111 protein-coding genes, 1 tRNA gene and 1 other RNA gene (2 of these 113 cut by a window edge) are annotated in these 113,681 nt (G+C 57.1%); 57 read left to right on the top strand and 56 right to left on the bottom strand.

Translation table 11 applies throughout. The features are described from left to right. Positions 1–598 carry the 3' portion of a Ppx/GppA family phosphatase gene (locus ACR0NE_RS10240; protein WP_170594708.1) on the top strand. The gene continues 947 nt to the left of window position 1, outside the view, so only the last 598 of its 1,545 coding nucleotides appear in the window; its start codon lies off the left edge, out of view; it ends in the stop codon at positions 596–598. On the opposite strand, the gene ACR0NE_RS10235 is transcribed toward ACR0NE_RS10240, so the two are convergent. The 7 genes from ACR0NE_RS10235 to ACR0NE_RS10205 form a co-directional block, all read right to left on the bottom strand. Further along, positions 599–970, bottom strand: coding sequence for a hypothetical protein (locus ACR0NE_RS10235; RefSeq protein ID WP_170594706.1), 372 nt, complete (start codon positions 968–970; stop codon positions 599–601). 37 nt (positions 971–1,007) lie between these two features. Further along, positions 1,008–2,000 (bottom strand): endonuclease/exonuclease/phosphatase family protein, encoded by a 993-nt coding sequence (locus ACR0NE_RS10230; RefSeq protein ID WP_170594704.1) that lies wholly within the window; start codon positions 1,998–2,000, stop codon positions 1,008–1,010. A 3-nt stretch (positions 2,001–2,003) separates the two neighbouring features. Next, positions 2,004–2,684, bottom strand: coding sequence for a molecular chaperone DjiA (locus tag ACR0NE_RS10225; protein ID WP_170392133.1), 681 nt, complete (start codon positions 2,682–2,684; stop codon positions 2,004–2,006). Positions 2,685–2,693: 9 nt separating this feature from the next. Then, a complete protein-coding gene (locus tag ACR0NE_RS10220) occupies positions 2,694–3,218 on the bottom strand; it encodes a GNAT family N-acetyltransferase (RefSeq protein ID WP_170594702.1) in 525 nt (174 codons plus the stop codon). Continuing rightward, the gene (locus ACR0NE_RS10215; protein WP_170401518.1) at positions 3,215–3,817 is read right to left on the bottom strand and encodes a VOC family protein; all 603 of its coding nucleotides are present in this window, start codon (positions 3,815–3,817) and stop codon (positions 3,215–3,217) included. Before ACR0NE_RS10215 ends, ACR0NE_RS10220 begins: the two co-directional genes overlap by 4 nt. Before the next feature lie 109 nt (positions 3,818–3,926). Then, the gene (gene scpA, locus ACR0NE_RS10210; RefSeq protein ID WP_170594700.1) at positions 3,927–6,053 is read right to left on the bottom strand and encodes a methylmalonyl-CoA mutase; all 2,127 of its coding nucleotides are present in this window, start codon (positions 6,051–6,053) and stop codon (positions 3,927–3,929) included. Further along, complete coding sequence (locus ACR0NE_RS10205) at positions 6,050–6,865, bottom strand: hypothetical protein (protein WP_170594698.1); 816 nt, start codon at positions 6,863–6,865, stop codon at positions 6,050–6,052. Before ACR0NE_RS10205 ends, scpA begins: the two co-directional genes overlap by 4 nt. Positions 6,866–7,035: 170 nt before the next feature. Between ACR0NE_RS10205 and ACR0NE_RS10200 the strand changes: the two genes are divergently transcribed. Then, on the top strand, positions 7,036–7,482 hold the full coding sequence (locus ACR0NE_RS10200; RefSeq protein WP_170392143.1) for a DUF4174 domain-containing protein: 447 nt from the start codon (positions 7,036–7,038) through the stop codon (positions 7,480–7,482). Between the two features lie 76 nt (positions 7,483–7,558). On the opposite strand, the gene ACR0NE_RS10195 is transcribed toward ACR0NE_RS10200, so the two are convergent. Together ACR0NE_RS10195 and ACR0NE_RS10190 are read right to left on the bottom strand one after the other, a co-directional pair. After that, positions 7,559–9,604 carry an acetyl-CoA carboxylase biotin carboxylase subunit gene (locus tag ACR0NE_RS10195; RefSeq protein WP_170594696.1) on the bottom strand — a complete coding sequence of 682 codons (2,046 nt, stop codon included), beginning with the start codon at positions 9,602–9,604 and terminating at the stop codon, positions 7,559–7,561. Between the two features lie 117 nt (positions 9,605–9,721). After that, a complete protein-coding gene (locus ACR0NE_RS10190) occupies positions 9,722–9,925 on the bottom strand; it encodes a hypothetical protein (protein ID WP_170392147.1) in 204 nt (67 codons plus the stop codon). A gap of 650 nt (positions 9,926–10,575) precedes the next feature. On the opposite strand from ACR0NE_RS10190, the gene ACR0NE_RS10185 reads away from it, so the two are divergent. Continuing rightward, entirely contained in the window at positions 10,576–11,727 is a 1,152-nt protein-coding gene (locus ACR0NE_RS10185; protein WP_170594694.1) for a DcaP family trimeric outer membrane transporter, read from the top strand. A gap of 86 nt (positions 11,728–11,813) precedes the next feature. On the opposite strand, the gene ACR0NE_RS10180 is transcribed toward ACR0NE_RS10185, so the two are convergent. The 3 genes from ACR0NE_RS10180 to ACR0NE_RS10170 all read right to left on the bottom strand — a co-directional run bounded on the left by ACR0NE_RS10180 (position 11,814) and on the right by ACR0NE_RS10170 (position 14,344). Then, a complete protein-coding gene (locus tag ACR0NE_RS10180; RefSeq protein WP_170392151.1) occupies positions 11,814–12,167 on the bottom strand; it encodes a hypothetical protein in 354 nt (117 codons plus the stop codon). 136 nt (positions 12,168–12,303) lie between these two features. Further along, the gene (locus ACR0NE_RS10175; RefSeq protein WP_480459624.1) at positions 12,304–12,783 is read right to left on the bottom strand and encodes a DUF6497 family protein; all 480 of its coding nucleotides are present in this window, start codon (positions 12,781–12,783) and stop codon (positions 12,304–12,306) included. Between the two features lie 28 nt (positions 12,784–12,811). Further along, positions 12,812–14,344: an acyl-CoA carboxylase subunit beta gene (locus ACR0NE_RS10170; protein ID WP_170594692.1), complete on the bottom strand. Its 1,533-nt coding sequence runs from the start codon at positions 14,342–14,344 to the stop codon at positions 12,812–12,814. A gap of 181 nt (positions 14,345–14,525) precedes the next feature. Here ACR0NE_RS10170 and ACR0NE_RS10165 point away from each other — a divergent pair, with 181 nt between their 5' ends. Next, positions 14,526–15,731, top strand: coding sequence for a multidrug effflux MFS transporter (locus tag ACR0NE_RS10165; RefSeq protein WP_170420747.1), 1,206 nt, complete (start codon positions 14,526–14,528; stop codon positions 15,729–15,731). Between the two features lie 64 nt (positions 15,732–15,795). Beyond that, positions 15,796–17,196: a helix-turn-helix transcriptional regulator gene (locus tag ACR0NE_RS10160; protein WP_170392156.1), complete on the top strand. Its 1,401-nt coding sequence runs from the start codon at positions 15,796–15,798 to the stop codon at positions 17,194–17,196. Between the two features lie 56 nt (positions 17,197–17,252). On the opposite strand, the gene ACR0NE_RS10155 is transcribed toward ACR0NE_RS10160, so the two are convergent. From ACR0NE_RS10155 to ACR0NE_RS10130, 6 genes are all read right to left on the bottom strand, one after another. Continuing rightward, a complete protein-coding gene (locus ACR0NE_RS10155) occupies positions 17,253–17,492 on the bottom strand; it encodes an HP1242/YdcH family protein (RefSeq protein WP_170392158.1) in 240 nt (79 codons plus the stop codon). A 133-nt stretch (positions 17,493–17,625) separates the two neighbouring features. Continuing rightward, the gene (gene betA / locus ACR0NE_RS10150) at positions 17,626–19,284 is read right to left on the bottom strand and encodes a choline dehydrogenase (RefSeq protein WP_170594690.1); all 1,659 of its coding nucleotides are present in this window, start codon (positions 19,282–19,284) and stop codon (positions 17,626–17,628) included. Positions 19,285–19,372: 88 nt separating this feature from the next. Beyond that, entirely contained in the window at positions 19,373–20,881 is a 1,509-nt protein-coding gene (betC, locus tag ACR0NE_RS10145) for a choline-sulfatase (RefSeq protein WP_170594688.1), read from the bottom strand. Then, complete coding sequence (gene betI, locus ACR0NE_RS10140; RefSeq protein WP_170392164.1) at positions 20,878–21,450, bottom strand: choline-binding transcriptional repressor BetI; 573 nt, start codon at positions 21,448–21,450, stop codon at positions 20,878–20,880. The genes betC and betI overlap by 4 nt, the downstream gene beginning before the upstream one ends. A gap of 57 nt (positions 21,451–21,507) precedes the next feature. Beyond that, positions 21,508–22,440, bottom strand: a complete 933-nt coding sequence (locus ACR0NE_RS10135) for a DMT family transporter (RefSeq protein ID WP_170392166.1) — start codon at positions 22,438–22,440, stop codon at positions 21,508–21,510. A 40-nt stretch (positions 22,441–22,480) separates the two neighbouring features. After that, positions 22,481–23,080, bottom strand: a complete 600-nt coding sequence (locus ACR0NE_RS10130) for a LysE/ArgO family amino acid transporter (protein WP_170512381.1) — start codon at positions 23,078–23,080, stop codon at positions 22,481–22,483. 84 nt (positions 23,081–23,164) lie between these two features. Between ACR0NE_RS10130 and ACR0NE_RS10125 the strand changes: the two genes are divergently transcribed. Then, positions 23,165–24,058 carry a LysR family transcriptional regulator ArgP gene (locus ACR0NE_RS10125; protein WP_170594686.1) on the top strand — a complete coding sequence of 298 codons (894 nt, stop codon included), beginning with the start codon at positions 23,165–23,167 and terminating at the stop codon, positions 24,056–24,058. On the opposite strand, the gene ACR0NE_RS10120 is transcribed toward ACR0NE_RS10125, so the two are convergent. Next, positions 24,055–25,329 carry an MFS transporter gene (locus ACR0NE_RS10120; RefSeq protein ID WP_170594684.1) on the bottom strand — a complete coding sequence of 425 codons (1,275 nt, stop codon included), beginning with the start codon at positions 25,327–25,329 and terminating at the stop codon, positions 24,055–24,057. The two genes, ACR0NE_RS10125 and ACR0NE_RS10120, sit on opposite strands and share 4 nt — an antisense overlap. A 172-nt stretch (positions 25,330–25,501) precedes the next feature. Continuing rightward, positions 25,502–26,242, bottom strand: a complete 741-nt coding sequence (locus tag ACR0NE_RS10115; protein WP_170594682.1) for a YebC/PmpR family DNA-binding transcriptional regulator — start codon at positions 26,240–26,242, stop codon at positions 25,502–25,504. Between the two features lie 110 nt (positions 26,243–26,352). Here ACR0NE_RS10115 and ACR0NE_RS10110 point away from each other — a divergent pair, with 110 nt between their 5' ends. From ACR0NE_RS10110 to ACR0NE_RS10095, 4 genes are all read left to right on the top strand, one after another. Next, positions 26,353–28,125 carry an SLC13 family permease gene (locus ACR0NE_RS10110; RefSeq protein ID WP_170594680.1) on the top strand — a complete coding sequence of 591 codons (1,773 nt, stop codon included), beginning with the start codon at positions 26,353–26,355 and terminating at the stop codon, positions 28,123–28,125. A 16-nt stretch (positions 28,126–28,141) separates the two neighbouring features. Beyond that, positions 28,142–28,876, top strand: a complete 735-nt coding sequence (locus tag ACR0NE_RS10105) for a glutamine amidotransferase (RefSeq protein ID WP_170594678.1) — start codon at positions 28,142–28,144, stop codon at positions 28,874–28,876. Between the two features lie 72 nt (positions 28,877–28,948). Continuing rightward, complete coding sequence (locus ACR0NE_RS10100; protein ID WP_170594676.1) at positions 28,949–29,806, top strand: bile acid:sodium symporter family protein; 858 nt, start codon at positions 28,949–28,951, stop codon at positions 29,804–29,806. Positions 29,807–29,817: 11 nt separating this feature from the next. Next, positions 29,818–31,479, top strand: coding sequence for an FAD-binding dehydrogenase (locus tag ACR0NE_RS10095; RefSeq protein WP_170594673.1), 1,662 nt, complete (start codon positions 29,818–29,820; stop codon positions 31,477–31,479). On the opposite strand, the gene ACR0NE_RS10090 is transcribed toward ACR0NE_RS10095, so the two are convergent. The 5 genes from ACR0NE_RS10090 to mgtE all read right to left on the bottom strand — a co-directional run bounded on the left by ACR0NE_RS10090 (position 31,480) and on the right by mgtE (position 37,075). Then, complete coding sequence (locus tag ACR0NE_RS10090) at positions 31,480–32,226, bottom strand: YbaY family lipoprotein (RefSeq protein WP_170401560.1); 747 nt, start codon at positions 32,224–32,226, stop codon at positions 31,480–31,482. It lies immediately after the preceding gene. A gap of 96 nt (positions 32,227–32,322) precedes the next feature. Next, positions 32,323–34,101 (bottom strand): SLC13 family permease, encoded by a 1,779-nt coding sequence (locus tag ACR0NE_RS10085; RefSeq protein ID WP_170392185.1) that lies wholly within the window; start codon positions 34,099–34,101, stop codon positions 32,323–32,325. 91 nt (positions 34,102–34,192) lie between these two features. Continuing rightward, a complete protein-coding gene (locus ACR0NE_RS10080) occupies positions 34,193–35,005 on the bottom strand; it encodes a TIGR00282 family metallophosphoesterase (RefSeq protein WP_170594671.1) in 813 nt (270 codons plus the stop codon). Positions 35,006–35,117: 112 nt separating this feature from the next. Beyond that, a complete protein-coding gene (locus tag ACR0NE_RS10075) occupies positions 35,118–35,684 on the bottom strand; it encodes a 5-formyltetrahydrofolate cyclo-ligase (protein WP_170594669.1) in 567 nt (188 codons plus the stop codon). Beyond that, positions 35,681–37,075 (bottom strand): magnesium transporter, encoded by a 1,395-nt coding sequence (gene mgtE / locus ACR0NE_RS10070; RefSeq protein ID WP_170563935.1) that lies wholly within the window; start codon positions 37,073–37,075, stop codon positions 35,681–35,683. The genes ACR0NE_RS10075 and mgtE overlap by 4 nt, the downstream gene beginning before the upstream one ends. Before the next feature lie 138 nt (positions 37,076–37,213). Here mgtE and guaD point away from each other — a divergent pair, with 138 nt between their 5' ends. Then, a complete protein-coding gene (gene guaD / locus ACR0NE_RS10065; protein ID WP_170512366.1) occupies positions 37,214–38,503 on the top strand; it encodes a guanine deaminase in 1,290 nt (429 codons plus the stop codon). 65 nt (positions 38,504–38,568) lie between these two features. Here the strand turns inward: guaD and ACR0NE_RS10060 are convergent, their stop codons facing one another. The 3 genes from ACR0NE_RS10060 to ACR0NE_RS10050 all read right to left on the bottom strand — a co-directional run bounded on the left by ACR0NE_RS10060 (position 38,569) and on the right by ACR0NE_RS10050 (position 41,225). After that, positions 38,569–39,903 (bottom strand): 8-oxoguanine deaminase, encoded by a 1,335-nt coding sequence (locus ACR0NE_RS10060; RefSeq protein WP_170512368.1) that lies wholly within the window; start codon positions 39,901–39,903, stop codon positions 38,569–38,571. A 114-nt stretch (positions 39,904–40,017) separates the two neighbouring features. Next, positions 40,018–40,809, bottom strand: coding sequence for a histidinol-phosphatase (gene hisN, locus ACR0NE_RS10055; RefSeq protein WP_170401576.1), 792 nt, complete (start codon positions 40,807–40,809; stop codon positions 40,018–40,020). Positions 40,810–40,853: 44 nt separating this feature from the next. Next, positions 40,854–41,225, bottom strand: a complete 372-nt coding sequence (locus ACR0NE_RS10050) for a helix-turn-helix domain-containing protein (protein WP_170343628.1) — start codon at positions 41,223–41,225, stop codon at positions 40,854–40,856. Positions 41,226–41,563: 338 nt separating this feature from the next. Between ACR0NE_RS10050 and ACR0NE_RS10045 the strand changes: the two genes are divergently transcribed. Next, positions 41,564–42,532 (top strand): NADPH:quinone oxidoreductase family protein, encoded by a 969-nt coding sequence (locus tag ACR0NE_RS10045; protein ID WP_170594667.1) that lies wholly within the window; start codon positions 41,564–41,566, stop codon positions 42,530–42,532. Here the strand turns inward: ACR0NE_RS10045 and ACR0NE_RS10040 are convergent. Next, positions 42,516–43,394, bottom strand: a complete 879-nt coding sequence (locus ACR0NE_RS10040; RefSeq protein WP_170392200.1) for a LysR family transcriptional regulator — start codon at positions 43,392–43,394, stop codon at positions 42,516–42,518. The genes ACR0NE_RS10045 and ACR0NE_RS10040 overlap by 17 nt on opposite strands. Before the next feature lie 127 nt (positions 43,395–43,521). On the opposite strand from ACR0NE_RS10040, the gene ACR0NE_RS10035 reads away from it, so the two are divergent. The 8 genes from ACR0NE_RS10035 (at position 43,522) to ACR0NE_RS10000 (ending at position 52,431) form a co-directional block, all read left to right on the top strand. Continuing rightward, the gene (locus ACR0NE_RS10035) at positions 43,522–43,740 is read left to right on the top strand and encodes a YjiS-like domain-containing protein (RefSeq protein ID WP_170594665.1); all 219 of its coding nucleotides are present in this window, start codon (positions 43,522–43,524) and stop codon (positions 43,738–43,740) included. A 195-nt stretch (positions 43,741–43,935) separates the two neighbouring features. Continuing rightward, a complete protein-coding gene (locus ACR0NE_RS10030) occupies positions 43,936–44,673 on the top strand; it encodes a Bax inhibitor-1/YccA family protein (RefSeq protein WP_010441904.1) in 738 nt (245 codons plus the stop codon). Between the two features lie 439 nt (positions 44,674–45,112). Continuing rightward, positions 45,113–46,273, top strand: a complete 1,161-nt coding sequence (locus ACR0NE_RS10025; RefSeq protein WP_480436221.1) for a LacI family DNA-binding transcriptional regulator — start codon at positions 45,113–45,115, stop codon at positions 46,271–46,273. After that, positions 46,270–47,625, top strand: coding sequence for an extracellular solute-binding protein (locus ACR0NE_RS10020; protein WP_170594663.1), 1,356 nt, complete (start codon positions 46,270–46,272; stop codon positions 47,623–47,625). The genes ACR0NE_RS10025 and ACR0NE_RS10020 overlap by 4 nt, the downstream gene beginning before the upstream one ends. Positions 47,626–47,682: 57 nt before the next feature. After that, positions 47,683–48,915, top strand: a complete 1,233-nt coding sequence (locus ACR0NE_RS10015; protein WP_170512378.1) for a carbohydrate ABC transporter permease — start codon at positions 47,683–47,685, stop codon at positions 48,913–48,915. Continuing rightward, on the top strand, positions 48,915–50,123 hold the full coding sequence (locus ACR0NE_RS10010; RefSeq protein ID WP_170512414.1) for a carbohydrate ABC transporter permease: 1,209 nt from the start codon (positions 48,915–48,917) through the stop codon (positions 50,121–50,123). The genes ACR0NE_RS10015 and ACR0NE_RS10010 overlap by 1 nt, the downstream gene beginning before the upstream one ends. A gap of 5 nt (positions 50,124–50,128) precedes the next feature. Then, complete coding sequence (locus ACR0NE_RS10005) at positions 50,129–51,376, top strand: MGH1-like glycoside hydrolase domain-containing protein (RefSeq protein ID WP_480459619.1); 1,248 nt, start codon at positions 50,129–50,131, stop codon at positions 51,374–51,376. Beyond that, positions 51,376–52,431: an ABC transporter ATP-binding protein gene (locus ACR0NE_RS10000; protein WP_170392212.1), complete on the top strand. Its 1,056-nt coding sequence runs from the start codon at positions 51,376–51,378 to the stop codon at positions 52,429–52,431. The genes ACR0NE_RS10005 and ACR0NE_RS10000 overlap by 1 nt, the downstream gene beginning before the upstream one ends. Before the next feature lie 295 nt (positions 52,432–52,726). Here ACR0NE_RS10000 and ACR0NE_RS09995 read toward each other — a convergent pair whose 3' ends face one another. Together ACR0NE_RS09995 and rpmG are read right to left on the bottom strand one after the other, a co-directional pair. Then, positions 52,727–53,233 (bottom strand): membrane lipoprotein lipid attachment site-containing protein, encoded by a 507-nt coding sequence (locus ACR0NE_RS09995; protein WP_170392214.1) that lies wholly within the window; start codon positions 53,231–53,233, stop codon positions 52,727–52,729. 207 nt (positions 53,234–53,440) lie between these two features. After that, positions 53,441–53,608 (bottom strand): 50S ribosomal protein L33, encoded by a 168-nt coding sequence (rpmG, locus tag ACR0NE_RS09990; RefSeq protein WP_010441901.1) that lies wholly within the window; start codon positions 53,606–53,608, stop codon positions 53,441–53,443. A gap of 380 nt (positions 53,609–53,988) precedes the next feature. On the opposite strand from rpmG, the gene ACR0NE_RS09985 reads away from it, so the two are divergent. Beyond that, positions 53,989–54,321 carry a GYD domain-containing protein gene (locus tag ACR0NE_RS09985; RefSeq protein WP_170392216.1) on the top strand — a complete coding sequence of 111 codons (333 nt, stop codon included), beginning with the start codon at positions 53,989–53,991 and terminating at the stop codon, positions 54,319–54,321. A gap of 6 nt (positions 54,322–54,327) precedes the next feature. Here the strand turns inward: ACR0NE_RS09985 and rnpB are convergent. The 5 genes from rnpB to gatC all read right to left on the bottom strand — a co-directional run bounded on the left by rnpB (position 54,328) and on the right by gatC (position 58,025). Further along, an RNA gene (rnpB, locus tag ACR0NE_RS09980) (RNase P RNA component class A) lies at positions 54,328–54,721 on the bottom strand. A 124-nt stretch (positions 54,722–54,845) separates the two neighbouring features. Continuing rightward, a complete protein-coding gene (locus ACR0NE_RS09975) occupies positions 54,846–55,517 on the bottom strand; it encodes an N-acetylmuramoyl-L-alanine amidase (RefSeq protein ID WP_255611736.1) in 672 nt (223 codons plus the stop codon). Beyond that, a complete protein-coding gene (locus ACR0NE_RS09970) occupies positions 55,501–56,205 on the bottom strand; it encodes an excalibur calcium-binding domain-containing protein (RefSeq protein ID WP_170512388.1) in 705 nt (234 codons plus the stop codon). Before ACR0NE_RS09970 ends, ACR0NE_RS09975 begins: the two co-directional genes overlap by 17 nt. A gap of 41 nt (positions 56,206–56,246) precedes the next feature. Beyond that, positions 56,247–57,734 (bottom strand): Asp-tRNA(Asn)/Glu-tRNA(Gln) amidotransferase subunit GatA, encoded by a 1,488-nt coding sequence (gatA, locus tag ACR0NE_RS09965; RefSeq protein WP_170594659.1) that lies wholly within the window; start codon positions 57,732–57,734, stop codon positions 56,247–56,249. 3 nt (positions 57,735–57,737) lie between these two features. Next, the gene (gatC, locus tag ACR0NE_RS09960; protein WP_170392224.1) at positions 57,738–58,025 is read right to left on the bottom strand and encodes an Asp-tRNA(Asn)/Glu-tRNA(Gln) amidotransferase subunit GatC; all 288 of its coding nucleotides are present in this window, start codon (positions 58,023–58,025) and stop codon (positions 57,738–57,740) included. Between the two features lie 224 nt (positions 58,026–58,249). Here gatC and ACR0NE_RS09955 point away from each other — a divergent pair, with 224 nt between their 5' ends. Together ACR0NE_RS09955 and ACR0NE_RS09950 are read left to right on the top strand one after the other, a co-directional pair. Continuing rightward, positions 58,250–58,408 (top strand): hypothetical protein, encoded by a 159-nt coding sequence (locus tag ACR0NE_RS09955; RefSeq protein WP_170401611.1) that lies wholly within the window; start codon positions 58,250–58,252, stop codon positions 58,406–58,408. A 154-nt stretch (positions 58,409–58,562) separates the two neighbouring features. Then, entirely contained in the window at positions 58,563–59,126 is a 564-nt protein-coding gene (locus tag ACR0NE_RS09950) for a DUF4202 domain-containing protein (protein ID WP_170512391.1), read from the top strand. A gap of 30 nt (positions 59,127–59,156) precedes the next feature. Here the strand turns inward: ACR0NE_RS09950 and ACR0NE_RS09945 are convergent, their stop codons facing one another. After that, positions 59,157–59,840: a ceramidase domain-containing protein gene (locus ACR0NE_RS09945; protein WP_170512393.1), complete on the bottom strand. Its 684-nt coding sequence runs from the start codon at positions 59,838–59,840 to the stop codon at positions 59,157–59,159. 57 nt (positions 59,841–59,897) lie between these two features. On the opposite strand from ACR0NE_RS09945, the gene ACR0NE_RS09940 reads away from it, so the two are divergent. Both ACR0NE_RS09940 and ACR0NE_RS09935 read left to right on the top strand, forming a co-directional pair. Then, positions 59,898–60,590, top strand: a complete 693-nt coding sequence (locus ACR0NE_RS09940) for a metal-dependent hydrolase (protein WP_170392232.1) — start codon at positions 59,898–59,900, stop codon at positions 60,588–60,590. Beyond that, the gene (locus tag ACR0NE_RS09935; RefSeq protein ID WP_170563974.1) at positions 60,590–61,756 is read left to right on the top strand and encodes a M24 family metallopeptidase; all 1,167 of its coding nucleotides are present in this window, start codon (positions 60,590–60,592) and stop codon (positions 61,754–61,756) included. The genes ACR0NE_RS09940 and ACR0NE_RS09935 overlap by 1 nt, the downstream gene beginning before the upstream one ends. Here ACR0NE_RS09935 and ACR0NE_RS09930 read toward each other — a convergent pair. Continuing rightward, positions 61,753–62,205 (bottom strand): nucleoside deaminase, encoded by a 453-nt coding sequence (locus tag ACR0NE_RS09930; RefSeq protein ID WP_170594657.1) that lies wholly within the window; start codon positions 62,203–62,205, stop codon positions 61,753–61,755. The two genes, ACR0NE_RS09935 and ACR0NE_RS09930, sit on opposite strands and share 4 nt — an antisense overlap. Positions 62,206–62,266: 61 nt before the next feature. Here ACR0NE_RS09930 and ACR0NE_RS09925 point away from each other — a divergent pair, with 61 nt between their 5' ends. The 14 genes from ACR0NE_RS09925 (at position 62,267) to ACR0NE_RS09860 (ending at position 77,297) form a co-directional block, all read left to right on the top strand. After that, positions 62,267–63,082, top strand: coding sequence for a pseudouridine synthase (locus tag ACR0NE_RS09925; RefSeq protein ID WP_480459616.1), 816 nt, complete (start codon positions 62,267–62,269; stop codon positions 63,080–63,082). Positions 63,083–63,257: 175 nt separating this feature from the next. Next, complete coding sequence (locus ACR0NE_RS09920) at positions 63,258–64,172, top strand: 5-bromo-4-chloroindolyl phosphate hydrolysis family protein (protein ID WP_170401630.1); 915 nt, start codon at positions 63,258–63,260, stop codon at positions 64,170–64,172. Positions 64,173–64,201: 29 nt separating this feature from the next. After that, positions 64,202–65,392, top strand: a complete 1,191-nt coding sequence (locus ACR0NE_RS09915; RefSeq protein WP_170420695.1) for a toxic anion resistance protein — start codon at positions 64,202–64,204, stop codon at positions 65,390–65,392. Then, positions 65,392–66,363 (top strand): DUF2927 domain-containing protein, encoded by a 972-nt coding sequence (locus ACR0NE_RS09910; RefSeq protein ID WP_170594653.1) that lies wholly within the window; start codon positions 65,392–65,394, stop codon positions 66,361–66,363. The genes ACR0NE_RS09915 and ACR0NE_RS09910 overlap by 1 nt, the downstream gene beginning before the upstream one ends. A 22-nt stretch (positions 66,364–66,385) precedes the next feature. Then, positions 66,386–67,534 (top strand): SPFH domain-containing protein, encoded by a 1,149-nt coding sequence (locus ACR0NE_RS09905; protein WP_170594651.1) that lies wholly within the window; start codon positions 66,386–66,388, stop codon positions 67,532–67,534. Between the two features lie 35 nt (positions 67,535–67,569). Further along, on the top strand, positions 67,570–68,661 hold the full coding sequence (locus tag ACR0NE_RS09900; RefSeq protein ID WP_170594649.1) for a TFIIB-type zinc finger domain-containing protein: 1,092 nt from the start codon (positions 67,570–67,572) through the stop codon (positions 68,659–68,661). Between the two features lie 63 nt (positions 68,662–68,724). After that, positions 68,725–69,393, top strand: a complete 669-nt coding sequence (locus tag ACR0NE_RS09895) for a nitroreductase (RefSeq protein ID WP_170594647.1) — start codon at positions 68,725–68,727, stop codon at positions 69,391–69,393. Positions 69,394–69,415: 22 nt separating this feature from the next. Continuing rightward, positions 69,416–69,853: a D-aminoacyl-tRNA deacylase gene (gene dtd, locus ACR0NE_RS09890; protein ID WP_170594645.1), complete on the top strand. Its 438-nt coding sequence runs from the start codon at positions 69,416–69,418 to the stop codon at positions 69,851–69,853. Next, positions 69,853–70,956 carry a DUF4147 domain-containing protein gene (locus tag ACR0NE_RS09885; RefSeq protein WP_170594643.1) on the top strand — a complete coding sequence of 368 codons (1,104 nt, stop codon included), beginning with the start codon at positions 69,853–69,855 and terminating at the stop codon, positions 70,954–70,956. Before dtd ends, ACR0NE_RS09885 begins: the two co-directional genes overlap by 1 nt. A gap of 334 nt (positions 70,957–71,290) precedes the next feature. Beyond that, the gene (locus ACR0NE_RS09880; protein WP_170594641.1) at positions 71,291–72,877 is read left to right on the top strand and encodes an ABC transporter substrate-binding protein; all 1,587 of its coding nucleotides are present in this window, start codon (positions 71,291–71,293) and stop codon (positions 72,875–72,877) included. A 15-nt stretch (positions 72,878–72,892) separates the two neighbouring features. Beyond that, positions 72,893–73,849 (top strand): ABC transporter permease, encoded by a 957-nt coding sequence (locus tag ACR0NE_RS09875; protein ID WP_170392259.1) that lies wholly within the window; start codon positions 72,893–72,895, stop codon positions 73,847–73,849. Continuing rightward, positions 73,849–74,664 (top strand): ABC transporter permease, encoded by an 816-nt coding sequence (locus ACR0NE_RS09870; RefSeq protein ID WP_170392918.1) that lies wholly within the window; start codon positions 73,849–73,851, stop codon positions 74,662–74,664. Before ACR0NE_RS09875 ends, ACR0NE_RS09870 begins: the two co-directional genes overlap by 1 nt. Further along, the gene (locus ACR0NE_RS09865; protein ID WP_170512411.1) at positions 74,661–76,298 is read left to right on the top strand and encodes an ABC transporter ATP-binding protein; all 1,638 of its coding nucleotides are present in this window, start codon (positions 74,661–74,663) and stop codon (positions 76,296–76,298) included. Before ACR0NE_RS09870 ends, ACR0NE_RS09865 begins: the two co-directional genes overlap by 4 nt. Before the next feature lie 162 nt (positions 76,299–76,460). Beyond that, a complete protein-coding gene (locus ACR0NE_RS09860; RefSeq protein WP_170594639.1) occupies positions 76,461–77,297 on the top strand; it encodes an alkaline phosphatase family protein in 837 nt (278 codons plus the stop codon). A 6-nt stretch (positions 77,298–77,303) separates the two neighbouring features. Here ACR0NE_RS09860 and ACR0NE_RS09855 read toward each other — a convergent pair whose 3' ends face one another. The 3 genes from ACR0NE_RS09855 to ACR0NE_RS09845 all read right to left on the bottom strand — a co-directional run bounded on the left by ACR0NE_RS09855 (position 77,304) and on the right by ACR0NE_RS09845 (position 82,110). Further along, positions 77,304–78,227 carry an alpha/beta hydrolase gene (locus ACR0NE_RS09855; protein ID WP_170594637.1) on the bottom strand — a complete coding sequence of 308 codons (924 nt, stop codon included), beginning with the start codon at positions 78,225–78,227 and terminating at the stop codon, positions 77,304–77,306. Positions 78,228–78,239: 12 nt separating this feature from the next. Next, the gene (locus tag ACR0NE_RS09850) at positions 78,240–80,129 is read right to left on the bottom strand and encodes an acyl-CoA synthetase (RefSeq protein ID WP_170594635.1); all 1,890 of its coding nucleotides are present in this window, start codon (positions 80,127–80,129) and stop codon (positions 78,240–78,242) included. A 160-nt stretch (positions 80,130–80,289) separates the two neighbouring features. After that, on the bottom strand, positions 80,290–82,110 hold the full coding sequence (locus ACR0NE_RS09845; protein ID WP_170594633.1) for an ABC transporter transmembrane domain-containing protein: 1,821 nt from the start codon (positions 82,108–82,110) through the stop codon (positions 80,290–80,292). Here ACR0NE_RS09845 and ACR0NE_RS09840 point away from each other — a divergent pair. Then, on the top strand, positions 82,104–82,298 hold the full coding sequence (locus ACR0NE_RS09840; protein WP_170392271.1) for a hypothetical protein: 195 nt from the start codon (positions 82,104–82,106) through the stop codon (positions 82,296–82,298). The two genes, ACR0NE_RS09845 and ACR0NE_RS09840, sit on opposite strands and share 7 nt — an antisense overlap. Here ACR0NE_RS09840 and ACR0NE_RS09835 read toward each other — a convergent pair. Continuing rightward, positions 82,267–82,340: transfer RNA gene (locus ACR0NE_RS09835), tRNA-Gly, on the bottom strand. The genes ACR0NE_RS09840 and ACR0NE_RS09835 overlap by 32 nt on opposite strands. A gap of 318 nt (positions 82,341–82,658) precedes the next feature. Between ACR0NE_RS09835 and ACR0NE_RS09830 the strand changes: the two genes are divergently transcribed. Further along, a complete protein-coding gene (locus tag ACR0NE_RS09830) occupies positions 82,659–84,008 on the top strand; it encodes a hypothetical protein (protein ID WP_170420677.1) in 1,350 nt (449 codons plus the stop codon). 142 nt (positions 84,009–84,150) lie between these two features. Continuing rightward, positions 84,151–86,040 carry a PhoX family protein gene (locus tag ACR0NE_RS09825; RefSeq protein WP_170594631.1) on the top strand — a complete coding sequence of 630 codons (1,890 nt, stop codon included), beginning with the start codon at positions 84,151–84,153 and terminating at the stop codon, positions 86,038–86,040. A 61-nt stretch (positions 86,041–86,101) separates the two neighbouring features. Here the strand turns inward: ACR0NE_RS09825 and ACR0NE_RS09820 are convergent, their stop codons facing one another. Together ACR0NE_RS09820 and ACR0NE_RS09815 are read right to left on the bottom strand one after the other, a co-directional pair. Beyond that, entirely contained in the window at positions 86,102–86,662 is a 561-nt protein-coding gene (locus tag ACR0NE_RS09820) for a tetratricopeptide repeat protein (RefSeq protein WP_170594629.1), read from the bottom strand. 40 nt (positions 86,663–86,702) lie between these two features. Further along, positions 86,703–87,179: a winged helix-turn-helix transcriptional regulator gene (locus tag ACR0NE_RS09815; RefSeq protein WP_170401672.1), complete on the bottom strand. Its 477-nt coding sequence runs from the start codon at positions 87,177–87,179 to the stop codon at positions 86,703–86,705. Between the two features lie 103 nt (positions 87,180–87,282). Here ACR0NE_RS09815 and putA point away from each other — a divergent pair, with 103 nt between their 5' ends. Both putA and ACR0NE_RS09805 read left to right on the top strand, forming a co-directional pair. After that, positions 87,283–90,681 carry a bifunctional proline dehydrogenase/L-glutamate gamma-semialdehyde dehydrogenase PutA gene (putA, locus tag ACR0NE_RS09810; protein ID WP_170594627.1) on the top strand — a complete coding sequence of 1,133 codons (3,399 nt, stop codon included), beginning with the start codon at positions 87,283–87,285 and terminating at the stop codon, positions 90,679–90,681. 42 nt (positions 90,682–90,723) lie between these two features. Next, positions 90,724–91,467, top strand: a complete 744-nt coding sequence (locus ACR0NE_RS09805) for a rhomboid family intramembrane serine protease (RefSeq protein ID WP_170594625.1) — start codon at positions 90,724–90,726, stop codon at positions 91,465–91,467. Between the two features lie 7 nt (positions 91,468–91,474). Here the strand turns inward: ACR0NE_RS09805 and ACR0NE_RS09800 are convergent, their stop codons facing one another. Continuing rightward, entirely contained in the window at positions 91,475–92,296 is an 822-nt protein-coding gene (locus ACR0NE_RS09800) for an IclR family transcriptional regulator (protein ID WP_170401678.1), read from the bottom strand. A 202-nt stretch (positions 92,297–92,498) separates the two neighbouring features. Here ACR0NE_RS09800 and bhcA point away from each other — a divergent pair, with 202 nt between their 5' ends. From bhcA to bhcD, 4 genes are all read left to right on the top strand, one after another. Next, positions 92,499–93,689, top strand: a complete 1,191-nt coding sequence (gene bhcA / locus ACR0NE_RS09795) for an L-aspartate--glyoxylate aminotransferase BhcA (RefSeq protein ID WP_170594623.1) — start codon at positions 92,499–92,501, stop codon at positions 93,687–93,689. Positions 93,690–93,700: 11 nt separating this feature from the next. After that, positions 93,701–94,687: a beta-hydroxyaspartate dehydratase BhcB gene (gene bhcB, locus ACR0NE_RS09790; protein WP_170420664.1), complete on the top strand. Its 987-nt coding sequence runs from the start codon at positions 93,701–93,703 to the stop codon at positions 94,685–94,687. After that, positions 94,684–95,847 carry a 3-hydroxy-D-aspartate aldolase BhcC gene (bhcC, locus tag ACR0NE_RS09785; RefSeq protein ID WP_170594621.1) on the top strand — a complete coding sequence of 388 codons (1,164 nt, stop codon included), beginning with the start codon at positions 94,684–94,686 and terminating at the stop codon, positions 95,845–95,847. Before bhcB ends, bhcC begins: the two co-directional genes overlap by 4 nt. A gap of 72 nt (positions 95,848–95,919) precedes the next feature. Then, positions 95,920–96,885 carry an iminosuccinate reductase BhcD gene (bhcD, locus tag ACR0NE_RS09780; RefSeq protein WP_170594619.1) on the top strand — a complete coding sequence of 322 codons (966 nt, stop codon included), beginning with the start codon at positions 95,920–95,922 and terminating at the stop codon, positions 96,883–96,885. Positions 96,886–96,944: 59 nt separating this feature from the next. On the opposite strand, the gene ACR0NE_RS09775 is transcribed toward bhcD, so the two are convergent. Both ACR0NE_RS09775 and ACR0NE_RS09770 read right to left on the bottom strand, forming a co-directional pair. Further along, on the bottom strand, positions 96,945–97,730 hold the full coding sequence (locus ACR0NE_RS09775) for an inositol monophosphatase family protein (RefSeq protein WP_170392295.1): 786 nt from the start codon (positions 97,728–97,730) through the stop codon (positions 96,945–96,947). 95 nt (positions 97,731–97,825) lie between these two features. Next, positions 97,826–98,731: a LysR family transcriptional regulator gene (locus ACR0NE_RS09770; RefSeq protein ID WP_170564044.1), complete on the bottom strand. Its 906-nt coding sequence runs from the start codon at positions 98,729–98,731 to the stop codon at positions 97,826–97,828. A gap of 94 nt (positions 98,732–98,825) precedes the next feature. Between ACR0NE_RS09770 and metF the strand changes: the two genes are divergently transcribed. Both metF and ACR0NE_RS09760 read left to right on the top strand, forming a co-directional pair. Beyond that, positions 98,826–99,692, top strand: coding sequence for a methylenetetrahydrofolate reductase [NAD(P)H] (gene metF, locus ACR0NE_RS09765; RefSeq protein ID WP_170594617.1), 867 nt, complete (start codon positions 98,826–98,828; stop codon positions 99,690–99,692). 203 nt (positions 99,693–99,895) lie between these two features. Then, positions 99,896–100,558, top strand: coding sequence for a J domain-containing protein (locus ACR0NE_RS09760; protein WP_170401705.1), 663 nt, complete (start codon positions 99,896–99,898; stop codon positions 100,556–100,558). A 61-nt stretch (positions 100,559–100,619) separates the two neighbouring features. Here the strand turns inward: ACR0NE_RS09760 and ACR0NE_RS09755 are convergent, their stop codons facing one another. Beyond that, positions 100,620–101,138, bottom strand: a complete 519-nt coding sequence (locus ACR0NE_RS09755) for a YHS domain-containing (seleno)protein (RefSeq protein ID WP_170594615.1) — start codon at positions 101,136–101,138, stop codon at positions 100,620–100,622. Positions 101,139–101,380: 242 nt separating this feature from the next. Here ACR0NE_RS09755 and yghU point away from each other — a divergent pair, with 242 nt between their 5' ends. Next, positions 101,381–102,256 (top strand): glutathione-dependent disulfide-bond oxidoreductase, encoded by an 876-nt coding sequence (gene yghU / locus ACR0NE_RS09750; protein ID WP_170401711.1) that lies wholly within the window; start codon positions 101,381–101,383, stop codon positions 102,254–102,256. A gap of 9 nt (positions 102,257–102,265) precedes the next feature. Here yghU and ACR0NE_RS09745 read toward each other — a convergent pair whose 3' ends face one another. Continuing rightward, positions 102,266–103,054, bottom strand: coding sequence for an SseB family protein (locus ACR0NE_RS09745; RefSeq protein WP_170401714.1), 789 nt, complete (start codon positions 103,052–103,054; stop codon positions 102,266–102,268). Next, positions 103,047–103,634 (bottom strand): uracil-DNA glycosylase family protein, encoded by a 588-nt coding sequence (locus tag ACR0NE_RS09740; protein WP_170512441.1) that lies wholly within the window; start codon positions 103,632–103,634, stop codon positions 103,047–103,049. The genes ACR0NE_RS09745 and ACR0NE_RS09740 overlap by 8 nt, the downstream gene beginning before the upstream one ends. A 208-nt stretch (positions 103,635–103,842) precedes the next feature. Between ACR0NE_RS09740 and ACR0NE_RS09735 the strand changes: the two genes are divergently transcribed. Genes ACR0NE_RS09735 through ACR0NE_RS09720 form a run of 4 tightly spaced genes read left to right on the top strand, consistent with a single transcriptional unit; the run spans position 103,843 to position 108,417 of the window. Next, positions 103,843–104,502: an ABC transporter ATP-binding protein gene (locus ACR0NE_RS09735; protein WP_170392311.1), complete on the top strand. Its 660-nt coding sequence runs from the start codon at positions 103,843–103,845 to the stop codon at positions 104,500–104,502. Beyond that, on the top strand, positions 104,480–106,066 hold the full coding sequence (locus tag ACR0NE_RS09730) for a capsule biosynthesis protein (protein ID WP_170392313.1): 1,587 nt from the start codon (positions 104,480–104,482) through the stop codon (positions 106,064–106,066). The genes ACR0NE_RS09735 and ACR0NE_RS09730 overlap by 23 nt, the downstream gene beginning before the upstream one ends. Before the next feature lie 5 nt (positions 106,067–106,071). After that, a complete protein-coding gene (kdsA, locus tag ACR0NE_RS09725) occupies positions 106,072–106,905 on the top strand; it encodes a 3-deoxy-8-phosphooctulonate synthase (protein ID WP_170564054.1) in 834 nt (277 codons plus the stop codon). A 15-nt stretch (positions 106,906–106,920) separates the two neighbouring features. Continuing rightward, a complete protein-coding gene (locus tag ACR0NE_RS09720; protein WP_170594613.1) occupies positions 106,921–108,417 on the top strand; it encodes a phosphomannomutase/phosphoglucomutase in 1,497 nt (498 codons plus the stop codon). Between the two features lie 51 nt (positions 108,418–108,468). Here the strand turns inward: ACR0NE_RS09720 and ACR0NE_RS09715 are convergent, their stop codons facing one another. Further along, on the bottom strand, positions 108,469–110,397 hold the full coding sequence (locus ACR0NE_RS09715) for an AsmA family protein (RefSeq protein WP_170594611.1): 1,929 nt from the start codon (positions 110,395–110,397) through the stop codon (positions 108,469–108,471). 93 nt (positions 110,398–110,490) lie between these two features. Between ACR0NE_RS09715 and rimO the strand changes: the two genes are divergently transcribed. Then, on the top strand, positions 110,491–111,888 hold the full coding sequence (gene rimO, locus ACR0NE_RS09710) for a 30S ribosomal protein S12 methylthiotransferase RimO (RefSeq protein WP_170594609.1): 1,398 nt from the start codon (positions 110,491–110,493) through the stop codon (positions 111,886–111,888). Positions 111,889–111,904: 16 nt separating this feature from the next. Here rimO and ACR0NE_RS09705 read toward each other — a convergent pair whose 3' ends face one another. Then, the gene (locus tag ACR0NE_RS09705) at positions 111,905–112,261 is read right to left on the bottom strand and encodes a diacylglycerol kinase (protein WP_170392323.1); all 357 of its coding nucleotides are present in this window, start codon (positions 112,259–112,261) and stop codon (positions 111,905–111,907) included. A 135-nt stretch (positions 112,262–112,396) separates the two neighbouring features. Beyond that, positions 112,397–112,585: a hypothetical protein gene (locus tag ACR0NE_RS09700; protein ID WP_255611743.1), complete on the bottom strand. Its 189-nt coding sequence runs from the start codon at positions 112,583–112,585 to the stop codon at positions 112,397–112,399. A gap of 215 nt (positions 112,586–112,800) precedes the next feature. Between ACR0NE_RS09700 and ACR0NE_RS09695 the strand changes: the two genes are divergently transcribed. Then, positions 112,801–113,043, top strand: coding sequence for a CDGSH iron-sulfur domain-containing protein (locus ACR0NE_RS09695; RefSeq protein WP_010441831.1), 243 nt, complete (start codon positions 112,801–112,803; stop codon positions 113,041–113,043). 3 nt (positions 113,044–113,046) lie between these two features. Here ACR0NE_RS09695 and ACR0NE_RS09690 read toward each other — a convergent pair whose 3' ends face one another. The 3 genes in view from ACR0NE_RS09690 to ACR0NE_RS09680 are tightly spaced (at most 38 nt apart) and all read right to left on the bottom strand, a layout consistent with a single transcriptional unit that may run on beyond the window. Further along, positions 113,047–113,304 (bottom strand): DUF6455 family protein, encoded by a 258-nt coding sequence (locus ACR0NE_RS09690; protein ID WP_170512454.1) that lies wholly within the window; start codon positions 113,302–113,304, stop codon positions 113,047–113,049. 4 nt (positions 113,305–113,308) lie between these two features. After that, positions 113,309–113,551: a DUF6455 family protein gene (locus tag ACR0NE_RS09685; protein ID WP_170465101.1), complete on the bottom strand. Its 243-nt coding sequence runs from the start codon at positions 113,549–113,551 to the stop codon at positions 113,309–113,311. Between the two features lie 38 nt (positions 113,552–113,589). Further along, a protein-coding gene (locus ACR0NE_RS09680) for a DUF6455 family protein (protein WP_170420623.1) crosses the window boundary here: on the bottom strand, positions 113,590–113,681 show its 3' end. Its footprint extends 160 nt past the window's final position; the window shows 92 of its 252 coding nt (coding positions 161–252); the start codon falls outside the window, past its right edge — the gene reads right to left on this strand; it ends in the stop codon at positions 113,590–113,592.

Genomic DNA, 113,681 nt, shown 5'->3' with positions numbered 1-113,681 from the left:
GTATGAACAGATGCCGCAACGCCTGCGCGACCGGGATCCTTTGATCGAAGCCTGCCGGTTTGCCGAAGCGAAAGACGCGCGCTTGCCCGGTTTCGGCAAACACCTGTTCGATTTTGTCATGCCCTTGTTCCGTTCGGCGCCGGAACCGATGCTGCGCCTGATCAAGGCAGCTTGTCTGCTGCATGACGTCAGTTGGCGTGCGCATCCAGATTACCGGGCCGAGGCCTGTTTCGAATATGTCACCCGCGCCAACATGAGCGGGATCAAACACTCCGAGCGGATCTTTATCGGGCTCGCTTTGCAACACCGATATCGCAACAAACGCGAAGGGAGCCGCTTTACCGAGCTTTACGAACTGCTCGACGAACGCGGTCAGGAACAGGCCGAAATCCTGGGCAAAGCACTACGGTTCGGAGCGATGCTTTGGATGCAGCACGACGCAGCCATGGGCAAGATGCGTTACTATCCCAAAAAACAAAAGCTCGAACTGCGTCTGCCCAAGTCTGCGGGTCCTCTGTTCACCGAGGTTGCCGAGGCGCGCTATAACTCGCTGGCTGCCGCGCTTAAATCAGAACCCAAAGTGATCATTCGGGGATAATCAGATTTCGGTGTAACCGTCAGAGTGTTCTTCCTCTGGCCCCACCTCTTCTTGTTGATCCTTGGGCTTTTTGCGGATGATGATGTCGCCGTTTGGTAACATCTCGGGCGCTTCATATGCGCTCCAATCCTGCACCTGAGCAGCCAAATCAGCCAGCGCCGGACCCATTTCCCGCATGAAAGACTGCAAAGCCGGACCAAATTGGTCCGCAAATCCACGCAGGTCTTCGAGCGTGGGCTCCATCTCTTGCCGCAAGCCTTCCAGAAACAACTCGGCACCCCGCTCCATCAGCGACTTACCTGAATCGTTCTGTGCTTGGGCAGGCAGGGCCAAGGCGGTACAAACAGCGCTGATCAGCATGAGACGTAGCATAGCTTGAATATAAGCGAGCGTGCCGAGTGTTGAAAGGTCAGAGGTCGATATCCAACGTCACCGGGAAGTGGTCGGATGCGGTTAGCAAGGCATCCCTCAGCTCGGGGTTGCCCCAGCAGGCGGCATCGCGAAACGGATGCCAGATGCGCCAGTTCGGGTGGTGGGCGCGCAAATCCTCGCTAATCATGATGTAGTCCAACAACGCCTCAAGATACCGTCCCTCATTCGGCCGCGCAAATCGTGCAGTTGCTGGGACGGAACCGGGGCGCAGTTCCAATGCCCTTGCTGCATGAGGATCATAGAGCCCCGCCTGCAACAATATCTCGACCGACGATCGACCGAAGAGGTGTTCGAACTCATCCAGTCCGGGTCCGTCATTGAGATCGCCCAGCAAAATCACCGGCTCTTGCTCCGTCAAATGATGTCGGACCCGTCGACCCAGCCATACCGCCTGCGCCAACTGCTTACGGCGATTGGCAATCGAAATTCGTATCATCTCATCCCGCGATGCAGCGCCATGGGGCGCTTTGGACTTCAGATGCGCCCCGATCAGTCGAAACTCCTGCCCTGAGGTTGTTTGGATCGCCAATTCCATCGGAGGCTTTGAAAACCGCACAAGATCCTCGGTCGCATCCACATCCAGGTCGATCCGGAACTCGGCATCGAAACGCGGCGCGTTCTCGGCCTCCCTTGCGTCGTGTTTGGCTGTAAGAATTTCGGGATCATAAAGCAGGGCCAATTCCTGATGTGTATCATTGGGAAATCCCATGATTGCATGGCTTGTACGCAGACCGAACGCCTCGGCAAATCGCTGCAAGGCACGGACGGTATTCTGAGACTTGCCTGTGTTGGGGGCTTCGACGATCAGCATCGCATCGGCATCGATCGCCGTCAGCACCTTTGCGATCGCCTCAACCTGCCGGGCCTTGGTCACATCGTGACGCCCTGACCAGCTGCCATCGACAATCAGGCTGTCATTGCGATCAAACAGGTTGGCGAACCATTCGATATTGTAGGTCGCCAACCGCACGGATCAGACCCGAGCGCCGTTGATTTCATCCCAGGCGCGGTTGATATCGATCATCTTTTTCTCGGCCAGCCGCACCGCCTCTTCCGGAACGCCGCGTGCCAGCATCGCATCGGGATGAGTTTCTCTCACCAGTTGCCGCCAAACCTTGCGAATTTCGGTCAGAGGAGCGTCGCGGGGAACGCCCAGAACCGTATAGGGGTCTTTCGGCGCATCCGGTACGAAACGCGCGCGCAGGGCCATGAACTGAGCGTCGGTCTGGCCGAAAATGCGGCTGACTTCTTCCAAAAACTCGTTTTCGTTCGGATGGTAGAACCCGTCCGCCATGGCAATGTGAAACAGCCCTTCCATCAAATCGCACAGGGTGGTGCTATCTTCGGCGAACATGCGGGCAATCCGGCGGGCATAGTCCTGATATCCAGCAACGTCTGTCCGTGCCATGTCAAAGACCTTGGCCGCCCCGTCTTCATCTTCGGGCGCGATCTGAAACACTTCACGGAAAGCCGTCACCTCATCCCGCGTCACCTGACCGTCGGCCTTGGCCATCTTGGCGCCAAGCGCCACGACAGCAATCGCAAAGGCCACCGAACGTTCTGGCGGCGTGCGCAGTTTCTCAAACACCGCAGTCAGGCTTTCGCCCTGGGCAAGCGCATTCAGCGCGTCGGCTATTCTGGACCAGATCGACATGGGCGCACCCTAGCGTGCCTTGTCACGACTGTCAGGTGCGACAGATGACTGCGGGCCGAGTATTTTCTGCATCAGGACAAGATCCAGCCGCTGCCCCCATTTGAACCCCACTTCAGGCATGCGTCCCACCTGCTTGAAGCCAATTGCCTTATGGAAGGCGATGGCTGAGGGGTTGGCCGATGAAATGCCCGCCACCAAGACATGCACGTTATCCTCCTGCGCGATGGCTTCAAGAGCCTCCATCAACGAACGGCCAACATGCTGGCCTCTGGCTTCGGGTGCCAACTGTATCGAATGTTCGCGGCACTGCGCATATCCCGGTCCCGAGCGGAAGGTGCCATAGGTCGCAAACCCCTCGACGGCACCACTGCGCTCGGCGACCAAGAAGGCGGGACCTCTGGTTTCGATCTCTGCCACCACGCTTTCAACGCTGCGTTCATCGGTGGTGAAAGTGACCAGCGTATCACGGATAATCACGTTTGCTATCGCCGCAATCGCAGGTGCATCTTGGGCTCTGGCCTGCCGGATGTTCATTCCAGCACGCGCAACCCGTGCGGTGTTTCGATTTCAGCGCGCAATGCAGCCGGGCCGCTGTCAAACGCGACATACTCCAACGCCCCCAGACCTTTGGCTAAGTCGATTGCATCCGGATGGCACACAATCAGGCGGCGTAACCGGCAGCCACTGTCCTGAAGCATTTGTGCCGGATGCAGATCACCCTTCCACTCGATAAGCGCCGGAAAGAGGTTGTCAAATGGCAGACGTCCATTTGGGGGGACTGCCATACGCCAGCGCAGCGCGCCTCGGTTCAGATCGATAGGTTGTCCGACGCCGTCGGGGAAAACGGTCAGTGACGCTTCGATATCCGGAACCCGGCAAATCCAGTTGGTCAGGCGGGGTGATCCGGTGAACCGGTCCAGATCGAACCAGCGCGTCCTTTGCGGTTTGGAGGCTTCGGGGTCGATCGCAATCGCCTCCAGATAGAGCCCATCCCGCAAGCCCAAAAGTCGATTATACGTCCCGAATTTTTCATGCTTGCCGCCGTCCTGAAGCCGTACGCCCAGCGCCTGTTCGATATGGTCAGAAGCTTCTTCAAGCGTTTCGCCCGCAACAGCCAGATGATCCAGTAACATGAAGACGCCTCCTGATGACAAACGACCAGACCATTTGGGTCTGGTCGCATGTTTTCCGCAAAGGGGCGAAATCACAAGATTTTTCGTACGAAAAATCTAGGCCCCGGTGTCAGGACTTAGCTTCACCGATCAAACGCAAGATGTCTTGTGCCGCGTCAGGGATATTCGTTCCCGGACCAAAGATCGCCTTCACACCGTGATCGTAAAGGAACTGGTAATCCTGTTGCGGAATGACCCCACCGCAGATGACTATGATGTCTTCAGCCCCTGCCTTTTTCAGTTCCTCAACCAACTGAGGCGCCAATGTCTTATGCCCCGCAGCCTGCGAAGAGATCCCTATCACATGCACATCATTGTCCACCGCGTCCTGTGCGGCTTCTGCAGGCGTCTGGAACAGAGGGCCGACATCCACATCAAACCCGATATCGGCAAAGGCAGTGGCAATCACCTTGGCCCCTCGATCGTGGCCGTCCTGCCCCATCTTGACCACCAGCAGACGCGGGCGACGCCCCTCGGCCTTGGCGAATTCTTCTATGGAATTCTGAATCGCGGCAAAACCTTCGTCACCCTCGTAGGCCGCACCGTAAACACCGGCCAGGGTCTTCACTTCGGCACGGTGGCGACCGAACTCTTTCTCCATTGCCATACTGATCTCTCCTACGGATGCGCGGGCTCGGGCGGCCTCGACGGCGGCGGCAAGCAGGTTGCCTCCCTCGCGGGCGGTTCTTGTCAGGGCGTCCAGCGCCTGTTGGCAAGCCGCCTCGTCGCGCGTTGCACGGATACGCTCCAGCCGCGCGACCTGAGCTTCACGCACGGCCACGTTATCGACGTCCAGAATATCGATCGGGTCTTCTTGCTCTTTGCGATACTTGTTGACCCCAACGATAACCTCTTCGCCCCGGTCGATCATGGCCTGACGGCGCGCAGCGCTTTCCTCGATCCGCAGCTTGGGCATGCCACTGGCAACGGCCTTGGTCATACCGCCCATTTCCTCGACCTCTTCCATAAGAGCCCAGGCTTTTTCGACCAACTCGTTGGTCAGGCTTTCGACGTAGTAAGAGCCCGCCAGCGGATCGACCACATCGGTCACGCCGGTTTCCTCTTGCAACACCAGCTGCGTGTTTCGCGCGATACGTGCTGAGAAATCGGTTGGCAGCGCGATCGCCTCGTCCAGTGCGTTGGTATGCAGTGACTGTGTGCCGCCCAGAACCGCGCTCATGGCCTCATAGGCAGTGCGGACCACGTTGTTATAGGGGTCCTGTTCCTGCAGCGACACGCCCGAGGTCTGGCAATGAGTTCGCAGCATTTTCGACCGTTCGGATTTCGCCCCGAACTCGGTCATTACCCGATGCCAAAGGGTGCGCGCAGCGCGTAGTTTGGCGATCTCCATGAAGAAATTCATGCCGATGGCAAAGAAGAACGACAGACGACCCGCGAACTTGTCCACGTCCATGCCTGATTCCGTCGCTGCGCGCACATATTCGCGCCCGTCGGCCAGCGTATAAGCCAGTTCCTGCACCAGGTTCGCCCCGGCCTCTTGCATGTGATAGCCCGAGATCGAGATCGAGTTGAACTTGGGCATCTCATTCGAAGTGTAATCGATGATGTCCGAGATGATCTTCATCGAAGGCTCGGGCGGGTAGATATAGGTGTTACGCACCATAAACTCTTTCAGAATGTCGTTCTGAATGGTGCCCGAGAGCACGGCCTTGTCATGCCCCTGCTCTTCACCTGCAACGATGAAGCTGGCCAGAACCGGGATCACTGCCCCGTTCATCGTCATTGAGACTGAAACCTTGTCCAGCGGGATACCGTCGAACAGGATTTTCATATCCTCAACGCTGTCGATGGCCACACCGGCCTTGCCGACATCGCCCACCACACGGGGATGGTCACTGTCATACCCCCGGTGAGTCGCCAGATCGAAGGCGACCGAGACACCTTGCTGGCCGGCTGCCAGATTGCGGCGGTAAAACGCATTCGATTCTTCAGCCGTCGAGAAGCCTGCATATTGACGGATCGTCCAAGGGCGCCCCGCATACATCGTCGCTTTTACGCCGCGCGTAAACGGACCGAAGCCCGGAAGCGAGCCCATATGCGGCAGATCAGCCGTGTCTTCCTGAGTATAAAGCGGTTTGACGTCGATGCCTTCCAGCGTCTCTTTGGTCAGATCGCCCAAAGGTCGGCCGCGCAGCTCTTTTTCAGCCAGCACCTGCCAGTCGTTGGTGTCGGTCATGTCGATTTCCTCTGTTCAATTCTGGTTTCGGCGGGGGCGACCCCGCGTGCATTGCTATCTGTCCGGCAGATCAGTTCAGCCCTCCCATCGGCGCCCGAGGCAAGCCATTCCAGATCATCGGCATAATCAGCCCAAAGCTGCATCGCCTGTTCAGCGGTCAGACCATGGGGCGTGGGTTTGGGCGCAGCATTCAACGCAAGGCCATCGCTGAATTCGGGCGCGGTGCGACCCGTCAGCGCCTGAAGCTGCGCCTGTTGATGACCCGCAAATTCCTCAAACGGCAAAACGAGCAATGGGACGCCCGGGAAGGCGTGGCTAATATCGGTGATGACGTCTCGCCAGCTCCGCTTGCTTTGCGCGATGCGGGTCCACTTTGTGGGCTCTATTGGGGCGCTGCCACGTTTGAACTTATAGGCGGCCACGGAAGACCAATACATATCCAACGCGCGGATATTCAAAGCAATTTTGGTGACTCTTCCATCAAATGCCCTTGCCAAAAGCTGCCCACGTTCCTGCATACCTGGATAGAGCGAGGCAAAGGCAATATTGCGCTCCATTGAGCCCACGAAATTCTCTTGGCTGACCAATAGCTGCGTCGCGCCGTCTTGCTGACATACGTCCAACTCGCGGCGTAATCCATCACAGACCTCAGGCGTCAGTTTATTCAAGCTGTTGAGGCCATTGGAGCGTGTCCGCTCCGGCCCCCAATACGCCAAACCTTGATCTGCAAGGACCTGCACGTTCCGGCTCAGATAGTTCTGGAAACTGGTGCTTGCACATCGATGTGCGCCGCAATGCAGGATCACTTCCATCGGCCTACTCTCCCAACGCGAAGGCCGCGGGAACGGCGCGTTTTGTAGGCAAATTGATAAGTACGCATGGGTGGGTGCGGCGTCCACGAAGCAAATTTTTGGTGATCACACGCATTTCGTCAGTCGCATTCGCCCCAGCAGAGGCTATATTCATGACAACAGGAGGCCTCATGACACGCACGCTTGCCTTTGTTTTCTCGGCACTATTCCCGTTGGCCGCCTTGGCCGCCGACGCGACTGCCCCTGCGGATGACAGCTTTGTTCGTCCAGTAGCTGACAGCGATCTAAGCGATTTTCTCTGGACGCATCGCCCGATCGTCGTTTTTGCCGATACCCCGGCAGACCCAAGATTCCAGCAACAAATTGACATGTTACTCGAAGGCGAGGACGCAATGCGGGATCGCGACGTGATTGTCTTGACCGATACTGATCCGGCGGCGCGATCATCGATCCGATCAAAACTGCGACCGCGTGGTTTCCAGATGGTGTTTGTCGACAAGGATGGTGTCGTCAAACTGCGCAAACCCAGCCCATGGAGCGTGCGTGAGATTGGCCGGTCCATTGACAAGACGCCTTTGCGCGAGCGCGAAATCCGCGAACGACGTGAGGGCGGCTGAGCACCTGCGACATGCCTCAAGATCCCGGCGGAAGCCGCTGGGAACCTTGAAAGATATGTCGCAGGTGCGCGCATCATCACTCGAACTCGATGATCACATCGTCAACGGCCAGACTGTCGCCGGGGCCCGCGTTGATCTTGGAGACAACGCCCTTTTTCTCGGCGCGCAGGATGTTCTCCATCTTCATCGCCTCAACGGTACAAAGTGCCTGACCTTCCTGCACCTCCTGACCTACTTCCACATCAATCTTCACGATCAAGCCCGGCATTGGGCAGAGCAACATTTTCGATGTATCAGGCGGCAGCTTCTCGGGCATCAGGCGGGCCAGTTCGGCCTGACGCGGGGTGCGCACATGTACCTTGAGGTCAGCCCCTCGGTTTCGGATACGGAACCCGCCCGATATCTTTCCAACCTTCAAGACCAACGGGCTGCCATCCACGTCCAACACCGCAAGTTGGTCACCCGGCGTCCAGTCAGAGGACACACGCAGAGCTGACCCGTCTTTGAATTTGACAGTCGCGCCCTGTTTGTCAGCCTTAACCTTGACGCTGAAATCCTGCCCTTGCAGAGCGACATTCCAACGTTTGCCGACCTTCCGTTCATGGTTGTCCATCCGGCCCGATACGCGGGTGCGACGGATTTCGGCAACCCGGTGCATGGCAGCGCACGAGGCTGCGATACGGCGCAGATCTTCTTCGGGAAGGTCGACGCCTTCGAACCCGTCCGGATACTCCTCCGCGATGAAAGCGGTCGTCATGTCACCACTTACAAATTTCGGGTGATCCATGACCGCTGACAGGAATGGCAAGTTGTGACCGATGCCTTCGACTTCGAAACTGTCCAGCGCCACGCGCATCGCCTCAATCGCCTGTTCGCGGGTCGGTGCCCAGGTACACAGCTTGGCGATCATCGGGTCGTAATACATGCTGATCTCGCCGCCCTCATAGACGCCGGTATCGTTACGCACAGCGCTATCCCCTTTAGACGCATCACCTTGCCATTTGTCATTCACAAGCAGCGGTCCGGCTGCGACCTCCTGCGGCGGGCGATAACGGGTAAGGCGGCCAATCGAGGGCAAGAAGCCACGATACGGGTCCTCTGCATAAAGACGGTTTTCAATCGCCCAGCCTGTCAGGGTGACGTCATCCTGCGTGATCGACAGTTTTTCACCAGCCGCCACACGGATCATCTGCTCCACCAGATCAACACCGGTGATCAGTTCGGTCACCGGGTGTTCCACTTGCAGGCGCGTGTTCATTTCGAGGAAATAAAAGTTCTTTTCGCCATCCACGATGAACTCGACCGTACCGGCGCTGGCATAGTTCACAGCCTTGGCCAACGCGACCGCCTGTTCGCCCATCGCCTTGCGGGTTTCAGGGTCAAGGAACGGCGATGGCGCCTCTTCCACAACTTTCTGGTTCCGGCGCTGGATCGAGCATTCGCGTTCCCCGAGATAGATGCCATTGCCGTGACTGTCACAGAGCACCTGAATCTCGATGTGGCGCGGCTGAGTCACAAATTTCTCGATGAAAATCCGGTCGTCGCCGAAGGAGTTCGCGGCCTCGTTCTTGGATGACTGGAAACCTTCCCGCGCCTCTTCGTCATTCCACGCAATCCGCATGCCCTTGCCACCGCCGCCAGCGCTGGCCTTGATCATCACCGGATAGCCAATGTCGTTCGAAATCTTCACCGCCTCATCGGCGTCTTCGATCAGGCCCATGTAACCGGGCACCGTCGAAACCCCGGCCTCCTGCGCGATCTTCTTCGAGGTGATCTTGTCCCCCATGCTTTCGATCGCACCGACCGGGGGGCCGACAAAGGCGACGCCTTCGGCATCCAGCGCCTCGGCGAATTTGGAGTTCTCGGACAGAAAGCCATAACCGGGGTGGACCGCCTGCGCGCCGCTTTTACGGATGGCATCCATCACCTTGTCGATGACGATGTATGACTGGTTGGCGGGCGGCGGGCCGATATGCACGGCCTCATCCGCCATTGAAACATGCAGGGCGTTCTTGTCAGCATCTGAATAGATGGCAACCGTGCCAATGCCCATCTTGCGGGCGGTCTTGATGACCCGGCAGGCAATCTCGCCCCGGTTTGCGATCAGGATCTTGTTGAACATGGAACGTCCTTTGGCTTGATGTTCTGGAAACGCAAAACGCCGCCGCGGGGCGTTGACCCCACGACGGCGTGATGCGCAATGACGGACGGGACTTTTCCAGCCCCGTTAAATTCAGCTTTAGTTACAGTTGTTCTGGGTCTTGCAGTAAAGCACGTTGCCCGCAGCCCCGACTGCCGCCCCAAGCAGCGGATCTGCACTGAGGACCGCTGCCCCCAGAGCCCCCGCACCGCCGCCAAGGATCGCCTGTTCGCCGGTCGAGCCACCGCAGGCCGCCAAACCCGCGCAGGTTGCCAACGCAAGGGAAATTCGTTTGATTCGCATGGTTTCTGCCCTTCTAGATTTTTTGCAGTCTTTGAGAGCAGATGCCGATTTCGCGCCTTGTTATGCAATAACACGGACCACAAACTTGCGAATTGCGCAGGTTTTTGCCGCTTTTTGTCCAAACCTGACAAAAAGAAAACCGCGGACAGAACTCTGTGGGGAACACAAGCCTGCCCGCGGAAGGAAGGGGTACGGAATAGTAGGTGCTTGTGCGACGCAGGCAAAGTAGAGCCGCACGGCCCAATCACTGTGCACAGCACAATTCTGGCCGCCAACCAGTTATTGTTTCCATCTGAGATTCCGGCTGAAACCTGCCCATCCAGCGCGGCACCACGCAGATTTGCGCCGACGTCGTAATCGCCCGGACAGCGACGACTACGTCTGAAATCCGTCACGTTCCTGTTACAAATCGAAGACTTGTAGCGAGGCAGTGCGCGAGGCACCTCACGCAACATCACTACAAACTCACGCAAAAATCCTTCCGGTGACAGTAACTTAGATTCCGGTTTCACCGCAGCGTGAAACGTCACATGTCTACCGACACTTTTGCTTGAAAAATTGAGAGCATCTTCTCTCAACTTGGTGATTTCCCAAGAATTCAGTTGCGTGGAACGGTGCCCCTGCACACTCGCACACAAGGAACTATCCATATGATAACAAAGGGTAAAACCGCCAGCCTGCTTGCTGCCAGCGCGCTTTCCGTGACCGGTATGCAAGCCTTGGCGCAAGATGCACAAACTCAGGCTGAATTGGCTGCACTGCGCGCCCGGGTCGAAGCGCTGGAATCCTCCAATCCCGGGTCTGGCACTGGGGATCTGCAGATCGGCAACACCACTCTGGACGTCTACGGTTATGTCAAAGCCGACTTCTTCTATGACTTCGAATACGATCAGGGCGACACCGCATTCGTAAACGTGATAGGTGAACCCTCGGCCGAGACAGATGGTACGTTTGGCGCCACAGTCCGTCAGTCTCGTATCGGCCTGCGCACCAGCACGCCTTCGGGAATCGGTGACATTCAGGGCCAGATCGAAGTCGATGCCTTCGGCTCGGACGGAACCGCCGAATTCCGAATTCGTCATGCCAATATCCGAATTGGGGAACAATGGCTGATCGGACAATACTGGACCAATTTCCAACCTCTGGACACCTACCCGACCTCGGTGGAATTTAACGGGCCGGTCGGGATCGCTTTCGCGCGCGTTCCGCAGGTGCGCTACACCAACAATATCGGATCGAATACCACCTTCGCCGTTTCCGTTGAAGAAAACGTCGGCGGCTCGGATTCGGATGATCCCGTGCTGACTGGTTCGGTCGAATACAACGATGGCAAATACATCGCTCGTGCCTCGGCGCTCTACGGCAAGGCGCAATCCGGCGACGTCGAGGTCGATCAGACCGGTTTCTCTTTGTCGGGCTCGATCCGACCGTGGGAAGGTGGGTTGTTCCAGGTCAACTATGTCAACGGCGAGGCACTTGGCCCCTACCTGATCGGCTTGGGCGACGCAGTCGTCGGGGGTCAGGCCAACGATGTTGATGGCTACACCATCGAATTCCGTCAGGACCAGAGTTCCAAATGGAACGTCGGCATCGCCTATGGCAAGGAAGACTACGACCTGCCTACATCGACCGGTACTTTGTCGTTCACCGAGCTTGAGACGATCCACGTCAATGCCTTTTACAAGGCGACAGACAACCTGACGCTCAGCGCCGAATACATCTATGGAGAGCGGAACGACACAATTTCCGGCGACACATTCGACGGCAATCGTGTCCAGTTGGCCGCGCAACTCAACTTCTGATGAAAACAGCCTACCCTGCCCATTAGCGGGCAGGGTTCCAGTGTCACTGATCATCTGAGTGTTATGTGCGGCAGCCCCGGTCACAATCAGCGCACTCCGTCGAACACGTCAGGGAAAGATTGGCGCGCGGCGTCCAGATTGATCACCAGCAGAGCATCATAGCTTGCAGGATCAAACGGGTCTTCGGCGGCGACAACCTCACGCCCGAACAGCCAACTTAGACGGCCCGCGTCCAGATTGCCTCGCTCAAAGGGCTGATCACCAAAATGCGCCCATAACGCCTCGATAAACGCGACATCTGCGCGCTTGTCGGCGGGTTTGCGATCGCGAAAGCGTTCTCGCTGGGTCAGCGGCGTAACGCCCTTGGGATTGGCCCGCCGAATGGTGAACTGGAAGTCTGTTCCGGGCAAACGTCCGGGGAAACCGCGATGTTTCAGCATTGCGAAACCTCAACGGACAAGTTCCAGATATGGCAGGCCATCGGACATGCCTGCGGGATTGAAGTGATCATGCGAACCTCCAGAGCTGCATCACTGTATCGGGACACTCTGAGACCGTGACATTGTTGGTTCATGGTCAGAGCCCCTCCCAGATACACCGGGATTGATCCAGCCGGTAGGCTTCGAAGAACTGCGTTGCGTCAGGTTCGGAGGTGCCGAACGCTACCGGTCTGTCCGAAAACGAAATCACAATCCGAGCAGGCTGCAATTCGTGCTGGGCCACATAAGGCACCGCCAGTGTTTCACACAAATGCTCCATGTCGACTACGGCGACATCATATGTGATACGACCTGCAGTCGATCCGATCTTGGGTGCAATGAACCGAAACCGCACCCAAAGCTCACCCGGATTGGTGTCCAGAAGCACATCGCTAAGCTCGACCGGTTGACCCGATGGCACGGGCAGCAGGTTTGAGGCCAGCGCCGAACCTACTCCGACCAGCAACGTAAAAACCCCGGCGCATCCCCGGATCCGCCAGCGGCGGTTTCCTTCCTCCGAGGGAGCGTGCAGAGCTGTTGCAACCTGCGCGGTCTTATGTCCGGTCAATCGGGGCATTTACGGCTCGGGCCTCCTCGGCGGGCATTTACAGCGGGATATTGTCGTGCTTTTTCCAAGGGTTCTTCAGTTGCTTGCCGCGCAGGCTCGCAAATGCACGTGATACACGGCGGCGGGTCGATTGTGGCATGATCACCTCGTCGATAAAGCCGCGCTCGGCCGCAACGAAGGGATTTGCGAACCGGTCCTCATAGTCCTGAGTGTGTTGCGCGATCTTATCGGAATCGCCGAGATCGGCGCGGTGGATGATTTCGGTCGCGCCCTTTGCACCCATCACCGCGATCTCAGCCGTGGGCCAGGCATAGTTGAAATCGCCGCGCAGGTGTTTCGACGCCATCACATCATACGCACCACCATAAGCTTTACGCGTGATCACCGTAACCTTCGGAACCGTTGCCTCACCATAGGCAAACAACAGCTTCGCACCATGTTTGATCACGCCGCCATATTCCTGCGACGTCCCCGGCAGAAAGCCCGGCACATCTACCAGCGTCAGGATCGGGATTTCAAAGCAATCACAGAACCGCACGAACCGGGCCGCTTTTCGGGAACTATCGATGTCCAAACATCCTGCCAATACCATGGGTTGGTTGGCCACGACGCCCACGGTCTGCCCCTCAAGCCGGATAAAACCGGTGATGATGTTCTTAGCGTAGTCTTCCTGAATCTCGTAAAAATCACCCTCATCCGCCACTTTGGTGATCAGTTCCTTCATGTCGTACGGCGTGTTCGGATTGTCCGGGATCAGCGTATCCAGCGATGTCTCGACCCGGTCAGGGCTGTCAAAAAACGGACGAACCGGCGGTTTCTCGCGATTGTTGAGCGGAAGGAAGTCGACAAGACGGCGCACCTCGGCCAGCGCCTCCACATCGTTTTCAAACGCGCCATCAGCGACCGACGACTTTTTGGTGTGGGTCGAAGCCCCTCCCAGTTCCTCCGCCGTCACGACCTCATTGGTGACGGTCTTCACAACGTCTGGGCCAGTCACGAACATGTACGAGGTGTCTTTGACCATGAAGATGAAGTCGGTCATTGCAGGACTGTAAACCGCACCACCTGCGCACGGCCCCATAATCACGCTGATCTGCGGAACAACGCCTGAGGCCATGATATTACGCTGGAACACCTCAGCATATCCGGCCAATGAAGCGACGCCCTCCTGAATCCGCGCGCCGCCCGAGTCGTTGATCCCGATCACCGGCGCTCCGTTTTGAACTGCCATGTCCATGATCTTGCAAATCTTCTGCGCATGGGTTTCTGACAGCGAGCCGCCGAATACGGTGAAGTCCTGGCTGAAGACGTAGACCATTCGACCATTGATCGCACCCCAGCCTGTGACCACCCCATCACCAGCAGGCTTTTGTTTCTCCATCCCGAAATCAGTGCAGCGATGGCTGACAAACATGTCAAACTCTTCAAAGCTGCCTTCGTCTACCAGCAACTCGATCCGTTCGCGTGCCGTCAGCTTTCCGCGGGCGTGTTGCGAGTCGATGCGTTTTTGCCCGCCACCCAATCGCGCGTTGTTGCGACGGCCTTCGAGCTCGGAAAGGATGTCTTTCATGTCGGTAGTCTCCCAAGAGAATTTGCGCGACCATAACGAGTTGGGATCGGCGGCCAAAGAAGTTTTCGGCAAATTTGCAAATATTTGGCAACACTATTTGAGATAACTGCAAATTTGTTAATTAACACAACAAGCCAAACTGCCGATGGCATTTCGCGCGATCAGGGTCTAAAGGTAAACCATGCAGTTCAGTTCACCCTCTGTCAGCCGCACGCCCCCCACGCTTGCAACACTCGTTTTGTTGTCAGGATTGTCGGCGCTGAGCATGAATCTGTATCTGCCCAGCCTTCCCTTTATGGCGACGTATTTTCAGACTGATTACAAGGTGATGCAGCTTTCGATCGCGCTTTATCTTCTGGTCAACGCGGCACTGCAAATCTTAATAGGACCCATCGCCGATAAGGCCGGACGTCGGCCTGTACTGCTGTGGGGACTCGCCCTTTTTTTGCTGGCAACGCTGGGGTGTATATACGCCCCAAATGTCGAGACCTTTCTGGCCTTCAGAATGTTTCAGGCCGTCATTGTCGTTGGTATTGTCTTAAGTCGTGCGGCTGTGCGGGACATGTACGAACAGGACCAGGCTGCTTCGATGCTCGGATATGTCACCATGGGGATGGCAGTCGTTCCGATGATCGGCCCTGCTGTCGGCGGGCTTCTCGAAGAAACTTTTGGCTGGAAAGCCAATTTCTGGCTGCCTTTCGCTCTTGCGGCGCTGGCGCTGGTGCTGACCTACCAAGACTTTGGCGAAACCGCGGCCGCAAGCGGCAAAACACTGATGCAGCAATTTCGCGAATACCCTGAACTGCTGAAATCGCCCCGCTTCTGGGGCTATTCCCTGTCCTCGGCGTTCTCTTCAGGTGCGTTCTTTGCCTATCTCGGGGGCGCACCCTTTATCGGGACCGAAGTGTTCGGCATGACAGCCGCCGAGGTCGGCATCTACTTTGGTGCGCCTGCGATTGGCTATTTCTTCGGCAACTTCATCAGCGGTCGATTCTCGGTTCGCTTCGGCGTCAACCGAATGGTGCGCTGGGGATGCTGGCTGAATGCAATTGGCGTGGCCCTATCAGCTTTGTTGTTCCTAGTGGATTTGGGAACGGCGCTCAGCTTCTTTGGCCTGATGACCTTCGTCGGGTTGGGTAACGGCATGGCGATCCCAAATGCAACCGCCGGATCGCTTTCGGTCCGCCCGCATCTGGCGGCCACTGCCTCTGGTTTGAGCGGTGCGATCATGTTGGGCGGCGGCGCGGCACTCAGCGCATTGGCAGGCGCATTGCTGACGCATGAGACAGGCGCGATGCCTCTGCTTTGGCTGATGCTGGCAACCGCCGCCCTGGCAATCTGCGCGATCAGCGTTGTTATCTGGCGCGAACGGCAATTGGGTCTGTAGACGGCTTGCGCGACAGGGTTTGCAAAGTTAGCCTGCAGATTCAGTAAAGCTGCAAAGAAACGCCATGGCCACTCAGAAACTATACGCTGGCGCCAAGCTGCGCGAAATGCGCACACGCCTGACCCTCACGCAGAAGGATTTCGCCGCAAAACTGGGCGTTTCACTGCCCTATTTGAACCAGATGGAGAATAACAACCGGCCGATTTCGACGACCGTTGTTCTGGCACTAGCGCAAGAGTTTGGTATGGATGTGACCGAACTCAGCACAGGGGATAGCGAACGATTGGTTTCGGATATGCGCGAAGCACTGGCCGATCCGGTGTTCGCCGAAACGGCGCCCCCTCTGGCTGATCTCAGGCTCACCGCTTCAAATGCGCCCGCGCTTGCACGCGCGTTCATCGAGTTACACCGCGCCTATCGCCAGACCCATGAACGCCTCGCCTCGCTCGACGAGGCATTGGGCCGCGAGGATGCCCGTATTCAGGCCAGCCCATGGGAAGAGGTGCGCGATTTCTTTCACTACTGCGACAATTATATTGACGCCGTTGACCGCGCCGCCGAACGCTTCGCCAGCCGTGCCGATGAAACCAGCGATATTCGGCAAGTCGCCCTGAACAGCCTGTCAGAACGCGGCATTCACGTCACTTTCGCCGACACAGAAACCTTACGCAGCTACAATGCTGGTGACAAAACCCTGCGCCTTTCCTCGCGCGCCGCACCACAAACGCAGGTCTTCCAACTGCTGCTGCAGGTGGCGTTGATCAGTCAGGATAAGCTGCTTGAAGCAACGCTAGATTTCGCCCGTTTCCAAAGCGATGAGGCCCGAGCCATCGCCAAGATTGGCCTCGCCAACTATTTTGCCGGGGCTTCGCTGATGCCTTACGGCGCTTTCCTATCCGCAGCGCAGGACTATCGGCACGATTTGGAGCTGCTCAGCAACCGGTTCGGGGCGTCGATTGAACAGGTGGCGCACCGCCTGTCCACGCTACAGCGCCCCGGTGCAAAAGGAATTCCCTTCTTCTTCGTCCGCGTGGATCAGGCGGGCACAATCACTAAACGACATTCAGCCACGCGGCTTCAATTCGCCCGCTTCGGCGGTGCCTGCCCACTCTGGAATGTCCACCGGGCATTTGAGACCCCGGGTCATTTCCTGCAACAGCTAGCCGAGACACCGGATGGCGTCCGCTATATCTCATTGGCTCGTGATGTTTCAAAATCCGGAGGCTCGTTCGGTGCTCCTGTCCGCCGCTATGCCATCGCCCTGGGATGTGAGGTTCGTCATGCCGAAGCATTGGTCTACGCCGATAATCTCGACATAAACAATGCGAGCGCCTACGAGCCCATCGGCATATCCTGTCGCATATGCGAGCGCCAAACCTGCCACCAAAGATCAGTCCCACCGTTAGAGCGCCGCCTGACCATCGACGCCCATAGCCGCGGCACCCTGCCTTATGAGGTCACCTGATCTTCGCCTGGCCATATATATCCTGCGAGACCGGGGGCAGAGCCCCCGCTTAATACTCAACTTTTTGACAAGATCGCCCAGATCTCGTCCTTAAGCGCCGCGCGTTTCTTGCGCAAATCAACCTCGGCCAATTCCTCCATCGGCTCAACATTGGTTTCAGCCCGATGCACGGTGCGGTTGACCTCATGATACTCATCCGCAAGTCGGGCAAAATGCGCATCCGTTTGCTTGAGCTGGCTCATCACTTCGAGCTTGTCGGGGAACTCTTCAGCCAGTTCATGCGGGGTATGAGACATCCAGTTGGCTCCTTGTTTCAGCGTTACATCCTAAGGCTAAACATGACTGTCGCACTCCGCTTTGACGCCGATCAAATTCTGAGCGCAATCAACCAGCTTTCAAGATAAATGCACGCCGTGGGTTTTGGATGTGTCAGCGCTGTGCCGTTGCCCATCTCGGACTTATCCAGGGCTGGTCGTTCGCTTTGGGCAGAGGGTCTTTCTGCAGCAAATGGTCCGACATCTTTTCACCCACCATGATCGACGGCGCGTTCAGATTGCCATTGGTGATTTGCGGGAAAATCGAGCTATCGGCGACGCGCAATCCATCCACCCCAATCACACGCCCTTGCGGGTCGACAACGGCATCCTTGTCATCAGCGCGGCCCATGCGGCAAGTCCCGCAAGGGTGATAGGCGCTTTCGGCATGCTCGGCGATAAAGGCATCTAGCTCTTCGTCCGACTGAACCTCCGCCCCCGGTTGGATCTCTTTACCGGCAAAGGGTTTGAACGCCTGCTGTCCAAATATCTCTCGGGTCAAGCGAATGCAGGTTCTGAAGTCTTCCCAATCCGCGTCATGGCTCATGTAGTTGAACCGGATCACCGGCGCGTCCTCGGCTTTGGCGGATCGCAGAGTCACAGCGCCGCGCGAGGGCGACCGCATTGGCCCCACATGCGCCTGAAATCCGTGCCCTTCGGCTGCCGCCTGCCCGTCATAGCGAACCGCCATCGGCAGAAAATGATATTGTATGTCAGGATATTCCACACCCGGTTTCGAACGCACAAAGGCGGCGCTTTCAAACTGGTTCGATGCGCCAAGGCCTGTTTTGGTAAACAGCCATTGCGCTCCGATCATTCCTTTGCTGATCAGGTTCCAATGCTTGTAAAGCGTGATCGGCTGGATCGAGGCCTGCTGAATATAAAGCTCTAGGTGATCCTGCAGATTGGCGCCGACGCCAGGGCGGTCGGCGACCACTTTGATACCGTGCTCAGCCAGGTGCACCGCAGGTCCAACCCCCGAAAGCATCAGCAGTTTAGGCGAATTGATCGACGAAGCTGCCAACACAACCTCACGCCGTGCCGTGATCACTTCCCGTTTGCCACCCCGGATCAATTCGACCCCGGATGCGCGCCCGGATTCAATAATCACGCGCGCCGCAAGACCCCGGATGATTTCGCAGTTTTGCCGCTTGAGCGCTGGCCTAAGGTACGCATTCGCCGCCGACCAGCGCCGTCCTTTCCAGACGGTCTGCTCCATCGGCCCAAAACCTTCTTGTTTCTCACCGTTATAGTCGCCAGTGACCTCATATCCAGCCTGCTGACCTGCATCGACGAACGCCTTAAACAGCGGATTTTCACGAGGCCCTCGCGACACGTGCAGAGGTCCATCCGTGCCTCTCCAGGTGTGATCACCGCCATGGCCACCATCATGCCAGGTTTCCATGCGTTTGTAGTACGGCAGCACATCTGCGTAAGACCATCCATCTGCGCCCATCTCGGCCCAGGTGTCAAAATCTCGCGCGTGACCGCGCACATAGACCATGCCATTGATCGAAGAAGACCCTCCGATCACCTTGCCTCTGGGGCAAGCAAGTTGACGATTGTTCAGATGCGGTTCGGGCTCGGATTTGTAGCCCCAGTCATATCGCGACATATTCATCGGATAGCTTAGGGCGGCAGGCATTTGGATGAAGGGTCCAGCGTCAGTGCCGCCATGCTCGATCACCAGAACCGAGGCTCCGGCCTCACTTAGACGGTAAGCCATCGCGCAACCAGCAGAACCGGCGCCAACAATGACAAAATCTGCTTCCATATTCGTGTCTCCGTTCACCTTCGGGGCAAGATTTTTCGACGAAAAATCTCCGCACTTCCGACGGGTGCAATTTCAAAAATGTAAAGGATTACTCGCCACGCGGATAACGCTGGCTATCCTCGACATCGTTCAGGTCCATATGATTGCGCATGTACCGTTCAGACGCTTTCTGAAGAGGCTGGTAATCCCAAGGATAATAGCCACCCTGACGTAATGCCTCGTAAACCACCCAGCGCCGGGCTTGGCTGGCCCTCACATCGGCATCAAAGCGATCCAAATCCCATCGCGCCTCGGATTTAGCACGCAGTGTTTGCAAGGTGCCTGCATGTTCGGGCAGGCCAGCGAGATTTTCCATCTCATGCGGATCAGCCTCGAGATCGAACAGTTGATCGGGGTCCAATGTACAGCGATTGTATTTCCACTTGCCATAACGCAAAGAGACTAAAGGAGCGTATGAGGCCTCGGCGGCATATTCCATTGCAACCGGCGCGGTTCGGTCTGTGCCCTTTGCCAAAGGCACAAGATCCTCACCATCCGTCCAAGGTGAGATTTCAGCCATATCGACGCCCGCCAACGTACCAAGCGTCGGTGTCACGTCGATCGTCGAAACTGGTGTATCGATGCGACCAACTGGAAGATCGGGGGCCGAAATCATGAGCGGCACGCGGGAAGAGCCTTCGAAGAAAGTCATCTTGAACCACAACCCGCGCTCACCCAGCATGTCGCCGTGGTCGGACACGAACAGTATGATCGCCTCTTGACGCGTCGTTTCCAGAACCTCCAGTATCTCACCGATCTTGTCATCCAGATATGAGATATTGGCGAAATAGGCGCGACGGGATTTGCGAATATCCTCGGTCGTTATGTCGAAGCTGCGCCAGTCATTGGCATCGAAAATACGTTTGGAATGCGGGTCCTGATTGTCATATCCCAGATCCGCGATCTGTGGCTCAAGATGCTCACAATCTTCATACAGATCCCAGTACTTGCGTCGCGCCACGTAAGGATCGTGTGGGTGCGTGAAGCTGACGGTCACACACCAGGGGCGATCATCCTTGCCGCGTGCAAGGTCATATAGCTTGGCCTTGGCGTTATAAGCGACCTCGTCATCATATTCCATCTGGTTGGAAATCTCGGCAATGCCTGCCCCAGTGACCGAGCCCATATTGTGATACCACCAGTCGATGCGCTCGCCGGGTTTACGATAATCCGGCGTCCAACCGAAATCTGCCGGGTAGATATCAGTAGTCAGACGATCTTCGAACCCGTGCAACTGGTCTGGGCCAACAAAGTGCATCTTGCCGGACAAGCAGGTGTAATATCCTGCACGACGAAGGTGGTGGGCATAGGTCGGGATATCGCTGCTGAACTCGGCGGCGTTGTCATAGACGCCAGTGCGCGATGGCAGTTGACCCGACATAAAGCTCGCACGTCCCGGAGCACAGAGCGGCGAAGCAGTGTATGCATTTGCGAAACGCGTTGATCTTGCCGCCAGCTTCTTCAGGTTCGGCGCATGCAACCATTCTGCAGGACCGTCGGGGAAGAGGGTCCCGTTGAGCTGATCCACCATCAGGATCAGAATATTCGGCTTTGTCATTTTTCGGCCTCTAGGAAAACTCTCAGTACCCGCAGCGCATGGGTGACTGCCCGCTGCGGCTCTTGTGGGGAATTCAGTGCAGAGTGGATGTACAACCCATCGATCAGCGCAATCATACCTTCGGCGGCCTCGCTCGGGTCACTCATATGTGGGCGCAACGCATGGATCAGGTTCGAGCGGATGCGTGCCTGATAGATTTGCCAGAGCCTCAGCGCATCATCGTTGGTTTGAGCCAAAACATAAAAAGTCATCCAAGCTGCGATAACATCCGGTGTGAAACATGATGGCGCGAAACAGGCGCGAATGATGGCCTGTGCGCGCTCTTCCGGATCTGCCGTGCTGAGTTGTGCGCGCGCTTCAGATCCAAAATCCGTCAGGATACGCCGCATCGCGGCTAGGAATATCTGTTCTTTGCCCCCAAAGTAATGATGCGCCAATGCACTGGACATACCTGCGCGTTTGGCGATCTGGCTAACGGTGACATCAAGGGATTTTTGCGCGCCAAGCTCGGCGATCGTCGCCTTGACGATCGCGTCCCGCCGGATCGGCTCCATTCCGAGTTTTGGCATCTTCGCCTCTTCGCCATACCTGAGTGCAAGGAAGGCTAAGCGGTTTTTATTGACTCGTCAATCAATAACGGTTCTTGGTTTCGCCGGTGGGGTCTCAGAACCTTGCGGCGGTGTGCCGCCACGGCTCAGCACGGCTTCACGCCAGGTGATGAAGCTGACGGCAGCCAGGATCAGAGTGCCTCCTGCAATTACCCAGATGTCGATGCGTTCATGGAAGGCCAAAGCGCCGAGCAAAGTGGCCCAGATCAGCTGCAGGAACGTCACCGGCTGGGTCACGGCCACCGGGGCAGCCTGCAATGCAAGCGTCATGAAATAGTGTCCCGCAGTCGCAAAGCTGGCGACGATGAAAAGTATACCAAGATCGCGCAGGCTGGGCGGCTCCCAAACCGCGACGGCGAAAGGGATAAGCGCGATGGTGACCCATATCGAAAGATGGGCAACAACGGCTGAGGGACGGATATCACGGACCATGACTTTGGCCAGCAGATAGGAACCACCAAGCGCTAGTGCAGCCCCCAGCATCGCTATGTGACCGGGCAATATCTCGCGAAAGCCCGGGCGCAGGATGATCACTACTCCTATCACAGCAACACCAATCGCGGCGATACGACGAAAAGCTAGCTTTTCACCCAAGAACAGTGCCGCACCCACCGTGACGTAGATAGGTGTCATGTAATTCATCGCGGTCACCTCGGCGAGGGGGATGCGCGTCATCGCAAAAAACCAAAGCATGACGGCGATGGCGTGGACCATTCCGCGTAGTCCAAACAGCGTTAGATTGCGCGGGGTCAATGGAGTTCCGAGGATCGCCCGGATTGCGGGCAAAAGAAACACCAGACCCAGGACATAGCGCAAGAATGCCGCTTGAATGGGGTTCATGCTGGTTCCCAGCACCTTCACCAGCGCATTCATGCCCACAAAGGACAGCCCGGCCGCAAGCATCCAAAACATGCCAACAAGCGGGCGGTGCTGATCATTAGGTGAGGTCATACAAACGGTTGAACACCGAATTCTGATCCGGGACAACCCTTCACATGATAACAAGTTTCAACGCGATCATAAGCATCACGATTCCGATGATAAAATCAAGAATCTGCCATGCGCGCGGGCGGGCAAAAATCGGTGAAAGCACTCTGGCACCGTAGCCGAGCGAAAAGAAGAAAACGAAACTCGAAGTCATCGCCCCTATCGCAAACCCCATGCGATCTGAATATTGGGCCGATATCGACCCGATCAATACGACCGTATCCAGATATACATGGGGGTTGAGCCAAGTGAAGGCCAGCACAGTTAGCATGGCCGCACGCAGGCTGGTGCGCTGCCCTGTTGCGGTATCCATCACCGCCCCACCTTGCCAGGCAGACCAAAAACTTCGTAGGGCGTACCAAATCAGAAACACTGCCCCACCATAGCGCATCACCGTTTCAAACCACGGCGCGGCCTGAGCCAGGGTGCCGAACCCTGCAACACCCGCCCCGATCAGTATCGCGTCAGACACTGCGCAGGTCAGGCACAGTGCAAAGACGTGCTCGCGCCGCAGGCCTTGGCGCAGAACAAAGGCGTTCTGAGCGCCTATCGCCAATATAAGGCTAAAACTCAGGGCAAACCCGGCAATCATTGATGGGAACATGCAGCCTCCTGTCGATGTTCGTTGACTACATGGCCGGTGTGAATCTATCAAATTAATGATGATTACCCAGATTAAGTAACTCTAATGCTCCTCGATCCTCATCAGCTATCAGCATTGGCGGCGATCTTGCGACACGGCAGCTTTGAGGCCGCAGCCGCAGAGCTATCCGTCACCCCGTCGGCTATTTCGCAGAGGATCAAAGCGTTGGAGGATCGTGTTGGTGCGGCCCTCATTCATCGCGGCACCCCATGCACCGGCACTCCGGCGGGTCTGCGGATCGCCCGTCATGCCGAAGATATCGGCCTGTTGGAGGCAAAGTTGGCGCGAGAGCTGACTTTGGATCAGCGTGAAGGTCCGGTACGGGTTCGCGTCGCGCTACCGGCTGACAGTCTGGCCACATGGTTTATCGACGCGATGGCGCGCGCCGAAGACATACTGTTCGACCTTGTAATTGACGATCAGGACCATTCGGCTGACTGGCTGCGGCGTGGCGACGTAAGTGCGGCGATAACGGTGGGTGGTCAGAACATTACCGGATGCGATGCCATCGCGTTGGGCACTTTGCGCTATTTGCCGACCGCGAGCCCTGGCTTCATGCAGCGGTGGTTTTCTGATGGGGTTTCCGCCAATTCCCTGGCACAGGCCCCCTGCTTGACCTTCAACCGTAAAGATAATCTGCAGAAATCCTGGATATATGCCCAGACAGGCAGCCGTCTTTCGCCACCGTCTCACTTTCTGCCGTCCACAAACGCCTTTGTTGACGCGGCAATCGCCGGTTTAGGATGGGGTATGAACCCCGAAAGCCTTGTAAGAAGAGCGATCGCAAACGGGCAGATTTGTGAAGTAATCCCCGATGCGCCGCTCGATATCGAACTGACCTGGCAGATCGGGCGTGTCCTTGGCCCTGCCCTTGCACCCTTGACCCAAGCGGTACGTCGCGCGGCAACGCAGCAACTGATCGCACCGGCGGCAGATTAGGCCTGCGTCTCTGAAGCCTTTTGCGGTTTCGCGATGCGGTAACAGCTAAATGCCGCCCAGATGCTTGCCAGCACGATAAACACGATGGCAGCGGCAACCTCGTGCATATGTGCAACCGCAGCCAAAATTGCAGACAGTGCAACGGCAGCGAGTCTGCAGATGGATTTGATGGCTGCTGCGCCCTGAATACGTTGTTCCTTGGGCGCAACATCTAAAAAATACAGCTGGCGCGCACTGGAAATTCCAGTTGTCGCCACCGAGACGACAAACAGGGCAATGGCGTGCAAGTGAACTTCGTGATCGATACCGGCATAGTGGAACGCCAACAAAACGATCCCTGTCACTGCGACCAACAAGTTGCCCGCGACCATCACGGTACGGTGTGATTTCATGTTCACCAATTGCCACAAGGGCGCCGAGACCAGATAGCCGGACGCGGATGAGATGATCATGGCCGTCAAACCCTTGGCCGAGTTGTGATGTGCCTCGGCAGCGATGAGCGCAAAAAACGGAACCGACAGCGACACGACAACCAAAGGAAGCCGCAGAGCCATATAGCGCCGGAACCATGGCTGTTCGAACATACTTACGATGCCGGAGATGATGTTCTGCAGCGATTGACGCCCTGCACCTTTGGGTTTTCCATTACAGGACTCATCGGGGGCGATCTCGGCCATGCCGAGAATGCATAATGCTGAAAACAAGAAAAACACGACCGAGGCCGCAATCACCGCGGAATGCCGCGAGAATGGCGGGTACTCTTTCGTGATCTCGTGTATCAGCAACACCAAGCCGATGGCACAAAGACCTCCCGCGCCCAATTGGAGATAACGGATAACCATCCGGGATCTCGATTTCAGATGATCGCCCAACAAGTCAGACAGCATCAGGGATTGGCTTTCTTCAATAAGCCCAATCATGAAAAAGGCGATCACAAAGGCAATGGCCGTTAATGAAACACTGCCGGTGGCCGCGATCAAAAGGGCCATCAGAAGGCAACCGCCAATTCCGATCTCGGTCAGGGCAATACCGCGTTTCTTCCGCGCCTGCGCAGCAATGGAGCGGGCGAAAAACACGTCCGAGATCATGCTGCCAACCATGCGGATCGACACCAATGCACCGGCAAGGAACATCGGTAACTCCAGCGAGACCGCAAGGAATGGCAATACGATAGACGGGCTGCCCAAAGTCCACGCCACCTGGGAAAGGATACTTTGGCTAGCCAGAACCGGGACATTTCGTCGGGCCGGATCAGTCGATTTACTCGCCATTTGCGATGCTCTGCATGATGTGCCTACGGTTGCCTTTCAGGTCCTTCAGCCTCAATGATCTGAGTTTAATCGCAAGAGGCTTCAGGACCAAGGCTTGTGTAAGACGCGCAACTGCAACAGAAAAACCCGGCCGCTGGGCCGGGTTTGGTTCATCTGGCGTTTGTCCGGTACATCAGAGCTGCGCCATAACCTCGTCGGTCGCTTCGAAGTTAGTGGTCACGCGCTGAACGTCGTCGTCGTCTTCCAATGCATCCACCAACTTCATCAGCTTTTGCATGTCTTCCAGACCCAACTCGGTCGTCGTTGTCGGCTTCCAGACCAGCTTGGTGGATTCGGATTCGCCCAGCGCCTCTTCCAGCGCGTTCGACACATCGTTCAGGTCCGTATCTGCACACCAGATGATGTGACCGTCATCCGAGCTTTCGACATCCTCTGCCCCGGCCTCGATCGCGGCTTCGAAAATCGTATCCGCATCGCCTGCGTGTGCCTGATACACAACTTCGCCCTTGCGGTCGAACATGAACCCGACCGAGCCGGTTTCACCCAAGTTTCCACCATTCTTCGAAAAGGTCGAACGAACAGTCGAGGCGGTACGGTTGCGATTATCGGTCATCGTTTCAACAATCACGGCCACACCGTTGGGACCATAGCCCTCATACCGGATTTCTTCGTATTCATCGCCCTCACCTGCTACGGACTTCTTGATCGCACGGTCGATCACGTCCTTGGGCACCGAATTCGACTTGGCCTCTTTCACCGCCAGACGCAGGCGCGGGTTCTTGTCGGGATCGGGGTCGCCCATCTTGGCGGCGACCGTGATCTCTTTCGACAGCTTGGAAAACAGTTTGGACCGCGCGGCGTCCTGACGTCCCTTGCGGTGTTGGATATTGGCCCATTTGGAATGGCCTGCCATGGTGCGTCCTCGTCATCGTGATTGCGTGTTTGGCGCTCATATAGACGTTTGCGGGGCAAAGGATCAAGAGAGCGGCTTGCCCTGTCTTCGCCCGTGACTATGGTGGCGGTATGACGACAGATCAGATCATTCTTTTTTCCCTTTTCATCGCCGTTTTCGGAATGCTGCTCTGGGGGCGGTTCCGCTATGACCTTGTAGCATTTACCGCCTTGATGATCGCGGTCACGCTGGGTGTGGTGCCCGTTGACAATGCCTTTGCCGGGTTTGGGCACCCGGCCACGATCATCGTGGCGTTGGTGCTGGTGGTTTCTGCCGGTCTGGTGCGCTCGGGTGCAGTGTTCATGATCACGCGCACGCTGGTCGACGCATCGCGCGGATTGGGCGTGCATATCGCCCTGATGGGCGGCATCGGGGCGATCCTGTCGGCCTTCATGAACAACGTCGCCGCGCTGGCGCTGCTGATGCCGGTCGATATCCAGACCGCGCGCAAAGCGGGGCGCCCGGTCGGCCTTAGCCTGATGCCGCTCAGCTTTGCGACGATCCTGGGAGGGATGGCCACGCTGATTGGTACGCCGCCAAATATCATCATCGCTTCAATCCGGGCCGAAACACTGGGCGAACCGTTTCACATGTTCGATTTCGCACCGGTGGGCGGGTTGGCTGCAATTGCGGGGCTGGCGTTCGTCGCGCTGATCGGCTGGCGCCTCATCCCCAATCGCGGCGCGCAGGAAGAAACCTCGGAAGTTTTGGCCGAATACATCGCCGAACTGACAATCCCGCCTGAATCGCCCCATATCGGGAAACGGGTCAGTGAGCTCTATGAGGCCGCCGAGAAATCTGACGTCGCTATCATCGGCCTGATCCGGGACGGAAAGCGACGCTATGGTCGATCAACCCACGCAACCCTGCATGAAGGCGATGCGCTTGTTCTGGAAGCACGCCCCGAAGCGCTGGATGAGTTCCGCGCCGCGCTCAATCTGGATTTCTCGGACGCCCGTCGGCAGGAGGTTTTGACTGCCGAAGGCGAAGGGCTGGAAGTGGTTGAAGTCGTTGTCCCCGAAAGCGCGCGCATCACTGGGCGAACTGCGCAGGCGTTAGGATTGGCCTGGCGACAGAGTACAGTCCTGATGGGCATTTCACGCCAAGGGCGCCGGATCACCAGTCAGGTTCGCAAAACCGAGGTCGAGCCCGGCGACATCTTATTGCTGCTGTGCCCGCGCGACCGAGCACCCGATGTCACCGAGTGGCTCGGCTGCCTGCCCTTGGCCGAGCGCGGCTTGAATGTAACCGCGAATGAGAAAGCCTGGCTTGCCATCGGCCTGTTTGCGGCTGCCGTGTTGGCGGCCAGTGTCGGGCTGATCTATCTGCCGATCGCACTGGGGTTCGTGGTCGTAGCCTATGTGCTGACTAAGATCATGCCGATTGCGGATATCTACAACCACATCGAATGGCCAGTGGTTGTATTGCTGGGGTCAATGATCCCATTGGGCAGCGCGCTTGAAACCTCGGGCGGAACCGAGTTGATCGCCAACGCCTTGGTTCAGCTGACCAACGGCCTGCCCGCCTGGGCAATCCTGACCGTACTGATGGTCGTGACGATGACCCTGTCCGATGTGTTGAACAACACAGCCACCGCCATTGTCGCGGCCCCTGTTGGCATTCAGATGGCGCGCACGCTTGAGGTGTCGCCAGATCCGTTTCTGATGACGGTGGCCGTTGCGGCGTCTGCCGCGTTTCTGACGCCCATTGGGCACAAGAACAATACGCTGGTGCTTGGTCCCGGAGGATACCGCTTTGGCGATTACTGGCGCATGGGGTTGCCGCTGGAAATCCTGATCATCGCGGTCTCGATCCCCGCGATCCTTGTGTTCTGGCCGCTTTGATGGCTAAAGGCTGCCTATGAAACGCTTTCTGATCCTGCAACTGCGCCCGGAAACCGATGCATCGGATGCCGAATATGCCTCGATACTGGACAAAACCGGGCTGAGCCCTGCGCAAACTCATCGCATCCGGCTGGATTGCGAAGACCTGCCCGAAGGGCTGGATGTCGTCGATTACGCTGGTGTCATCGTGGGTGGGGGTCCCGGCTGCGTCAGTGACGATCCGACCACCAAATCCGCGCTGGATGCAAAGATCGAAGGCGCGATCATGAGACTGATGCCCCAGATCACTGCGAAAGATCACCCGTTCATGGGCTGCTGCTATGGCTTGGGTATTCTCGCCGTACATTTGGGCGGAGATGTCAGCAAACGGCAATTTGGCGAACCGGTCGGACCGTCCGACTGCCGTCTGACAGAGGATGGCGCCCAAGACCCCTTGACCGCAGGCCTAAAGCCGAAATTCGAAGCGTTTGTGGGACATAAGGAAGCCGTACAGTTACTGCCGGATGGCTGCGTTCATCTGGTAGCGTCTGACCCCTGCCCGTTTCAGATGATCCGCTGGGGGCAGAATGTCTATGCCACCCAATTCCACCCCGAAGCGGACGCCAAAGATTTTGAGCAGCGGATTAACATCTACAAGGACCACGGCTATTTTCCGCCGGAGGATGCGCAAAGCTTGATCGATATGTGCCATGCCGCAGACGTTACGGAGCCGGGTGAAATCCTGCGCCGGTTTGCTCAACGCTACGGGTGACCCAACGGCGTTGTTGCCTGATCTACGACCCCTCGCATAGGCTGGCCCGAATGACTTTGGGAGGAGTTGTTCTTGGACCTGCTTATCAACGTTGGCCTGCCCATTTCGCTGGCTATTATCATGTTGTCACTGGGGATCGGGCTAGAAGCCGCCGATTTCCGCCGGGTTTTGGCGCGGGGGTACCCCTTCGCCATCGGCGCCATCAGTCAAGTTGTGCTGATACCAATGGCTGCCTTCGCGACGGTCACTCTGTTCGGATTGCCCGCTGAAATCGCCGTGGGTGTCATGCTTTTAAGCTTTTGCCCCGGTGGGGTCACCAGCAACATCCTCGCAAAGTTTGCCAAAGGTGATGTGGCGCTGTCGGTCAGCCTGACAGCGGTGATCAGCCTGCTGTCCATCGTGACCGTCCCCATTCTGGCCGCATGGTCCATAGATCATTTCATGGGCGAGGCCGCACCCAAAGTTTCGATCAGCGCATTAGCCACCGCGCTGTTCCTGATCACGACCCTACCAGTCGCCATTGGTGTCGCCATACGTCACTTTGCAAGGGGGTTCGCCATTCGGGTCGACGGCCCGCTTTCGACGCTCGCATCGATACTGTTCGTGCTGATCGTCGCGGCGGCACTGGCCGGAAACTGGCAGTTCTTCATCCAAAACCTCAGCTCGATTGGGGCAGCTCTGATCGCGTTGAACGTTGCGCTGTTGCTGATCGGTCTGGGGCTGGCGCGCATCGCCAAACTGACATGGAGTGAGGCGAAAACGATCTCGGTCGAGACTGGCATTCAGAATTCGGCGATGGGAATTACGCTGGCAGCTTTGATCACCGGCACCACGACCGGCTTCAGCCCACTTGCCGTTCCCGCCGCCGTTTATGGTATCACGATGTATGTGGTCGTAACCCCCTTCATCCTTTGGTTCCGCAGCCGCTGAAAGGACATTCGATGACCAATAACACCGCAGATGCGATCGTGATCGGAGGCGGCCTTGCGGGCCTCTCGGCGGCGGCCGAATTGGGCGACCGGGGCAAGCGGGTGATCGTGCTGGATCAGGAGCCTGAGCATTTTCTGGGTGGACAGGCGTTTTGGAGCCTCGGCGGCCTGTTCATGGTCGACACCCCCGAGCAACGTCGCATGGGCATCCGCGACAGCCACGATCTGGCGCTGCGCGACTGGATGGGCAGCGCGCAGTTTGACCGCGATGAAGACAACTGGCCCCGCAAATGGGCTGAAGCCTATGTCGAGTTCGCCGCAGGTGAAATGCGTCCGTGGCTGCATGAAATGGGGCTGCGCTGGTTTCCCGTCGTGGGCTGGGCCGAACGCGGCGGTTCTTATGCGGACGGACATGGCAACTCGGTCCCGCGCTTTCACATCACTTGGGGAACCGGCCCAGGTGTACTTGAGCATTTTATCCGCCGCGTCCGCGCGCATGTCGACGCCGGCTTGATCCAACTGAAGTTCCGTCACCAAGTCAGCCACATCATTATGCAAAATGGTTCTGCCAAAGGCGTGTCAGGGGAAGTCCTGGCCGATGACGGCATTCAAAGAGGTGGCAAGACCAACCGGGACGAAGTAGGCGAATTCGAAGTCTATGCCCCTTCGGTTATTGTCACCTCTGGTGGGATCGGTGGGAATTTTGAAATGGTGAGTCAGAACTGGCCCCGCGACCGGCTGGGTGAACCGCCCAAAGATATGGTGGCAGGCGTTCCGTTTCATGTCGATGGCCGCATGATCCCGATCAGCGAGAAAGCTGGCGGACATGTCATCAACGGCGACAGAATGTGGCATTACACCGAAGGGGTGCGCAATTGGGATCCGATCTGGCCCGCGCACGGTATACGTATTCTACCCGGCCCAAGTTCGATGTGGTTCGATGCGCGCGGCAATCGCCTGCAACCCCCTTGCCTGCCAGGGTTCGATACGCTGGGAACGCTGAAAGAGATCCTGAAAACCGGATATGAATACAGCTGGTTCGTTCTGACCCAGAAGATCATCAAAAAGGAATTTGCACTTTCGGGGTCCGAGCAGAACCCGGATTTCACTTCGGGCAGCTGGAAAGAGGTGATCCGTCAGCGCATCCTGTCTGGCACCAAGGCGACTGGGCCGGTCGAGGCGTTCAAGGAAAAGGGCGAGGATTTCGTCGTCGCCAACACGCTGACTGAATTGGTCAGCGGCATGAACCAATTAGGCGGGGGTCTGATAGACGAGACGCATCTGCGCACCCAGATCGAGGCACGGGATTCTCAGGTCGACAATCCGTTTTCCAAAGACGCCCAGATGATGGCCATCCTTGCGGCACGCAATTATCGGGGCGACAAGCTGATCCGGACGGCCAAACCGCACAAGTTCCTCGATCCATCAAACGGCCCGCTAATCGCGGTCAAGCTGCACGTACTGACCCGCAAGACACTGGGCGGGCTGCAGACCAATCTGGACAGTCAGATGATCGGCGCCAATGGACAAATCGTCCCTGGCTTGTTTGCAGCCGGAGAGGTCGCGGGCTTTGGCGGCGGCGGCTACCACGGGTACAACGCGCTAGAGGGCACGTTTCTGGGCGGTTGCATCTTCTCGGGTCGCAACGCAGGAAGGTCCCGCGCAGTGGCCTGATTACTGGGTGCGCACGAATTTCAGTATCGGCTCACCTGCAGCATCGAGCAAAACCATGCTGTCGCCGGCAACGGCATAGTTCGTCACGTTTTGCAGGGCAGCAAAGAACTGATCCTCGACCTCGTCCAGTTCTGGCGGGCACGCCATTAAAGTCGCGGCCATATTGTCTGGAAACTCAAGGCTGTTGCCGGTGATCTCGGCTTGCCCAGAAAACCGGTTGCAACCGCCCGTGCCACCGAACGCACCACCTTGAGCGAAGGAAAGCTGGGGCGGCCGTTTTGTGTCGAGCACGGTTCCACCGATACCGATGGCTGTCCACTCAGTCCCTTCCAGGGTCGCGGGGCTCTGAGCACCGGCCTGCACCAGCACAAGATCAGCCGAATTGCCTTCGCCGTTGGTCAGCACGGGATGGACCGTATCCGTCGTAAACAACAGCTCACCCCCGCGATAGATCGACCCGCGTACTGCATAGGTCATCCCCTCGCGGATCAGCGCGTCATCAAAAGTCAGTTCAAATTCCGAGGGCACTCCGTTCAACGCATAGCGTTGCGCCGCCAGCGTGACCGCTGCCGCATCGGCCCGAGAGATATCCTGCAATTCGACAAATAGCGTCGCATCCGGTGGCAGGGCGATCCGTTCACGGTAGGTTGCCGTGCCAGTGACTGTTCCTGCCGAGCTTTGGCTGCCCAGCAAGGCCAATACGATTGCTCCGGCCACAATGGCCTGCCCGAGTTTTGGAAAAGGCATGATCCCATCCTTTCACATTCATCTTAGGCAAAAAGATTGTGACGATATCGACATTTACAAGGCCCGAAACACCAGGTCGGCGAATCCGTGCCAGTGTCAGAGCGGCCAGATGAACGGAATAAGAAGTGACGCCAGCAGACCCACAGTCAGGTTCAGCGGCACACCAACTTTCAGAAAATCGGTGAATCTGTACCCACCCGGGCCATACACCATCATGTTGGTCTGATAGCCAATCGGCGTCGCAAAGGATGCCGATGCCGCCACCATCACCGCGACCACCAGCGGGCGCGGATCAATTCCTACAGCCTGAGCCAGAGAGATCGCGATCGGAGTGACCACCACCGCCACGGCGTTGTTCGAAACCAATTCGGTTAGCACCGAGGTCAACAGATATACGGCCCATATGATCAAGAAAGGTGGCAACATGCCAAGCGCCGGTGCGACCGCTTCGACAATCAGTGTAACCGCGCCCGATTTATCGAGCGCAGCCCCAATTGCGAGCATGGAGAAGATCAGGGCCAGCAATCGGCCTTCGACAAATGAGAACGCCTCATCCGCGTCGATACATCGGGTCAGCAAAACCACAGCAACGGCGATGATCGACAACAGCAAAATCGGTGCCACGCCCAACCCCGCCAGGGCGACGATCCCGACCAGCGCACCGATGGCTATGGGCGCATGGCTGCGGCGAAACGCTCGTGCCGAAGGTTGCGTAACATCGACCATATCCATATCGGCGGCCAGCTTCTGGATATCCGCAGGCGAGCCCTCTAACAGCAGCGTATCCCCGACACGCACGGTCAAAGCATCCAACTGACGCCCGATATTCTGGTTCCTGCGATGAACCGCCAGGACGTAGACACCATATCGGCGACGTAACCGCATCGCACCCAGCGTTCGACCGACCATGCGGCAGCCCGGCGTGATCAGAACCTCAACTGTCTTGGTCTCAACGGCTGAGACCTGATCCACGCGCTTGAGTTCCTTGTTGCTTTGAAGACTCAGCAATTCGGTCATCTCGGTGCGCAAAACTACCCTGTCGCCCACTTTCAGCGTCACCCCCTTGAGGTTCCGCCGCAGCGAGTCATCCCCCCGGATCACGTCGATCAGACGCACTCCGGGGCGCTTGAACAGCTGAACGCCGGTCACTTCGCGGTCGATCAGATTGCTGTCGGGGGGAATGACCGCCTCGGTAAAAAATTTCATCTTGGACCGGTCGCTGAGCATCTCGGCCATGCTGTCACGCTCGGGTAGCAGTCGTGGCGCAATGAAGCGCAGGTACACCATACCGTAGATCACCAGCGCAATGCCCAGCGGGGTAACCTCGAAGATTGAAAACGCCGTCATACCCTGTGCGCGGGCCACACCATCGACCAACAGGTTAGTCGAGGTGCCAATCAGCGTCAGCGTACCCCCAAGGATCGCCGCATAGCTGAGCGGGATCAACAATTTGGACGCCGAAACGTTCAGCGTGCGGGCGATCTGGATAAAGACCGGGATCATTACAACGACAACCGGTGTGTTCGACACCACCGCCGAAGCGACGACGACAAACGCCATCAATAACCCGATGGCAAACCGAGGGTTCACCTGCGCCTGCTTCTGCGCGAGCGAGGTGAACGCATCAAGCGCTCCGGTGCGCACCAAGGCACCCATGATGATGAACATCGCGCCGATGGTCCACGGCGCGGGATTCGAAAGGACTGCAAGCGCACTTTGATAGGGCAGGATACCGGTTGCCAGCATCAGGGCCGCCCCGCCGATTGCGACAACTTCGGTCGGATAGACCTCGCGCAGAAACATGATGAACATGCCCGCTACGATCATCAGCGCCAGAATTGCGCTGCCCATCTCTGTCAGTTGAAGGAATTGCATTCTTGGTATTCTGTCCGAACCCTGATCTGGCATACGCGCCTAATAGGTAGTTTCACGTATTGCGTGCGGCGGGGCAAGTCTGACGTGCTTTTCAGGGTGTAGACTGCTGCAACCGCCCGCCAACACGAATCATCTGCACGGATTTTGCGCTTCCATCGCGGTCATCGGTTTCGACAAAAACTCCGCTCAAGGTCGCCTCACCGGTCGCAGGCGTAAACCGCGCCTTGGGCATCCCGGTTATGAACCGGCGCATCGGTTCCTGCTTGTCCATTCCGATGACCGAGTCATAGTCGCCGCACATCCCGGCATCGGTCAGGTATCCTGTACCGCCCGGCAATACCTGCGCATCCGCGGTAGGCACATGCGTATGCGTCCCAACCACAAGGCTTGCGCGTTTGTCGCAATAATGGCCCATCGCCATTTTCTCGGACGTTGCCTCGCAATGCATGTCGACGATGATCGCCTGCGCCTGGCCGCCGCGTGGGTGCGATTTCAGGATCGGTTCAATGGCCGAAAAGGGATCGTCAAAGGGGCGTTTCATGAAGACCTGCCCTAACACCTGCACCACCAAAACCTTGCGACCGCCCGGCGCGGTGAACAGTCGATGCCCCCGCCCCGGTGCCCCTTTGGCATAATTCAACGGACGCACGATGCGAGGTTCTTTCTCAATAAACTGCAGCATGTCTTTCTGGTCGAAAGCATGATCGCCCAGGGTGATACAATCGGCCCCCGCGTCCAAAAGCAGCTTGGCGTGATCCCCGCTCAGCCCCATTCCGTTCGAGGCGTTCTCGCCGTTGACAACGACAAAATCCAGCCGCCATTCGTCACGCAGACGTGGCAAATGCTGTTGGATGGCGGCGCGACCCGAACGCCCCATGACGTCACCAAGAAACAAAATCCTCATGATTGCGGTCCTAGGGGCTGGAAGTGGCAATAACAAGGCAGAAGCAAACAATCACTCAGCCTGAAGGCTGCCAATGCAAAGGAAATCGCGATCGCGCATAGCGAGGGATAACTTAGAAAGTTAGCACCCGGCTTTCAGTAATCACCATATCGAGTGGTTGATCGGTCGGCTCCAGCGGCAGATGTTCGGCTTCCTGCGCATCAAAGGCAAATCCTATGGCAAGCGTCGGGCGCTTGGCGCGCAACCCTTCAAGCGTGCGATCATAGAAGCCGCCGCCATAGCCCAAGCGGCCACCCTTCGCATCAAACGCAACCAGTGGCACGATCAGGATTTCCGGGTCGAAATAGTCATCGATCTCGGGCACTTTCGCGCCGAAGGGTCCATCTTTCAGTATGCCCTCAGGCGTCCATCGAGAGAAGCGCAACGCCTGCCCTGCGGCCTGAATGACAGGCACGCCCACTGGACCATATGCAGAAGCCTCGGCCATTGCAGGCAGCGGGTCGATTTCGGTGCGGATCGGCATGTAGCCAGACATGGGAACAACGCGATGACCCGCCAGAACCTCGGACAAGCGCCCGGCCGCGCCCGGGATGCGCATATCAAACGCTACCTTGCGTCGCGCGAATGCCGCCTTGCGCGCTGCGGCTTTGATTTCGGTCAGATCGGTTGTCTCGGTCAAAGTAGCACCACGCTGGCAAGCCCCAGAAAGATGAAGAACCCCATGACATCCGTTGTCGTGGTCACAAAGGTTCCTGACGCCAGCGCCGGGTCAACACCCAGACGGTCCAGCACGACCGGTACTACCGTACCAGCAAAGCCCGCGATGATCATGTTCACGACCAGCGCAGATCCGATCACGACACCCAGCAGCGGGGAGTCGAACCACATCATCCCGACGGTTCCCAACACGATAGCGAAACACAGCCCGTTGAGCATTCCCACCAGTAGTTCTCGCCGGATCACGCGCCCTACGTTCGAGCCGGTCAAGTCGCGTGTTGCCAACGCCCGCACTGCAACGGTAAGTGATTGGGTCCCGGCATTGCCCCCCATCGAGGCGACGATCGGCATCAGGATCGCGAGCGCCACCAGTTGATCAATCGCGGCCTCAAACTGAGAAATCACCAGCGATCCGCAAATCGCGGTAACCAGATTGACACCAAGCCAAGGCAAGCGGCGCCTACTGGTTGCCGCTACACTATCGGACAGAGAGCTTTCGTCCGAGACGCCCGCAAGACGCAGCATATCCTCTTCGTATTCTTCGTCCAGGACCACCATCGCATCGTCGATGGTGATGACACCGACCAAACGACCATCGCCATCCACGACTGGAGCCGAAATCAGGTGATACTGATTGAACGCATAGGCCACGTCCTCTTCATCCTGTTCGACGGGGATGGTGTGGAATTCATCTTCGGCAATGTCCTGCAGCGGCACCTCGCGCCGGGTTGCCATCAACTTGCCCAGCGTGACCTGAGCAACCGGTTTCAATCGCGGGTCAACAAGTATGACGTGATAGAACTGTTCCGGCAAATCGTCGTTGGCACGCATGAAATCGATGGCCTGCCCCACGGTCCAGTGATCGGGCGCCATGACCACCTCGCGCTGCATAAGGCGGCCAGCAGAGTTTTCTGGATAAGATAGGGCTTGCTCTGCCGCGACGCGTTCGGAGTCTTCAAGCGCGCCCAGGATGGTTTCTTGCTGCGGCTCTTCAAGGTCTTCCAGAAGGTCAACAACGTCATCACTTTCCATATCCCGAACGGCTTCGGCCAGAACGTCCGGTTTCAGGACATTGATTACTTCTTCCCGAACTGACTCGTCGAGCTCCGACAGGATATCCCCGTCGAACTCCTTGTCATACAGCCGGATCAGGCGCGCACGGTCGTAAGGATTGATCTGTTCCAGAAGGTCAGCGATATCGGCCGCGTGTAGCGGCTCCATCAGCTCAATCAGCTTGGCACGATCTTCGACATCAACCGCATAAAGGATGGCCGCAACGGTTCGCGGGTCCAGCGCATAGGCATCCTCATCGCGGGGCTGATCGGGTCTGGCTTCGTCGTTGCCTGTCGTCATGCGCTGCCCCTCTTTCTTGTCGATTGCCCCTAGATAGAAGAAGCAGCTACCGGAAAACAATGACAATGGTCCAATTTACCCGCATCTTTCGCGCCCCTATGCTGGTTGGCGGTCCAAAACAGGCGGAGAACAGAACAAATGGCGCAAAAGACGCTTCTGAAGGGACGTGTGCTTAGCTTCAACGGATCACCGTTCGAAGGTGAGCCCACCGATGCGACCAAAATTCACCAAGCCGTCCTGATCGAAGATGGCCGCATCGCGGCACTGGGCCAGGCGTCCGACCTGTCTGACGCGCATCCCGAAGCCAACATTAAGGATTATGGCGATCAGCTGATCATGGCGGGATTTGTGGATTCTCATGTCCACTATCCGCAGACGGCAATGATCGCGAGCTGGGGAAAGCGGCTGATCGATTGGCTGAACAGCTACACGTTCCCTGAAGAGATGAAGTTTGACGACCCCGCCTATGCCGCTGAAATTGCAAACAGATATCTAGACCTAACCGCAGCCCATGGCACCACGACCATGTGCAGCTTTTGTACCATTCATCCAGAGAGTGTTGATGCCTTCTTTACCGCCGCGCAGGCGCGTGGGCAGCGGGTTGTCGCGGGTAAAACCTGCATGGATCGCAATGCGCCTGAGGGGCTGCGGGATACTGCACAAACCGGGTACGACCAGTCCAAAGCTCTGCTTGAAAAGTGGCATGGGGTTGATCGCATATCTTACGCCATCACTCCACGATTTTCGCCGACATCGACGCCAGAACAGCTGGAGGCGATGGGCGCGCTTTGGGCCGAGCATCCCGACTGCCTGATGCAAACCCATCTGAGCGAACAGACCGATGAGATCGAATGGGTCCGATTCCTGTTCCCCGACACGCGCGACTATCTGGATACGTACGAGCAGTTTGGATTGCTGGGCGGAAATGGCCTATATGGGCACGCGATCCATCTGGAAGACCGAGAGCGGGATCGTCTGCGCGAGGTAGATGCAGCCCTGATCCACTGCCCCACTTCAAACACGTTTATCGGCTCTGGCCTGTTTGACATGAATGGTCTGATCCACTCAGGGCACCGCGTGGGCTTGGCCACCGACACCGGAGGCGGCTCAAGTTTTTCAATGCTGCGCACAATGGCTGCGGCCTATGAGATTGGTCAATTGCGGGGTTATCCTCTGCACCCGTCGCAATTGCTTTGGCTTGGAACGGTGGGATCGGCTCGTACCCTGCGGATGGATGACCGTATTGGAAACATCGCCGTGGGCATGGAAGCCGATCTGGCGGTGCTGAACCTCGCATCGACGCCTGCTATCGCCCAGCGCGAAGCTCATGCTGATGATCTTTGGGAAGCGGTGTTCCCGACCATCATGATGGGTGATGACCGTGCCGTAACCGATACCTGGATCGCCGGACGAGCTGTTTCTGGTTGATAGGAATGGGCCTATGGCCCATGCCTCCGGCGGAGGTATTTTTAGCCAGATGAAGAGCGGATCCGCTATTCTGCCAGCGCGCGTGCCAGACGATTCTGGGTTTCTATGACCCTTGGCAGGTCGATCGTGGCGATCTGACTGTTACGAACAATCTGGCGTCCCTCGACAAAGAGGTGTTTGACACGCGTCGGTCCGGCCAGAAGGAGCGCAGCGGGGTCCCAACTGCCTGCACTTTCAATTCCTTGCACGTCCCAAATGGCAATATCAGCTCGTTTACCGGGCATAAGCCGGCCGCAATCGGGCCGATTCAACACATCCGCCCCGCCTCGGGTGGCGATCTCAAGCGCCTCACGGGCCGACATGGCGTCAGCGCCGTTTGCTACTCGTTGCAGCAGCATAGACTGGCGCGCCTCGGCCATCAGATTGCCGCTGTCGTTGCTGGCTGATCCATCCACGCCCAACCCGACTGGCACGCCTTGATCACGCATTTTTCGGACTGGCGCGATACCTGAACCAAGACGACAATTGGAACATGGACAGTGCGCAACGCCGGTTCGGCTACGTGCAAACAGGTCAATCTCGGCGCCATCCAGCTTGACACAATGAGCGTGCCAGACATCCGAACCGGTCCAGCCTAATTCTTCGGCGTATTGGCCGGGTCTACATCCGAACTGATCTTGAGAATAGGCAATATCCTCATCGTTCTCCGCCAGATGGGTGTGCAGCATCACACCTTTGTCGCGCGCCAACAACGCGGCATCACGCATCAAGTCTCGGCTAACCGAGAACGGCGAACATGGCGCCAAACCAACGCGACACATCGAACCCTCAGATGGGTCGTGATAGGCGTCTACGACACGGATCATATCCTCCAGAATAGCCTGCTCGGATTCGACCAAAGCATCAGGAGGCAGTCCACCATCACTTTCGCCAATGCTCATAGCCCCACGCGTGGGATGAAAACGCAGCCCCAGCTCTGACGCTGCATGGATCGTGTGTTCAAGCCGCGCGCCATTTGGATATAGGTAAAGGTGGTCAGAGCTAAGCGAGCAGCCGGACAGTGCCATCTCGGCCAATCCGATCTGGGCAGATATAAACATCTCGTCAGGACCAAAGCGGGACCAGATGGGATAGAGCGTTCGCAACCAACCAAACAACAATGCGTCCTGCCCGCCGGGAACGGCGCGGGTGAGCGTTTGGTAGAGATGGTGATGGGTGTTCACCAGACCGGGGGTCACAACACACCCATTTGCATCATGTATTTCGCCATCGCTCGTAAGGCGCTGGCCAATCTGGGCAATCTTACCATCCCGAACCAGCAGATCAGCGCCTGCAAGCTCTTGCCGATCATCATCCATCGTCAGGATCATATCGGCGTTACGGATCAGAAATTCTGTCATTTTCGCACTCCCGCATACTGCCCGTCTCATGCATGGAGTGATGGGCTGGTGGAAAACGGGCGTAAGAACCAGCCGTGATCAGTTTAAAGTCGCAAAGAAGGGTCGGCAACCCGTTTAGTATTGCTTCAGAATTTCTAGCGCTGCCGCATGAATCTCAGTATTGGCTGCAGCGAGCGCACGCCCACCATTATGAGCCGGATTGCCCTGCCAATCCGTCACAATACCACCCGCGGCCTCGATCACCGCGATTGGGGCCTGGATATCGTAGGAATTCAATCCGGCCTCGACCACTAGATCGGTTTGACCTGCAGCGAGCAACGCGTAGGCATAACAATCCATCCCATAGCGTGTCAGCTTCGTTTTCTGAGAAACCGCCTTGAAGGCGGCGGCCTCGACCGCGCTGCCAACCTCCGGGAAGGTGGTGAAGATGATCGCCTGGTCCAGAGATCGAGTGTCACGCGTCCCAAGTTCGGTGCGTCCCAAAGGGCCTTTGACAAAGGCGTGCTCTTTATCTCCGATAAAACGTTCGCCGATATAGGGCTGATCGATCACACCAAGCTTCGGTCCAGTCTCATCGCTCAGGGCGATTAAGACACCCCATGTGGGCGTACCACTTATGAAACCGCGCGTGCCATCAATTGGGTCCAGCACCCAAACTCGTCCGCTTGTTCCCTCGGAATGACCGAACTCTTCCCCCAGGATACCGTCCTCAGGCCGGTGATCAGCCAGCACCCTACGCATTGCTTTTTCTGCTTCGCGATCAGCGGCTGTCACCGGATCAAAACCGGCATCGAGTTTGTTGTCTGTCTTCAGGTTAGATTGGCGGAAAAACGGAAGAATGGCCGCCCGCGCAGCGTCGGCCATTTCTTCGGCAATCTCTAGATCGCTTCGTAGGGTGTTTTGCATTGCTTACCCGTGCGCCCCACACCCCGCGAAGTCAAGCGCTTGTATCAGGCGACGTCGCTCAGCACGCGTGCCAGTTCAAACAGGCGGCGACGCTGGTTTTCCGGGATCGCATAATACGAGCGAACAAGATCAAGCGCTTCTTTGTCACCCATCAAATCCGCAGGAACCGATTTCTTGTCTGCATCCGACTTCTGAGCCTCTTCAAGACCCTCGAAGAAAAAGCTGACTGGAACATCCAACGCTTCGGCAATGTCCCACAAACGCGATGCGCTTATCCGGTTGGCCCCTGTTTCGTATTTTTGGATTTGTTGAAACTTGATACCAACTTGCTGCGCCAACTGCTGCTGAGTCATGCCAATCAGCCAGCGGCGATGCCGGACGCGTTTGCCCACATGGACATCGACGTGATGGGTCATTGGTAGTCTCCTTTACACAAACACCTGTCCGGGAAACCGCGACAGCAGCCATCGCCGCTTAGTTAGCGGGTCGCTGCTTAAGAACTCCCTAATTCGGATCGTGCCCCCCGAACAGCACCATAGTACAATATTGCCGCAATCCGTTATTTTTTCAAGCTGGTTGAATCAGAGAATTCGAACAGTGGTTTGTGGTTGTACGGCCGACATAGAGATTGATAGTTTCTAAATGGGAAACAGTTGATCCACCCTGTTCAGTTTAACGCTGTGAAGATTGCGAATGGAATTGACAAACGGTCAAGCCAGGCAGCCTATGGCGGCAAAAAGAGCGGAGACCAGTTATGCAGGCATTTCGTATCGAGACAAAAGGGGCACCCGCGCAGCTGTGCGAAACACAAGAGGCACCCTTGGAACATAACCAGGTCCGTATCGCAATCCGCGCCTGCGGCCTGAACTTTGCAGACCTTCTGATGCAGAAAGGCACGTATCAAGATACCCCCGAAGCGCCGTATACACTGGGCATGGAGATCGCGGGGATTGTCACCGAAATTGGAAACAATGTCGCGCATTTGAAACTGGGTGATCGCGTTGCGGTTTATTCCGGCCAGGGTGGGTTGGCCGAATCAGGCGTTTTTGATGCAGACCGGGCTATTCCCCTTCCAGATTCCACAAGTTTCGAAGACGCCGCCGCGATCCAGATCGCCTATGGCACAAGCCACATTGCTCTGGCACACCGGGCGCGCTTGCAACCGGGTGAGACACTGCTGGTCACCGGGGCCGCCGGTGGCGTCGGGTTAACCGCGGTTGAAATCGGCAAGTTGATGGGTGCGACGGTGATCGCCCAGGCGCGCGGTCAGGACAAATTGGCCGTGGCGCAAAACGCTGGTGCAGATCATCTGATTGACGCCAGCGAAGACCTGCGCGACCGCGTTCTCGCTCTGGATGGTGCTGACGTGGTCTACGATGCGATTGGTGGAGATGTCTTCAAGGCCGCCTTCCGCGCGACCAACCCGGAAGGCCGCTTGTTACCGATCGGATTTGCGGGAGGTGAGGTGCCCCAGATCCCGGCCAACCATCTATTGGTCAAGAACCTGACCGTGATCGGCGTATATATCGGCGGCTATCTGAATTTCAGACCCGAGATCGTGCGCGACAGCTTCAGCACCTTGTTCCGCTGGCACTCAGAGGGCCGGATAAAGCCTCATATCAGCCACGTCCTGCCCTTGCAGGACGCAGCAAAAGGTTTGGAACTGCTTCGCGATCGCAAATCCACCGGCAAAGTGGTGATCCGCGTCAACTCGCCACTTTAAGCGGCTGCGCCGTTGGATGATTGAAATTTTGGCGCAGTAGGTTCGCAAGCTCTGATACGTATTCCTCACGTACCCGCTCGGCACCATAAAGGTTTATGAACTGCACGGGCAAATCCGGCAGCACCCCGGCATGGTCAATCAGTTCCTGATGGCTGGGCTGGGTGCCTTCCAGCAAAACTCCCACAGCCAGATCAGCGCTGACGGTGGCTTCAACGGTGCGGTCGGAATCGCTGTCGATACTCATATCCCATTCGATTCCCGCATCATCCAGCGCCGCTGTCGCGACCGGGCGGAAAATGCAATTCCGGCAAAACCCCAGCCGCAAAGGCTTTTGGCGCCAGGCAGATCCGTTCAGCGCACCAACCCAACGCAAAGGCATATGGTGCAGGGTTTCGGCGCCCTCGCCCGCGCCCGATTCCGTAGTCACAATCAGATCGAAGCTTCCGCGTGCGAACTCTTCTTTCAAGTGCCGCGTGTTGGAAGTGACCAAGTTCACGCTGACCCGAGGAAAGCTGGCATTGAAACGCTTCAACACGCGCGGGATGAACGGATGAACGACGTCATGCGGTACGCCTAGCACGACCTCGCCCTCAAACGCCTGATCCGTCAGCCGCCCGATTACCTCATCATTCAACGCAATCATCCGCCGCGCATAAGCCAGCAACTGCTCTCCGGACGCCGTTAGCGCGATGGTTCGACCGGATCGATCCAGTAATTCCAGGCCCAAAAGCTCTTCCAGCCGTTTTAGCTGCATAGAGACCGCAGATTGCGTGAGGTGAAGAAATCCAGCGGCACGCGTCACGCCACCATGATCAGCAACAGCTACGAAAGACCGCAATGTAGTGATGTCCAAATTTCGCATGTTCAAGATTCCTTATGAGACTCGTCATAAACATTCATTTCCAAAATATGTCAGACTGCTCCATATAGATCAAGGAAATTGATTGAAGCGCTAAGTCTCATCAAACAATCAGGAAAGGGCAATGATTATGACCCATATAGCCATCTCAACCCCTCGTCGCATCAAGCGTAAGGCGATTGGTGCTCGGATACTTGACCTGTTTAACCTCGCTCGTCAGCGTCGCGAACTCGCCCAGCTTGATGATGATGCACTGAATGACATCGGCGTTTCACGCAAAGACGCGCGTAACGAAGCAGAGCGCCCGTTCTGGGACGCGCCCGACAGCTGGCACAAACATCTGTATTAATTCGAAAATACCGGCGGCTTGAGGGATTTGGCGACCAAGCCGCCGGTTTTTTGGCGACAGTTGCAAAAATTGCCGACAGTTTTGCTGAGTTTCAGGCTTAAAACCCTTGAAACGAGGGCCACACTCTCCGATATTTACCGGGAAACCGGCTCGCATCCGTGGGCTGCGAACAGAATATTGAAGGGAGACCCCTATATGGCACAATTCGACACGATCCGGACGGCGTCCGGCGCGCGCGCTGCCGAGATAGACGAGGGCCTGCGCGCCCATATGAACAAAGTCTACGGCACGATGTCCGTAGGCATGCTGATCACATTTGCCGTGGCATGGGCCGTGGGCTCGAGCCCGCAATTGCTGTCGATCTTCCGTGATCCGGTCACGCTGAGCCCCAATATCCTAGGCTGGATTGTGATGTTTGCACCTTTGGCGATGGTGTTTGGCTTTGGCGCCGCCATCAACCGCCTCTCGGCGTCCGGCGCACAGCTGTTCTTTTATGCATTTGCAGCCGTGATGGGCCTGTCGCTGAGCTGGATTTTCGTAGCATTCACCGGCATCTCGATCGCGCAGGTATTCCTGGTGACTTCGATCGCGTTTGCAGGTCTTTCGCTGTACGGTTATGTGACCAAGAAAGACCTGTCCGGCATGGGCACCTTCCTGATGATGGGTGTGATTGGCCTGATCGTCGCGATGGTTATCAACATCTTCCTGCAGTCGCCTGCGATCATGTTCGCAGTGTCGATCCTGGGTGTGCTGATCTTTGCCGGCCTGACTGCCTATGACACGCAGAAGATCAAAACCACCTATCTGCAGATGGCTCATGCTGGCGATCAGGAATGGCTTGGCAAAGCGGCGATCATGGGTGCATTGAACCTGTATCTGGACTTCATCAACATGTTCATGTTCCTGCTGCAACTACTGGGCAACAGAGAATAAAACTGCTTCCAACAGAATACAGGAAGCCCCGCTTAGCACTCCGCTAAGCGGGGCTTTTTTTATGTTGCTCTTCAAAAGCCCATACCAAGCCTTGGTGAATTCGCATGATGTTCCGACCAGATTCTTTTTCCTCCACAAATTTTACACGCCCTCATAGCCGGATAGTCGCCCGTATTTACGCATAATTCTCATGCTCAATTCACCGATTCTCATCAAAGCTCGGCGAACAATGATCAGCCTGTAGTTACTGTAGCAGTCGGCAGTCATCCTTGTTGGCGCAACCCTTAATTTGCACCACTCTGAAAGCCGCGTTTGCAAGTTTGCATGTGCGTTCATCAGCGCCATTCGCCATTGGAACGTTCGTGTACTTGGTCGATCCAATCAAAGAATTTCATAATTTTGATTGCCGAAACCGGTTTCGGAGAAAACAAATAGAAGAATGATGACGAATCCAACTCTCCAGCAACCGCAGTCTCGCCCCCGGAGTCATTCTGGCCCCGGCAGGGTAAAACTGGATCAATTGGCCGATCATCTTGGGCTTTCTAAGAGCACGGTGTCCCGCGCCCTGAATGGATATACCGACATCTCGGAATCCACGAGAAAGCGCGTTGAAACCACGGCGCGAAAGATGGGCTATCGCCCACTCAGCCATGCGCAGGCGATACGAACCGGGCGGGTGCGCGCCATTGCCATGGTCATCAACAGCGAAGAACCAGACCGGCATAATCCATTTCTTCAGGATTTTCTGGCCGGAGCATGCGAAGCGGCGAGCGCATCCGACTGGACGATGACGATTTCTACGGCGAAGTCCGAAAAAGATATGCTTGATGTATTGGGGCGGCTTGTCGAAGAGCGCAAAGCCGATGGATTCATTCTGCCCCGGACCGAGGTCGACGATGCGAGGGTGAAATACCTGCAAGAGTTGAAGGTTCCCTTCATCATGTATGGCCGCACGGGGTATGGGCAGGCGGACTGGCAGGATGAGACATCCTGGTTCGACATTTCGGGTGAATCTGCAACCCGTGATGCGGTCGGTCGGCTCGTCGATTTTGGCCATACGCGTATCGGATATGTCGGTAGCGATCCGAAATTCAACTACAGCCATCTGCGCCGTGACGGTTATCTTGAAGGTCTCAAGATCGCGGCCTTGCCTGCCGATCCCGAGTTGATCCGGGAAGGTGCTCGTACGCGCGAGGAGGGTGCGGTTGAGGCACGCGCGCTTTTGACGCTGAATCACCCACCTACTGCAATAGTATTTGCAACGGATCTGGCTGCGCTGGGGTGTTACTCGGTCTGTACAGAACTGGGCCTCGAGGTCGGGCAAGATGTATCAATTCTGGGATATGACGGCATCCCTGAATGCCAATATGTCAGCCCTGGTCTAACCACGTTCAGCGTCGATTCTAAGCGGGCAGGAGAACGCCTTGCGACGATGCTGATCAGTCAGACTCGCGGTGAAGCGCCCGCAGATCTGCGTGAGATTGGTGAGGCCGTTCTGATCGAACGCAGTTCCGACGGGCCACCAAGCGTTACAGCCGAGGAACTGGCCCGAAAAATTCAACTTTCAAAAGATCATAACCGGGGAGGAAACCGACTATGAAACTTGCACCTTTAGCATCGCGAATGATGCTTGGAACATCGCTTGCGCTAGTATTGGCGGCGACGTCAGCTCAGGCGGATACGATCCGCTTCTGGACCACCGAAGAACAGCCCGAGCGGCTGGCCAAGCAGCAGGAAATGGCTGACCAGTTCAAGTCTGAAACCGGCACCACGGTCGAGGTTATCCCGGTCACCGAAAGTGATCTGGGTACACGCGCCACAGCAGCATTTGCCGCCGGAGACCTGCCAGATGTGGTCTATCATCCGCTGCAATATGCCCTGCCATGGGCTGAAGCGGGCATTCTGGACACCGAAGCCGCCACCGAAGTGATCGAAGAACTGGGCGCCGACACCTTCGCCCCCGGCGCGCTTGGTATGGCGGCGTTCAATGACGAAACCGCGTCGGTACCGGTCGATGGGTGGACCCAAATGGTTGTCTACCGCAAAGACCTGTTTGATGAAGCGGGCCTTGAGGCCCCGAACTCATTCGCCAACGTCGTCGCTGCGCTGGAGCAGTTGCACAACCCGCCCGAGATGTACGGTTTCGTTGCTGCAACCAAAGTTGATGAAAACTTCATGAGTCAGGTTTTGGAGCATGTGTTCCTCGCCAATGGCGTGACCCCTGTTGGCGCGGACGGCTTCCAACCGCTGGATGAAGCCAAGACCATAGAGGTATTGGATTTCTACAAGGCGATCTCGAAAGCCTCGCCCCCGGGTGAGCTATTCTGGAAACAATCGCGCGAGCTGTATTTTGATGGCAAAGCAGCGATGATCATCTGGTCGCCCTTCATCCTTGACGAACTGGCCGGTCTGCGCGACAGCGCCCCGCCGACGATCAACGATGATCCGACCTCACGCGATCTGGCCTCGAAGACTGGTATCGTCACTAACTTCTCGGGCCCATCGAACCCAGATGGCGCGGCTTGGGGTGACGTTCGTTACTTTGGCATCACCAACGACGCCGACACCGACGCGGCGATGGAGTTCGTGAAATTCGCCATGGATGACGGCTATACTCAAACACTGGCCATCGCACCCGAGGGCAAGTTCCCGGTCCGTCGCGGTAATGCTGACAACCCGACCGCGTTCTCGGAAGCATGGGCAGAGCTGCCTGTTGGCGTGGACCGCAAAGCCCCGTTGGGCGAGCTGTATGATCAGGCGATGATCGATGAGATCGTCGGCGGTCTGGACGTGGCGCAGCGCTGGGGCGTTGCTGAAGGCCAGCTGGCTTTGGCGTCCAAAATGATCAACAGCCAGGCAATTAACCGGGTCGTGCGCCAATATATCGACGATGAAATCGATGCCGCCGCTGCAGTGGCCGCAATGAACGACGAGCTCGCGAAGGTTCAGTAACCTTGTGACACATGCAGCGGCGATTACGCCGCTGCACCCAACCCTTCGAGGTATCCCATGTCTTCGGCCACCCCACCGACCGGAACCGGGGCGCTAGCCAAACGCGAGGCGCGTCTGGCCTGGACGCTGCTGGCTCCGACAGTGATCAGTGTATCGCTTGTGGTGATCCTGCCCTTGCTGGCGATCTTTTGGATCAGCTTCAAGCCCTTCACCCTGTCTGACCTTCGTCCGCCTGCACCTGTGGTGCGTGAAAGCTTGCGCGGATCTGGCGAGGATCTGCGGATTGAATACCGCGTCCGCAACTCAAGTCAGGACATCGCCGTTGTCGGCGTCACCCTGACAGATGTTCTACCGGACGGCGTGACGGCGCGCGAAGTTGCAAGTCCCTGTGTTCTGGACGGGCAAAACCTGTTCTGCGATTTCGGCACACTGGAAGGCGGTCAACGCGAACGCATCCGTATTCCGGTCACATTGGACGGAGATCCGGACGCTTTCGAAGAGCTGCTCGAAGGATCAGAGCCCGGCGTGACCGGGAGCGGACCCAGCGTCCTGACCAACCTTGAATTCAGTCTGGAAAACTACGCCCGAGTCTTTGATGGAGACGAGTTCTGGGGCGTGCTGTGGGTTACGTTGTTCTACACCGTGGTCGGCACCATTGGAGCTTTGGTGATGGGCCTGTTTGCAGCCTTGTTGCTGAACAAAAGCTTCAAAGGACAAGGGTTCATACGCGGCCTCTATCTGTTCCCCTATGTGGCGCCGGTCATCGCTGTGGCCTTCACATGGGTCACCTTGTTCGACCCGTTCTCGGGTTCTGCCAACGCATTGTTGGTGCAGATGGGACTAAGCAGTGAACCGATCAACTTCTTCGGGGAACGCCCTTTGGCGCTTATCATGGTGACAGTGTTCGAGATCTGGCGCTATTTCCCGCTGTCGTTCCTGTTCATTCTGGCGCGGATGCAATCAATCGACTCCAGCATGTATGAAGCAGCAGATATGGATGGAGCCTCACCATTCCAGAAATTCTGGCTACTGAGCATCCCGCAACTGCTGGGCATCCTGTCGGTACTGTTCCTGCTGCGTTTCATTTGGACGTTCAACAAGTTCGACGACATCTTCCTGCTGACCGGCGGCAATGCCGGCACCCGTACGCTGACCGTAAATGTCTATGAACAGGCCTTTGCGGTTTCGAACATCGGCGCAGGCGCAGCGGTGGCCGTTGTGATCCTGATGTGCCTGATCGCCTTCAGCTTCGTCTTCTTCCGCTTCATCAGCCGTGAGGAGGGTTTGTGATGCGCAAAGGGTATATAACCGCCCCGATTCTAGGCGCGCTCTGGCTGGTGGTGATCGCCACTACTGTCGCCATCACCATGTCATTCTCGACCGGGGCTGCGTTCCGGCCACAGGTCTTGCTCTGCTTGATATGGGGGGCTGTTGCCGGTCTGGTGTATGTCCGCTTCCCGGCGCAACGCGCACCGGCCCGACTGGGTGTATCCGCCTTGTTAGGCCTGTCTTGCCTGACCGGAGTCGGGCCTGTCCTGATCGGCTCTGACACATCCCTGCAGGCAATACTGGTCACCGTGGTAGCGATGGCAGTCGTGATGCACCTATCCGTTGCCGCAATCCTGAAAGAGACTCCGTTCGGCGAGCTCACCCGTCATGAGTACGAAGAGGCCGTGATCAGGTTCTGTACGGGCTTTGGCTACATCTTCTTTACCGCGATCGTGATCATCCCGTTCTATGTGATGGTGATGACCAGCCTGAAGTCGCAACAGGCCCTGTTGCAGAACCCGCTGGATTTCTCGGTAGATCTATCACAAGGCACCGCGCTGTTTCGCAGCTATACCGAGCTGTTTCGCGATTTCAACTTCGGCACCTATCTTTGGACCTCGCTCTACGTCTCGGTCCTGACGGTCTTTATCACCCTGCTGTTCAGCGTCCCCGGAGCCTATGCGGTGGCGCGGTTCCGTTTCTCAGGGCAAAAGGCGTTCTCGCGCTCGATTCTGCTGATCTACATGGTGCCGATGATCGTTCTGGCGCTGCCGATCTATATCGCGTTCTCGCTGACTGGCTTGCGCAACTCGATACTTGGCATCGTGATGATCTACCCGGTCACGACAATCCCTGTCGCGCTGTACATGCTGCAAGGTTATTTCCGTGGCTTGCCGACTGAGGTGGAAGAGGCCGGTCTCATGGATGGGCTGTCGCGGCTGGCAGTGATTTGGAAGATTACGCTGCCGCTTAGCCTGCCTGCGCTGGCGTCGGTCTCGCTCTACGTCTTTATGATCGCTTGGAACGAGTTCCTGCTGGCCTTCATGCTGCTGGACGACCCTTCGAAATTTACCCTGACCCGAGGCGTCACGATGCTGAACTCCTCGGAGATTCCCCGACAACACCTGATGGCGGGTGCGGTGATCGCCACCGTTCCGATCATGGCGCTGTTCCTGGGACTTGAACGTTTCATGACTAAGGGCCTGACTGCGGGGTCCGTCAAAGGATGACTGAGATGAACCAACATACAAACCCCGACCGCGAGGCGCGCAACATTCTGGTTGCCAATGATCGCGGCGGCTACACCATCCCGACCGAAGGGCTTTACCCCTATCAATGGAATTGGGACAGCGCGATTGCGGCGCTTGGCTTTGCCGAGTTCGACATTGATCGAGCCTGGGTGGAACTTGAAACACTGTTCTCGGGCCAGTGGGACGATGGAATGGTGCCGCATATCCTGTTCCACAAACAGGATGACGGATATTACCCCGGCCCGGATGTCTGGGGTGGCCACGGGCCGATCCCGTCCTCTGGCATCATTCAGCCCCCGGTGGCTGCAACTGTGGCGCGGAAGATCTGGGAAAAAGATGGCGATGCAGGCGCGGACCGCGTTCGCGCGCTTTTCCCATCTCTGCTGGCGTGGCATCGCTGGATCATGAGATGGCGACTCGACGAACACGGCGCGGTCTGCACCACGCATCCGTGGGAAGCTGGTCGCGACAATGCACCGGACTGGGACAAAGCAATGGAGGGCGTAGATCCCACAGGTGTCGGAGACTACCAGCGCCGTGACACAAGCCACGTCAACAGTGCAGATCGACCGACCAAATACGACTATGACCGCTATATCAAATTGGTTCAGATCGGCTGTCAGGCCGACTGGGATCAACAGAAGTTGCTGAGCCTGAATCCCTTCCGAGTCGCCGATCCGACGATGACATTTATCACTCTGCGCGCCGCACGCGATCTGCAGGAGATCAGCGAAAGGCTTGGAATTGCTGCGGATGGACTAAGTAGCGACATTCAAAGGCTCGAAGCGGGCGCGCGATCTTTGTGGAACGAAACGCTGAGCTCGTTCGACTCGCGTGATGCGCTGACTGGTGATTGGGCCGGAAGCATCTCTAACGCGTCGTATCTTTGCTGGTTTGGGGGACTTGATTCACAGCACATGCTGGAGCGCCTGCGGGCGACGCTTGCAAAAGTACCCTTTCCAGTTCCCAGCTATGACCCCGCGATGCCCAACTTCGACCAACGCAGGTACTGGAGGGGTCCCACTTGGGGGTTCATGAATATGCTGATCGGGTTTGGATTAGCGGATATGGGGCACCTCGAAGAAGCCGAGGCACTGCGCCAGAAAACGTCGCAGCTGATCGCAACAAACGGCTTCGCTGAATACTACGATCCTCTGACCGGCAGCCCTGCCGGAGGGAATTCATTCACCTGGACAGCCGCGGTTTGGCTGCATTGGGCAGGGAGGAACTAATGGGCAGCATCGAACTAAAATCCGTCGAAAAGTGGTTTGGCTCGGCCCAGGTCATCAAAGGCGTTGACCTAATGATTGATGAAGGTGAATTCATCGTCTTCGTCGGTCCATCGGGCTGTGGAAAATCCACCCTGCTTCGCATGATCGGTGGGCTTGAAGATATCTCGCGCGGATCGCTACTAATCAACGGCAATGATGTCACGGATCACCCACCCTCCAAGCGGGGTCTGACGATGGTGTTCCAGTCCTATGCGCTTTATCCCCACCTGACGGTCGCCGAAAATATGGGGTTCTCACTTAAGGTCGCGGGTGTTCCGAAGGCCGAGATAGCAGAGCAGGTCAATAAAGCCGCCGAGGTTCTCAAGCTGGGACCTTTTCTGGAACGTCGCCCCAAGGACCTGTCCGGTGGACAGCGGCAGCGCGTTGCAATTGGTCGTTCTATCGTGCGCGACCCGACGGCGTTTCTGTTCGATGAACCGCTCTCGAATCTTGATGCAGCGCTTCGTGTCGAAATGCGTTACGAAATCGCGAAACTTCATCAGAACCTAAAGCGCACTATGATCTACGTAACGCACGATCAGGTTGAAGCGATGACATTGGCCGACCGCATCGTCGTGCTTGAGTACGGCAAGATCGCGCAAGTCGGCACACCCCGCGAGCTTTACGAACGCCCTGCCAACCTGTTTGTCGCACAGTTCATTGGCAGCCCCAAAATGAACATATTGCCGTGCACGACTCAGAACGATGGCTACACTCTGGAACATGGCAGAGGCGGCGACTTCGCGCGCTCGGGTGTAGCAAGCAAACTCGGCATTCGCCCCGAACACATCGATGTTGTATCATCGGGCGATGGGCAATGTGATGGCATCATAGAGGTGATTGAGTATCTGGGGGCAGATACCTTCCTGATCGTGGATTGCGGCGCCGAAGAGAAGGTTACCGTGCGCCTAAATGGGGACACCGCTCTAAAGCCTGGGGCAAAGATCGGCCTGCATTTTCCCACCGACAAACTTCATTTCTTTGACGAGAATGGGCAGGCATTGGTAGAGCAATGAACGTTGCTTCCTATCAGTTGAGGTTAAACAGTTCTGCTGATCTGGGCAGAGTTTCACCACTGATTATTCTTTGGCGGTGAGGCGGAATAGAGAACACGCATAGCGCTTGCTTGGATGCCAACGGATGGCGGGGGGCCTCTGAACTCGCGTGATCATCGCCCGGTGTGTCACATGGATTGAATGACCGGTGCTGGGTTTGAGCCCTTGTTCAGTGCCTCGTAAGACTTGCAGAAACACTGAAACTAGAAAGCCCCCGCCAATGGCGGGGGCTTTTACTTAGATTGTGTAAGCTAAATTAACGGCAGTTCAGCGGCACTGCAAAACCCGAACTGCGCTCGGACGAACCCTTGCGGTATACATCACCTGCGGGCAAGCATCCGGTAAAGCGTTCCGTTTGAGCGCCAAAGGCCGAGCCCACCGATGTATCAACTTTGGTGGAGTTGTTTTCCGTACGCAGGACACCGAACAACTGACCGTTTACACTGACATTGCTCAGGTACAGATTGGTATCACTGCCAGTGAGCTGAACTGAATTCGCATCTGAGCGACCGCCATTATCGATTGCGACACCCGCGATCTTTTCAAGCTCGGCTTTGTCCGATGTAACCTGGACCGTTGGCAGCTTGGCCAGTTCCGCCGGGATGTTGGTTTCTGGCGGCAAAAAGGCTACGGCGCCTTTTACATCCGACACTGTGCGCGGTTCACCATCAATCCCGGTGAAACCAACACCTTCGCGGTTAAAGGGGTCTTCGCAGGCTGACAATGTCAGAACAGCAAGAGCGGGCAACAAGATTTTTTTCATGGCGGTCAACATTTTGGAAAGGGTTGCTGAAGCGTAGCGGCAGGGGATTAGAAAAAGCAAGCCGCTGAGATTCAGAACACCCAAACCTCTGATGCGCCCCTGCAACGCCCCTGCTTGGTTTAGGCCGACCAAGAGATACCCCAAAACAATACAAAAAAGGACCCTGCATGGCAGAGTCCTTCTTCAAAAAGTATGTCAGAGGGCAGATTACTTGATCTTGCCTTCTTTGTACTCGACATGCTTCCGAGCGACCGGATCGTATTTACGAATGGTCATTTTCTCGGTCATGGTGCGCGCGTTCTTCTTGGTCACGTAGAAGTGGCCCGTGCCCGCGGTCGAGTTCAGACGGATCTTGATTGTCGTCGGCTTCGCCATGGTTATCTCCTGCGTCCGAAAAGGCAGGGGCCTTTCGGTTGAATCCTTATGAGCGTGCGCTTTTAACCGCTCATGCGCCCAAGTCAACCGGATTCGCCGCGTTGGGGGAACAATTCCTGACATGGCTTCAAGAGCAGTCGATTTGGAACGCTCACGATTCTGTGATAGTGTCGCCGGAACCTCCGAAGCCCGTTTTGCGGACTTAGGTAATACCGGGCCGGATGTAAATTCCGGCAGACAACACCGCTCACAACTATAGCAACGCCCGGCTGTCTATTTGGCCGGGTCTTTTCCGGTTTGCGCGCAATCCTGCACGCGACACGGCCAGGGAGTCGGCCGCTTTTAGCGCTCCGAATAAACTGCAACCAAGGGAGAGAAATATGCCTGTTTTCATTACCTATGCTTCTTATTCGCAAGATGGGGTCAAAGGAATGTTGGCAAAACCGGAAGATCGCACCGGTCCCGTCAAGGCCTTGCTTGAGAAAGCAGGCGGCAGACTGATCTCATTTTATATAACCACCGGAGGCAATGATGTCGTCGTTATCAGCGAACTGCCTGAAGGCAGTGATGCTGTGGCAATTGGCATGGCCGTCGCGGGCACGGGTGCGGTTTCGAGGATCGAGACCGTTCGCGCATGGTCGGCGCAGGAATTTGTTGCCGTCGCCGAAAAAGCTGCAGCACTTGGCGGCACCTACACACCTCCGGGCGGGTAACAGGAGATGCGCGGAGGGCCTGTAAGCCGGATCCTGTTCCAGGGTTGCCCCCTTCGATGACCATTCCTCTAGGCCGTGCATTGCTGCGCGGCTCGAGCTGCCAACCCGGTCCCTCTCGGCCAAGGCGTGCCTAGCGGCGGTATCGGTTTGCACCGACCGGCCCGCGCGGGGACCCTATTCGGCATTGCTCCCGGTGGGGCTTGCCGTGCCGCCACTGTTGCCAGCGGCGCGGTGGGCTCTTACCCCACCGTTTCACCCTTGCCACACGTGTGTAGCGGTTTGATTTCTGTGGCGCTTTCCGTCGGGTTTCCCCGCCCGGGCGTTACCCGGCACCGTTGCCTTGTGGAGTCCGGACTTTCCTCTCGGGCCTAAAGACCCCAGCGGCCATCCGGCCCTCCGCGCGTGAGTTGGGTAGGCTCTGTGCGTGATGGCGTCAAGAGGGGTTGGGGTGGTGAAGGGGCCAGCCCCTTCTTGGCCTATGGCCAATTCATCCCCGAGATATTTTTGGCCAGATGAAGGGCGGATCAGGTCGATTTTGGGAGCGGACAGAGGGCTATGAGATCATCGAGGTGCAAGGGGCCTGAGGCCCACGGGCGATAGCGCAGGCGTGTGGAATTTAGGAGCGTCTTCTCGTCGCTTGTCGCTGTGTAGCCCCGGTTCTGCGCCAGCTCGCGGAAGTTGACGTTCGGTTCGAGGGCAGTACCACGCCGAGCGGCAAGGCGCTGGTGTTCCAGCCTTTGCCAGTCGAACCGAGGGCCGGGGTCGGACTTGCGGCCCGGTGCCATGTCGGAATGCCCGATCACACCCTCAGGCGCGATGGTCCAACGCTGCATGAGTTCGGGCAAAAGCTGTTCCAATACACGCATTTGGGGTTCGGCAAACGGGTGATCTCCGCCATTGTCCAGCTCGATCCCGATCGAGCGGGAGTTTATGTCGGCTTGCCCTTGCCACTCCCCTGCCCCGGCGTGCCAAGCGCGATCTTCCTCTCGGACAAGCTGCCAGAGCGCACCGTCGCGACCGATCAGGTAGTGGGCGGAGACCTCGGGACCCGGATCGCAAAGACGTTCAAGCGCGGCAGCAGCGCTCTCCATTGCAGTGTAGTGCAGCACGATCAGCTTGGGTGACAGCCCATCCCGGCGGGGGCCGAAATTGGGCGATGGGTGCCAGATGGGGGAGAGCTTAGTTGTTGACGGCACTGCGGAACGGGCTGGGGTCCCAGCCGCAGGCGTAACCGTCGCCGTCCGGATCCAGCCCTTTGCGGTCACGCTGGGGGCCTCCATTCGACAGAAACTCAATCTGCGCCTGATCAGGTGAGGCGAACTGAGCGCAGTTGCGCTGTGCCTTGGCCTGCAGGTTAAATCCCGCTCGGCTGTACAACTGGGTACCGATGGGGTTCGAAGTGCTCAGGGCGTATTGCACGATATTGGGTTGCCCGTCAGAGCCACGCTCGGGCACGGCAGTAGGGGCGACGACCTCGTAAGACTGCCGATTCTGTTCGATACGAGCAGCGTCGGCATCGATACTGCGACGGTTCGAGACAGCCTCAAAATCCTGCTCATCAGAGATACTTGGGTTGTTTGTTGCAGTCAGAGGCGCGACGCGCGTCTCTTGACCCGACGTATTCGCCAAGGCAATGGCCGTCTGGTTGGCGATGTCAGAGGCGTCGCCTGTTGGTACGGCACCAACAGCCCCCTGCGCCGAGAGCGGCTGCTCTGAAACCGCCTCGGGTGGCGCAAGCGGATTACCGGCCAGACCCTGCCCGGCCAGTTCGGCCTCGCGCTGCGCCTGATATTCCGGCGTATTGAAACCGGTACCCGAAACAGGGGTAACGGTATCACATGCCGCGATCAGCCCAAGGGCCGGGATCAGAAGCAATTTGCGCATTTGGCTGCTCCGGTTCTTTATTGCCGTGTCAGGATTGAGGATTACCACCATTTTCCGGGCTTGGCCACAAACCCAGCCGCGCTCTCTAGCGCGTAGGCGGTGTTGAGCAGATCGCCTTCCTCCCACGGACGGCCGATCAGCTGCAGACCCAACGGAAGGCCCTGTTTGTCCAGACCAGCAGGAACCGAAATACCGGGCAGGCCAGCGAGGTTCACTGTCACGGTGAACACATCGTTCAGGTACATCTGAACAGGATCAGCCTCGGTCATCTCGCCCAGACCGAACGAGGCCGACGGCGTTGCCGGGGTCAGGATCGCATCAATGCCTGCGGCAAAGACATCTTCGAAGTCCTTCTTGATCAGGGTGCGGACCTTGCGGGCGCGGTTGTAGTAGGCGTCATAGAAGCCTGCAGACAGCACGTAGGTGCCGATCATCACCCGGCGCTGGACCTCATGACCGAAGCCTTCGGCGCGGGTCTTTTCGTACATCTCGGTGATGCCATCGCCTTGAGCCAACTGCGCTCGGCGGCCATACCGGACACCGTCATAGCGGGCGAGGTTCGACGACGCCTCGGCAGGAGCAATCACGTAATAGGCAGGCAGCGCGTATTTGGTATGCGGCAGCGAGATATCTACGATTTCGGCGCCTGCGTCTTTCAGCATAGCGGTGCCATCGGCCCAAAGCTTTTCAATCTCGGCAGGCATGCCGTCCATGCGGTATTCCTTGGGGATACCGATTTTCTTGCCTTTGATATCGCCGGTCAGCATCGCCTCGAAATTTGGCACGGCCAGCTCGGTGCTGGTGGAATCCTTGGGGTCATGACCGCACATGGTTTCCAGCATGATCGCTGCGTCTCGGACGTTCTTGGTCATCGGACCGGCCTGATCCAGAGAAGAGGCGAAGGCCACAATGCCCCAGCGCGAGCAACGACCATAGGTTGGCTTGATGCCGGTGATACCGACAAAAGCAGCAGGCTGGCGGATCGAACCGCCGGTATCGGTACCGGTCGCGGCCAGACACAGGTCAGCCGAGACAGCCGAGGCTGAGCCACCGGACGAGCCGCCGGGTGTCAGCTGTGCATCGTCATTGCCGCGCCGCCACGGGCTGACCGCATTGCCGTAAACGGATGTTTCATTAGACGAACCCATCGCGAACTCGTCCATGTTCAGCTTGCCCAGCATCACAGCACCAGCATCCGCCAATTGTTGCGACACGGTGGATTCGTATTCGGGCTTGAACCCCTCGAGAATTTTCGAGGCCGCTTGCGAGGGCACGCCCTTAGTGCAAAACAGGTCCTTGATGCCGATCGGCAGACCGCACATCGAAGGCGCGTCATCGCCTTTGATCCGCTCATCCGCCGCCTTGGCGCGCTCCAGCGCGATCTCGGGCGTTTTGTGGACAAAGGCGTTGAGCGCGTCGGCGTCGTCAATCGCCTTGAGGCAAGCCTCGGTCAGTTCAACGGATGTGACATCTTTGGCACGCAGCGCGTCGCGGGCCTCGGCCAGGCCCAATTTGTTCAGTTCGCTCATGACTTACTCCACAACTTTTGGAACAGCGAAGAACCCTTCGCGCGCATCGGGGGCGTTGGATAGGACCTTGTCCTGCTGGTTTCCATCGGTGACCACGTCCTGACGACGCTTCAGGCGCATCGGCTCGACCGAGACCATCGGCTCGACGCCTTCGACATCCACTTCGTTCAGTTGCTCGATAAACCCGAGGATATTGTTGAACTCGGACGCCAGCGCAGGCAGCGCATCATCCTCGACCTTGATCCGGGCCAGTTTGGCCACCTTGGCGGCGGTGCTTTGGTCAATCGACATCGGAAACCCTCATCTACGTTAGGGGGCGTTTACCTGCCTGCCGCAACACTCGCAAGAGCGACAGGTGGCAGACGCGGATTCAATCCCAATATCGCCAGCTGCCATGCATATTTGAATGGCTGATATGCAAATAAGTAAACCGATTAGTTCAGTTTTGCCATTGAATAAATGAACCGAACAGTTCACCTCAATATCGTGACGCAACGAGAAATCGGAGACACCTCATGAAAACCCTTCTTCCCGCCTTCATCTTGTCCGCTCTGGTTCTGACCTCGCCCGCCCTGGCTTTGGGTATAGATATGAACAATCTGACCCGAAACCTTAGCTTCCCCGCGCCTGTTTCGGAGCCCGTGACGAGGGACCACACCCAGGCAGGCAAATAACCCTGACCTGCGCGCCGGATCAGTATGCCCCCTCCCGATCCGGCGCTTTTTACAATTGACTGCTGCACCCATTCCAACAACTCGTTAGCATGGTCTTGGATCAAACGCCGAACCACCCGTCAGGTGCAGTTCAGGCGAGCTAACGGAGCAGAGAATGAGCACACGCAAGCAAACCGTTCTGGACGCAATTGACGCAGCAAATGCGCAAGACCCTAATATAGAGGACGGCCAGCCGGTCGAACTGCTTTATGGCCAACGCATGAGCGCAGAGCTGGATCGGCTATTTCCCGATGCGTCGGATGCTTTACAGATCGCCGCACGTGGTCAGCATGTCGAACGCTGGAAGCTAAAGCGCACTGAATACCCCGAAGGACGTGCAGGGTATCTGGCCTGGAGGAAGGCGCAAGGCGTATATCACGCTGACGTTGTGCAAGGATTCATGGAACAGGCTGAATATGGTGCGGACGATATAGAAGCCGTCGGGCAAATGCTGCGCAAACAGGGGATCAAGCGCAATGCCGAGGTACAGGCGCTTGAGGACGTGATCTGTTTCGTTTTTCTGAAATGGTACTTTGAACCTTTTGCCGCCAAGCACTCCGCCGAAAAAATCCAGCGCATTGTTGAAAAAACGGCTTTCAAGATGTCAGCCGAAGGCCGCGCGCGCGTATTGGCTGAATTTGATCTGCCCGAGGCTTTGGCTGCTGCGTTCAGGGACTAACCAATCAGGAAGATGCTTAGGTGGTTCTGATCAATGCCCTGATCCTGCAGCCACCGCAGCTCCGGCAGGTGGATTTCGGATCGCCCGCAGATAAACCTCAATCATCCAGCCCAGCATAACTGCATTCAGAATGTGCCACATAAAATGCGTCCCCGTTGGCAGATACCCGCAAATTGGAGTGTCCAGTGATCGAAAGGTGATCGAGGTGATCAGGACAGTTGCTCCTATTGTCAGCCCACGCGCAGTGTCCGGGGCTTTCCGGCGCAACAGGACCGCATAAATCAGAATCAATAGAGGGACTGGGGCGTATGCCGCCGAGCCACCAAGCCTAGGCACCAACTGGAATAGCGGGATCGTCAGCGCCACGTATGGAAAGAACAGCGCGGTCAAACCCAGCGCGTATCTGTTGCTCAGCCGCCAGACATCGCGATTCACTGCGTAGATGTAAACGAGGATGTACAGCAGAATTGGCGTCACATCCAAGATCGCCGCCCAAACCTGCGCATGGGTATGGAACAGATAGCTGCCAATTCCGATCATCGCCAATATGACAACCAAAGCCATCGCCAACGGTGCGCCCTGCCCGCGCGCCCTTTGCCACATCACAAATGCAGCAATAAGAAAGGCCGCATTGGTAATCGCGTTTATCGGCTCGGCCCAATACGCGGGCGAGAGCCGCTCACAATATCCATCAACATACTGCGTCCAATCCATAGATTTTTACATAGCCGATGCTAGGCTAACTCCAAGCAGAAAATGGGAGGATTCTCTATGGATATCATTTGGCTGGGACATGGCAGCTTTCGCATCGAAACAGCAGGACAAGTCCTATTGATCGATCCCTGGCTGACGGGCAACCCGTCTTTGCCCGAAGATCAGCATGACGCAGCCGTTGCGGGCGCGACGCATATCCTGCTGACTCATACTCATTTCGATCATGTCGTCGATGTGCTGCCGCTGGCCAAACATCTAAACGTGCCCGTGGTCGGGCAATACGACCTGATGGGCTACTGGGCCGAGGCTGAAGGTATTGAAACGGTCGGATTCAACAAAGGTGGCACTGTTGACCTAAACGGTGTCAAATTAACGATGGTGCCTGCCTCGCACAGCTCGACCTTCTCGACGCCTGATGGTCTTCGCACGGGTGGAACCGAGGTCGGCTATATGATCGCGTCCGAGGACCGTATGCTCTATTTCTCTGGCGATACCGACATTATGGCCGACATGGAGTGGATGGGTGATTATTACAAACCCGATATCGGCATCCTTTCGGCAGGCGGCCACTTTACCATGGACATGAAGGGCACTGCCTATGCTGCCAAGCGGTATTTTAATTTCAAGACAGTGATCCCGTGCCATTACAAGACCTTTCCGATTCTCGCGCAATCGGCTCAGGAATTGGCTGACGGGTTACCCGGTGTCGATGTAATCGAGCCCGAGGTCATGCAGGCGATTTCTCTCTGATGCCCGCGTCGGATTTCAGCGCGCAGGAATACGCTGACCGCATTCACAAGACCCGTTCTGCGATGGATCAACAGGGTATCGAGACCTTGTTGATCACGGACCCATCGAACATGGCGTGGCTCACCGGTTATGACGGTTGGAGCTTTTACGTACCGCAGATGGTCATCCTGCCCGCCAGCGGATCGCCCCTTTGGTGGGGCAGAACGCAGGACAAAGCGGGGGCCGCGCAGACCACCTGGCTGGACCCGAGGGACCTGCTGGACTGGCCCGAAGAGCATGTGCAACACCCGGACCACCATCCGGTCGACGCGCTCGTCCTTGCGTTGCGGGATCGCGGCTGGACCTCTGGTATCGGCGTGGAGATGGATAACTATTATTACTCAGCCGCCAGTCACCGCATCCTCGAACGCGCCTTCGGTGCATTGATTGATGCCACAGGGCTTGTGAATTGGAAGCGCGCCGTAAAAAGCGATGCCGAGATCGTAATGATGCGCAAGGCGGGTCAGCTGACCGCACATATGCACGGTGTTCTGCGTGACGCATATCAGGAAGGAATGCCCAAAAACCAACTTGTCGCCGAAGTGCAGGCGGCAGGCATCGCCGGACTGCCCGGCCTAGCCGGAGATTACCCTGCTATCGTGCCGATTGCACCCTCCGGTCGTGAGGCTTCTGCTTCGCACATTACTTGGAACGACCGACCTCTGGCGCGGGATGAGGCGACCTATTTCGAAATCTCCGGCTGCTATCGACGCTATCACTGCCCCGCCAGTCGCAGCCTGTTTCTGGGTGATCCCCCGGATGATATCCGCCGGGCCGAAGCCGCCGTTCTAACCGCTATCGACGACACAATGACCGCCGCACGCCCTGGCATCACCTGCGAAGAGGTCGCGGCTTGTGTCTATGACAGTTTCGCCCGCGCGGGGTATGTCAAAGCCAACCGCACCGGCTATCCCATCGGGCTCAGCTATCCGCCCGACTGGGGCGAGCGCACCATGAGCCTGCGACCCGGTGACACGACGGAATTGCAAGAGAATATGACCTTTCACCTAATGCCCGGCCTCTGGACCCCAGACTGGGGACTGGCGATTACCGAAAGCTTTGTGGTGACGTCAGATGGGGGCAAGCCTCTGGCTGATATCCCACGTGAGATGGTCGTAAAAACTTAACCGCGCTGCGTCGCGAAGAAGCGTTTCAGCAGCGCGGCAGCCTCTTCGGCGGCAATGCCGTCATAGACCTCGGGTCGATGGTGGGCCTGTGGGTGTGAAAACACGCGCGCGCCATGCGCGACACCGCCAGATTTCGGATCGGAAGCGCCGTAGTAGATGCGCCGGATGCGGGCTGCGGCCAGCGCTGCGGCGCACATGGCACAAGGCTCAAGGGTTACGTAAAGGTCATGATCGGGTAAACGCTCGGACCCGGCCGCGGTACATGCGGCGCGCAGAGCCAGAATCTCAGCATGGGCAGTGGGGTCATTCAACTCGCGGGTGCGGTTCCCATCTGCGGCCACCACCTGCCCGTCGGGCGCGACGATCACCGCGCCGACCGGCACTTCACCTCGGTCTGCTGCCGCCTGTGCCTGTTCCAGCGCCTGTTTCATGTGGGATCTGAACTTCATGCCTCTGACTGCCTCAGAAACCCGTCTTTCGCAAGCCGCCGGGATGGGTTATGGCCGGAGGATGACCAATACCCCTCCTCCCGGCGACCGGATCGCCAAAGTGCTGGCCCGCGCCGGTGTCGCCTCGCGCCGCGAAGCTGAACGCATGATCGAAGCCGGACGTGTGACCGTGAATGGCAAGGCGATCAACAACCCTGCGCTGAACGTAACCGCCAAGGACAGGATTACCGTCGATGGCAAACCGGTCTCCGAACCCGAGCCCTCGCGCCTGTGGCTCTATCACAAGCCGCCAGGTCTGGTGACGACGGCGCGTGACGAAAAAGGTCGCAAGACGATTTTCGACGACATGCCCGAGGACATGCCCCGGGTCATGAGCGTCGGGCGGCTCGATCTGAACTCGGAAGGATTGCTGCTGCTGACTAATGATGGCGGCATCAAGCGCAAGCTGGAACTGCCCTCAACTGGATGGCTACGCAAATACCGGGTGCGGGTAAATGGACGCCCCAAAGACGAAGATTTCGAACCGCTGCGCAAAGGCCTGGTAATCGATGGTGAGCGGTTTCAGCCCATGACCGTGACACTGGACCGGCAACAGGGCGCGAACGCTTGGCTGACCATCGGCCTGCGCGAAGGCAAAAATCGCGAAATCCGCCGCGCTATCGAAGATATCGGTTATGTGGTGAACAGGCTTTTGCGGGTTTCTTACGGCCCATTCCAACTGGGCAACCTGAAACCCGGCGAGGTTGAAGAAATCCGCCGCCGTGTCATGCGCGACCAACTGGGGCTGGATGCTGAGGATAGCGGAAAACCCCCGGCCAAACGCCCTGCTCGACCGCAGCGCAAAAGACCAGAAATCGGCAAGAAACCTCGCAAGTGACGCGGGTTATTCAACCTTCCCCCTAGCGCCAAGCCCTCGTATCGCCTAAATTTTCCCTGATGGTCACAGTTGGGGGGCGCCATGTCCGGGACCGGAGTACAAAAATTGGCCTATGCGGCCCTGTTGGTGCTGTTGTTCGGCGTCTGCACCGGTCTGTTGGGGGGCCTGTAGCGAAATGGCCAAACGGTACGGTGGCAAATTCAGCCCAGAAGGCGATGTTTCCTCGCAGGATCAGCCATCGCGTGGCCAATTCGATGGTGCCCGTGTCGAACCGGCAGGTGCACGCGCGAACATCCTGTTTGTCCCGGCGATACCACTGGTGTTTCTGTCTCTGAACGATGGCGCGATCGGAATGACCATAGGCCTGGTTGCGGCAGGGCTACTGACCGCTGCCGCGTTTCTGCTGCGCGAAGGTTTAAGGGCCGAATCCGCTTACAACGCCCGCCGCACCGCACGCAGACCTGCGTTTCCCCGCAAGATATTTTCCAGCGTTCTGACCGGTTTGGGGGCGGCGCTAGCCTCATACCGGACCGAATTTCTGGACGCCGAAACAGCATCACAGGTAAGCCTGCTGGCCCCCATCCTGTTTGGCGCCGCTGCAACGGTTCTACATTCGGTTTCCTTCGGCCTCGACCCAATGAAGGACAAAGGAATGGAGGGTGTCGACACCTTCCAGCAGGACCGTGTCGCACGCGTGGTCGAGGACGCCGAAACCCATCTGACCCAAATGACAGATGCAATAAAACGCGCAGGTGACCGCCGGATCGAAGCGCGGGTCGAACGCTTTCAGGATACAGCCCGCGATCTGTTTCGCACGGTCGAGGAAGACCCGCGCGATCTGGCTGGTGCCCGAAAATACCTGACGGTTTATTTGCAGGGCGCGCGCGATGCGACGGTGAAGTTTTCGGACGTCTATGCACGGACGCGTGATGCGCAGGCGTTGGCGGACTATTCGGCGTTGCTGGACGATCTTGAACAGAATTTCGCGGCGCGGACGCGAAAGATGCTATTGGATGACCGCAGTGATCTGACGGTTGAAATTGATGTGCTGCGCGACCGGCTGCAGCGCGAAGGCGTCCGGTTGGACTGACCGGCTTTTATGTAAGCGAGGATTACCCCATGTCCGATGAGATTAAAAACAAGGCAGTCGAGGCTGAAACGCTGGTGCAGGAAGTCACCGCCGTAGCCCTCCCCGAGCCGCAGGCCGAGATTGTCCCGTTGGAAGAGGCCGACGAACCAGTTGGTGCCGAGATCCGCAAGCGGATGGGTGAGATCGACATGGGCGACACAAACTCGATCGTCTCGTTCGGATCATCCGCACAGGCGGAATTGCAAGAGATCAGTCAGGCCATGCTGGCCGACGTGCGCAACAAGGATGTGGGCCCGGCGGGTGACAGCCTTCGCAATATCGTAACAACGATCCGGGGGTTTTCAGTGAGCGAACTGGATGTGCGTCGCGAACGCAGTTGGTGGGAAAAACTGCTGGGCCGTGCTGCGCCCTTCGCCAAATTCACAGCGCAGTATGAGGACGTTCAAAGCCAGATCGACCGGATTACTGATGATCTTCTGGGGCATGAGCATACACTGCTGAAAGATATCAAGTCTTTGGATCTGCTGTACGAAAAAACGCTGGAGTTCTACGACGAACTCGCACTGTACATCGCAGCGGGAGAGGAGAAGCTGACCGAGCTGGACAGCCATGACATTCCTGAAAAAGAGACCGAGGTTCAGGCCGCGCCCGAAGACCAACAGGTGATGAAAGCGCAGGAATTGCGCGACTTGCGTGCCGCGCGCGATGATCTGGAACGCCGGGTCCACGACCTGAAGCTTACCCGTCAGGTGACGATGCAATCGCTGCCCTCCATCCGTCTGGTGCAGGAAAATGACAAGTCGCTGGTGACCAAGATCAACTCGACCCTCGTCAACACAGTACCGCTCTGGGAAACCCAGCTGGCACAAGCTGTCACCATACAGCGCAGTGCCGAGGCCGCCGCTGCCGTACGTGATGCCAATGATCTGACGAATGAATTGCTGACCTCGAACGCCGCCAACTTGCGCGAATCCAACAAAATGATCCGCGAAGAGATGGAGCGTGGCGTCTTCGATATCGAAGCCGTCAAACAAGCCAATGCAGACCTGATCGGCACCATCAACGAAAGCCTCGCCATTGCAGACGAAGGCAAAGCCAAGCGTGCCGCCGCAGAGGAAGAGCTTAAGAAGATGGAAGCCGAGCTGCGCGACACACTCGCATCGGCCAAGGCGCGACAGGACGGGATCGGCGACAATGCCGGAACGGCTGTTCCCGGATAATGGAAGCAGCGGGCGTGCGGCCATTTCATCGCGCTAAGATTGCAGTATTGGGCTTGTCGCTGCTGGCATTTGCTGGCTGCGATGAGGCATTGACGACGACGATCGCTCCTGAACCTCAACCTGCCCAGCCGCAAGGCCTGAGCAATGCATATCAAGCGCCCTCACCAGCGAGCCTTGATCTCGCGCGATACTATGAAAGCGTACAAAACAACTTGCTGACGCGCGGGTTGCTGAGAACCGATGGCGGTGGCCCTGATACGCCCTATGATGCCGATGATCTGGCTCGGAACTTTGAGACCATAGCGTTTTATAATGAATATCCGGGGCAAGCCGTTGCCAGCGGCAGCAGTCGCACCAGCCGACAGCTTAGTCGCTGGTCGTCGCCGGTTCGCATAAAACCCGAGTTTGGTCCATCGGTTGCACCTGAAGTCCGCCAACAAGAGACCGCCCGAATTGACGCCTACGCCAACCGCTTGTCGCGGCTCACTGGACACCCGGTCTCAACCACCACCCGGAATGCAAATTTCCACGTCTTCGTGGCGGGTGAAGATGATACCGCTTATGTGCAAGCCCGGCTGCGACAACTGATCCCGGGCATAGGGCAGGCACAACTTGACCTCTTCGACAAACTGCCGCGCTCTTTCTATTGCTTTGTGTTCGCATCGGCGTCGAACAGCGCGCCACAGACATATACCCGGGCTGTTGCCCTGATCCGGGCGGAACATCCCGATCTGGTGCGCCTGAGTTGCGTCCACGAAGAGATCGCTCAGGGATTGGGGCTGCCGAATGACAGCCCGTCTGCCCGGCCATCAATCTTCAACGATGACGACGAGTTCGCCCTGCTCACAAGCCATGATGAAAAACTACTAACCATTCTATACGACCCGCGCCTCAAGCCAGGCATGACAGCTGACGAAGCGCGGCCAGTGGTCCGTATCATTGCACGCGAATTGATGGGGCAGTCGCTCTGACCCCGAAGACAGGAGAAATCCAATGGGAATTTTTGATTTTCTGACCGGTGAATTCATAGATGTCATCCACTGGGTCGACGATACGCGCGACACCATGGTCTGGCGGTTCGAGCGTGAAGGACACGAGATCAAATACGGCGCCAAGCTGACCGTGCGCGAAGGTCAAGCGGCGGTCTTTGTGCATGAGGGGCAGTTGGCAGATGTTTTCACCCCAGGTCTCTACATGCTTGAGACAAACAACATGCCGATCATGACGACGCTGCAGCATTGGGATCACGGCTTTCAGTCTCCGTTCAAGTCTGAAATTTACTTCGTTAACACGACCCGGTTCAATGACCTGAAATGGGGCACCAAGAACCCGATCATGCTGCGCGATCCCGAGTTTGGGCCAACACGCATCCGGGCCTTCGGCACCTATACAGTGCGGGTCAAGGACCCGGCGAAATTCCTGGTAGAGATCGTAGGCACCGATGGTGAATTCACCATGGACGAGATCAGCTTTCAGATCAGAAACATCATCGTGCAGGAATTCAGCCGCGTCATCGCAGGCTCGGGCATTCCAGTTCTCGATATGGCGGCGAACACTGCCGATCTGGGCAAACTGATTGCCGCCGAGGTGTCACCGGTGCTGGACGGGTATGGTGTGAGCATGCCCGAGTTCTACATCGAGAACATCTCGCTGCCACCAGCGGTCGAGGCCGCGCTGGACAAGCGCACATCGATGGGGTTGGCGGGCGATCTGGGCAAGTTCACGCAGTATTCCGCAGCTGAAGCGATGACCGCAGCGGCCAACAATCCCGGTCAGGGCGGCGGCATAGGCGCCGGTCTTGGCATGGGAATGGGTATGGCGATGGCACAGCAGATGTCGAACATGGCAGCGGGTCAACCAAGCGGCCCTTGGGGCGGTTCCGCCCCCGCTGCCCCGCAAGCCGCAGCGCCTGCGGCACCGCCACCCCCGCCACCCGTCGAGCACGTGTGGCATATCGCGGTGGATGGCCAGACCAGCGGGCCGTTCTCCAAGGCCAAGATGGGTCGTATGGCAACCGATGGTGAAATCACGCGTGATACCCACGTCTGGACTGCCGGTCAGGACGGTTGGAAGAAGGCAGGCGACGTGCAGGAACTGGCACAGCTGTTCACGATCCTGCCTCCGCCGCCTCCGGGCGCGTGATCTGACATTTGGTAACCTGATTTCGAGGTTCTGTCATGGCGAAAGACGAACACCGTTTCCCCTGCGACCAATGCGGGGCGGATTATCGGTTCAATCCCGGTGACGGAACGCTGACCTGCGATCATTGTGGCAACACCAGAACGATCGGTGCTGGCCCATGGGGTGGTGCGAGTCTGCGAGAGCTGGATTTCGACGCCGCCATCGCGGATCGCTTGCCTGACAGCGAGATTGAAGAAACCCGTGTTCTGACCTGTCCGAACTGCGCGGCTCAGGTTGAGTTTGATCCGAACACCCATGCCGCAGAGTGCCCGTTCTGTGCCACTCCGGTAGTGACCGATACAGGCGTTAGCCGCCATATCAAACCCCGCGGAGTGTTGCCCTTTGCACTGGATGAACGCTCGGCCCACAAGGCAATGGGGGATTGGCTGGGCCGACTGTGGTTTGCACCCAACGGGTTGAAGGAATACGCCCGAAAGGGACGCAAGATGCAGGGCATTTATGTCCCGTATTGGACCTTCGACGCTGATACCAAGTCGAGCTATCGTGGGGAACGCGGTGTGGTGTATTACGAAACTCGCACTGTGATGCGCGATGGAAAGCGCGTGCAGCAACAGGTCCCCAAAGTGCGCTGGACGCCAAAATCCGGACGGGTTGCACGGTTCTTTGACGATGTTCTGGTGTTGGCATCACAATCGCTGCCCAAATCCTATACCGATGCGCTGGAGCCATGGGACCTGCCTGCGCTTGAGCCATACCAGCCGGAATATCTGGCCGGTTTCCGCGCCGAGGCATACACGGTCGAACTGCGAGAAGGTTATCAAGAGTCCCGCGCGCATATGGCACGGGTGATCGAGCGTGACGTACGGTTCGATATCGGAGGCGATCGTCAGCGCATTCACGCTGTCGACACCGAAGTGCGAGATGTCACATTCAAACACATCCTTTTGCCGGTTTGGATGGCGGCCTACAAATACCGCGGCCAGACCTATCGTTTTGTGGTCAATGGCCGGACCGGCCGCGTTCAGGGTGAGCGTCCCTGGTCCGCAATCAAGATTACGATCGCCGTGGTTCTGGGCCTTCTCGTTGCGGCCGGCGTCGGGTATCTGGTGGCAACTGGACAGCAATAACGCTGATAAGCAGAGCACGCTCATGGAACCTACTCCTCGGCATGCCTGAAAGGAGATGTTGAATTGCACCTTGACGCTCTGAACGCGCTCTTGGCCGATCGTTTTTCTTGCCGTGCCTTTCGCACGGACCTGGTGCCGCGCGAACAGATTGAACAGATCGTCGCCAGTGCTGCGCGTGTTCCAAGCTGGTGCAACGCGCAACCCTGGCAGGTCGTCATCACCAGCGGGGCCGAGACAGACCAGTTTCGGGACGCGTTGCAACACGAAGCTTCGCACGTTGCGCCTACTCCGGACCTACCCTTTCCAACCGGCTACTCCGGTGTTTATCAAGAGCGCCGTCGCGCCTGTGGCTGGGCCCTCTACAAAGCGGTTGGTATCGAAAAAGGTGATCGCAGGGCTTCGGCGCAACAGATGATGGAAAACTATGCTCTGTTCGGCGCCCCACATTGCGCCATACTGTCCAGCCCGGCTGAACTGGGCCCTTACGGCGCGATGGATTGTGGTGGCTTCGTGACCGCATTTTCACTGGCGGCGCAGGCCCTGGGTCTGGCTTGTATCCCGCAGGCAGCGGTAGCGGCCCATGGCGCATTTCTTCACCGTTACTTCGGGATATCAGAAGATCGCTTGATTCTGTGCGCGATTTCGTTCGGATATGCGGATATGGATCACCCGGCGAACGCGTTCAGAACGGAACGTGCCGCGCTGGATGAAGTGATCGATTGGCACGAATAGCAATAGAATACAGGACCTGCAGATGCGCGCCTTACTTCAACGAATTTCCAGTGCCTCGGTCAAAGTCGATGGAACAGTGATCGGGCGATCGGGCCCCGGATTGATGATTCTGGTTTGTGCGATGCAGGGGGATGGAGAGAAACAAGCTGATCAATTGGCTGAAAAGATCGCAAAGCTCCGTATCTTCAAGGACGACGCGGGAAAGATGAACCGGTCGATATTGGACATTGAGGGCTCGGCCCTGGTGGTCAGCCAGTTCACCTTGGCAGCTGACACATCGCGTGGAAACAGGCCTGGGTTTTCCGGGGCCGCCCCGGCGGCTGAGGGCGAACACCTCTACGAGGCGTTTGTACACAACCTTTCATCGCGGGGCATTCCGGTTGAGACAGGTGCGTTCGGAGCTGACATGGCGGTAGAGTTGGTCAATGACGGACCAGTCACAATTTGGATGGAAAGCTGATGCAGAGTTCGCAAAAGGCACAGGACATTTGGCGCGCAGGTGTGGCGGCGGTTGATGGATATCGCGCAACGCTGGAGGCCACTCAGGCGATCGAAGCCCCAGATCAGATATTGGCCGTTGGAAAAGCCGCAGGGGCCATGGCCCGTGCCGCCGTCGAACGGTTTGGCCCAGTGCCCACTCTGGTGGTTACCAAGGATGGCCATGGCCACGACCTGCCTAAGCATATTGTGGTGATTGAAGCTGCACACCCGATTCCCGATGCCCGCAGTCTGAAGGGTGGGCAGGCATTGCGCGAAACGGTTGAGGCGATGAAACCCAACAGCAAGCTGCTTCTGCTAGTTTCGGGAGGGGCTTCTTCGCTTGCCGAGGACCTCTTGGCCGGTGCGACATTGGATGATCTTGAGGCCCTCAACCAAAGACTGCTGAGTGAAGGCCTCGACATCGGCGCGATGAACACGGAACGGCGCAAGCTGTCCCGGATCAAGGGTGGCGGTTTGTTGTCGGCATTCTCGGGGAAAAGTGTGACCGTTCTGGCGATCTCGGACGTCCCGGGTGATGATCTGGGTGTTATTGGCTCCGGTATCGGATCGTCGCCTGAAGAACCGGAGTTTTCTGCCCACACCGCGATAATCGCATCAAACGCACACGCGCGCGACGCCGCAGCATTTGCGGCGGAGAACTCAGGCATCAAGGTCCTCGGCAACGAAGAAGCGATGCACGATGACTATCTCTCGGTTGCAGCTAAATTAGGAGATCGGCTGCGGAATATGCCCAAGGGCGCCATGGTATTTGGCGGCGAACCAACCGTGGTCCTACCTGATGCGCCAGGGCGCGGTGGGCGTAATCAGGCCCTTGCTCTAGCACTCGCGCGCGAAATCGCAGGGCAATCTGATTTGACCGTCATCGTCGGAGGAACAGATGGCACCGACGGGCCAACAGATGCAGCAGGCGCCATCGTTACCGGCGACACTTGGTCTGATAAGGCGCAAGCGTATCTGGACAATGCAGATAGCGGCAGTTTCCTCGACAAGGCGGGGGCGCTGTTGGTCACGGGACCCACAGGAACAAACGTAATGGATCTGATTGTTGCAATAAAAAACTGATCCGGGACCCTGACCCCACCCATCCGAAAAACCCACCCGATAGAATCACTTAGAGGCCGGACTGGCGTTTGATCTGTGGAACGAAAGTTCATGCAAAACTGACCAGGCAACTATCGGATAATTTGTTCAGGTCAGAGTAAGTAGTTAGGAATAAGGGGTTTTGGATTTCCAAAGGCTCATAACAAGATCATCTGGCGCGATCAAAGGCGGAACCTCCCCATTATTTCAAGAGATTTGCACTTGCCCGCTGCCCTGAATTGCACCTAAGTTGACTCATGCGTCAATAAAAAGCCCACCAACGGGCTGAACATCCTATCAACTGGGAGAAATCTGGATGAACGAACAACTCACTCACATGTCAAAGCAGGTCACAGCTGGAAAGCTGACCCGCCGTGAATTCATGGGTAAAGCAGCGGCACTGGGTGTCTCGGCCGCAATGGCAAGCACTATGTTTGCCGATGCCGCACGTGCCGCTGGTCCGAAAAAGGGCGGCGATCTGAAATTCGGTTTGCAGGGTGGTGAATCGACCAACTCACTTGATCCAGCAACCTACGCAAGCTCAGTCCCGTTCCAGAACGGCAAGCAGTTCGGAGACCAACTGGTCGAAGTGGCGCCCGACGGAACCATCGAACCGCGCCTGGCTGAAAGCGTCGAAGGAAGTGCAGACGCCAAAGTATGGACGTTCAAGCTGCGTCAAGGGGTCGAGTTCCACAACGGCAAGACCATGACCAGCGAAGACGTGCTGAAAACTATGCAGCGTCACTCGAACGAAGATTCCAAATCAGGTGCCTTGGGCATCATGAAAGGCATCGAGTCGATGAAGGCCGATGGAGATAATTTCCAAGTCACACTGACCGAGCCGAACGCGGACCTGCCGTATCTGATGGCCGACTATCACCTCATCATTCAGCCCGATGGCGGCATGGATAATCCGGCGGCAGGTATCGGCACCGGCCCGTACAAACTAGAAGTGGACGAACCCGGCGTCCGTCACTTGTTCACCAAGAACGAAAACCACTGGAACAGCGATTTCGGCAATTTTGACAGCGTAGAAATTGTTGTGATCAACGATGCGACGGCACGGACCGCTGCACTGCAGTCCGGACAGGTCCACGCCGTCAACCGCGTTGAACCCAAAGTTGCCGACCTGTTGGGCCGTGCGCCTAACCTGACGGTGCATTCAACCGCTGGTCGCGGTCACTATGTCTTCATCATGCATTGCGACACGGCTCCGTTTGATAACAATGAACTGCGCACCGCACTGAAGTACGCCATCAACCGCGCGGAATTGGTTGACAAAGTTCTGCGCGGCTATGGCTCGATCGGGAATGATATGCCGATCAATTCAGCCTATCCATTGTTTGATGAAACCATCGAACAGCGCGAATTCAGCGTTGAAAAGGCTGCAGAGCACTATAAGAAATCTGGTCATGATGGCTCTCCGATTATTTTGCGCGTTGCCGATGGTGCGTTCCCAGGTGCTGTAGATGCTGCTGCTCTGTTCCAGCAGACTGCTGCACAGGCTGGAATTCCGCTTGAAATCAAGCGTGAGCCCAATGATGGCTACTGGTCCGAGGTTTGGAACGTTCAACCCTTCTGTGCGTCTTACTGGGGCGGCCGTCCGGTTCAGGACCAGATGTACTCGACTGCATATCTGTCGACCGCAGACTGGAATGACACGAGGTTTAAGGTTCAGGCGTTTGACGACTTATTGTTCGCGGCAAAGGCGGAACTCGACCCTGAGAAACGCAAAGCCATCTACAGCCAGATGGGTCAAATGGTCCGCAACGAAGGCGGCCTGATCTGCCCGATGTTCAACGACTTTGTCGAAGGCGTCAGCAACCAGCTGGATGGATGGGAATCTGACCCGACGCAAGAGATGATGAACGGCAACATATCTCGCAAAATGTGGTTCGTCTAAAACGGGCTACGGATAATGCATCCCATCATCAAATTGGTTTCCCAGCGCCTGGCGCTGGGACTCCTTTTGCTGCTCGGCGCTTCGGCCCTGATTTTCGGCCTAACCGAAGCCCTACCCGGAGACGCCGCGCAAGCCGTCCTGGGGCAGTCCGCAACTCCAGAGGCCTTGGCAAACCTACGCGAAGAAATGGGCCTGAACCGCCCTGCCCTTACACGCTATTTCGAGTGGTTGGGCGGCATACTTCAGGGTGACCTGGGTCAATCCCTGACCAACAAACTTGATATCTCCGAGAGTATTGGAAAACGCCTTGGGAACACTCTGTTCCTGGCTTGCGTGGCAGCAATAGTTTCCGTACCGCTTGCAATCTTTCTGGGGCTGCTTGCCGTGCGGTTCCGCAATCGCTGGCCCGACAAACTGATTTCAGCCATCACCCTGACGACGGTTTCGATCCCCGAGTTTCTGATCGGTTATGTGGTGATCTACTATATCTCAGTGAAATTGGGATGGTTCTCGTCGCTTGCGATGATCAATGATTCTATGTCGTTTGGACAAAAGTTGAATGCAATCGCGCTACCTGCCTTTGTTCTGACGCTGGTCGTGCTGGCACAGATGATGCGCATGACGCGCGCGGCCATTCTGAACCTCATGCAATCGGCCTATATCGAAACCGCTGAATTGAAAGGCCTCAGCACATTTCAGGTTATTGCCCGCCATGCCTTTCCTAACGCGATTTCACCGATCGTGAACGTCGTCATGCTGAACCTGGCCTATCTGGTCGTGGGTGTTGTCGTGGTCGAGGTTGTGTTCGTCTATCCCGGTATGGGGCAATACCTTGTGGATGCCGTGACCAAACGAGATGTGCCGGTTGTTCTGGCCTGCGGCGTGGTGTTTGCGGCCGTTTATATCGGTCTGAACATGGTTGCAGATATCGTGTCGATCCTTGCCAACCCAAGACTGAGGCATCCGAAATGATAAAGAACATTCCTCTTTCGGCTCTGATTGGCCTTATCTTCACCTTCGCCTATTTCTTCGTGGCGATCGCCGCCCCGTTGATTGCACCCTATGGAATGGCAGAAGTCGTCGGCGACGTCTGGGAGCCGAGCAGCTCCGAACATCTGCTAGGCACTGACAATATCGGTCGCGATCTGCTGACCCGCATGATCTATGGCGGGCGCACGACAATCTTCATCGCGGCAGCGGCGACGCTGCTCAGCTTTCTGACCGGTACGTCGCTGGGCCTGCTGGCTGCTGTACTGGGCGGATGGGCTGATCAGGCGCTCAGCCGTACGGTGGATCTGATCATGTCAATCCCGACTCTGATCCTGGCACTGGTCATTCTGGCCATCGTTCCGGTGACCGTCCCGATCCTGATCCTTGTTATGGGCTTACTTGATGCCACTCGCCCGTATCGTCTATCGCGATCCGTAGCGGTGGACATCAACGTGATGGACTATGTTGAAGCCGCCAAGCTGCGCGGCGAAGGGCGCGCCTGGATCATCTTCCGGGAAATCCTGCCCAATGCGCTGTCGCCACTTGTGGCCGAATTCGGGCTACGGTTCATCTTCATGGTTCTGTTCATCTCGACCCTGTCATTCCTGGGACTGGGCGTCCAGCCACCGCTGGCTGACTGGGGCGGTATCGTGAAAGAAAACAAGGATGGCATCGTCTATGGTATCGGCGCAGCGCTTTATCCCGCTGTGGCCATTGCGACGCTGGCAATCTCGGTCAACCTGGTGGCTGACTGGGTCCTGAATCGTACCACATCGCTGAAAGGAGGCCGGGGATGAGTGATATCCTTCTCAAGGTCCGCGACCTCAAAATCGGCGCGACCGTCTATCCGCCGGGTGAAAAGCCCCATGACATCGAGATCGTGCACGGGGTCAGCTTTGACCTCGCGCCAGGCAAGGTGCTGGGTCTGATCGGCGAATCCGGGGCTGGCAAATCTACCATCGGTCTGGCCTCAATGGCCTATGGCCGTGGCGGTGTGAAAATCACCGGGGGCGAGGTTTGGGTGAACGGGCGTGATATCCTCAAGACATCTCATGGGGATATCCGCAAACTGCGCGGTGGTGAGGTAACATATGTTTCCCAATCCGCCGCCGCATCGTTCAACCCCGCAAAGAAGATCATGGATCAAGTGGTCGAGGCCGCAGTCGAGCAGAAGAAGTTTTCGCGCAAAGAGGCTGAAGCCCGCGCGCGTGAGCTTTTTGCCAAGCTGGGTCTGCCCGACCCTGACAATATCGGTGATCGTTACCCGCACCAGGTTTCGGGCGGACAGCTGCAGCGCTGCATGACGGCGCTGGCGCTTTGCCCCGAGCCTGATCTGGTGGTTTTTGACGAACCTACCACGGCACTGGACGTGACTACCCAAATCGATGTGCTGATGGCCATCAAAGACGCCATTCGCGACTCGGGCGTTGCCGCCTTGTATATCACCCATGATCTGGCAGTTGTGGCCCAGGTCAGTGATGACATCATGGTGCTGCGGATGGGCGATACGGTCGAATACGGAAATACCGACCAGATCATCAACCGCCCGCAAGAAGAGTACACACAGGCGCTGGTTTCGGTCCGCTCAATCGAGCACGAAGAGAAAAAACCAACTCCTGAACCCGTGCTGAGCGTCGATGGTATCACCGCGCGCTACAAAGGCTTGAATTTCGACGTGCTGCATAATGTCAACGTCGAGCTTCATCCGGGCCAGACACTGGCGGTTGTGGGTGAATCCGGGTCGGGTAAGTCTACGCTGGCACGGGTCATCACCGGGCTTCTTCCACCCCGTGATGGTGAGATTACCTTTGCGGGCCGCAAGCTCAGCTCTGATCTGAAAGGCCGCACGCGTGAAGACCTGCGTGAGCTGCAAATGATCTACCAGATGGCCGACGTGGCAATGAACCCGCGTCAGACCGTCGGTACGATTATCGGCCGCCCACTCGAGTTCTACTTCAACATGCGCGGCGCCGAGAAACGCAAGCGGATCGTTGAGCTGCTGGATGAGATCGAACTGGGCGAGAAGTTCATCGATCGTTATCCGGCGGAACTGTCAGGTGGTCAAAAACAGCGTGTCTGTATCGCGCGATCACTGGCGGCCAAGCCAAAGATGATCATCTGTGATGAGGTCACCTCGGCGCTCGACCCGCTGGTCGCGGACGGTATCCTCAAGCTGCTGCTGGATCTGCAAAAGATCGAGGATGTGGCATACCTGTTCATCACCCACGATCTGGCGACAGTCCGTGCGATCAGCGATAGTATCGCGGTGATGTACCAGGGTCGGGTGGTTCGCTACGGTCCCAAGAGCCAGGTGCTAAGCCCTCCATTCGACGACTATACAGACTTGCTGCTTAGCTCGGTGCCTGAGATGCATCTTGGCTGGCTGGAAGAGGTTGTCGCTCACCGCAAAATGGAGAGCGCGGGGAACTGATCCGCGCCCTTCTCATAGAAACACCGAAGACCATTCAAATTCCCGGCGCTGTGAACACAAGCAGACGTCGGGATTTTGCTATTTGGGGCGCAAATGCGCAGCCATAGCCGGACGAATCTCATAGGTTCGCCGGAACGAATACTCAGAAACAAGGGCCGGAACATGGACCGCAAACTGCTTTTGATCATCCTCGACGGCGTCCCCTGGCGCAACTTTCGTCGACTGTTTGGCAATCTTGAAGGATGGGTCGACAGCGGTGCTGCCCGGGTTTGGAAACTCCGCTCTGTACTGCCTTCGACCTCTGCCAGTTGCTATGCGTCTATCCACACCGGGATCACACCGCAAGAGCATGGCTGTACAGGCAACGGCAACGTCTTCCGACTAAGCCATAAGGATGTGTTCAGTCAGGTGCGTGAGGCAGGCGGTGTGACCGGCGCGGTCACCCACAGCTATTGGTCTCAATTCTTCAATCGCCACCCGTTCGACTACGTCCGCGATGTTGAATATGACGAGCCCGACAACCTGACAATCAACCATGGTCGCTTTCATTCAATGACGGGATATGGCAACGCCAACCAGATGACGCCAAGCGATGTCGATCTGTTTGCCTCGCTCACCAACCTGTGTCTGCGCTTCGGACTGGATTATGGCATCCTGCACACCTGCACACTGGACAGCATGGGGCATCGTTTCTTCCACGATTGCGCCGAGATGGACCATGCTTGTTTCGTCATGGACGAAATGCTGGCCCCGTTCATCCCGCGCTGGCAGCAGTTGGGCTATGACGTCATCGTGACGGCTGATCATGGCCAAGACGAACGTGGCCATCACGGAGGGCGCAGCCCGTTGCAGCAGGAAACAGCGCTTTACTACTTTGGAGAGGCCAAAGGCCCTGATCCCGATACCGTGATCGACCAGCTACAGCTTGCACCAACCATACTTCAGCGCATGGGCGCACCGGTGGCGGATACGATGAAAGCCAAGCCGTTCCTGACCTGACGCGGTTCAGTCGTAGGACCAAATCCCCTGCCCCAAAGCCTCAATCGCCACGGAAATCCGCTCAAAGCTGTCCGCGGCGCGCCTGACCGATGTTCGGGCGCGCAGGTATCCGTGGACCAAACCGGCCTCGTTGATGCAATGTGCTTGCCCACCTGCGGCTGTGATCCGGTCGCAATAAGCTTGCCCGTCATCGCGCAGCGGATCGCAATCGGCGGTCACCACCACCGTCGGCGGTAGCCCCGAGAAATCGACGTCATGCAACGGTGCATAGGTAGGATCGTTCTGGGGCGTGGTACCTTGATACCGAACAGTCTCATAAAACCGGATATCGTCCAATGTCAGCAGTGGGGCATTGGCATGTTCGATATACGACCCCTGCGACATATCTCCGCCTAAGCCGGGATATATGAGGACCTGCCCCAGCACATTTTCCAACCGCCCCCGACCATGGTGCGAAACGGCTGCTGCCAGATTGCCACCCGCGCTGTCACCGGCCAGCACGATCGGCTCGCCGTATTCCTGAACCACCCAGTTCGTGGCGGTCCAGCTATCCTGAAACTGCGCCGGGTGCACATGCTCAGGGCACAACCGATAGTCGACCGAAACGATCCGATAGCCCGTCTGGGCGCAGAGTTCCGCACAAACATCATCGTGGCTATCCAAGCCCCCGACGACGAACCCACCACCATGTATATAGATGACGGTCCGGGTGGGGTCACCGGCACTATAGATGCGAACAGGTACGCCATCGGCGGACCTGTCGCGCACCTCGATGCCAGGTGGGCGCGGCTGGCGGAAGTCCTGACACATCGCGTCATAGACCTGGCGTTGGTCAGCAATGGACATCTCTACTGTATCATCCGGATAGCTCTCGGCCGTGCGCCGGATGAAACCCCAGGTCTCCTCGTCGATCAGACGTTCATAGTCCATTGTTCCTCCGAATTATTCAGACCACTCCCATGGCCGGGTAAACGAACCCAGCACTTTTGAGACATCGTCTTCGGAAGACCCATTCGCGTCAAGCTGCGCGATAAGACCTCGCTTCTTGTCGTCGATTACCGAAACGACCCGCGCTTCAATGCCTGCGGCGTCCAAAGCACCGTTGTAGATGCGCGTGATGGCTTGCTTGCGCAGTTCGGGTTTGAAAACCTTGCCAACGGCGGTTTTCGGCAATTCATCCAGAATGGTCATATGCTTGGGCTGTGCCGCGCGTTCGTGGACGTGGACCTTGCAATAGTCCATCAGCTCCTGTTCAGTGACCGAGGCCCCCTCGACCAGTTCAACAAAGGCGCAAGGCACCTCACCCGAATGCGCATCGGGCTGACCGATGGCCCCTGCAAAGGCGACGGCATCATGGCCCAGCAAGGCCTCTTCGATTTCTGCGGGATCGATATTGTGTCCGCCGCGAATGATCAGGTCCTTCGCGCGACCGGTGATCCACAGATAGCCGTCCTCATCAAACCGTCCCAGATCGCCCGTGCGCAGGTATTTATCGAAATGATAGAGGTTCGTATTCTTGTCGGTCTCGGTATAAGTATTGCCCGCGTATACGCCGGGGTTCGAGATGCAAATTTCACCGATCTGATCTACGCCGCACTCGGTTGGTCCATCCGGCCCGTCCTGCAGGATTTTGACATCCGTATAAGGGAACGGGATACCGATCGAGCCGATCTTCTTTTCCCCATCCACGGGGTTGCATGACACCAGACAAGTGGCCTCGGTCAGGCCGTAGCCCTCGACGATAGTAACGCCGGTCGCTTCTTCAAACCGACGGAACAGTTCGACCGGCAACGGAGCTGATCCCGAAAATGCTGTTTTAACGCTGGATATATCCGCATCCACAGGTCGCTGCATTTTGGCTGAAATCGCTGTCGGCACTGTGATGATGAACGAAACCTTCCAGCGTTCGATCAGTTTCCAGAAATTGTCGAATACGCCATCACCGCGATACCCGGCAGGCGTCGGGAATACCACATGTGCACCAGACGACACCGCCGCCATCACGATGACATGCACCGCAAAGACATGGAACATCGGCAGAGGGCACATGATGACGTCGTTTTCGTCAAAGAGCAGCGTGTTGCCCAACCAGCCATTGTAGATAAGGCCCGAGTATTTGTGCTGCGCTACTTTCGGCATGCCCGTAGTGCCGCCCGTGTGGAAGTAGCACGCCACCCGATCTTCCTGGCTATCCTCAAAGTTCAGCGTTTTAGGCTGCTTGTTCAGCTCATCAAGGAAGTTCTTGTAATCCGCATGGGCCAGCTTTTCTTTATCACCCATCTTTGGGCGCAAGAACGGTACAAGCCAGGATTTGGGCGGCGTCAGATAGCGATTCAGGTCGATCTCAAGGATCGTGTTGACGCCTGGAGCGTGGCGTACTGCCTCTTCAACCTTTTGGGCCACATCGGTTTTGGGAAAGGATTTCAGGGTGACGACAACCTTGGCCTTGGTCTCACGCAGGATCGCCGCGATCTGCTCTGGCTCCAGCAACGGGTTGATCGGGTTCACGATCCCGGCCACCGCACCGCCCATCATGGTGACCAGCGTCTCGTTGCAGTTGGGCAGCACATAGGCCACCACATCGTTTTCTCCGATGCCAAGGGAACGGAATAGGTTGGCGGCCTGATTGACTTTGCCCAGCAGCTCGGACCAAGTCAGCGTCTCGGCCTTGTCGGTCGGGCCGGACAACAACTGAAAGCTGATCGCTTTATGGTTCGGGAACTTGCCCGCCGTCCGCGACAACAGTTGATGGAAGGTGACGGGTACGTCCCGATCTTCCCACGCCATCTCCTGCTCGATGCGCGCCTTGTCTTCCAATCCCACAAAGGCCATGTGGCTCCTCCCCTGATCTGTCTCCCGTGTCGCGCACAGGCTTGTTTGTCACCTCCAAGATGGAAGCAAAACACACCATGCGCAAGCAAGGGCTTAGCGATCAGGTCCTGGAATATGTAGAATGACGCTACGGCGAAACGAGATGTGCCGGAGCGTCACTTTATTCTGCAGCCACCCCGTCGGTGAACTGCAAGCGTGCGAGGCGGGCATACAAACCGTCCTGCGCCACCAGATCGTTATGGGTACCCTGCGCCACAATGCGCCCGGCTTCCAGCACGACAATCCGGTCTGCCTTCTTAACGGTCGCCAGACGGTGCGCCACGATCAGAGTGGTGCGCCCTGCCCTCATGTTATCAACCGCACCCTGCACCGCACGTTCGCTTTCTGCGTCCAAAGCCGAGGTCGCCTCGTCCAGCAGCAGCACCGGTGCGTCGCGCAGGATGGCACGTGCGATGGCGATACGTTGCTTCTGACCACCCGACAGCATTACGCCCCGTTCGCCCACAAAGCTGTCATACCCTTCGGGCAAAGCCGAGATGAACTCATGCGCGGCGGCGGCTCGGGCGGCGGACTCGACTTCGGCATCTGAGGCGTCCAGACGGCCAAAGCGGATATTCTCGCGCGCCGAAGCGGCAAAGATCACGGGGTCTTGCGGGACCAGCGCGATGTGCTGACGGAAGTCGTCACGGTTCAACTCGCGCAGGTCGAGCCCATCAAGGCTGACCTGTCCCGCATCGGGATCATAGAACCGCTGAATCATCTGGATGACTGTTGTCTTGCCCGCACCAGACGGGCCAACAAAGGCCACTGTCTCCCCGGGTTTTATCTGCAGTGACAAATGATCCAGCGCGACAACGTCCGGGCGCGCGGGATAGTGGAATGTCACATCGTCGAAACGTATCTCTCCGCGTACGGGCACAGGCAATGCCTTGGCCTGCGACGGATTATTGACGGTATCCTCAGCGTTCAGCAGCTCGACCAAACGCTCCGTCGCACCTGCAGCGCGCTGCAACTCGCTCCAGATTTCGGACAACGCCGCGACTGAACCCGCCATGATGATCGAATAGATCACAAACTGGATCAACACGCCCTCGGTCATAACCCCGTTACGCACATCATTCGCACCCATCCACAGCACGCCAACGATGCCCGAGAAGACGAGAAAGATCACAATGACGGTCAGAATCGCACGGGTCTGGATCCGACGCAGAGAAACTTCGTACGAAGTTTCTGTCATCTCTCCGAACTGCGTCCTGCTGGCGTCCTCATGAGTAAAAGCCTGCACGGTTTGCACCGCACCCAACGCCTCGCCGGCATTTCCAGAGGACGCCGCAATCCAGTCCTGATTTTCCCGGCTGATCACCCGTAACCTGCGGCCCAGTACCAATATTGGCACAACCACCAGCGGAATCAGTAGCAACACCATCCCAGTCAGCTTAGCCGATGTCAGCAGCATCAGCACCAGTCCGCCGACGAACATCAAAAGATTGCGGAGCGCGATGGACACAGACGATCCCAGCACCGATTGGATCAGCGTTGTGTCGGTGGTGATACGGCTCAGAACTTCGCCGGTCATGATGCGCTCGTAAAACTCGGGGCTCATCCCGATCACGCGGTCAAAAACCGCCTTTCGGATATCGGCCACCACACGTTCACCCAACCGGGTCACCAAAGCATAGCGAATACCCGTACCCACGGCGAGAATCCCGGCGATACCGAGGGCGGCCAGAAAGTACCATTCAAGCAAATCACCATCTTCGATGCGGAAATTGTCGACCACACGCCGCACAGCCAAGGGCAATGTCAGCGTCATGCTGGCCGTCAGGATCAACGCCAGTGTCGCACCGATCATCAGCAGTCGATAGGGCTTCATAAACGGCCACAATGACCGCAGCACGCCAATTTTTTTAGACCTAGCCCGTTCATCGTAGGCGCCGGGCGCTTGTGCATTTGCTGGATTGGCGGAGCGTGTTCTTGCCATATCTGGCCCTTGTATTCTGGTCGCAGCCCTTATCAGGCGTCAATCAACGTTTCATGGCGGCGTGGGACAATGGGGTCAAGCTTTGGGCGCAATTCGGGGCACGATCCGGGCCTTTTGACGCATTCGACCGGAATGTTAGAGATGGAGGGGCTGAGTTGGAGCGGGTAGACGGAATCGAACCGACATAGCCTGCTTGGAAGGCAGGGGCTTTACCATTAAGCTATACCCGCTCAGTGCTTGCGCTGATTATTTTATGTACCAACCATCGTCAAGCGCGAAGTTGTGTTTTCAGCCTCAGATACGGCGCACGACATCAATGACACGATCTTCAAGAAATTTTCAGATGGGCGGCAAAAAGGGAAGTCGTAGCAATTCAATGGTCGTTAATTAGCGATGGAAAACAGATCTGGGTCACCACCAAACGCAAGGGAAGTAACTTGATTCCGGCATCTAACTCACACTGGAGAAAAACACTATGTATGCTTATCCCAGCCTTAGTGTTCACTTGCCTGATCGTGTTGACACTCTCGCAGCAGTCGCCCGTATGGATGCCTTTGGATGATGCCTATATAACAATCGGAAACGTGGATCTGTTTCTTTCGGGGCGCTCAGATCTTTACGGCAATGATGGTCCGACCGGCGCAAGTAGCTTGGTTCATTTTCTCGTGCTGGCCTTTTTATCGCAATTCACCACTACACCAGAGGCCAGCTTGGCCTTGAGCGTTCTAAGCGCCGGCGCATATATGATTGGGTTATGGTTGTTACTGTGTTCCGTGTCAGGCTCTCGGATTGTTGCAGCATCTGGGTCGATTGCGGGTCTCTTATTAGGATTCGCGTGGCTCCACCTTATGAATGGCCTAGAGACTGGTATGGCAATGGCAGCCATCACTTGGGCCTTTTTTCTACGCCAAACCAATCGCCACGTCGCGCTATCGATATTGATTGGCATAATGCCTTTTATCAGACCGGAGTTTTACGTTCTTTCTGCTCTCTTGTTCATTTCTATCATCGTCGTGAAGCCGATCAACTACGCGTACTGCGTCAAGATTTTTTTCATTTCCGCATCCGCCTACATAATCTTGGCACTTGTGAGCGTTCTGATTCTAGGCAGTGTTTGGCCTGATACCGCCGGCGCGAAAGAGGCTTTTTTTGCAGAGAAAGGTGAAGTTTTCTCTAGTCGACTGATGGTCGCTCTGCGCGCCGTGGTCGAGACCAATCTGCTTGTGGTTTTCTCGGGCTTGGTCTTCGCACCATTCCTTAGGGGAGGCTGGGTTGCCTTAGCTTTTTTCGGAATTTTTGTGCTCTCATCAGCTCTGAAACTACCGGGTGCTCTGTATCACAACGATTTCCGCTACCTGTATCCGTTGCTACCAATTGCAATTGCATCTTGGACAGCGGTCCTGACGGCGCGTCAAGTTTCTTCGGCCCCGGTCTTTGTGATCGGTGCCCTCCTGTCGGTATACGCTTTTGCGACAAGCAGTTGGCCAGTCTACACCATACAATGGAAATCGGGTAGCGAAGAGCGTCTTATTACAGCGGAATGGATGACTGAGAATTTACCGTCGAATTCTGTAGTAGGTGTTCACGACGCAGGCTTTATACCCTGGAAGATCGCCTCAACAGTCTCGAATCAAAACATTCGGTTCGTTGATCTTGTCGGCTTGAAGTCGCCTTCCGCGATCAAATTTCACGAGGAATTCACTGCCCCCTCGAATGGTAAAGAACGATGGCGAGCATTTGATGTGTTGGGGCGGGAACGTAAGATTGATTACATCATTGTTCTGGATCGACCGTTTTGGCGTCGTATCGAAGACAGTTTCAAGACTGCGGGCTGGGATATCAACCTTATTTTCGCCAACGAGGGCGGATATCAAGTGTTCTCAGCCAACCCAAATTGAGCGGAGCAATTGAAAACTGCCTGTTTTGAACTGATGTTTTCGAAATGGAGAATAACTCAACCTGTGGTTTGAAAACAAACTGTCATGTTACGTGAATATACGCTGTTCACCAAAACCCTATTCAGACAGCCAGGAGCTATCCATGACAGACGTCGATCTTACCACCCTTTCCGCCGACGATTGGGATGAGTTGCACTTCCCCCGCCCGGATGAACACGACTTCGACCGCGTGGTTGAAAGCGCTATCTCGCGACGGGGTTTCCTGTCAGGAGTTGTAGCTCTTGGGTCGGGCGCTGCGGCGATGGGCGCTGGTTTGTTGGGCTCAACTTCAGCACAGGCGGTCGATGCGCAACGCTTTGCCTTCACGCCGATTCCCGCCCAGACCGATGGGACAGTCCACGTGCCGGAAGGTTATGAGTGGAAGATGCTAATGCGCTGGGGCGATCCGCTGTTTTCCGAGGCCGATGGATACGATTTGACCGATGGCGGTAAGGTTGAAAACTCCGACAAGGTTTTTGGCGAGAATACGGATGGGATGGAGACATTCTCGTTCCGGGGTCACGAGCTGATTGCGATCAACCACGAGTACCCGAACCGCAAGATCAACCTGCCTGCCGCGCAGGAAGGTGTTCCAACCAGTGCCGATGACGTTCTAAAGTTGCAAAACATCCAGGGCGTGACCGTAATGGAGATCAAGGAAGGCCCTGCGGGCTGGGCGGTCGTTAAGGACAGCCCCTTCAACCGCCGGATCCACCACAACACTCCAATGAAGATCGTCGGCCCCGCCGCTGGTCATGACCTACTGAAGACCGAGGCCGATCCGACAGGAACCGCGTCGCTGGGCACCATGAACAACTGTGGTTCCGGCAAGACACCGTGGGGCACCTACCTGACCTGCGAAGAAAATTTCAACGGCTACTTTGGTTCCTCTGACGAGAATGCCAGCTACGATCAGAAGGTCGCGGACGGCATGAAACGCTATGGCATCAAAGCCGAAAGCTGGAATGGCTACGAACTGTTTGACCCCCGCTTCGACACCTCGAAAAACCCCAATGAGCCGCACCGCGCAGGCTGGATCGTTGAAATCGACCCGACCAAACCCGACAGCACTCCGGTCAAGCACACCGGCCTTGGTCGCTTCAAGCATGAAAATGCTGAGGTCGCGCTGGCTGCGGACGGTCGTGTCGTGGTCTATATGGGCGACGATGAACGTGGCGAGTATCTTTACAGGTTCGTCTCGAACGCGGCCTATGCGCCCGGTGTCGACACTCAGGGCTTGTTGAATGACGGCACGCTATATGTCGCCAAGTTCAATGACGACATGAGCGGCGAATGGCTGCCGCTGACGCCGGAAACAACCGGCATGGACGCGGCCGAAATTCTGATCTTTACCCGTATGGCCGCATCGGCTGCGGGCGGCACCACGATGGACCGCCCGGAATGGGTGGCCTCAAGCCCTGTTGCGGTCGAAGCATATTGCTGCCTGACCAACAACAAGAACCGTGGAGTTAAGCCAAATGCTGGGGGCGATGACACTGCAGTCAACGGCCCTAACCCGCGCGAGGCCAACAAATACGGCCAGATCGTGCGCTGGCGTCCAGCGGATGAAGATCACGCGGCCACTGGCTTTGATTGGGATCTCTATGTCATGGCCGGAAACCCAACTGTTCATTCGGATAACCGTGGCGGATCGGCAAATGTGAACGAAGGCAACCTGTTCAACTCACCCGACGGCATGGCCATCGATTCGACCGGTCTGGTCTGGATTCAGACAGACGGGAATGATGACAACGAGGAAGAATTCGCAGGAAACGGCAATAACCAGATGCTAGTTGGCGATCCCGTGACCGGGGAGATTGTGCGCTTCATGACCGGCCCGAATGGCTGTGAAGTCACCGGTCTGGCCTGGTCGACCGACCTGCGCACCATGTTTGTTGGCATCCAGCATCCGGGCAGCAATTGGCCCGATGGCGGTACGCCGCGTTCGTCGGTGATTGCGATCAAACGCACCGACAACGGGCTGGTCGGCTAAACAAGCCCTTGCATCAAAAGCGCCCCTGAACTTTGGTTCCGGGGCGCTTTTTCGTCTCAATTCAAATATCCTCACCCGGTGGATCAAGCAACCCGCCCGGCGCAAGCAAGGCACGCTCTGAAAGCCACGGGTTCAGTTCGAGTGCATGGTTCAGCGCCGTACGCGCTTCGTCCAGCCGCTTGAGACCCAACAGCGATAATGCCCGCCCGCTAAGCGCCGCTACATGGTTCGGGGACAGCTCAATGGCCCGATCCAGATCGATCAGGGCCGCACCGTAATCCTGCTGCAAATAGTTGACGAATGCCCGCTGATTGTACCCCTCGGCATAATCCGGGCAATAAGTGACCAGAGCGTTAAACTCGGCCAGCGCACCGGTCAAATCCCAAGACTCGCGCAGAGACATCCCGCGATCCAACAGGGTTTGAGATCGGGCGTCCGGCGCATCGGTCCAGAGTTGCCACATCCGTCCCGAAATGCCCCGCGCCTCGCGCTCAGACGACGCGGTTTGGGCTTGCGCAATCAGGGCGTCGACGCCAGAAATATGATCCGGCGCAACCGGGCAATCTGCAGAAGCCTGAGCGGCAGAACCAGCGAGTATGGCAACGATGAGTACGTTTTTCATCCTCTCTAACCTGATCCATCAGTCGTTTAGGTCAACTGCTTTATAGCGGAGCCAGCAACCCGGTTTCTTTCACCGCCTCCATCGCAACGAAGGTGGAGGTGTTGGCAACATGCGGCAGGGATGAGATTTTCTCGGCTAGCACCGTGCGGTATTCCGTCATCGATCGGGTCCGGATTTTAAGCAGATAGTCAAAGTTGGACGCGATCATATGAGCCTGTTCAATCTCAGCAACTCTGCGCACCGCTGCATTGAACTCGGCCAGTGCTTTTTCACGAGTATCTGTGAGACGCACCTCGACAAAGGCCACATGGTCAAGGCCCAGACGGATCGGGTCCAACATGGCGCGATAGCCTGTGATGATCCCGTCAGCCTCAAGCCGCTTGAGCCGCGCCTGTGTCGGCGATTTTGACAAGCCGATCCTGCGCGCAAGGTCCGTCACTGAGATGCGGCCATCTTCAGCTAATGCCGTAAGGATCGCACGGTCAAAGCGATCAAGGCTGGACAAGTCGTTTTGCATGATCAGGCTCCTATATTTCAGTCAATTCGACCAGAATTCGAGAAAATTCGGTCCATTCTCCTGACTATAGGCGGTTATATTAGGCAAAAGCCCCGGAGTACACATGTCACACAGCCTACGCACCAAAATCGACACCCAAACTTATGCCGACCAGCCCACTGTACTGGACGCGCTGATCTCTCAGGCCAAGTTGTCAGAGGCCGACCGAACGGCCATTTGCGAGGCTGCAGCACAGCTGGTGCGCGACATCCGCTCAAGCACGTCGCCTGGCATGATGGAAGTGTTTCTGGCTGAATACGGCTTGTCCACAGATGAAGGCGTTGCGCTTATGTGTTTGGCCGAGGCGCTGTTGCGTGTGCCAGATGCGGATACCATTGACGCGCTGATCGAAGACAAGATCGCTCCGTCAGACTGGGGAAAGCATCTGGGACAATCATCCTCGTCACTGGTGAACGCGTCGACATGGGCGTTGATGCTGACAGGCCGGGTCCTGGACGACGACAAATCCTCGCCCGTCGGCGCGCTGCGCGGGGCCATCAAACGGCTGGGTGAACCGGTGATCCGCACCGCCGTTGGTCGTGCGATGAAAGAAATGGGGCGTCAGTTCGTTTTGGGCGAAACCATTCAATCCGCCATGAAGCGCGCCAAAGGCATGGAAGATAAGGGCTATACCTACTCGTACGACATGCTGGGCGAGGCGGCACGGACCGAGGCCGATGCTGCCCGCTATCACCTGTCTTACTCGCGCGCGATCGCCGCTATTGCCGAGGCCTGCACCCATAAAGACATTCGCGAAAATCCAGGCATCTCGGTCAAGCTGTCGGCCCTGCACCCCCGTTATGAGCTGGCACAGGAACAACGGGTGATGGACGAACTGGTGCCCCGGCTGCGCGCGCTGGCTTTGCTGGCCAAGGCAGCGGGCATGGGGCTGAACGTTGACGCGGAAGAGGCAGATCGCCTGTCGCTCTCGCTGCAGGTGATCGAAGAAGTTATGGCAGAGCCTGCACTGGCCGGTTGGGACGGGTTCGGCATCGTCGTGCAAGCCTACGGCCCACGCGCCGGGTTGGTGCTGGATACGCTCTATGAGATGGCCCAGCGGCACGACCGCAAGCTTATGGTACGGCTGGTCAAGGGCGCTTATTGGGATACCGAGATCAAGCGCGCGCAAGTCGAGGGCGTCGATGGTTTTCCGGTCTTCACCGATAAGGCGGCGACGGATGTGTCCTATATCGCCAACGCCCGCAAGCTGCTGGGAATGACCGACCGTATCTATCCGCAATTTGCCACGCATAACGCCCATACGGTCAGCGCTATCCTACATATGGCGGACGGCCAGCCATTCGAATTCCAGCGCCTGCACGGGATGGGTGAGACCCTGCATCAGATCGTGCGCAACAAGCGGACCTCGCGCTGCCGTATCTATGCTCCGGTCGGCGCGCATCGGGATCTGTTGGCCTATCTGGTACGTCGCCTTCTGGAAAACGGGGCAAATTCCTCGTTCGTCAATCAGATCGTTGATGAGGAAGTCGCCCCAGAAACCGTTGCCGCAGATCCGTTCGTAGCCGTTCAAACGCCTGGCAAACCGCTGCCAACCGGGCCTGAGTTGTTCGCACCGGAACGTCCAAACTCGAAAGGTTTTGATCTGCACCATACGCCAACGCTGGACCAGATCGACATCGCACGCGACGCCGTCCGCGCCCATCATTGGTACGCCCGCCCCTTATTGTCGGATGATGCACAGCCTTTGGCAGACACTCCCGTGATCAATCCTGCGCAACCGCAGGATCGTCCCGGTTCGGTTGCTGCGGCCAGCCCCGAAGACGTGGAACTGGCGTTGGCCAGCGCTTGCCCATGGCAGGCCTCAGCCGAGAAGCGCGCTGACATTCTAAATAAAGCAGCCGATCTCTACGAAGCGCATTTTGGAGAGCTGTTTGCCCTTCTCGCCCGCGAAGCCGGAAAATCTGTGCCCGATGCAGTTGCCGAGCTGCGCGAAGCGGTTGATTTCCTGCGCTACTACGCCGCCAATATTCCTGCCGCCAAACCCGCCGGAATATTCACCTGCATCAGCCCGTGGAACTTCCCTCTGGCGATCTTCACCGGGCAGATATCGGCTGCGTTGGCCACCGGCAACGCTGTGCTGGCAGCCCCTGCCCCGCAAACGCCATTGATCGCACATCGTGCCATTCAACTGATGCACGAAGCAGGTGTTCCGCGCGATGCGCTGCAACTTCTTCCGGGCGGGCCGAAGGTGGGTGCGGCGCTAACTTCGGACGAACGCGTCTCTGGTGTGGCCTTTACCGGTTCTACCGCGACCGCGCTGAAAATCCGATCAGCAATGGCGCAGCACATGCGGCCAGGTACGTCATTGATCGCCGAGACCGGCGGTCTGAACGCCATGATCGTAGACAGCACCGCTTTGCCGGAACAAGCGGTCCAATCGATTATCGAAAGCGCGTTCCAATCGGCAGGCCAGCGGTGCTCGGCCCTGCGTTGTCTTTATCTGCAAGAGGACATTGCCGAGGACGTTCTGACCATGTTGCAAGGGGCGATGGACGCATTGCATGTGGGCGATCCTTGGCTGATATCAACTGATTGCGGCCCGGTCATTGACGCGCAAGCCCGGCAAATCATCGCGGACCACGTGGCCCAGGCCCGCTCAGAAGGACGGGTACTGAAGGAGATGACAACGCCTCCTGAGGGTACATTTATCGCACCGACTCTGATCGAGATACCCGGCATCTCGGCGCTAGAGCGCGAGGTGTTCGGTCCGGTTCTGCACATCGCCCGGTTCAAGGCGCAAGATATCGACAAGGTCATTGCGGATATCAATGCCACGGGGTACGGCCTGACTTTCGGCCTGCACACGCGGATCGACGACCGGGTGCAGCATGTGACCGAGGCGATCCATGCCGGTAATATCTACGTCAACCGCAACCAGATCGGCGCAATCGTCGGCTCGCAACCCTTCGGTGGCGAAGGTCTGTCCGGCACCGGCCCCAAGGCGGGCGGTCCGAACTATATGGCACGGTTCTGCGCGCCTGATCGGCAGAATGCTTCGCGACGCTGGGACAGTTCGGCTGAACCAGGTGCGCCCGAAGGGCAACCTGCAACGCCCAGCACCCAATCGCTGCCTGGCCCCACCGGTGAATCGAACCGCCTGACCGAATATTCCCGCTCCCCGCTTTTGTGCATGGGTCCGGGGGACGAGGCCGCCAAGGCTCAGGCGGATGCGGTCAAAGCGTTGGGCGGCACAGCGATACGTATGACGGGCATGCTGGATTTGCACCGGCTTGAAAACCTAGCCGGTTTCTCGGGTGTTCTGTGGTGGGGCGACGACGACACTGCCCGCCAGATCGAGCAGCATTTGGCCCGGCGCGATGGCCCGATCATCCCGCTGATCCCCGGGCAGCCCGACCGTGCGCGGGTGCTGGGGGAACGCCATGTCTGTGTCGACACCACCGCCGCCGGAGGCAACGCCGCCCTTCTGGGAGGTGCGGCATAACCGGACCTTGACGCTGGGCGGCGAAAAGCCCAGCGTCGCGCCATGTTTCCGATCCGAGACCATAACCCTTCGGGGCGTACTCCGTTTGTTGTTTATGCCCTTATGGCTGCGAACATACTGATCTTCCTCAGCTATGTGGGTGTCATGGAGAATGCGCGGCTGATCAATCAGCTTTATATTGACTACGCGGTCATTCCTGCCCGGATAACTGACGGCTATGGGTTCGAGACACTCGTGACGTCAATGTTCCTGCATGGGGGCTGGATGCATCTGGCGGGAAACATGCTGTTTCTGTGGATATTCGGCGATAACCTCGAAGACGAGATGGGGCATGTGCTGTTTCTCGTGTTCTATCTGCTGGCGGGAATCGGAGCGGGGCTGATTCACGTGATTTCGGCACCGGATTCGGTGGTGCCAACAATTGGCGCGTCCGGAGCGATAGCCGGTGTCATGGGCGGCTATCTTCTGCTTTTCCCAAAAGCGCGCGTAGATATCCTGTTGATTCTGATCGTCTATATCCGGATCTTTACCATCCCGGCCTTTATCATGCTGGGTGTCTGGCTGGGCCTGCAATTCCTTGGCAGCCTCTCCAGCAATCCCGATGAAGGTGGCGTTGCCTACTGGGCGCATACCGGAGGGTTCTTTGTTGGCCTGATCCTGTGCATCCCCCTGTGGCTCAGGCGCGGAGGAACTGGATTCTGGAACCGCACCCACGGCCATCCACCGCATCCGGAACACAAGTACAAACTCTCGCAATCGCGCATCCCCAAAGTGCCGCGCAAATAATCAAGCGTCAGCTCTTGGGTAGCCTACCGCCGCTCAGGTGGGTGATCTCTTGCGCCGCGCGCATGACCAGATCGCCCAACTCGGGCGCGCGTTCGCGGCTGAACCTTACGGTCGGTCCGGATACCGAGATACCGGCGCAAGGCTCAGCCCTGTCATTGAAGATGGCCGCACCAATGCAAGACATACCTTCATACCTTTCTTCGTGATCGTAAGACCAACCTCGGGTACGAGTTTCAGCCAGATCTGCATACAGGCCCGAAGCGGGCAACTGCGTATTTTCAGTGAATGCAACCGGATCAATCCGGCCCAGAACTTTGCCTAAACTCTCTTCGCTCAACGCAGCGAGAATAGCCTTTCCTGTACCGGACGCATACATGGGCGTCCGCGCACCGGGTGGAAAGAAGGCCCGGATGGGGTTCTGAGTTTCGACCTGCCCGACAAAGACCACCTCTGCACCATCGGGTACGGCGAGATTTGCGGTCTCACCACTGTCTTGCATCAGACGCCGCAGGATCGGCCTGCCGATTTCCAGAACGCTGTTGCGCCGCAGGAAAGACGCACCGGTCCGATAGGCTTCGATCCCGACCAGCCATTCCTGCCGTTCCTCATCAAAGGATACGAACCCGTGTTTTTGCAGCGTCACAAGAATGCGATGCGTGGTGGCCGTCGGTACATCGACCTCGCGGGCAAGATCGCTCAGCGCGACGCGCTCTAGCCGGGCAACGGTGGTCAGTACGCCCAGCGCCCGATCCAATGATTGCATGGTCCCGGCCGAACTTTCTTTAAACAGCGATTTGGGTCTGCCGCGCGGCCGCTTTTGCGTTTCCATTTCTCACCTGACCTTCGGATTCCCCCCGGAAACTCGAACCATTTTTTTTGGCCCGGAATTCTCAGAGATCATTTTGATAAACTGAATTCCTATCCGTTTCAGCACCTTATCAATTTAACGGATAAAATGAAAATATTTTTCAAGAAAATTGCAACACGCAACCGTTCAAGCGACACTTGGGCCCAAAGCAGAGGATTGAGTTATGTCGCATCAAAACCCGGTCTTTATCCCAGGCCCAACCAATATTCCTGATCGTTTGCGCCTTGCCATGCAGGTTCAGACGCAAGACCACCGCGCCCCGGATTTCGTTGAAACCTTCGCCCCGGTACTGGAAGACACAAAACAGGTTTTCGGCACCGCCGAAGGCCAGATAATCACTTTTCCAGCCAGCGGAACGGGCGGTTGGGAGGCAGCGATTACAAATACGCTCAGCCCCGCTGACAAGGTTCTTGTCGCCCGCTACGGCGTCTTCAGCCATCGCTGGATCGATCTGTGCGAAAGACACGGGTTGGACGTTCAGATCGTTGAATGCCCATGGGGAACAGGCGCGCCTGCAGACAGGTTCGAGGCGATCCTGTCCGCGGATAAAGCGCATGAAATCAAGGCCGTACTGGTGACGCATAACGAAACTGCGACAGGTGTGCGTTCCGATATCAGCGCTGTGCGCGATGCGATGGATGCGGCACATCACCCGGCCATGATGTTTGTGGATTGCGTGAGCTCTCTGGCCTCAATGCCGTTCGAGTTTGACCGGTGGGGCGTGGATATTGCGGTCTCGGGGTCGCAGAAGGGGTTCATGCTGGCCACCGGCATGGCGATCCTGTGCGTCAGCCCCAAGGCTCTGGCAGCAATGGATACCGCCCAGCTGCCCCGCACCTTCTTTGATTTCCGTGATATGATGTCGGCAAATGCGTCTGGCGGCTTTCCCTATACTCCGCCTTTGCAGCTGATCTACGGCATGCGCGAAAGCCTGAAGATGCTGTTCGAGGAAGGCTTGGACAATGTCTATGCCCGCCACACCCGTCTGGCCGAAGGTGTGCGCCGCGCGACTGCGGCCTGGGGCCTGAAGTTGGTCGCACAATCTCCTGACCTCTACTCGGATACCGTCAGCGCCATTTTTGTGCCCGAAGGTTTCGACAGCAACGAACTGACTGACCATGCCTTCAACACCTATGAGGTATCCTTCGGCATTGGTCTGGGTGAGTTGAATGGCAAAGCGTTCCGTATTGGCCACTTGGGCAGCCTGACCGATGTTATGGTCCTGTCGGGGCTGGCCACGGTCGAGATGGCCATGGCCGATCTGAACTACCCAGTGAAGCTTGGCAGCGGGGTTGCTGCGGCGCAGGAATTCTACCGCGCCAGCTCAACCAGCCACGCAAAAGCCGCAGCTTAGGGAGGACAGTCATGTTGGATCAAATCCCCGTCGCCGAACTGACCTATGCTGACGTGCAGGCTGCGCACGAAAGGATCAGGCCGCACATCCGACGCACACCGGTAATGACCTCGGACTATCTGAATGAATTGACCGGCGCACAGCTGTTCTTCAAGTGCGAGAACTTTCAGGAAGCAGGTGCATTCAAAGTGCGCGGTGCCAGTAATGCGGTCTTCGGCCTAAGCGATGAAATGGCGACCAAGGGTGTTTGCACCCACTCAAGCGGGAACCACGCCCTGTCGTTGTCATATGCGGCGGGTCGCCGGGGCATTCCATGCAATGTGGTGATGCCGCGCACCGCGCCGCAGGCCAAGAAAGACGCGGTACGACGCTTTGGTGGTACGATCACTGAATGTGAGCCATCCACCTCTTCCCGCGAGGCAACGTTTGCCGAGGTGCAGGCCCGAACAGGCGGAGAGTTCGTGCACCCGTACAACGACCCTCGTGTTATCACTGGTCAGGCCACATGTTCGGCTGAATTGCTTGAGCAGACCGATGGCCTGGATGCAGTGATCGCGCCAATCGGCGGTGGCGGGATGGTCTCAGGCACCTGTCTGACGGTCTCGAACCTGGCACCAGGAACCGCGATCTATGCGGCTGAGCCTGAGCAGGCGGACGATGCGTACCGTTCCTTCAAAGCGGGCCATATCATCGCGGACGATGCCCCCAAAACGGTGGCGGACGGGCTGTTGGTGCCGCTCAAGGAAAACACATGGCACTTTGTGTCGAACAATGTGACCGACATCTTCACCGCGTCCGAGCAAGAGATCATCGACGCAATGAAACTCACCTGGAAATACTTGCGCGTGGTGATGGAGCCGTCTTCGGCCGTTCCGCTGGCCACCATTCTCAAGAACCCCGACACCTTCCGGGGCAAGCGCGTCGGCGTCATCATCACCGGCGGCAACGTGGATCTGGACAAGCTGCCCTGGCTGAAAGGGCAAGGAGAAACAGGATGAACAAACCGATGAACAGTGATCAATTCGAAGTTGGCTATGACATTCCTGCCGCGATCGGCATGGATGAATCCGAAATCCAGACTCCTTGCCTGATCCTTGATCTGGACGCGCTCGAGCGTAACATCAAGAAGATGGGCGACTATGCCAAGGCACATGGGATGCGGCACCGGGTGCATGGCAAGATGCACAAATCCGTAGACGTCGCGAAACTGCAGGAACAACTGGGCGGCGCAGTCGGCGTCTGCTGCCAAAAGGTTTCCGAGGCCGAGGTGTTTGCGCGTGGAGGCATCAAAGACATTCTGGTCTCGAATCAAGTGCGGGACCCGGCCAAGATTGACCGTCTGGCGCGCCTGCCGAAGCTTGGCGCACGCACAATCGTTTGCGTCGACGATGTGGACAACGTCGCTGACCTGTCTGCTGCTGCCGCTAAGCATGGCACTGAATTGGAGGTTTTTGTCGAGATCGACTGCGGCGCGGGCCGCTGTGGTGTCACCACGTCCCTCGCCGTGATCGAAATCGCCAAGGCTGTTGAGGCCGCCCCTAACCTGAAATTTACCGGCATTCAGGCCTATCAAGGCGCGATGCAGCATCTGGATACGTATGAGGCACGCAAAGAAAAACTGGATACCGCAATCGCCATGGTCAAGGATGCCGTCGACGGATTGAAGGTTGAAGGGATCGACTGCGAGCTGGTTTCGGGCGGCGGTACGGGGTCTTATTACTTCGAAAGCAACTCGGGCGTTTATAACGAGCTGCAGTGCGGCTCTTATGCCTTCATGGATGCCGATTACGGTCGGATTCTGGACAAGGACGGTCAACGGATCGATCAGGGTGAATGGGAAAACGCCTTGTTCATTCTGACCAGCGTGATGAGCCACGCCAAAGCGGACAAGGCAATCTGCGATGCGGGCCTGAAGGCGCAATCCGTCGATAGCGGCCTGCCCTTCATCTTTGGGCGGGACGATGTGGAATACCTGAAGTGCTCGGACGAACACGGCGTTATTGGCGACCCGGATGGGGTGTTGAAGGTTAACGACAAGCTGCGGCTGGTGCCCGGCCACTGTGACCCGACCTGCAACGTTCATGACTGGTACGTCGGTGTGCGCGACGGCAAGGTTGAAGCGCTTTGGCCGGTCTCTGCCCGTGGCAAGGCCTATTGAATTACAGATGAATGCAAGGGCGGGCGTTTAGCACCGCCCTTACTAATGCCATCAAAAAGAAAGACAAACGCGATGATCATCGTTCCTGAAAAGAAAATCGGCGCTCTGTTAGGCCGACAGGAAAGCTATACTGCGGTTGAGCAGGTGTTTGCCGCGATGGCGGCTGGGGACGCCTACAACTTCCCGGTCGTGCGCGAGGCCATAGGTCATGCGGATGCGCTCTATGGGTTCAAAGGCGGGTTTGATCGCGCGAGCATGAACCTTGGCCTGAAAGCAGGCGGTTATTGGCCAAACAATCTGGAAACGCACGGGCTGATCAATCACCAATCCACCGTGTTTTTGTTTGATCCAGATACGGGTCGCGTTCGGGCCATCGTTGGGGGCAACCTGCTGACCGCACTGCGCACGGCTGCAGCCTCGTCGGTTTCGATCAACCATTTGGCACGCAAGGATGCCAAGGTGATCGGAATGGTTGGCGCTGGGCATCAGGCGGCATTCCAATTGCGCGCGGCATTGGAACAGCGAAACTTTGAGAAAGTCATTGGCTGGAACTTGCATCCAGAAATGCTGCCAAATCTCGAAAAGGTCGCGGCTGAAGCGGGGCTGCCTTTTGAGGCTGTGGATCTGCCCGGCATGGTGCAGGCGGACGTGATTGTCACCATCACCTCCTCCTTCGCGCCAACACTGATGTCCGAGCACGTCTCCGACGGCACACACATCGCCTGCATGGGCACCGATACCGTCGGCAAGCAAGAAGTCGCCACAGACCTGATCGCGCGCGCAAGCGTCTTTACCGACGAGGTCGCGCAGGCCGTGACACTTGGTGAAAGCCAGCATGCCGTGGCTGCCGGAACCAAAACCGAAGGCGAAATCCGGCAGATCGGAGAGGTCATTAACGGCACCCATCCCGGACGTGTATCCGAGGCAGAGGTGACCGTGTTCGACGGTACTGGCGTGGGGCTGCAAGATCTTGCGGTTGCCAGCGCGGCAGTTGAACTGGCGGTCCAGCAAGGGATCGCGATTGAGATCGACTTCTAAACCAAAACGCGCGCCCGGAACGGACGCGCGTACCATGATCAAATGACCGGGGTTGAATATCAGCCCCGGATTACCTTTGCGAAATTGTCAAAGATCGGCTCATTGGCGCAGATCACTTCGCCATCCTCAAGCACGCTGCCTTCGGGGTTCAGCGCCTGAACAAAGCCGCCCGCCTCTTTCACGATGATGATGCCTGCGGCCAGATCCCAGGCGTTTAGGCGACGCTCCCAAAAGCCTTCGTAACGACCGGCGGCCACATAGGCCATGTCCAGCGCGGCAGCACCCCAGCGACGAACACCAGCACAGGCAGGCATCAGACGGGCGAGGTCCTGCAAGGTCGCAGGCAGATCCGAACGGCCACCGAATGGCAGACCTGTCGCGAAGATCGACTCGATCATGCGATGGCGGCCCGACACACGGATGCGCATGTCGTTCATCCACGCACCTTCGCCTTTTTCGGCAAAGAACATCTCATCCTTGGCAGGGTCATAGATCACACCCGAAACGATCTTGCCCTTATGTTCCAACGCGATTGAAACGGCCCAGTGCGGCAGCCCGTGCAGGAAGTTGGTGGTCCCATCCAGCGGGTCGACGATCCAGCGACGAGTCGGGTCTTCGCCGTCAATCGCGCCACCCTCTTCGGCCAGCCAACCATAGGTCGGACGGGCACCCAGCAATTCCTCTTTCAGGATGGCTTCGGCCGCGATATCGGCCTTCGACACAAAATCGCCCGCACCTTTCATCGACACCTGCAGGTTCTCGACTTCACGAAAATCCTTGACCAGAGAACGCCCCGCCTTGCGCGCGGCCTTGATCATGATGTTGAGATTTGCACTGCCAACCATTTTCCATAGGCTCCTGTCCGGTCAAGCCGCGCGTATACTGGGGCAACGCGCCCTTGCCAAGAGGAATGATGCGCATGGCTGATCTGCGTCCGGTGTTATTGAGTCTGAAGCTTACGCGCCTCGGTCCGCGCCAGTTTCACCAACTCTTGCACAAAGGGTTTTTCAAGGTCTTCGCTGCGGACCGCAGCATATAACCTGCGGGTAATCCCATCTTTGGTAAGCGGGCGCGTGACGTAGTCCGAGCTATACTTTACCTCGCGCACCACCCAGTCCGGAAGAACGGATATGCCCCTATTCGAAGCCACCAACAACAAGATCACAGCGGTCAGTTCAACCTGTCGGATGGTGGCAGGCTCGACCCGGGCCGGGATCAGCAACTGACTGAAAACATCCAACCGGGTTCGTTCGACCGGGTAGGTAATCAGTGTCTGACCTCGGAAATCTTCAGCTTCGATATAGGGCTTTTCAGCCAATGGATGCGAAGACGCCGCGACAAATACGGCCTGGTAGTCAAAGAGTTCGACAAATTCGACACCCGGCAGATCTTCGGGGTCAGAGGACACCACCAGATCAACCTCTTCTTTCTGCAAGGCGGGCAACGCGTCGAATGCAAGGCCCGGGCGGATATCCACATCAACGTCTGACCAGGATTTACGGAAAGCTTCAAGCACCGGAAACAGCCACTCGAAACAAGCGTGACATTCGATCGCAATGTGCATCCGACCGGTGCGACCGTCGCGCAGCGATGAAAACTCATCCTGCATCGCCTCGACCTGAGGCAGAATTTGTTCAGCGAGACGCAGCAGCCGCAAACCAGCTGCCGACAACTTCATCGGCTTGGATCGACGTAAAAACAGCTCGACCCCGGCCTGATCTTCCAACCCCTTGATCTGGTGACTTAGTGCGGATTGCGTGATGTTTAGCTGATCAGCTGCACGCGCAAGCCCACCGCATTCGTGGATAGCTTTGATCGTCCGTAAGTGGCGAAATTCGATATGCATTACTCACGCAACTCATGTTGTTGTTGAACAATATGAGTTTGTCTCACAATGCATCTGATGGCACAAGGGCATAAATGACAGCTACGAGGCCAACATGACCAAGCCTGAGATTTCATTCGAGTTCTTCCCGCCGCAGACTCTGGAGGCCTCGTTTCGCCTTTGGGATACGGTTCAGACTTTGGCGCCGCTGAACCCACGGTTTGTATCGGTGACCTATGGTGCTGGTGGTACAACACGTGAGCTGACGCGTGATGCAGTTGCAACCTTGCACAAATCCTCGGGGCTGCCTGTTGCTGCGCATCTGACCTGTGTCGATGCCTCGCGTCAGGAGACGCTTGGGATCGCAGACACATTCGCGCGCGCAGGCGTTCAGGATATCGTTGCCCTGCGTGGCGACCCCCCTAAAGGTCTAGACCGGTTCGCCCCCCACCCTGATGGTTTCACCAACTCGGTAGAACTGATTTCTGCACTGGCCGAGACCGAGATGTTCAGCATCCGTGTCGGCGCCTATCCGGACAAACATCCCGAAGCAAGCAATGCCCGCGCTGATGTGGATTGGTTAAAGGCCAAGCTGGATGCGGGCGCGGACGAGGCGTTGACCCAATTCTTCTTCGAGGCTGAAACCTTCTTCCGGTTTCGCGATGCCTGCGAAAAAGCGGGGATCGACAAGCCTATCGTACCGGGCATTCTTCCCATCGAGAACTGGAAGGGTGCGCGTAACTTTGCAAAACGCTGTGGCGCCCACATTCCCGACTGGATCGAGAACGCATTTGACAAAGCAATCCGGGACGATCGCGAAGATCTTCTGGCGACGGCGCTATGCACCGAACTCTGCTCGGACCTGATAGAAGGCGGTGTGGACAAACTGCATTTCTATACGCTCAACCGACCTGAGCTTACTCGGGATGTCTGCTTTGCCCTGGGCATTACACCCCAGACCGAATTGCAGAACGTCGCCTGATCCCACTGTTTTTGCGCTTGCCCTGTATCGCCGGGCATGGCAGTCGTCTGCCATGCTCATTTGCGACAACCGCTGCGCAGGCGACAATCTCGATATGCACCCGTCAACTGTTGCCCTACCTCAGTCTAATTCCTGAAAAAATTTGACAAAAATGTGATCAATGGCAATCTGACCCCGTTGTAGTTTTAATGAGTGTTTTGAGTATGAAGCCAGTGAGCAAGGTACAGGCTCGGGCCGAAGCGTTGCAGGTTCTTGGTCTGCCCCCAAATGCAAACGCAAACGAGATTCGTGAAGCCTGGCGCAAAATCGCGTTCCACGATCATCCTGATCATACCGACGGTGATTATTCCGGTTTTTCGGATGCTAAATCAGCCTATGATTTTTTGCGTAAAGAAGGGATGACACGCAAAAACGGTTTAGATTCTTCTACACCGCGTCGTCCTCGTCTGAAGAAACGCGTAATCGAACTGGCCGCAGATGAAATCAAAGCTTGTCACGATCTGTTAAAACCCGAACGCGCGCTGAAGGATTTATCGGAACTAGGTGAACCGGACGCCGCCAAAAGCGCCCGCGAATCTTCGGACCATGTTCCTGATGCAATCGGATGCTTCGGGCGCGATCTTACCTACTTCGTTGCATCGTCAGTCTGCGAAGGGTCTAACCGCGTTGCATTGCCAACCTCGGTCCTTTCCGGCTACCGCAAGTCAGAAACAGAGATTCTGACCTTTCGGTCCAAGGGCTCGGGCTCCGGTGAGATTGTCATTCCTGACCCGATACGTGAGAGGAAATTTCCCGGTGCCAAGAGTGTAACAATACGGTTCGAAGCGGATCAACACATGCGGGATATGTTCGAGTTGGCGGGGTGAGAGAACCCGCCAGCGAAAAAAGCCCGGCCTTAGTGGCCGGGCTTTCTTTCATTAATCGGAATCAGTTGGAAATCGGGCCTTCTGATGTGAATTTCGGGATCACGCTGGTCGAAGCGGCATCCCCTTCGATTCCGGGCCAGTTGCCTTCCGCCAGGTCGATGTTGGCCGGAACATCCTCTTCCCAGAAACCAACAACAACATCAGTGATGTTCAGATAGAGCTTGTCATCGACAATACGCCACAGATTTGGGTTGCCCGGAACCTTGCCGCCTTTCGACACGCCGAATGCACAATGGCCATCATATTGCGGTGCGTAAAAGGCCGGGTTTTCCAGAAACTTGTCACGGTTCTCTTCGGTCGCAAACGCCCAGGTAACACCATTATAGTCTGCGGTGATGTCGGCCCGACCGCGAACAGCCTCGGGTTGCGACTGGCCTACAGGAACCTGATCCAGGCTGCGGTAAGCAACAACGTCGTATCCCGATACGGCAAATCCGGTGCCATCAACATATTGTTCTCCGGCGAACGCGGGCACGGCAAAAGCCATCGTCGCGGCAAGGGTCAGCGCAAAGCGTTTCATGTGATTGGTCCTCATGTCCTTACGGTTTCTGGTCACCCGAACTGCGGGTCTGGTCAAACAATAGGTAATTTTGGCCCGGCGCGAAGACCCCCTCGCGCCGCTGTGAAAACCAGAGGGGTTTTGTGAGGTGAACGAGGCGCAATGTTACAAATATCTCGCCACATCCGGGGTTGGACTTTGAGTTTTGCAATATTAGCTGTGAAGGCGGCGCGTTTTGGCCAAATGATGCAGAAAGGCAAAAGATGAGCGAACAATCCACTTACACACCCCCAAAGGTCTGGACTTGGGACAGCGAAAGCGGAGGACGCTTTGCCAATATAAACCGGCCCATAGCCGGTGCGACCCACGAAAAGGATCTTCCGGTCGGGAAGCACCCGCTTCAACTGTATTCGCTCGCCACCCCAAACGGCGTCAAGGTTACGGTCATGCTGGAGGAGCTTTTGGCATTGGGCCATTCCGGGGCCGAATACAATGCGTGGCTGATCAACATCGGTGAAGGTGATCAGTTCAGCTCGGGCTTTGTCGGGGCCAATCCTAACTCGAAGATACCGGCGCTGTGGGATCATTCAGGTGAAACACCTGTGCGCGTTTTCGAGAGCGCCTCCATCTTGCTGCATCTCGCTGAGAAATTCGGTGAGTTTCTGCCCGCCAGCGGTGCCGAGCGGACAGAAGTGATGAACTGGTTGTTCTGGCAAATGGGCAGCGCGCCATATCTGGGCGGTGGCTTTGGCCACTTCTACGCTTATGCGCCTGAGAAATGGCAATATCCGATCGACCGTTTCGCGATGGAGGCCAAACGCCAGTTGCATGTGCTGGAACTGGAACTTGCCGATAAGCCTTATATTGCAGGTCAGGACTATACCATCGCCGACATGGCGATCTGGCCGTGGTACGGGCAGCTTGTTCTAGGCCGTCTATATGATGCGGCAGAATTCCTGGATGTCGAAAGCTATGAAAACGTGATGCGTTGGGCCAAAACCATCGATGCTCGCCCCGCCGTTCAGCGCGGCCGGATGGTCAATCGTGCGTTTGGAGAGCCGCATACGCAGTTGCACGAACGCCATGACGCCAGCGATTTTGAGACGCGCACGCAGGATAAACTGGAAGCGGCAGACTAACGTCCTGCGCTACTTCAATATTGGGGGCCGCTCGGGATCACTGCCCGGCGCGGCCCTTTCCATTTTGGGCGCTTGAGGCTGGGGCAAATCGAACCGCAGCCCAACCTTTGCCAAGGCAGAAGTAGCCGGATCCTGCACTTCAAAAAAGCCAACATCCAGCGCTCCGGCCTCGATCCCCGAAAAGGTCAATGCCTCGGATACGGCGCGTGCAAGCGCTGGCTGCGCACCTTCGACCGCTGAAACAAAACCCAATAAATGGCCCTGCCCCCCATCTTCAGTCTTTGTCCCAACCAGAAACGCCGCCGCAGCCAGACCTGCAGCCGTCGCCAGCTTTGCATCAAGCGCGGTCAACAGAACATCTGGCAGACCGGAGGGCGGATAGAATTCGGCAAGTCGCTGCTGCACCTCCTTAGGACCATGCTGCAGCGTGTCAGACAACCAACCGAGCGCTTCAGCGGGGATCAACATCGACGACGGTGCAACATCAAGGTTCAGACCCAGCCCGACCCCCTGCCCCGACAACATCCCTGAAAGAACACGACCCGACAGAGCGACATAGGGGACCGGCCGACCCGCAAATGCCGCCAGTCGTTCTTCAAGATCAAACACCAGAACAAAACGACCATCCGCCACATCGAACAGCTCGGGCGAGATGTTTTCATCCTTCGCTTCCTCGGTCAGCATCAGGAACAGCTCGCTATCGGCCAGTCTTTCGAAAAAGCGTAGTCGAGCGTTGTCGTCTTCCGGGGCCGCCTGCATGGCGTCATGTGCAGCATCCAAAGCTGTGGCTTCAGTCATTCAGAACCTCGTGCACCCGTTTCTGTAGCACCGGCAACAGCTCGGCCTCGAACCAGGGGTTTTTCTTCAGCCAAGCCGTATTGCGCCAGGACGGGTGAGGCAAGGCAAAGACGCGCGGCGCATGGTCTCGCCAAAGACTAACAGTCTCGGTGACCGGTGTGTTCACGCCAAGATGATATTTATGGGCATGACCCCCGACGAGGATCGTCAACGGTACTTCTCCCAACGCAGCCATCACCTTGTCATGCCAGGTGCGCCCGCATATCGGCGGCGGAGGCAGGTCGGCCTTGCGCTCATTGTATCCGGGGAAGCAAAACGCCATCGGCACGATGGATACGCGCGAACGGTCATAAAATGCGTTCTCATCCAGTCCCAGCCAATCCCGTAGCCGGTCACCCGAAGGGTCGGTGAAAGGCTTCCCTGAAGCATGGACGCGCGCGCCCGGTGCCTGACCTGCGATCAAAATGCGCGCACCGGGGCGAAACCAGACCACCGGGCGCGGCTGGTGCGCAGTCGTGGTCTGCGCGAACCTATCCGCGCACAAACGGCAGGCTTGGATGTCCTCAATCAGCGAATTCATCGGATCAACAGGCTTTCGCAATGTTCATCGATGAGGATAGGCATCATCTACCCTCGAGCCAATGAAACCGTCCTTGCAACACATCAATGTCATGAACGCGGATGCGCATTGATCATTTGTTTCATATTTCGACATAATGTGGCCAACATGGATCGGTAGCACACCGATCCTCAAACCGTCAAAACCCCGAGCGATCTGCAGGCCGCACATGCTGGAATTCGAAAATGTCAGCAAGTCTTTCTGGACCGGAACCCGCCGCAAGGTGATTCTGGATCGGGTCTCGTTCCGGGTCGAGCTTGGAACATCTCTTGGCGTGCTGGCCCCGAACGGAACCGGCAAGACCACGTTGATCAACATGATGGCAGGGCTGGAAAAGCCCGACGAAGGCGTGATTCGGCGCGACTGCCGCGTATCCTTCCCCATGGGCTTTGCAGGAGGTGTGGCCAAGCGCCTGTCCGCGCTGGAGAACGCACGCTATATCGCGAAGATCTACGGCATGGATCCCGACTATGTCGAAGCCTACTGCAAATGGCTGTGCAACTTGGGTGAGTATTTCGACCAGCCGCTCGGAACCTATTCGTCCGGAATGCGGGCCCGGTTTACATTTGCACTGATGCTGGCCCTAGATTTCGATATGTATCTGATTGACGAGGGGATGCCCTCGACAACCGATGTCGAGTTCAACAAGAAGGCGGGCGACATTCTGAAAGAGAAGCTGCGCACGACAACCTTGGTGATCGTATCGCACAACCCTTCGCTTCTTGAAAAATTCGCGCGGCAGGCTGCGGTATTGGTAGACGGCCAGCTTTACATGTTTGAAACCTTGGAAGAGGCAAAGCAGCTCTATGACTACCAAACCCAAGGCTAGGAAATACAACCCCGACCGCACGGCACGCGGTTCTGGCACTGCCGAGGCACGCTCGGACGCCATTTCGCGCATCCGAAAGGCGACCCAAGGCACAGACTCGGCTGACGACACTCAGCAACCGGGCAACGAGTTGGACGCGATCAAACGCGAAGGTCTGACAGGGCGGCAATTGCGCGTCGCGCGGCGTTTGGCGCACAAGAACGGGCTGGCGGCGACGTCTGACTACGATGCGGTCCGACTGTTACGAAAAAAAGGAATTGATCCGTTTCAGCGCACAAACCTGCTTGATCTGGCAGCTCCTGACCAAGGTAAGCCAACTGGTGATGACGCCGCGCAAGACAATATAAAGATTCACCTGCCGCAAACGACCAGGGACTCGCAGAAGAACCTGCCAGGACCCGAACTCAGCCCAGCCGAACGTCGTGAATATGAAATCGGGCAGATCCAGAAAGACATCGCCCGCCGCCGACGCCGCAAGCTTGCCGGGTTATTCGCACGATTGACGGTGTTCGTATTCATTCCAACATTCATCGTGGGCTACTATTTCTATCGCGTGGCGACGCCGATGTATGCCAGCGACTCGGTGTTTTCGATCCTGCAAGCGGATGGCGGCGGTGCCTCGTTCGGTGGATTTCTGGCGGGCACGCAGTTTGCGACAGCGCAGGATTCCGTGTCCACTCAGGAATTTCTGGAATCCAAGGATGCATTGGAACGGCTTGAGCGTGATGTCGGATTTACTGAGTTTTTTCGGCAGGATTGGATAGACCCGATCCAACGATTGCCGGCTGATGCGACGCTTGAAGAAACCTACAAGCTTTATAAGCGTATGATCACAATCGGATATGATCCTAGTGACGGCGTCATCCGAATGGAGGTCGCAGCGCCGAGCCCCGAGATAGCGGTCGATTTGTCCAGGCGGCTTATCTCTTACGCGGAAGAGACCATCAATGGTCTGACTGAATTGAAACGCGAAGACCAGATGCGCGATGCCTTGGCGAGTTTTGAGGCTGCGCAAGAGGCACGCAGACAGGCTCAGGAAGACCTGATCGAACTGCAGCTGCAAGGTGCGATACTGGACCCGCAAAGTGTGATCGCCAGCCTGCGGGGAAGGATCGATCAGTTCGAATTCGAGCTGCAGGACAAAGAACTACAATTGGCCGCGCTACTCGATAATACGCGCCCCAACCAGGCCAAGGTGGATGGTACACGGGCGGATATCGCGCGGCTGCAAGCGGTCCTTGATGAGTTGAATGCCGAGATGCTCGACGTATCAGCGGGCGAAAATTCTCTGGCGCGTTTGAGCGTGCGAATCCAGATGGCTCAGGCCGATCTGGCGGCGCGTGACATGATGCTGCAAACTGCAATGCAGCAAATGGAAGCCACGCGGACCGAGGCCAATAGGAAAGTGCGGTATCTGACCGTCTCGGTGAACCCGGTCGCCAGCCAGGAACCCAGCTATCCGCGCAAGTTCGAAAATACGATTTTGGCATTCCTGTTATTTGCTGGTATCTACCTGATGATCTCGCTTACCGCGTCGGTCCTTCGTGAACAGGTATCCTCGTAAGACTCATGAAACATGTAAAAATAGCCGACCTGACGGTTGGCAACGACCTTCCGCTGACCATCATTGCCGGCCCTTGCCAGCTTGAAACCGCCGATCACGCCCAAATGATCGCCGGCACCATGAAAGAGGCATGCGACGCCGCAGGTGCGCAATATGTGTTCAAGGCCTCGTATGACAAAGCTAACCGGACCTCGCTGTCCGGCAAGCGCGGCATGGGCATTGATTCCGGGCTGCAGGTGCTGGAAGATATCCGCAAGACCATGGGCATACCGGTACTGACCGATGTCCATACCGAAGCGCAATGCGCGATTGCGGCTGAGGCCGTCGATATTCTGCAAATCCCTGCGTTTCTGTGTCGTCAGACGGACATGCTGCTGGCGGCGGGCAATACCGGCAAAGCGGTCAACGTAAAAAAAGGGCAGTTTCTTGCCCCGTGGGAAATGCCGAATATCGTCACTAAGATCGAAAGCACCGGCAATCAGAACATCCTGCTGACCGAGCGTGGAACTTCGTTTGGCTACAATACGCTGGTCGCGGACATGCGATCGCTGCCGCAGATGGCGCAAACCGGATATCCGGTCGTCATGGACGCGACCCATTCGGTGCAACAGCCCGGCGGCCAAGGTGGTTCCTCGGGTGGACAGCGTGAGTTTGCGCCAGTGATGGCGCGCGCCGCTGTATCTCTAGGCGTCGGGGCTGTTTTCATAGAAACCCATCAGGATCCCGACACCGCCCCCTCAGATGGGCCGAACATGATCCCTTTGGATCAGATGGGCCATCTGGTTGACACATTGATGCGATTTGATGCGCTGGCCAAAGAAAACCCAATTCAGATTTAACGATTGAGATTTGTGATGACCAAGCCTTTGCCTGAGGTGACCCCAAACACCTGGAGCTTTCTACGCGATCCGATGATCAAGCCCACGGGCTTTCGCGAATATGACGCGCGGTGGAAATACCCCGATGAGATCAATCTGCCAGGCATGACGGCCCTGGGTTTGGGTCTGGGCACACAGATGCTCAAACGCGGGATCGAACCCGTGATTGCAGTGGGAAATGACTATCGCGATTATTCCCTGTCGATCAAAAACGCTCTGATCGTTGGACTTATGCAGGCGGGTGTTCAGGTGAAAGATATCGGCCCAGCGCTCAGCCCGATGGCGTATTTCGCGCAATTCCATCTGGACGTACCGGCGGTTGCGATGGTCACGGCAAGCCATAACCCGAACGGTTGGACCGGCGTCAAAATGGGCTTTGACCGCCCATTGACCCACGGCCCTGACGAAATGTCGGAACTGCGCGACATCGTCCTGAACGGGGAAGGTGTTGCACGCCCGGGCGGGTCATATGAATTCGTCGATGGCGTGAAGGAAGCCTATATCGATGATCTGGTCGGTGACTTCAAAGTGTCGCGTCCGCTGAAAGTGGTTTGTGCCACCGGCAACGGCACCGCCGCCGCCTTCGCGCCCGAGATTTTCGAAAGGATCGGGGTTGAGGTTGTGCCCAGCCATACACGGCTGGATTACACCTTCCCCAATTACAATCCGAACCCGGAAGCCATGGAAATGCTGCATGACATGGCCGACACAGTCAAATCCAGCGGCGCGGACCTGGCGCTAGGGTTTGATGGGGATGGCGATCGTTGCGGTGTTGTGGATGACGAAGGCGAAGAGATATTTGCCGATAAGGTCGGCGTCATCATGGCCCGTGATCTGGCCAAGCTGCATCCAGGTTCGACCTTTGTAGCCGATGTGAAATCCACTGGGCTGTTCGCCAGCGATCCCGAGTTGCAAGCGCTTGGGGTCAAAGCCGACTACTGGAAAACCGGCCATAGCCATATGAAGCGCCGCGTCAAGGAAATCGGTGCGCTGGCTGGGTTTGAGAAATCGGGACACTATTTCTTGGCCGAACCGGTCGGGCGCGGATACGACTGCGGAATGCGCGTGGCGGTGGAAATCTGCAAACTGATGGACCGTAACCCGGATCAAAGCATGTCGGACCTGCGCAAGGCGCTGCCCAAGACGTGGTCAACACCCACCATGTCTCCTTACGCAGCGGATACTGAGAAATACGAAATCCTGCAGCGCTTGGTCGAAAGACTGGTCGCCAAAGCCGATGCGGGCGAACGCTTTGCGGGGCGGGCTATCAAAGAGGTCGTGACCGTCAATGGAGCCCGCGTCATTTTGGATAATGGCAGTTGGGGCCTCGTTCGCGCGTCATCCAATACACCCAATCTGGTCGTCGTCTGCGAAAGCAGCGAAAGCGAGGATGAAATGCGCGCGATCTTCGCAGATATCGACGCCGTCATTCGAACTGAACCCGGCGTGGGCGAATACGATCAGACAATCTAAATGACACAATGAAGGGCTCCCGTTTCGGCGCCCTTTGTTATCGCGCTTAGATCAATCCCCGCCAAACAACTTGAGCAGGCCTTTCTTGGCCTCATCCTCAAGCTTGTTCTTCAGCGCGTCTTCGATGTGATCGGAATCCGTCACCGTGGTATCCAATTCCTTACCAACCTTTTCCAAAACCTTCTTCTTTGCGTCGTCTTCCAGTTCTTTAACTTTGCCTTCGGCTGCCGCCTCAATTACTTTGGTAAGGTCCGGCTTGATCGACGGGTCGCTCCACGGACCTTTAATTCGGACGGGTACCGATATCCCCTGCCCTGAGTTGGCGCGCAGGGCGACTGGTGTAAACAGATAATCGATATCGCGAGCTCCTAAGCCAATGCGGCCCGTACCGTCCGCCCGGAAATTATCCAGCTGCATCAACAGGTCCTTGTTGGTCAAGTCGCCATTCTTTATCGTAAAGCTGGCCGTAAGGCTGTTGAATACGGTCGTACCACCCGATCCCTTTCCTCGCCCCATAAGGCGGTCAAGATCCAGCCCCGAGATAACGCCCCGCCCGACCTCGATATCTCCGTTGCCGCTGAGCGATCGCATGATCTGATCTTCGCTCTGTCCGACGCCCAGAAATTCAAGATTGCCTGAACCGGTGCCCGAAAGCCGTTTGATATCCCCCAGCGTTTCGAGCGCTTCGTTGATATCGATATTGGCGGCTTTCAGATTTCCACCAACCGACAGACCGTTGCGATTATTGGCGACCACCTGGCCGTTCAATTGCCCCGAGAACAGCGAGGCCGGGTGCATCTGCAATACCGCCCGCGACCGATCAAGGCTGAGTGTCAGATCACTTTTCCCAAAGGTCATACCCGGAACCGCAATCGAGGTGGCTTGCAAACGGATCTTGCCATTTGCCAGCGCCAGAAACGACGCATCAATTGGGGCTTTTGACCACGCTTCCGTATCTGAGGTGCCGTCAGAAGCGTTGCCTCCGCTTACCTTCGATAAGTCGAGATCACCTGCTTTCAGACGCGCAGTCATCTGGGGCGGATTTGAAATCTGGATGTCAGCTTCGCCCTCGAGCCGGTTTTGATCCAGAACCGCGATCATGTTGCGCAATGAAATCCGCCCGTCCCGGGTATAGGTCATCTGCCCGGATACGCTCGCGACCTGTCCTAGTCCCTCCGGAACGGTGACTCCTCCCTGACCAAACGCGGCCAGCATCCTTTGGGTGTCCTTGGCCGTGACCGTCGTCTTGCCATCCATTTCGCCGGCCAGATTCACCCGGCCCGAGAACTGAATATCTCCGCCAGGCGCGGTTAGGCTCAGCTGCAACGGCGTGACAGCGCCGCTGGAAAATGCGGGCAAGTCGGGGATGGTAAGGTCCACTGCGACGCTGCCTCCGGGGACGGACATACTGGCTTGCATTTCCATTGGGGCCGTTACGTCAGGCCAGCGGGCCGAAAGATCGACATCGGCAAAATCCATACTAACCGCGCCATTCTCAAGATAGATTAGGCGCGCATTGGTCAGTTCCAACCGCTCGAGCGTGATGGGTCGGCTTTCAACGGCTTGCGCCGTAGCGCCCGTTTGCGAGGAGTTACCTGGCTGATGCAGCTCCCAGTTGCCGCGCCCATCGGCGCGTTCAAGGCGTAGAACCGGGCTATCGGCCAACACCCGTTTGATCCGGATATTCCCAGACAACAACGCCGAGGCATCGACCCCAACCGCGAGGCTTTGGGCGCTAAGCATCGGTTCCGGCCCGGCCCAAGGCGCATTGCCAAATGTCACACGGCCGGTTTCCATCCCCAATACCGGCCAAAATGACAGTTTGACGTCACCGGTCAACTCGAGATCGCGGCCTGTTTGCGCCTTTACTTGTTCAGCAAGTATTGTCGCCAGTTTTTCGCCTGGCATCAGCAGCAAGGCACCAATGACCAGCCCGAAGGCTGCAACGATGAGAAATAGAAAACGAATGAGCCACTTCATGGGTCTGCCTTTCCGGCCTTTCTGCTCTGTTTCAAGTCAGCCCCGAGCGGGCGGGATTTGCAAGGGGAAGCTTTCCCCTCTATATGCCCGGCCATGAGCAAGAACCCACCGAACCTTCGCCCCGATCTAGCCCCAGAGGCCCGGATCGCCGAGACACCCCGCCGTGGCCAACCGACCCTTGGAATGGTGTCGCTGGGTTGTCCAAAAGCGCTGGTTGACAGCGAACGCATCCTGACCCGGTTGCGGGCCGAGGGGTACGGTATTTCGCCGGACTACACGGGTGCTGATGCCGTTATTGTGAATACCTGCGGGTTTCTGGACAGCGCCAAGGCCGAGTCGCTGGACGCAATTGGCGAGGCATTGGTTGAAAACGGCAAGGTCATTGTGACCGGCTGTTTGGGGGCTGAGCCTGACTATATCCGGGAACACCATCCGCGCATTCTGGCGGTTACAGGACCGCATCAGTACGAACAGGTGCTGGACGCAGTACATGCAGCCGTACCACCCGACCCAAACCCTTATGTCGATCTGCTGCCCGCTTCGGGCGTCAAACTTACCCCGCGCCACTATAGCTATCTCAAGATTTCCGAGGGCTGTAATCATAAGTGCAAGTTTTGCATCATCCCCGACATGCGCGGTAAACTCGCAAGCCGCCCGGCCCATGCAGTGCTGCGCGAGGCCGAGAAACTGGTCGACAGCGGCGTGCGCGAACTGCTTGTGATCTCACAGGATACCTCGGCCTATGGGCTGGATCGTAAGTATGACGTGAACCCATGGAAAGATCGGGAGGTGCGCAGCCATATCACCGATCTGGCGCGTGAACTGGGCCAGTTCGATGCGTGGGTCAGGCTTCATTACGTCTATCCCTACCCCCATGTGCGCGATTTGATTCCGCTGATGGCAGATGCGGGTAGCAATGTGCTTCCGTATCTCGACATTCCATTCCAACATGCGCATCCCGATGTTCTGAAACGCATGGCCCGCCCTGCCGCCGGGGCAAAAACTCTGGACGAGATTGCCAACTGGCGCGCTATTTGTCCGGATATCACTTTGCGATCAACCTTTATCGTCGGCTACCCCGGAGAAACCGAGGCAGAGTTCCAGACGCTCCTGGACTGGATGGACGAAGCGCAGTTGGATCGTGTCGGCTGTTTCCAGTACGAAAATGTCGATGGCGCCCGCTCGAACGACCTGCCGGATCATGTCCCGGCCGAGGTCAAGCAAGAGCGATGGGAGCGTTTCATGGAGAAAGCTCAGGCCATTTCTGAGGCCAAGCTGGCAGCAAAGGTTGGCCAAAAACTCGATGTCATCGTAGACGAGGTGGATGAAGAGGCCGCAACCTGCCGCACTAAGGCCGATGCTCCAGAAATCGATGGCAACTTGTTTATCGACGAAGGCTTCGAAGGCCTGAAACCCGGGGATATCGTCACGGTCGAGGTGGATGGGGCCGGAGAATACGACTTGTGGGGGCGTTTGCACCCCTTGGCGTGACAAAAGGCGTCTGTTCCTAGAGCAGGCCGATCAAAATCACGATCCACGCCACTCCGGCAGCGATTGCAGACAACGCCACCGCTGCACTTGCTGCATCCTTGGCTTGCCCCGCCAACGCGTGGTGCTCGGTCGAGGTGTGATCGACGGCACGCTCGATGGCCGTATTAAATAGCTCGGCCACCAAGACCAGAATGCCCAGAGCAAGGATCAGCGCCCGTTCTGCCGTACCTAGGGGGAGTGCAAGCGCCAATAAAGCAGAAATCAGGTTGGCCCAAACCCACCCACGAAACGAATACTCTTGCCGCCAGGTTGCAGCCAGGCCCTGCCAGCTCCAGCGGGTACGATCCTTTAGGTGGTCAAAGAATTTGCGCATGGGGATTCCGATCAGTCGTCCTGCAAGAAGACGTCCGCGACCCACAGCAGAAAGGCAAGAAAAAACCGCCTCGAAGGCGGTGTTCTTTTTAGAGGTGCGCAGGCGGCCCTGCGATCAGAACCGCCTGCTTCATACTTATTGGGTGACCGGGTTACATACGGTCTGGCCTGCTTCGGTTGTGGCCAGTTCATAGCCTGCCGAGCAACTGGGTGTACCAAACTTGTCATAGTCGGGCTGGATGTAAACCGGGGTCGGTTCCTCTTGCTGCGAGCACGCAGTCAATACAACGGCCGTGGCGCAGATAGCAGCAAATTTCAGTTTCATGTCCATCAATCCTCTATTACTTTTCTGATATTGCCCAGTTTTTCGGGGCCGGTATCAGAATAGGACCAAGAATTTCATATGGCAACCGAATCGATAACGTATTCGTGAATAAAGGCGAAACCACGCTGGAAGGCGGGTTTTCATTCGCAGTCTACCTTTTTTGACAAAGAGCCCTAAACTTTGACTTCGACATCAGCCAAAGACGGAGTAGCCACATGTCAGACGCCCCGATCATCGCCCAGAAATCGCCCTATCCGGTCGAAGTGACCGAAGGAAAAACCTATTTCTGGTGCGCCTGTGGCAAGTCCAAGCGGCAACCATTTTGCGACGGTTCGCACAAAGATACGTCGTTCGAACCCGTAAAATATACGGCTGAGGCCAGCAAAAAGGTGTTTTTTTGTGGCTGTAAGCACTGCGCCAATCCTCCGTTGTGCGACGGAACGCACAATAAGCTCTGAAAGTCAGGTCAAGTCGTTCAAAACCTGAGCATTGGCACAAAAATCAGGTGCTTTCTCAGCCATTCCTTGTTGTGCGGCAAGCCATATCTGACAACGTTCGTCGCATATTGCGCCCCGGCATCGGGTCACCATCTGAGCGTAGTCGGCAGGTGTCAGTTTCCCTTCGGCCATTGCTTCGGTCAGAGAAATCCCTAAGGATCGCGCGACCGAGCGTGTCAGCCAAAAGTGTTTTTCGATCTCGCCCAGTGATGTTCGGTCCATTTGATCACCTTTGTTTGCTGACCCTCAAGGTGGCGAACCTGTGCCGGTTTGGGCAGGTGCAGGGCGCGCTTTCCGCCGTTTCGTTCTCGTTCAACCAGTCTGGGCATGCCCGCGCCCATTCGCACCCGCGGCAGAGCTGAACCATATCTGCCCATTCCTGTTGGCTCAGGTGCCCGTCGCGATGTGCGGTGGCAAGGTCGGCTCCCGTCGCCTGTGCCATTCGCAATACAAGGCGAAGATGGGTCATGATCCCTCCAAGTCGTGGCACGGTACCCCCCTTTGGCGTTACGGCTTGAGCCTGTTCAGCAGCTCGTGATTGCGGCAGTATTCAGGTGTGTCGGGCGCTGTCAGGTTCTTGGCCAGAAAGGCCTTGCAAT

Source organism: Ruegeria sp. C9 (genome assembly GCF_056537585.1).
The sequence above is the reverse complement of the archived record's forward strand: the minus strand, read 5'-3'. Positions and strand labels throughout refer to the sequence as shown.

Coding starts and splice junctions, on each gene's coding strand:
- bhcC (WP_170594621.1), top strand. CDS start 94,684: ATGAACAAACCGATGAACAGTGATCAATTCGAAGTTGGCTATGACATT.
- betI (WP_170392164.1), bottom strand. CDS start 21,450: ATGCCAAAACTCGGAATGGAGCCGATCCGGCGGGACGCGATCGTCAAG.
- ACR0NE_RS10195 (WP_170594696.1), bottom strand. CDS start 9,604: ATGTTCAACAAGATCCTGATCGCAAACCGGGGCGAGATTGCCTGCCGG.
- ACR0NE_RS09860 (WP_170594639.1), top strand. CDS start 76,461: ATGGACCGCAAACTGCTTTTGATCATCCTCGACGGCGTCCCCTGGCGC.
- scpA (WP_170594700.1), bottom strand. CDS start 6,053: ATGACCGACACCAACGACTGGCAGGTGCTGGCTGAAAAAGAGCTGCGC.
- ACR0NE_RS10090 (WP_170401560.1), bottom strand. CDS start 32,226: ATGCCTTTTCCAAAACTCGGGCAGGCCATTGTGGCCGGAGCAATCGTA.
- ACR0NE_RS09685 (WP_170465101.1), bottom strand. CDS start 113,551: ATGACCCATCTTCGCCTTGTATTGCGAATGGCACAGGCGACGGGAGCC.
- ACR0NE_RS09760 (WP_170401705.1), top strand. CDS start 99,896: ATGAAGCCAGTGAGCAAGGTACAGGCTCGGGCCGAAGCGTTGCAGGTT.
- ACR0NE_RS10050 (WP_170343628.1), bottom strand. CDS start 41,225: ATGACCCATCACGTCGATGTCCATGTGGGCAAACGCGTCCGGCATCGC.
- ACR0NE_RS09855 (WP_170594637.1), bottom strand. CDS start 78,227: ATGGACTATGAACGTCTGATCGACGAGGAGACCTGGGGTTTCATCCGG.
- ACR0NE_RS09740 (WP_170512441.1), bottom strand. CDS start 103,634: ATGAATTCGCTGATTGAGGACATCCAAGCCTGCCGTTTGTGCGCGGAT.
- ACR0NE_RS10165 (WP_170420747.1), top strand. CDS start 14,526: ATGCAGTTCAGTTCACCCTCTGTCAGCCGCACGCCCCCCACGCTTGCA.
- ACR0NE_RS09755 (WP_170594615.1), bottom strand. CDS start 101,138: ATGAAACGCTTTGCGCTGACCCTTGCCGCGACGATGGCTTTTGCCGTG.
- ACR0NE_RS09715 (WP_170594611.1), bottom strand. CDS start 110,397: ATGAAGTGGCTCATTCGTTTTCTATTTCTCATCGTTGCAGCCTTCGGG.
- rimO (WP_170594609.1), top strand. CDS start 110,491: ATGAGCAAGAACCCACCGAACCTTCGCCCCGATCTAGCCCCAGAGGCC.
- ACR0NE_RS09695 (WP_010441831.1), top strand. CDS start 112,801: ATGTCAGACGCCCCGATCATCGCCCAGAAATCGCCCTATCCGGTCGAA.
- ACR0NE_RS09875 (WP_170392259.1), top strand. CDS start 72,893: ATGCATCCCATCATCAAATTGGTTTCCCAGCGCCTGGCGCTGGGACTC.
- ACR0NE_RS10135 (WP_170392166.1), bottom strand. CDS start 22,440: ATGACCTCACCTAATGATCAGCACCGCCCGCTTGTTGGCATGTTTTGG.
- ACR0NE_RS09945 (WP_170512393.1), bottom strand. CDS start 59,840: ATGGATTGGACGCAGTATGTTGATGGATATTGTGAGCGGCTCTCGCCC.
- ACR0NE_RS09720 (WP_170594613.1), top strand. CDS start 106,921: ATGACCAAGCCTTTGCCTGAGGTGACCCCAAACACCTGGAGCTTTCTA.
- metF (WP_170594617.1), top strand. CDS start 98,826: ATGACCAAGCCTGAGATTTCATTCGAGTTCTTCCCGCCGCAGACTCTG.
- ACR0NE_RS09935 (WP_170563974.1), top strand. CDS start 60,590: ATGCCCGCGTCGGATTTCAGCGCGCAGGAATACGCTGACCGCATTCAC.
- ACR0NE_RS09730 (WP_170392313.1), top strand. CDS start 104,480: ATGACTACCAAACCCAAGGCTAGGAAATACAACCCCGACCGCACGGCA.
- putA (WP_170594627.1), top strand. CDS start 87,283: ATGTCACACAGCCTACGCACCAAAATCGACACCCAAACTTATGCCGAC.
- ACR0NE_RS09845 (WP_170594633.1), bottom strand. CDS start 82,110: ATGGCAAGAACACGCTCCGCCAATCCAGCAAATGCACAAGCGCCCGGC.
- ACR0NE_RS10105 (WP_170594678.1), top strand. CDS start 28,142: ATGAAACGCTTTCTGATCCTGCAACTGCGCCCGGAAACCGATGCATCG.
- ACR0NE_RS10005 (WP_480459619.1), top strand. CDS start 50,129: ATGAACCAACATACAAACCCCGACCGCGAGGCGCGCAACATTCTGGTT.
- ACR0NE_RS09815 (WP_170401672.1), bottom strand. CDS start 87,179: ATGCAAAACGACTTGTCCAGCCTTGATCGCTTTGACCGTGCGATCCTT.
- ACR0NE_RS10155 (WP_170392158.1), bottom strand. CDS start 17,492: ATGTCTCATACCCCGCATGAACTGGCTGAAGAGTTCCCCGACAAGCTC.
- ACR0NE_RS09955 (WP_170401611.1), top strand. CDS start 58,250: ATGAAAACCCTTCTTCCCGCCTTCATCTTGTCCGCTCTGGTTCTGACC.
- ACR0NE_RS10000 (WP_170392212.1), top strand. CDS start 51,376: ATGGGCAGCATCGAACTAAAATCCGTCGAAAAGTGGTTTGGCTCGGCC.
- ACR0NE_RS10120 (WP_170594684.1), bottom strand. CDS start 25,329: ATGGCGAGTAAATCGACTGATCCGGCCCGACGAAATGTCCCGGTTCTG.
- ACR0NE_RS10190 (WP_170392147.1), bottom strand. CDS start 9,925: ATGCGAATCAAACGAATTTCCCTTGCGTTGGCAACCTGCGCGGGTTTG.
- betC (WP_170594688.1), bottom strand. CDS start 20,881: ATGACAAAGCCGAATATTCTGATCCTGATGGTGGATCAGCTCAACGGG.
- guaD (WP_170512366.1), top strand. CDS start 37,214: ATGGCGCAAAAGACGCTTCTGAAGGGACGTGTGCTTAGCTTCAACGGA.
- ACR0NE_RS10225 (WP_170392133.1), bottom strand. CDS start 2,684: ATGTCGATCTGGTCCAGAATAGCCGACGCGCTGAATGCGCTTGCCCAG.
- ACR0NE_RS10020 (WP_170594663.1), top strand. CDS start 46,270: ATGAAACTTGCACCTTTAGCATCGCGAATGATGCTTGGAACATCGCTT.
- ACR0NE_RS10015 (WP_170512378.1), top strand. CDS start 47,683: ATGTCTTCGGCCACCCCACCGACCGGAACCGGGGCGCTAGCCAAACGC.
- ACR0NE_RS09930 (WP_170594657.1), bottom strand. CDS start 62,205: ATGAAGTTCAGATCCCACATGAAACAGGCGCTGGAACAGGCACAGGCG.
- rpmG (WP_010441901.1), bottom strand. CDS start 53,608: ATGGCGAAGCCGACGACAATCAAGATCCGTCTGAACTCGACCGCGGGC.
- bhcD (WP_170594619.1), top strand. CDS start 95,920: ATGATCATCGTTCCTGAAAAGAAAATCGGCGCTCTGTTAGGCCGACAG.
- ACR0NE_RS09970 (WP_170512388.1), bottom strand. CDS start 56,205: ATGCGCAAATTGCTTCTGATCCCGGCCCTTGGGCTGATCGCGGCATGT.
- bhcB (WP_170420664.1), top strand. CDS start 93,701: ATGTTGGATCAAATCCCCGTCGCCGAACTGACCTATGCTGACGTGCAG.
- ACR0NE_RS10220 (WP_170594702.1), bottom strand. CDS start 3,218: ATGAACATCCGGCAGGCCAGAGCCCAAGATGCACCTGCGATTGCGGCG.
- ACR0NE_RS10085 (WP_170392185.1), bottom strand. CDS start 34,101: ATGCAATTCCTTCAACTGACAGAGATGGGCAGCGCAATTCTGGCGCTG.
- ACR0NE_RS10035 (WP_170594665.1), top strand. CDS start 43,522: ATGACCCATATAGCCATCTCAACCCCTCGTCGCATCAAGCGTAAGGCG.
- ACR0NE_RS10130 (WP_170512381.1), bottom strand. CDS start 23,080: ATGTTCCCATCAATGATTGCCGGGTTTGCCCTGAGTTTTAGCCTTATA.
- ACR0NE_RS09865 (WP_170512411.1), top strand. CDS start 74,661: ATGAGTGATATCCTTCTCAAGGTCCGCGACCTCAAAATCGGCGCGACC.
- ACR0NE_RS09900 (WP_170594649.1), top strand. CDS start 67,570: ATGGCGAAAGACGAACACCGTTTCCCCTGCGACCAATGCGGGGCGGAT.
- ACR0NE_RS10200 (WP_170392143.1), top strand. CDS start 7,036: ATGACACGCACGCTTGCCTTTGTTTTCTCGGCACTATTCCCGTTGGCC.
- ACR0NE_RS09850 (WP_170594635.1), bottom strand. CDS start 80,129: ATGGCCTTTGTGGGATTGGAAGACAAGGCGCGCATCGAGCAGGAGATG.
- ACR0NE_RS09775 (WP_170392295.1), bottom strand. CDS start 97,730: ATGGTTGGCAGTGCAAATCTCAACATCATGATCAAGGCCGCGCGCAAG.
- ACR0NE_RS10110 (WP_170594680.1), top strand. CDS start 26,353: ATGACGACAGATCAGATCATTCTTTTTTCCCTTTTCATCGCCGTTTTC.
- ACR0NE_RS09820 (WP_170594629.1), bottom strand. CDS start 86,662: ATGAAAAACGTACTCATCGTTGCCATACTCGCTGGTTCTGCCGCTCAG.
- ACR0NE_RS09735 (WP_170392311.1), top strand. CDS start 103,843: ATGCTGGAATTCGAAAATGTCAGCAAGTCTTTCTGGACCGGAACCCGC.
- ACR0NE_RS10215 (WP_170401518.1), bottom strand. CDS start 3,817: ATGTTACTGGATCATCTGGCTGTTGCGGGCGAAACGCTTGAAGAAGCT.
- ACR0NE_RS09770 (WP_170564044.1), bottom strand. CDS start 98,731: ATGCATATCGAATTTCGCCACTTACGGACGATCAAAGCTATCCACGAA.
- mgtE (WP_170563935.1), bottom strand. CDS start 37,075: ATGACGACAGGCAACGACGAAGCCAGACCCGATCAGCCCCGCGATGAG.
- ACR0NE_RS10080 (WP_170594671.1), bottom strand. CDS start 35,005: ATGAGGATTTTGTTTCTTGGTGACGTCATGGGGCGTTCGGGTCGCGCC.
- yghU (WP_170401711.1), top strand. CDS start 101,381: ATGAGCGAACAATCCACTTACACACCCCCAAAGGTCTGGACTTGGGAC.
- ACR0NE_RS10045 (WP_170594667.1), top strand. CDS start 41,564: ATGCAGGCATTTCGTATCGAGACAAAAGGGGCACCCGCGCAGCTGTGC.
- gatA (WP_170594659.1), bottom strand. CDS start 57,734: ATGAGCGAACTGAACAAATTGGGCCTGGCCGAGGCCCGCGACGCGCTG.
- ACR0NE_RS10185 (WP_170594694.1), top strand. CDS start 10,576: ATGATAACAAAGGGTAAAACCGCCAGCCTGCTTGCTGCCAGCGCGCTT.
- ACR0NE_RS10025 (WP_480436221.1), top strand. CDS start 45,113: ATGATGACGAATCCAACTCTCCAGCAACCGCAGTCTCGCCCCCGGAGT.
- betA (WP_170594690.1), bottom strand. CDS start 19,284: ATGGAAGCAGATTTTGTCATTGTTGGCGCCGGTTCTGCTGGTTGCGCG.
- ACR0NE_RS10160 (WP_170392156.1), top strand. CDS start 15,796: ATGGCCACTCAGAAACTATACGCTGGCGCCAAGCTGCGCGAAATGCGC.
- ACR0NE_RS09805 (WP_170594625.1), top strand. CDS start 90,724: ATGTTTCCGATCCGAGACCATAACCCTTCGGGGCGTACTCCGTTTGTT.
- ACR0NE_RS10060 (WP_170512368.1), bottom strand. CDS start 39,903: ATGACAGAATTTCTGATCCGTAACGCCGATATGATCCTGACGATGGAT.
- ACR0NE_RS09800 (WP_170401678.1), bottom strand. CDS start 92,296: ATGGAAACGCAAAAGCGGCCGCGCGGCAGACCCAAATCGCTGTTTAAA.
- dtd (WP_170594645.1), top strand. CDS start 69,416: ATGCGCGCCTTACTTCAACGAATTTCCAGTGCCTCGGTCAAAGTCGAT.
- ACR0NE_RS09825 (WP_170594631.1), top strand. CDS start 84,151: ATGACAGACGTCGATCTTACCACCCTTTCCGCCGACGATTGGGATGAG.
- kdsA (WP_170564054.1), top strand. CDS start 106,072: ATGAAACATGTAAAAATAGCCGACCTGACGGTTGGCAACGACCTTCCG.
- ACR0NE_RS09910 (WP_170594653.1), top strand. CDS start 65,392: ATGGAAGCAGCGGGCGTGCGGCCATTTCATCGCGCTAAGATTGCAGTA.
- hisN (WP_170401576.1), bottom strand. CDS start 40,809: ATGCAAAACACCCTACGAAGCGATCTAGAGATTGCCGAAGAAATGGCC.
- bhcA (WP_170594623.1), top strand. CDS start 92,499: ATGTCGCATCAAAACCCGGTCTTTATCCCAGGCCCAACCAATATTCCT.
- ACR0NE_RS10175 (WP_480459624.1), bottom strand. CDS start 12,783: ATGCCCCGATTGACCGGACATAAGACCGCGCAGGTTGCAACAGCTCTG.
- ACR0NE_RS09690 (WP_170512454.1), bottom strand. CDS start 113,304: ATGGACCGAACATCACTGGGCGAGATCGAAAAACACTTTTGGCTGACA.
- ACR0NE_RS10180 (WP_170392151.1), bottom strand. CDS start 12,167: ATGCTGAAACATCGCGGTTTCCCCGGACGTTTGCCCGGAACAGACTTC.
- ACR0NE_RS09925 (WP_480459616.1), top strand. CDS start 62,267: ATGACCAATACCCCTCCTCCCGGCGACCGGATCGCCAAAGTGCTGGCC.
- ACR0NE_RS10040 (WP_170392200.1), bottom strand. CDS start 43,394: ATGCGAAATTTGGACATCACTACATTGCGGTCTTTCGTAGCTGTTGCT.
- ACR0NE_RS09905 (WP_170594651.1), top strand. CDS start 66,386: ATGGGAATTTTTGATTTTCTGACCGGTGAATTCATAGATGTCATCCAC.
- ACR0NE_RS09705 (WP_170392323.1), bottom strand. CDS start 112,261: ATGCGCAAATTCTTTGACCACCTAAAGGATCGTACCCGCTGGAGCTGG.
- gatC (WP_170392224.1), bottom strand. CDS start 58,025: ATGTCGATTGACCAAAGCACCGCCGCCAAGGTGGCCAAACTGGCCCGG.
- ACR0NE_RS09745 (WP_170401714.1), bottom strand. CDS start 103,054: ATGACTGAAGCCACAGCTTTGGATGCTGCACATGACGCCATGCAGGCG.
- ACR0NE_RS10125 (WP_170594686.1), top strand. CDS start 23,165: ATGCTCCTCGATCCTCATCAGCTATCAGCATTGGCGGCGATCTTGCGA.
- ACR0NE_RS09985 (WP_170392216.1), top strand. CDS start 53,989: ATGCCTGTTTTCATTACCTATGCTTCTTATTCGCAAGATGGGGTCAAA.
- ACR0NE_RS10205 (WP_170594698.1), bottom strand. CDS start 6,865: ATGGAAGTGATCCTGCATTGCGGCGCACATCGATGTGCAAGCACCAGT.
- ACR0NE_RS10170 (WP_170594692.1), bottom strand. CDS start 14,344: ATGAAAGACATCCTTTCCGAGCTCGAAGGCCGTCGCAACAACGCGCGA.
- ACR0NE_RS09940 (WP_170392232.1), top strand. CDS start 59,898: ATGGATATCATTTGGCTGGGACATGGCAGCTTTCGCATCGAAACAGCA.
- ACR0NE_RS10010 (WP_170512414.1), top strand. CDS start 48,915: ATGCGCAAAGGGTATATAACCGCCCCGATTCTAGGCGCGCTCTGGCTG.
- ACR0NE_RS09950 (WP_170512391.1), top strand. CDS start 58,563: ATGAGCACACGCAAGCAAACCGTTCTGGACGCAATTGACGCAGCAAAT.
- ACR0NE_RS09700 (WP_255611743.1), bottom strand. CDS start 112,585: ATGAAACTGAAATTTGCTGCTATCTGCGCCACGGCCGTTGTATTGACT.
- ACR0NE_RS10030 (WP_010441904.1), top strand. CDS start 43,936: ATGGCACAATTCGACACGATCCGGACGGCGTCCGGCGCGCGCGCTGCC.
- ACR0NE_RS09920 (WP_170401630.1), top strand. CDS start 63,258: ATGGCCAAACGGTACGGTGGCAAATTCAGCCCAGAAGGCGATGTTTCC.
- ACR0NE_RS09915 (WP_170420695.1), top strand. CDS start 64,202: ATGTCCGATGAGATTAAAAACAAGGCAGTCGAGGCTGAAACGCTGGTG.
- ACR0NE_RS10115 (WP_170594682.1), bottom strand. CDS start 26,242: ATGGCAGGCCATTCCAAATGGGCCAATATCCAACACCGCAAGGGACGT.
- ACR0NE_RS09995 (WP_170392214.1), bottom strand. CDS start 53,233: ATGAAAAAAATCTTGTTGCCCGCTCTTGCTGTTCTGACATTGTCAGCC.
- ACR0NE_RS09830 (WP_170420677.1), top strand. CDS start 82,659: ATGCCTTTGGATGATGCCTATATAACAATCGGAAACGTGGATCTGTTT.
- ACR0NE_RS09885 (WP_170594643.1), top strand. CDS start 69,853: ATGCAGAGTTCGCAAAAGGCACAGGACATTTGGCGCGCAGGTGTGGCG.
- ACR0NE_RS09880 (WP_170594641.1), top strand. CDS start 71,291: ATGAACGAACAACTCACTCACATGTCAAAGCAGGTCACAGCTGGAAAG.
- ACR0NE_RS10235 (WP_170594706.1), bottom strand. CDS start 970: ATGCTACGTCTCATGCTGATCAGCGCTGTTTGTACCGCCTTGGCCCTG.
- ACR0NE_RS10095 (WP_170594673.1), top strand. CDS start 29,818: ATGACCAATAACACCGCAGATGCGATCGTGATCGGAGGCGGCCTTGCG.